Source organism: Microbulbifer maximicatervae (SeqCode) (genome assembly GCF_052468155.1).
This window is the reverse complement of sequence record NZ_CP174335.1, coordinates 2,138,187-2,253,529: the sequence shown is the minus strand read 5'-3', so window position 1 is coordinate 2,253,529 and position 115,343 is coordinate 2,138,187. Positions and strand designations below refer to the sequence as shown.

Here is a 115,343-nt window from a genome sequence, read left to right as displayed (position 1 = left end):
GAGCCCAAGCTTCGACATCCAAATTAGCCGCTAATATATCTTCGCGGTATGCAGTGAAATTTTCATCGACAGAATCATCGTATCCAAAGTCCGCGATGTCACCCATTTCTGGCGGGGCCGTTACCGGGAAATGCGCCTGCGCCATAAGTAGGGCTAACGAACCAGATCCCACAGCATCATTCGTATTATCGGTAACATCTCTTGAATCTGTACGGAGAACGCCATTCGGACTCAGTGAGACCCGGTTATCCCAGAACAGTCCACGAGACCATAGTGACGCATTACAAATAGCTTGTGAATTTCTCGGCACTAAAGGCACTTCATTAGTTCCATCAGATCGACCTGGCCCGAGCAAAGCAGTATCTACAGCATTCACTCCAACCGGCATCGAGAGGTCATCTCCACCACAACCAATCGCAGGGTGGTGACAGGATGAACAAGAAGCATCTTGATTAGCACTGAGAGACTTGTTGTGGAACAGACGCATACCCAGCTCCACCTTGGCAGGGTCCTGCTCACTGCGGACCCGTGCGGCAAAAGCCCGAATATCTTCGACAAGAGAGACCATGCGATTGTACTCGAGCATGGCTGCCAAACAATTGTCCAAGTCCTCTTCGAGTAGATCTAGTGCCGTCGCAGTATTTTTACACTCTGCAAACGTGGAGATACGCTCATTTAAAACATCATCTTCTGTACCGTTATTCAGGCCAGCATTGGTGTCATTAACTAATGTCTTGACCGTAACCTGCGAAGTTTCCGATTCGTTTGCAGCATCAACCGTACTGACAGAGTAAACATATTCGGTATTAACTGAGAGGCCCTGTTCGACATAATAGTTATTGCTGGTTTCCGCGACCTTTTCACCGTTTCGATAGATAAAGTAAGTCTCACCATCTCTTTCCCAGTTAAGACCGATACTGGTTCCCGAGTGGGCATAGCCAATTAGCTCAGTGGGTTCACCGGCTTCTTCAGGCTCAGGGTCAGGCTCAGGGTCAGGATCGGTACCCGTCCCTGAGCCGGAACCGGAACCGGAACCGGAACCGGAACCGGAACCGGAACCGGAACCATCATCACCCTGAACGGTATCTGCAGGCGAATTATCCTCACTACCAGATGACCCGGAGCCGCAACCGACTAACAGCGAAAACAGCGTGAGGAAAAAGAGTCTAAGTAGGACTCTGGGAAAGACTTTTTGATCGAACTTCTGAGCACTCATAAGAATCCTAGTGGTCCCTTCCATATATTTTTAATAGTTCATAGGTGATAACGCGACACCAATAGATTTGGTTGACCAATTAAGGAAGAAATGTGAACAAAAGCCCGGAGTGAATCCCGAAGGGAACGACCAACTCACCAAAATTTCAGGGGATAGAGTTTTTTTCCAGAAACAACTGACTAAAAACTTCGCAATCCAGACGATGACTTATACCTAGCCCTGATCGCAGGAATTCACTCTCGGATCAACTTCGGCCTGGCTCTGGAAGCAAAGTAAGAATGAAACTGTGGTGAATTTTAAGGCAGAAGGTGGTTGCCTGAATGATGAATGCGAATAAAGGTCGCTAATGAAGAGTTGGCATCTCACCAGTAAGTCAATATTAGTGAGATGCTCAAATAAAATGCAGGAATATTATAGTGCGTTGCCGTCCTGATCCCAGGCATCCAGCTGCATTCCATCGGGTCCGCCGTCACGGGGAGGAATCAGGGATTGGGTTGCATTTGAATTTACATTCTCTGCATCCGGGTCAGTGAGCGCCTCAAGAAATGCCGCTAACAGCTTCACTTCATCGTCGTCTATCGGAAGTGCTGCATCACCATCTATCTCCAGAATTGCCTCGGTCAACTCCAGACCATTGGGCGCAACTTTCGCTGCGCAGTCTTCTAGCTCGGCAAACTGATCCAGGTCGCACATTTCACTATCTTCGAAATACCGGGACACCGAATCCGCTTGCCCGGCATAGTGCTCAATATTTCTTTCTAAGGAGCCAAACTGCCCGGCGTGCCCCCAGGGACCAGTAATGCCTGCATTGAGCAGTGTTGGAACACGAAAGCCACCCAGTACTGCCCCTCCCCAATCAGCGCCATCATCCTCTTTTCCGACACCAATTTGAGGATAGTTAACGACCCTCAAACCCTGGTTAGTAAAGAAGGCGCCCGTATGGCAAGCAGTACAACCAGAGCCTGGCGTAAAATAAGTAATTGCTCCCCGCTTCGCATCGTCATCCAGCGCTGTCAGGTCACCGTCGATATAGTCAAAGAAGGGATTATCAATAAAAATATATACCGCTTCATAGGCGGCAATCGCCTGTGCGACCCTACTGTAGTCAATACTGTTGTCTCCATAAGCGGCAGCAAATAAGGGGCCCCAGGACTCTTCATTGAGCTTTGGTATAAGATATTCCTCACGGTAATCAGTAAGGTCATCGTCGCTACTTTCGTCGTAGCCAAATTCAGAAATATCCCCCATCTCAGCAGCATCAGTCACCGGAAAATGGGCTTGGGCCATCATAAGTGCCAAAGTACCGGTACCTACCGCCGCTTCAGTATTATTGGTTACATCCCTGGAGTCTGTTTTAAGGCCACCGTCGCTCGTGAAAAGAACGCGGTTGTCCCAGAATAATCCATTATCCCAGAGCGCCACATTACAAATAGGCTGGGCATTGCGTGCAACCAACGGCACTTCGTTTTCACCATCGGAACGCCCTGGGCCAAGCAAATCGGGATCAACGGCATTAACCCCAACAGACATGGAAAGGTCATCACCAGCGCAGCCTATTGTCGGGTGGTGGCAAGAAGAGCAGGCGGTATCACCGTTAGCACTAAGACTTTTACTGTGGAATAACCGCATACCCAACTCAACCATCTCCGGGTCTTGCTCACTTCTAACTCGAGCAGCGAAAGCGCGCATATCCTCCAATTGATCTGCCATTCCCACTTCATCCAGCACAGCCTGCAAGCAACTGTCGAGACTACTATCGTCAACATCTACGGCTGAGCGCTCATTTTGACATTCATCAAAATCAACAATGCGCTTTTCAATGGCCTCTGCTTCAGTACCATTGCCCAAGCCATCATTCGTGTTATTAACCAGTGTTTTTGCAGTAACACTATTAGTATCACTATCAATACTCCCCACACCGACCCAATAACTATATTCAGTATTAACTGAGAGACCTTCATCCACGTAATGGTTATCTGTAGTTTCTGCAACCAATTCACCATCGCGATAGATGCTGTAGGTCTCTTCAGAATCCTCCCAGGAGAGTCCTATGCTGGTGCCGGAGAAGGGATTTGCAATCAGTTCAGTAACCAAGATCCCCTGCTCTGAATCGGTATCATCATCTGACCCAGTATCACCATCCGAATCGTCACCATCGTCTGAGCCAGAGCTATCCCCAGAGCCGCTATCATTTTCAGTAGTTTCTGTCGATGAATCATCCTCACCGCTAGAGGAACCACCGCCCCCACAGCCCACCATAAATAGAAATAAAGAAATGAACAGCAGCTTATTCAGCGCTACAAGCAATTGGGTTAATTGGTTTTTTTCCGCGTTCATAATGTTCGAACAGTCCCGTCGATAACTTTTCTTTTCCTAAGCCAGGCAACTCAGAGAACTCCATGCACTTCAACTCTCAACACAGTGGTGCAAGCACTTCTACACATTGTTTTTCCTGAACCTAAGCACGCTGAAACAGCTCCAGGCCAAATGAAAATGACTGGATAGCACGCTATAGCGTCATAATGTTTTGATGGATGTTGGAGATACGGGTGTAGCTACTGCAAAGATCCAGTGCCAGACGGTCTAGTGAAGACCTCTCTCCAATGGCCAACTGCTTCATTCAAAGTCAAAATGTTGCAGGCAAAATGCAAATTAAAAAAATATGATCGTTTTGACCTAATCTCATGCATATATCCAACGCTCCCTTCCCGGATAAATTTTCCTCGAGCGTTAAACGTTAGATAAAGCAATTTCGTTGACACGAAAAATAGAATAGAAAGGAACTTTCAGGCTGAACAGAGTTTTTTTGAGAAGGGGAAAATCGAAGCCAATAGGCTGCCAACAATTTGGCAACCTATACAAAAAATTACCAGCGACTAGTTAACAATACGAACGGGGCGCTCTGCATTGCGGTAGCGCTCGGAGCGGCGGGTACGGTCATTAACACTGCCTGCCAACTGACCACAGGCCGCATCAATATCATCGCCGCGTGTAGTGCGCACAGTCACGGTATAACCTTTGTCGAGCAAAACCTGCTGGAAGCGACGCAGTGCGTTATTACTCACTCGCTGGTAGTCGGACAACTCAAACGGGTTAAAGGGAATCAGGTTAATTTTCACCGGAATCTCTTTAAGCAGCTCTGCCAATTGCTCAGCGTGCTCCGGGCGGTCGTTAACCTCGCGCATCAGCGTGTATTCAATCGTCATTTTACGGTGCGTATCCGGCATGCGATCGATGTAGCGCTTAGCGGAATCCAGTAGCACCGCAATAGGGTATTTTTTATTGATCGGCACCAACTCGTTACGCAATTCATCGTTGGGCGCATGCAGGGAAATTGCCAGGCTGACATCGGTCACATCGGCGAGGCGGTCCAGTGCAGGTACTACACCGGAAGTCGACAGGGTGACGCGGCGCTTGGAAATACCGTAGGCGTTATCTTCCATCATCAGGTTCATGGAATCGACCACATTGTCGAAATTGAGCAATGGCTCACCCATGCCCATCATCACCACGTTGGTAACCTTGCGCGGTCCTTTCGGGTCCAATTGACCGAAAGATTTACAGGCAATCCAAACCTGCCCGATAATTTCTGCCGCCGTTAAATCGCGGTTAAAGCCCTGCTTGCCAGTTGCACAAAAGCTGCAATCCAGGGAACAGCCCACCTGGGAGGAGACACAAAGGGTGCCGCGATCACCATCGGGGATATAGACAGTCTCGATAGCATTGCCACCGGAGACTTTAATTAACCATTTCCGTGTGCCATCGGCGGAATCCCACTGATTCAATACTTCCGGGGCACGGACTTCGGCCACTTCCGCCAGCTTTTGACGCAGGGCCTTACTGACATTGGTCATCTCAGCAAAATCATCAACCCCATTCTGGTGAATCCACTTTAAAACCTGAACAGCGCGGAAGCGCTTCTCGCCCAATGATTCAAAAAAGGCGGCCAGCTTTTCTACCGAAAGGCCGAGCAGGTTGGTTTTCTCTGTGGTCATTCATTTCACCTCGGGGAAGAATTGCACCGGTCCGGACAGACCGGTGCGATTTGTGGCGCGGATTAAGCGCGCGCGCAGATTTCGTCGTCGGCGAAGAAGTAGCTTACTTCGCGAGCAGCGGACTCTGCGGAGTCGGAACCGTGTACAGCGTTGGCGTCGATGCTGTCAGCGAAGTCAGCGCGGATGGTGCCAGCAGCAGCTTCTTTAGGGTTGGTAGCACCCATCAGATCGCGGTTTGCCAGGATAGCGTTCTCGCCTTCCAGAACCTGTACAACAACTGGACCGGAAGTCATGAAGTCAACCAGGTCTTTGAAGAAAGGACGTTCTTTGTGCTCAGCGTAGAAGCCTTCAGCTTTTTCGCGGGACAGTTGAACCATCTTCATGGCAACAATGCTCAGGCCAGCTTTCTCAAAACGGCTCTCGATTTCACCGATTACATTCTTGGCTACTGCGTCCGGCTTAATGATGGAAAGGGTACGCTCCAGGGCCATGGTTATCTCCAAATTGATTTTTTGTAACTTAACTTACATATAGAAAGAGCAACCTACTCAGTTGCTCTTCCCTAGTATTCCTTTCATACCCACCGGGGGTACTCAATTTTTGATCACCGCATTTCGCGGCCGGCGGATTATACGGGGTATTGATCGACTTTTGTACTCTCTTGCCAATACTGCCCCGAAGGCCGGTTACTCCCGCTCTTCGATCCAGGCAGCCTGGATCGCCTCGAGGATTTTCTCTCCGCAGCGATCGGGATCATCATCAAATCCGGGCAGCGCCATCACCCAGTTGCGCAGGTCGACAAAGTTGACCGTCAGTGGGTCCACATCCTCGTGAGCTTCGCTCAACTCTATGGCAATATCGTGAATATCAGTCCACTTCATGATTCGGCTTCCTCTGCGTGCAGGTCAGTGCTTTTCCGACACCTGGTTGATGGTGTACTTGGGGATCTCGACCACCAGGTCTTCATCCTCGACAATCGCCTGACAGGACAGGCGAGACTCCGGCTCCAGGCCCCAGGCTTTATCCAGCAGGTCCTCTTCAAGCTCGTCCGGCTCTTCCAGGGAATCGAAGCCCTCGCGCACAATGACGTGACAGGTGGTACAAGCACAGGCTTTTTCACAGGCGTGCTCAATTTCGATATCGTTGGCCAGGGCCGCGTCGATCACGCTGACACCGCTCTCCGCTTCCACCACTTTGCCCTCGGGGCACATTTCCGGATGGGGTAAAAATACTATCTTCGGCATGGGGTACTGAACCTCTGTGGTCTCAATCCGACGGGGAGAAAGTAACGACTCCCCGGCCGCCGGCAGCGCAGAGTCTGCGCCTGATCATGGTTATTTATCAAATTCATCCAAGCTGTGGCCCTGCATAGCCCGCTTAATGGAGGCATCCATACGCTTGGCAGCAAAGGGCTCAGACAGCTTATTCAAGGCTTCAATACGTCGACGAATTTCCTCTGCATCCCCGCCGTTATGGGCCAGACGTAAAGCTTCCATCTCGTGCTCAAGCTCGTTTAACTCACCTTCGTCCAGCAGCTGGGCGCCGTTCTCACGCAGGGCCACCAACATGCTTTCCAGGGTTCTCTCTGCTTCCACTTGGGCCTCGCGCAGGGCCCGCAGGGCGATGTCCTCAGCGGCGTGGGTGTAGGATTCCTGCAGCATTCGCGCAATATCCTTGTCTTCCAGGCCGTAGGACGGTTTAACCGTAATATCGGCACTGACACCACTGCTTTTTTCCATGGCTGTCACCGACAAAAGACCGTCAGCATCCACCTGGAAAGTCACACGGATATGGGCGGCACCGGCCACCATCGGCGGTATGCCGCGCAATTCAAAGCGCGCCAGTGAGCGACAGTCACTCACCAGCTCCCGCTCGCCCTGCACGACATGAATCGCCATGGCTGTCTGGCCATCTTTAAACGTGGTGAACTCCTGGGCTTTGGAGACGGGGATCGTCGTGTTGCGATCAATCAGTTTTTCCGCGAGGCCACCCATGGTTTCAATCCCGAGGGAAAGGGGAATAACATCCAACAGCAGCAGTTCTTCGCTGGACTTATTGCCCACCAGTACATCAGCCTGAATCGCGGCGCCGATTGCTACCACTTGGTCGGGATCAATTTCCGCATGAGGGGGACGACCAAAATAACCCTCAACCCGCTCGCGCACGCGCAAAGTACGGGTGGAGCCACCCACCAGAACCACTTCCTGCACCTCATCAGCACTGATACCGGCATCGCGCAGGGCGCGCTTACAGGCGCGTAGGGTTTTGTCGATCAGGGGGTCCAGCAGTGAAGCCATGGTGTCGCGATCGAGTACACCGGACCAGTCGCCGTATTGCACTTCCACTTGCTCGACACTGGACAGGGATTCTTTCGCAGCACAGGCGCTGTCTAACAGGACTCGCTGGGTCGCGGCGTCGAGATCGGTACCCAATCCCACTTGCTCGGCGATCCAGGAAGCGATAGTGCGATCGAAATCGTCGCCACCAAGGGCCGTATCGCCGCCGGTAGACATCACTTCAAACACACCCCGGGACAGGCGCAGAATAGAGATATCGAAGGTGCCGCCTCCGAGGTCATAGACCGCGATCACACCCTCTTCACCTTTATCCAGGCCGTAGGCAACAGCCGCTGCTGTAGGCTCGTTGAGCAGGCGCAGGACTTTCAGGCCCGCCAGCTGGGCGGCGTCTTTGGTCGCTTGGCGCTGGGCATCATCGAAGTAGGCCGGCACGGTGATCACCGCACCATCCAGCTCACCGCCCGCTTTGCCATAGAGCGCTTCGCGGCCGCGCGCGGCTAGTTTTTTCAGGATTTCTGCCGATACCTGCACCGGGTTTACCGGTCCGGCTGCAGTTTCAATCGAAGGCATACCGCCACTGCTCTCGGCCAGGCGATAGGGCAGCTGCTCACCAAAACTTTTGATATCCGCAACACCTCGCCCCATCAGGCGCTTGATAGAAATCATGGTGTTGTAGGGGTCTTCTACAGCGCACGCGCGGGCTTCAGCACCCACGGTAATCGCCTCGGCTCCGTAGTGCACCGCTGATGGCAGGATCACTTCACCCTGCTCATCGGCAATGGCCTCTGCCGATCCACTGCGCACGGTCGCTACCAGTGAGTTAGTGGTCCCCAAATCGATACCCACTGCGTGCTTGCGCTGGTGGGGAGCTGGGCTCTGGCCCGGTTCAGAAATCTGCAGTAATGCCATTAGTTATCTCTTCTTTAAGCGGGGCGCGGTACCGTCTGGCCCTCTCAGTCAGTGCTCTCGCAACTAGTCGTTGAAAAGGTCTTCTTCCAGCTCGTCAATTTGTTTCTCAAGCTTGGCCAGGAACTGAAGCTTGCGCAGCGAGTCCTCTGCTGCGCCCAGATCGCCCCCGTCATAAGTTTCGGCAAAGCGCTGTTCCTCACTGGAGATCAGCCCCCGCGCCTCAGCACTGAGCTCATCCAGCGCAGCCGCAGGATCGGGCTGCTCGCGCACTTCTTCCAGGCGCTCGCGCAACAGCATCTGCTGCATCAGAAATTCAGTATCTTTAGTGGTCTGCTCAGGTGGCACATCTACCCCGGCCAACTTGAGTAGGTAGGCGGCGCGCTGTACCGGGTCGCGCAAAACGGTGTGCGCCTCATTGATCTGAGCCGCCATTTTGATGGCCAACAATTGTTCGCCCTCGGAATGGGAAGCGTATTTGTCCGGGTGGAATTCCCGCTGTAATTCCCGGTAGCGGGTCGCCAGGGCACTGCGATCGACCGCGAACGCGGGTTGCAGACCAAAAACTTCGAAATGGTTCAGGTTGGTTGCCATCTGAATATACCTACTGGGGCACAGCCTGGGACGCGGCTGAAGTTGCCGCTTACTGCTGCACGGCCCCCAACTGTCCGAGGAGCCAATAAAAAGGCCGGTATGCGCAGCGCACCCGGCCTTGTGGGGCGAGAGCGAATCAGACGTGGAAACTCTCGCCGCAGCCACACTCATTTTTTACATTGGGATTCGAGAAGGTGAAGCCTTCGTTCAGGCCTTCCTTGACGAAATCCAGCTGGGTGCCGTCGAGGTAAACCAGACTCTTGGGGTCCACCACCAACTTAACGCCGTTTTGCTCAAATACCGTATCTTCGGCTTCGAACGAATCGACAAATTCCAGCACATAGGCGAGACCGGAACAGCCGGCTGTTTTGACACCGACACGAATGCCGATTCCCTTGCCTCGCTTGGCCAATTGACTTTGAATGTGGGCCTCAGCGGTCTCGGTCATACTAATAGCCAAAATAACACCTTCGCTATGTTTGGACGCTACATTTGGACGAGAAGTTAACCCGCCGCAGATTCCTTGGCTTCTACAGCGTCATCGGACTCACCGCGCTTTTCGCGGATATCGCGAACCGCAGCTTTAATCGCGTCTTCGGCGAGAACCGAGCAGTGGATTTTTACCGGCGGCAACGCCAGTTCCTCTGCAATGGCAGTGTTCTTGATCTGCTCCGCTTCGTCGATCGTCTTGCCTTTCACCCACTCGGTCAGGAGGGAGCTGGAGGCAATGGCGGAACCACAGCCGTAGGTCTTGAACTTGGCGTCTTCAATAACGCCCTCGTCGCTTACCTGAATCTGTAGGCGCATCACGTCACCACAGGCGGGCGCGCCCACCATACCGGTACCTACATTGTCCGCCTTGTCGTCCATACGTCCAACATTGCGGGGGTGCTCGTAGTGGTCAATTACTTTATCGCTATAGGCCATGACTTTTCTCCTAACTCTTGCGCGCGCTTAGTGAGCGGCCCATTCAATCTTGTTCAGGTCTACGCCGTCTTTGTACATATCCCAAAGCGGTGACAATTCACGTAGTTTCTCCACTGCCTTGCGCACTTCTGCGGCAGCGGTGTCGACATCACTCTCGCTGGTAAAACGACCAAAGCTGAAGCGCAGTGAGCTGTGCGCCAGTTCGTCGTTAACACCCAGGGCTCGCAGTACGTAGCTGGGCTCCAGGCTCGCAGAGGTACAGGCGGAACCGGAGGAAATCGCCAGGTCGCGCAGCGACATGATCAGGCTCTCACCTTCTACAAACGCAAAGCTCACGTTCAAGTTGCCCGGAATTCGCTGCTCGGCGGAACCGTTGATATGGACCTCTTCCATATCCTTGATCTGATCCCAGAAACGGTCGCGCAGAGAGCGCAGACGCTCGGCTTCCTGAGTCATTTCTTCTTTAGCAATACCAAAGGCTTCGCCCATACCGACAATCTGGTGAGTCGGCAGGGTACCGGAGCGCATACCGCGCTCGTGGCCGCCACCGTGCATCTGGGCTTCCAGACGGACGCGGGGCTTGCGGCGTACGTAAAGGGCACCGATACCCTTGGGGCCGTAAATTTTGTGGCCGGAGAAGGACATCAGGTCAACCTTCATTTCCTGAAGATCGATCGGCAGCTTGCCGGCGCTCTGGGCCGCGTCCACATGGAAAATAACTTTGCGCGAGCGACACAGTTCGCCGATCGCAGCGATATCGTTGATCACCCCGATCTCGTTGTTAACGTGCATCAGGCTCACCACAGTGGTGTCCTCGCGCATGGCTTCCTCAACCTGCTCTGGATAGACGATGCCGTCTTCACGGGGATTCAGGTAGGTCACTTCAAAACCTTCCCGCTCCAGCTGGCGGCAGGTATCCAAAACCGCTTTGTGCTCAATTTTGGAGGTAATGATGTGCTTGCCGCGACTCTGGTAGAAGTGGGCCGCACCCTTGATACCCAGGTTGTCGGACTCGGTGGCACCGCTGGTCCAGACAATTTCGCGCGGATCGGCGTTGATCAGCTCCGCCACCTGGCGTCGGGCATTCTCCACTGCTTCTTCCGCTTTCCAACCAAACAGGTGGGAGCGGGAGGCCGGATTGCCGAAATTGCCTTCCATCGTCAGCTGCTCTGCCATTTTCTTGGCGACGCGTGGGTCAACCGGACAGGTAGCCGAATAGTCCAGATAGATGGGAAGCTTCATAGTCATACCGTTTCCGCTTAGTAAATCTCTAATATCTGTCTGCTGGCCCGTTTGGGCCCCAATCACAGGCCGCCGAGTACAGCGACCCTCTCTTCCGGCGCCTCGCGCATATCTTGCCGACGCGCAACTTCCTGCACCTCAGCTCGGGAAACCAGGTTCGCCAAGCTGATACTGCTGAGGAAGCTATGAATCTGATCGCTCAAATCTGACCAGAGGTAGTGGGTCAGGCACTGTTCGCCATTGGCGCAATCAGCATTGCCGCCGCAGCTGGTGGCGTCTACAGATTCATTAACTGCATCAATGATCTGCGCCACAAAAATCTCTTCTCCATCCCGCGCCAGGCGATAGCCACCGCCGGGCCCACGCACACTGGACACCAGCCCAGAATGCCGCAACCGGGAGAACAACTGCTCCAGGTAGGACAGTGATATACCCTGGCGCTTGGATATGTCTGCCAGACTGATCGGTCCGCGATCAGCGTGCAACGCCAGGTCCAGCATGGCAGTCACCGCGTAGCGGCCTTTGGTTGTCAAACGCATATCAGCTCCCAACTGATGTACAGCCCTTTTCCGATCGGGGCGCGAGTATGGAATAACCCACTACTGTAGTCAAGTATATAACCCAGCGGGACACTCGGGTACTCAACTAGTCGGGTCGCCCCTTACCACCAGAGCGATGAATGTGATTCTGGATTGAGGTCAACATACCGCGCAGGATACCCAGTTCCATATCGTCGGGGCGCACCCGACTATACAGTCGGCGCAGGCGGGTCATTGTTTGACGGGGGTTATCCGGGTCAATAAAACCCAGTTCGCCCAGCGCCTGCTGCAGGTGATCGAAGTACAGCTCCATATCGCTGGCCTTGGCCGGTGGGCGATCCCAATCGGTGTAATTCACAGGCTCACCTTTTTCTGCTTCCAAGGCCGCCATTCGCACTTCGTAGGCAAGTACCTGAACTGCAGTCGCCAGGTTCAGGGAGCTGTATTCCGGGTTGGCAGGAATATGCACATGGTAGTTACAGGCCTGTAACTCTTCGTTGGTAAGCCCTCGATCCTCGCGGCCAAACACCAAAGCAACCGGATGAGACGCGGCCTCCGCGATTGTGCGCTCTCCACACTGGCGCGGAGTCAGCAGGGGCCAGGGGATTCGGCGCTCGCGAGCGCTGGTGGCCACAACAAGACCACAATCAGCCACGGCTTCTTCCAGGGTATCCACCACAACGGCGCTATCGAGCAACTCAGCTGCCCCGGCTGCACGCCAAACAGCATTGGCTGCAGGAAATTCCCGAGGCGCTACCAGGTACAGCTGACCCAGGCCCATATTCTTGAGCGCGCGCGCCGCACCACCAATATTTCCGGGGTGTGCGCTGTTAACCAGAACCACGCGCACATTGTCGAGCGCGGCAAGTGGAGTCGTGTCTAAAGGTGACTTGGCCATACTGAAAGTAATAAATCGGTGTCATGGGGGCGCGCGAGTGTAGCAAAAACCAATCGGAATCCCTACAATCGCGTCCGTCGCAGTTAACCTGCGGCCTGCTTTTTAACCCCTTTAACCACTTTGTGCGGAATAGTTATGGAACCCATGCTAAATATTGCCCTGCGCGCGGCGCGTAAGGCAGGAGAACTGATCGAACGGGCCTGGGAGCGCGGCGACCTGATGAAATTCGAAGAAAAGACGCGCAACGATTTCGTTACTGAAGTGGATAAGGCCAGCGAACAGGAGATTATCTATCACCTGCGCAAGGCCTACCCCAAGCACAGCATCCGCGCTGAAGAAAGCGGCCTGCAAGAGGGCGCAGAGCCCGATTACGAGTGGATTATCGATCCCCTCGATGGCACCACCAATTTTATCCACGGCGTCCCACAGTTCGCTGTTTCTATCGCCTGTCGCTATCGTGGCCGCATTGAGCACGCAGTCGTACTGGACCCCATCAAACGCGAAGAATTTACCGCAAGTCGCGGTCGCGGCGCGGCCCTGAATGGTCGCCGTATCCGCGTCTCTTCACGCCAGGGCATGCGCGGCTCTCTGATTGGCACCGGCATTCCCTTCAACGGCCTGCCGTTGGATAACATCGACGCCTACCTAGCCGCCCTAAAAGATATCGCTGGGCAAACTGCGGGAATCCGCCGCCCCGGCGCTGCAGCGCTGGATCTTGCCTATGTTGCTGCCGGGCGCTTCGATGGCTTCTGGGAAATGTACCTGAACACCTGGGATATCGCAGCGGGCTCCCTGCTAGTCAAAGAAGCCGGCGGCCTGATCAGCGACTTCCGCGGTGGTGAGGATTACCTGGACTCCGGGCACCTGGTCTGCGCCACTCCGAAAGTATTTAAGCCCCTGGTGAAAATCGTGGGCAAACATATGGGACACATACGCTAAAAGCCTGAACGGCACTCCGGCAAATAAGATGCCGGGGTGCTGATTCCAAAAGTCCAGCTCACCTCTTCCCCGTCAAACACTCCATCAAAACTCGCGCAAGCTGCGGTCGATCAAAGTTATCCGGCAAAGCGGTTGTCACCCCCGAGGAAGCCTCTCCTCCCATAACCACCAAACAGGTTTTTTGAGTGACTTGATCCTGCTTGAGGATACTTACCAAATCCCCAACCGACATTCCCGGTAAGGTATTGTGAAACAACACCACATCCGGTGCTTGGGTACGCGCCATAAATATGGCCTCAACAACATCTGCGGCCACAGAAAGCTGTACTTGCGGCGCCCCCTGCAAAAGTTTTTCCACCCGAGCCACACTTTCAGGGCGGTTATCCACTAGCAGCAATATACAGTCGGGTAATGTTGACGGGGCATCAACAGAACTTGCAAATGACAGGAAAGACTCCGCAGCATCAACCATTGGAAATTCAACCCAAAATACTGACCCCTGCCCTTCCTGACTGTCAAAATCGATCCGCCCCCCCATCGCTTCCGCCAAACGCTTGGCAATTGCAAGACCGACACCCGTACCCTCGATATGCCCTTTTTCCTCCCCCAGACGGTTAAAGGGCTCAAAAACTTCTTTGCGTCTCTCTACTGCAATCCCCTTACCGGTATCCAAAATATTCAGCCTCAACCAGCCATCGGCCTGCGGCGTAAAATTAATGATGACACGGCCATTTTCACGATTGTATTTCACCGCGTTGCCCGCCAGGTTCAATACAACTTGCTTATAGCGCACTGGGTCCGCACAAATATAAGCGGATTCCCAGCCGAGAGGCTCAAACATCAAACTTACGCGACGGGTCTCAGCCAGGGGCTCAAGTAAACGTTTACATTCTGCAACCAAATCGGCCGGACGAATTAATTCCATCGAGGGGCCCAAACGCCTACTGTCGATTCTGGCCAGCTCCAATACATCGCCAACCAAATGCAATAAATGCTGCCCCGCTCGACGAATTTCTGATAAGCGCTGACGCTGGTCTGCGTTGAGACTCTGATCTAATTCGACAATTTGGCTGTAACCTAAAATTGCATTAAGTGGCGTGCGTAATTCATGGCTCAGGCTAAATAATAAATCTGCCCGATGCGCATTTTCCTCCCTCTGCAACTCCAGCTCCCGCTCCATTTGCGAAAGTCTTTCCCGGCTGCGGCTGACGTCTTGTAAAACTCCCAACACCCGCACGGGCTGACCGCGACTATTTAATTGGGCCTTGCCGCGGCAGCGAACCCAAACCACACTGCTATCCGAACGCCAGATGCGAAATTCCACATCGAGCGGTAACCCCTCGCGCACATGATCCCGCATGGACTGCTCAACCCGAGGGAAGTCCTCCGCTAAAATTCGAGCCTTCCACTGCTCCGCGGCTGAAATACCGATACTGCGTATCGGGCTCACTTCGTAACCCAGAATCCCCCAGCAGGCATCATCAAGTACCATTTCATCTGCGCGTAGATCCCACTCCCATAAACCATCGCCAACTCCAGACAGTGTTTGTAAGGGGCGCTCGCCAGGCAGGTTGGATAGGTAGCGCTGGGCCAAGGTTTCAGTGAAGTCAGCGCAACTTCCAATCACAACAAACCCACTGTCATCCTCGAGGTTTATTGCGCGTCCCCGCAATCGTAACCAGCGCAACTGACCGAGACTGTCGTAGGCCCGAAAAGTAGTATCGAAGTGTCCACCTTTGTTAGTAAGACGACGTCGCACAGTGATAATTCGATCCCGCTCATCAGAATGAACCGAACGCAATTCATCACCCGTCCAAAGGTAAGCCAAAGCAAGTTCTGCAGTTTCTGCAAACAGGAGCCAAATTTCACCCTGAGCACGCTGGGCACCGGAATCCGGATGCCACTCCCACAATCCACAATCTGAATCTAAAAACAAATCTTGCAAACAGGCGTTATGACGAGGCAGGCGCGATGCATCCAAAGAGGAAAGCTCATCGCTGGTTGCCAACTGGAACACTGCGCTGGACGGATTTGGGGTTAGTGACTCTGACACACAGGGCTCGACTATCGAAATTAGCTCATTAGTTACCTGGCTCATGCATCCTTGCCATAAAAGAGAGCCTCTCCCCCGGGGCCCTGAAATTTGGGAACGCCTCGGGAGACCCTAAACTAAAGCATTATTAGCTTTGCGCAAAGTGCGGGCAAAAAAAAGGCCCCGCAATGCGGGGCCGTAATCAGCGATGATGAGAGAAAACGGGAAGTCACCCAGTGTTAATGGTTTGCCATAACCCTAAGAAACTCTCCCGAAATGCGGGTCCGTTGTCCCGCACAATCACTAATGCAACCCTTATGCCAACTTTAAAAACGGTGTTTTTAACCGGCATCACCCTTCATCCATTGTGTCACAGCAAATTTACGAACCATTGCGAACCTCAAAATATGGTCGCCGCACCAAAACAATGCATTCTCAGCAAAGACACTAGGGGAAAAATCGCTATCAGGTCTGAGAAAAATCGGGACCGCAGAATATGGCCGGTAAGATTTATTTCTCCCGGGCATACATAAACCCGAGGACCACACTATGAACACAACCTCGATAAACTCTACTGTCAAAAGAAAACGCTTCTGGCCTCCCACGTTGCTATTTGCCATAACAGGTTTGTTGGCAATTATTGTTGTACCCCTATATGGCTTTATTTTTGGTTATCACTGGTATCAGTGGCTCGCATTCGCCGCAATGGGTGCACTCTGTAGCTTTTCAATCGCTGCCGGATATCACCGTCTCTGGTCTCACAAGAGCTATGAGGCCCACTGGTCCCTGCGAATTTTCTTTGCACTGTTCGGTGCCGCAGCATTGCAAGACACAATATTGAAGTGGTGTGATCACCATCGCCACCACCACCGATTTATCGATGACAATGATCGCGACCCCTACTCCGCCAAGAGAGGGCTATGGTTTTCCCATATCGAGTGGATGTTGCGGGAGTACCCCACTAGCCATCAAAACTTTAATAACGTAAGGGATTTACAACGAGATAAAATCGTGATGTGGCAACACAACAATTACCTTCCCATAACTGTTGCTATGAACCTTGGTATTCCATCACTGCTTGGAATTATCGCCGGTGATCTTGTCGGCATGTTCTTACTCGCAGGGGCACTCCGTATATTCTTCTGTCATCACACTACCTTTATGGTGAATTCGCTCGTCCACAAATTTGGTCGCAAGCCCTACCGGGATGATATTTCTGCCTGTGACAATGGCGCTGTTAACCTTTTGGTTTTTGGTGAGGGCTACCACAATTTCCACCACGCCTTTCAAATTGACTACCGAAGTGGCATTCACTGGTTTCAATACGATCCAGTCAAGTGGGTCATTAAGGCGCTTAGCCTGGCAGGCATTACCCGAAACCTCAAAGTAGTTTCCCCTGTGAAAATTGAGAGAGCCAAACTTGAATTGCAATTCAAAAAAGCACGTCATATTCAGAAAAACCGGCTAGTCGACAAGAGCTTTAAAGAAGTACTGAGGAATGAGGAGAAGCAGTTTGCCAACACTTTAGCAGAGTGGGAAAAACTACAACTTCAAAAAGGTAAAGCTAGAGGCGAAAGAGAGCCAAGCAAGTGGGAGCAAGCCAAAATACAAACCAAAACGAATGAGATTGCGTACCGCTTAAAAATGCAGAGTGAACGAATACAAGCACTAATGGAGCATAGCCGGAAAATGATAACTCTTGTCGCGCCATAACCAAATGCCATTTAAAATTGAGGAACCCGGCGATCCCCTCATAATCATCAGCCGGAGGCAAATTTGCGCATGGAAAATGCCACCCGTTCATCCACATTTTTCCTGAACATTTCTTCATCAAATTTTTCGATAAAGCCCAAACGTTCACGTAAGCCAACACCGTTGGCAATTTGGATTGCCAATCCCGGGCGCGCATTGGCCTCAAGTAAGAGCGGGCCACGTTCACGATCCAGGACAATGTCACAGCCTAAATAACCCAGCCCAGTCATTTCGTAACAGCTTGCCGCCAAGCGGACCAGCTCGTACCAACCTGGCACCTGCAATGCATCGAAAGGCACTTCAGTGTCCGGGTGCTGGTCAATTCGCAACCCGCGCATTACCGCATGACAACTTTTACCCGTGGCCAGGTCAATACCTACACCTACAGCGCCCTGGTGCAAATTGGCTTTACCATCTGAGGCGTGGGTTGAGCAGCGCAGCATGGCCATCACCGGATAACCGCGAAAAACAATAACCCGCACATCAGGCACACCCTCAACAGAGTAGCGATCGAAGACCGGGTCAAAGTCCACCAGGGCCTCCACCATCACCCTGTCGGGTTTGCCACCGAGACTGTAGAGGCCGCTGTGAATATTGCTCACGTGCCTCAAGATATCCAGCGCATCAATTTCAGCACCGGATATCTTTTTATATTTGTCGCCATTACGACCGGCAATAACGAGAATACCTTTACCACCTGAGCCCCGTGCCGGCTTGATTACAAACTGCCATAGAGGGTCAATCACCTCCATAACTCGCTTGCGGCTGGCAGGGCTTTCAAATGCCTCGATCAACTCGGGCACAGGAATTCCCGCTTTTTTAGCCGCGCGCTTAGTGTTTAGCTTGTCGTCGACGATGGGATATTTTTTACGGTCGTTATAGCGCGCAATATAGTCAATATTACGTGCGTTCATTCCCAACACCCCCATGCGGCGCAGGGTCAGCGGAGATACCACTCCGCCGCGAACTTTATTGAAGATATGCTTAACTGAAAACTGCAGCATAACGCCCCCTAGCGAACCAGCGGACGGAAACGCATCAACTCACTGAGTCGATATCCGGTATAGTTGCCCACCACCAGAATAAAGGCCAGCAATACCAACAGTAACTCGGGGAAGTTGAACGTCCAATGCTCAATATAGCGGTTGGTCATTACCCACCAAGCCAGTATCGCCACTAATAAGCTACCTCCGGACTGCACCACCACTTCATAGGGACCATCCTCCTCCCACACAATCGACATACGCTCGATAGTCCAGGCAAGGATAATCATCGGGAAGAATGTCACGGTGAGGGCCTGCTCAATGCCCAGCTTATAGCTGACCACACTGATTGCCCCCATTATTATCACCACCGTCACCACGACGGCGGCGATCCTCGACACCAATAGCAAATTGAGCCTACTGAGATAGAACCTCACCCAAAGGCCGAGGATCAGGATCAAAGTAAAAATCGCTAAACCGGTAATCAACTGAGTTTCGATAAAGGCAATTGCCAGAAGTACCGGCATAAAGGTACCGGAAGTACGCAGGCCCACAAATACACGCAGCAGCACCACCACCAGGGCCCCCACAGGCACCAGCAGGATCAGCTTGAAAATACTCTGCTGCTCAATGGGCAAACTGTAGATCGAGAAATCCACCAGCGCATCTTTCTCATCCTTGGTGCTGCGCATAGAGACATCGCGAGCTGGGACATCATTGGCAATCACAGAGAAAGTCACTTGGGAGTTACGACCGCCCTCAAGATCCAAAAGACTCTTGCCACCGCGCTGCCAAATAAAGAAATTCTCCGGCACACCAGGCTGGCCACTGCTGGGTTCAAACACGATCCAACGCTTGCCATCATAGACCTCAAGCAGATCTTCTGGAGATAGTCGACGTCGATCATCCTCCAGGTAGAGGCCGCGAATACGGTGGGCGGGGATATCGGCTGTGGCCAGTACAAGCAAGGCAACATCCACAAAAGAGCGATCGGCGTAATGGCGGAAGATCAGGTTGCGATCCTGATTTTCATCGTCATTCAATTCGAATAGTAACTGGGTAGTTAGAGATTCCACATCGGAAGAGCGCTCACGGGCCTGTTCAACCAGGGAGTAAATCGCCAAGCGTACCGCTTCTTGCTCACGGGCCCCCAGGAAGGGTTTTTGTATCTCAGTGCTCAGATCCAGAGGCTGCGCCAGCGCAGCACCGGGACGCTGGTAGACATCCAGCTGATAGAAGAGAGATTGGGGGCCTCTTGCGGCCCGGCGAGACCAAATGGCCCGATAGGCATCATCTTCTCTCGCGATATAGAAACCAAAACCGGAGGAACTGAAGGTCTCCCCCAGTATTTCCATATTGCGCTGTTCGCGCGGGAGGGTCAGTGCGGCCTTTACCGGACCGCCATCGGCATCGAAACCCACTTTTGCTTCGATAGTCCACACGGTGCGGTACTCACCCGGCAACAGCGGAAAACCCAACTCAAGGTTTTTATAGGCGGTCAGGCCTGCTCCTACCAATGCGAGTAACGCCGCAATTACATAAACTTGGACACGCGGCGACATTCGCCATTCCCCGTAACTCTGAGGTCCCAATTAGGAACCCAATTGGATAACTGGCCTATTTAACCCCGTCTATTTGGGGTTGGCCCTGGACATTGCGCCGGCTCACATCGACAACAGCGGCATCTTTGAGGAAGTTGCGTCCCAGCAGCATCAATAAATCAGAGCCGCCCTCATCGGTCAGGTTAACTTCGACTTGGTGGGTTATACGCCCAACAGTCAGGTTAAGCTCCACTACCGGCCTGCGCTGATTATCAAAGCCCAGGCGCTCCACTCGAACATGGCGTTTTATCGGCAGCTCTACCGAGACCGGGTCCATTTTGCTCGACTGAACAATCTGGAACCTGATCCAGTCCCTGCCATCCCGCTCGAACGGAGTCAGCCTCCTGACCCGCAGTGTGGAAGTGGGTGAACCTGTATCGACAACGGATTCCAGGATCAGGCCGGGAGGCTCTATGGCCACTTCTTCTACCGATCCCAAAACCAACTTATCTTTGGCAACGGGCACTTCGACTACTTTTTCTACAGTTCGTTCGATTACCCGCTCAACAACCTTCACTTCCGGTTCCGCACAAATCACTTCCGCAGGCTCTGGGCACTGCATTGCAGAATCTGGTGATTCTACCGGTGGTGCAACTTCCGCTGGTTGAGCGGCCCTGTCCCGCCCCGGATACATCAGTGACTCACAACCGGCGAGCACCGAAAGCGTCAACATTAACCACAGAAGGGAAAATCTCTGCATACCGACCAATTACCTCAAGCCCCATTAGCAATGCCATTCGGACCGCTACAAACGCGCGGTGTTCGCTTATCTGAAGGAGAAATTGCTCCCCGCCTCAGGCAAAAGGTCGATATTAGCTCATGAGCGCGGCCACTGCACAGCGATGTCCGCCGAGTCGCGGGACTCAACACTAACAATGTGACATGCCGCCCAGAGTGATTGAGAGTACTGGGCTCAGGGAATCAGAAGCTGGTTAGCCCTGCTGCAGGCGCTGGTCGATAGTTTCCAAAATAGCCAGCAGTGCCGCAGCATCATCCCGCCCCTTGAAGAACTCTTCGGCAACCGGAGCAATACCACACTGGCCCGGTAGGGGCATCTCCCCTTCAATCAGGACCTGCATACGCGGCAAAAAAATAAATTGAAGCCACTGGGGCAAGGTCAATGTATCCACACAAAATGGCTCGGTGCTGGCCAGGGCTTCTGCGGGTGGCGCATTATCCTGCCAAACCTGCAGGCTGCGCAGTTCAGATTCAAGGAACAGGAGCTGATCAGCGATTTCAGAATAAATAGGTTGCATAACTCATAGAACCTTCACATTTACAGCCGTGATAATACGCAATAGCCACCTGCCCAATCTGAGTAACAGCGCAAATACGACTAAAGATTTTCTAAATTTTTCGATTAAAGGGCGGCAGTGAATTGAGTATTGCCTGACCATAGCGACGGGTAACCACCCGGCGATCCAGCAAAGTGACTGTGCCGCTGTCCCCTTCTGCCCGCAGTAAGCGCCCGCAGGCCTGCACCAATTTTAGGGCTGCATCCGGCACTGTGATTTGCATAAACGGATTGCCGCCCTTAGCTTCAATCCACTCCGCCAGCGCCGCCTCAATCGGATCATCGGGCACCGCGAAAGGCAGTTTTGCAATAACCACGTGGCGGCAGTAGTCACCAGGCAAGTCCAATCCCTCGGCAAAACTTGCAAGCCCGAACAGGATACTGCTGCCACCGCCATCGATAATCTCACGGTGGCTATCCAGCAACTGCTGGCGGGATTGCTGCCCCTGCATCAGAATTCGGTTGCGCCAGGTACCAGGGAGCGCCTCGTAAACCGTCTCCATCTGGCGCCGGGAGGAAAACAGCACCAGAGCGCCACCCTCCCCTTTCAGCAGGTCTGGCAATGCATCGATAATGGCGTCTGTGTGTTGCTCTGCATTGCCCGCATCCACAGCTTCCGGGGGCACTTGCAGTGTTGCACGGGAAAAGTCAAAAGGACTCGGCACCACCTGATAGCTGGCATTGTCCGGAGTGCCGGCACGCATTTGCAAACGATCAAATTTCCCCAAAGCTGTGAGTGTGGCCGAAGTCAGTACCGCTCCGTAACAGCGGCGCCACAAGCTGTACTCCAGGGTTTTGCCTGCGAGTATCGGTGAGCTGCAAACCTCAAAATCTGTGGAGCCGCCCCAGTCCACCAGGGTGACCCAGCGCGCCTGGGGCAATGCGCCATCAGCATCGGCACGGGCGTAATTCGCCCACAACAGAAGATTGGCCTCAGCGCGCCCATGCCAACTGCCCAACTGGGGGTACCAGCGCTCCAGATCTGCCAGGGGTACCGGCGAGTGGCCGTCCTCCATCATGCGTTGGGCGGTCTGCAACATCTTGCTGAGCAGGCTTTCCAACTCATCAAAGTCTTCCCGCAGCTTTTCCGCCAGCTGCGACATGGAATCGGGGATTACCCCACCTTCAAAACGATGGCGGATGGTATTGCCCCGCTCATCTTCAAATTCACACAGCTCTTCAATCAGCGGCCACATCTGCTCCAACCCCTGCTTGGCAGAGGTGAGAACCGCCGGCAGCTGCTCGCCGCAGCGGTCGATCTGGGCGCCGTCACCAATCTCACCCAGCATCTGCCCCAGGGCCTTATTGGTTTGATCCAACCAACCGGTGGAAGCCCCTACGCGACTGTGGTGAGAGAAATGATTGAGAGCCTTTTCCGGTAGATGGTGGGCTTCATCAAGTACATAGATAGTCTCTTCCGGGGGCGGAAGAATCGCGCCACCACCCAGGGCCAGGTCCGCCAGCAACAGGTCGTGGTTAGCAACGATCACCTGTGTCTTGCCCAGGCTCTCTCGCGCTCGGAAGAAGCTGCAATTGGTGACATGAGGGCAGCGGCGGCCACTGCACTGGCGGTGGTCAGTGGTAACCCGACTCCAATCATCCGTCTCGATCGTATCCGGCCAGTTATCCCGATCGCCATCCCAGGTACCCGATGTCAGGCTATCCGTCATCTTCTGGTAGAGAGCGACACTCTCCGCTTCCACCTGCGGGAGTTCATCTTCATAGAGACCAAGGGAAAGGCCGGTGCCGGAGGCAGAAAAGCTGGACAAGAGTTGGTCCAACTTGGATAGGCAGAGATAGCGGCCACGGCCCTTCGCCAGGGCAAACTCAAATTTGAGCCCGCTGTGACGAGCAACTTCTGGCAGGTCCTTGTGGATAATCTGTTCCTGCAGGGCCACCGTGGCGGTGGATATCACCAGGGTCTTGTCCTGGGCCTGGGCCAGGGGGATAGAGGCGAGAAGGTAAGCAACAGTTTTACCGGTACCCGTACCCGCTTCAACTACACAGATATGCTCGCCATCAGTCTTGTCGCTATCGCGCTCACCACTGGTATTCTGGGTGATGGAACCCAGGGATCGGGCAATGGCGGCTACCATCAGCTTCTGCCCGTAGCGGGCTTTCAGCCCTCGACCGGACAGGAATTGGCTATAGGCGCCCTGAATGGCGCTTTTGTGTTTTTCGTTGAGCACGGGGGTGAGGTCTATTCGCTAAGTGGCTGGCGCAGGGGGCGCTATTATCCACTAAGCGCCCTCTCCCCACCAGCTTCTGAACTCAGCGGGCCTTACTCATAGGCGAGGCGAGATACCACGGGATTGGCGTAGGCCTGAATAGCCTTGTCGCGCCAGCGCTCATCGACCCGAGCCATGCGCGCTTCAAACTTCTCCCGCTCTTCTTTATGTGCAGCGGGGTCCCAGGCTTTAGCCGGATATCCCACCGGTAATTGCGGAACCTCACCGTAAACCATCTCGTAGGCAATCATATTGGATGGATGCAATGTGTAGTTGCCGATAACTTGGCGATCTATTTCTTCAGCCAGGCTGTTTACATCGTTAAAATCACCTTCAATCGGCGTGCCGAAGGCGGCATGTACACGGCCTTTGTGACCGACAATGCCCTTACCAATCGAGGCCAAGTCCTCGTTTTTACCCTTCTTGTACTCGTCCTTGTGCTCGGTAACGTAAATTTCCTTGGCCTTCTGTGCATCACAGGGGTCCCATTCGTAGGAAATAGACACCGGAACAATGTGCAACTTGCGCCAAAAATCGGCAAAGGGCGTTTCCCGGTCCTTAGTCATGGCGAACATGGCGCAAAGTGCTGGATTGGTGCGATCCAGGCCATCTTTGGCGCGCCCGGAACGCTGTGCGATCCACACATGCTCGTTATCGTTGACGATGGAGTGATAGATGTAATTGGACAACTGGGTTGCTGCCTGCAGCTTTTCCCGACGACTGCCAGAACTGCGCACCACGGTGAAGCACTTGTTCAACTTCATCAGGTCGCTGGCAAACTGCTTGCTGAGCAGGTTGTCTCCAATCGCAATGCGGGAGGTCTCATGCCCTTCGCGGAACATCGCCTGAATCATCAGCGCCGGGTCCATAGCGATGTCGCGGTGATTGCTGACAAACAGGCAGGCGCGATCCCTGGGCAGGGTGTCCAGACCAGAAATGCTCAGGCCGGAGGTGGTGCGCTTGATCACCTTCTCCATATATTTGCCGACAATCTCTTGAAGATCCCGCACATTGCGAACATTGCGGAGTTCAAAGCGCAGAAACTGACGTACCAACCAGGCGACGGCGCCCTCCAGCTGAGCCAGTTTGGGGACAAGGAAATGCGCCGCTGCGTGGGACATTTCCGGGTCGGCAATTAGCCTTTTGATAACCTCGCGCACTTCATCATCGCGATAGGGGCGCATATCCTCGAATTGAGAGGGGTCTAACTCACTTGCTCTCATGAAATACTACCTGTCGGGCCTGCCTCAGACGGCCCGCACTTATTTATTTTGCGGCTGGATCAGCCGGGACTACTGGGCGCAGAACATACCGGAAGCGTCGACGAACTGCCAGCACTGGACCCGACCAGATAGTTGACCGCAGTGATAAATCCGGTTTCGATGACCAGGTCAACGCCAAAATACAGCGATGGTGCGATGATACAAAGTGGACTTCACCGCCCCAAGCTATGAGAATAAGGCTATTAACCGCCGCCGACGGCAAAACAACGATAACGAATACGGCGCTAGCCACGCAGTCAAGCAGGAGTTCACCTTGTCTCAATCCAACCCCAGCTCAGAGCCGCGCGCTCCCAGCTTAACGGACGCCCTGATCCCTCTCGGGATTCTCGTCGCCCTGTTGTCACTATCCGTATATTTCTACGGTGCAGACTCCTCCTACGGTCCCAATCAAATAGCGCTACTGCTCTGTGCCTGCGTTGTGGCCCTAATGGGGATGAAGAACGGACACAGCTGGAACGACATGGAAGGTGGGATGCTCCATGGCATTGGCCTGGTATTTGGCGCTATTCTGATCCTACTGTCTGTAGGTGCACTTATCGGTAGCTGGATCCTGGCCGGCACAGTGCCTTCAATGATTTATTACGGCGTGCAGATTCTATCGCCACAGTGGTTCTACGCCGCCAGCTGTATTATTTGTGCCGTAGTAGGACTGAGTATTGGCTCCAGCTGGACCACAGCGGGCACCTTAGGTGTGGCACTGATGGGAATTGCCGGCGCTCTGGGCCTATCCCTTGAGGTCACTGCCGGAGCCGTAATCTCTGGCGCCTACTTCGGCGATAAGATGTCTCCGCTATCTGACACTACCAACGTGGCCGCAGCGGTAACATCCAATGATCTGTTCCAGCATATTCGCCATATGATGTCCACAGCGATCCCGGCCTTCGCGATCGCCCTGGCGGTTTTCGCTTTCCTGGGTTTTACCTCTGAAGCCAGTTCTGCCTCCGCAACTGATATCGAATCATTGCTCACCGCCCTTGGGAGCGAGTTCAAAATCTCCCTGGTTAGCCTGCTGCCTTTAGTTTTATTGCTAGCAATGGCTTGGCGCAAAGTCCCCGCTTTCCCAACATTGATCATTGGCTCCCTGGTTGGCTGTGCCATCGCACTGATTTTCGAACCGGAAGCCGCCCGTCGCCTCGGTGGCGGTGAAGGCGCACTGGCTCCCCTGAAGGGGGCCTGGTACAGTCTGTTCGACGGCTATAAGTCCACTTCCACCAACGAGAACGTGGCTGCATTGCTATCCAAAGGCGGTATGAGCAGCATGCTCAACACCGTATGGCTGATCACTTCCGCCATGGCCTTCGGCGGCGCTATGGAGCGGGCCGGATTCCTACAGGTCATCGTCCAGGGGGTTTTGTCGCTGGTTAAAACAGTGGGCGGCCTGGTAACTGCCACCGTATTCACCTGCTTTGGAATGAACCTGGCCGCAGGCGATCAGTACATGGCGATTATTATTCCGGGCCGTATGTTCCGCGAAGCCTTCAAGGAAAAGGGCCTACACGGGCTTAACTTGTCTCGCACCCTCGAGGATTCCGGCACCATCACCTCTGTGCTGATTCCCTGGAATACTTGTGGTGCCTTTATGGCGGCAACGCTGGGTATTGCTACCTGGGAGTATTTACCCTTTGCCCTATTCAATATTATCTGCCCTCTGCTGGCGATCGCCTATGGCTGGTTGCACTTTAAACAGAAGCCCATTTCTGTAGCGGCTACGGCATCTTAAGGAAATAGACAAAACCCCTATGAGTGAAAGCGGTACCCTAAGCGCCCTGATCGAGCAGGCTGGCTTCAAATTGCGCTGGTTCGATCTGGGCCGGCGCTTGCAGTCGGTTTCGAAATCCACTGCGGCATCCTTCGAAGCAGGTCTGGCTCCCTGGCCACACCCATACTTGCGCCAGGCTTGGACGGGCCTGCTGCTGCAACCAGCCGAAGGCGGTGAACCCATCGTCTGGTTCCTGCGCTTTCCGCTGGACGAGCAGGGCAAGCTGCAACTTCAAGCCCGAGATGGATTACTTCGCGCTCTGGCACAGGAACTCAAGCAGGGACCCGCTTCTGAATCTGCTGCGCAGCTGGACCAGCTGCTGCAGCAAAGTGGCTTGCTGTTTACCCCATCAACTGAGCGGCAGGCAGCATTTCACTCCCAAACAGCGCTTCTGCTGGGCCGCCAGCCCAGCGAACATTACGAGCCTGTCCTGCGCTATTTTGGCGACCCGGAAAATCACCGCTGGGACAACCTTGCGCTGCAAGGGATTGCCGACTTGGCCGTGCGCTGGGAAAAAGAAAGCACTTTGCTAATGCGCCAGATTGGAAAAGTCGCGGCTCCGGTTTTTATTAACATTTGCCATTGCCTGGAAAACCAGCCGGTCGACCACCGTCTTGCAGCAGCCATTATTGAGCGAGCAGAGCAAGAACTGACCGCAAACACGCCGGATATCTCGGTGGCCGCTGCTGCTATCAGGGGTATCTCTCACTCACCAGCCACAGGATTGCGACAGGCATTTATACAGTCACTTTTGGCTGAAGATGCCAGCAACCGGAATAAAGAAGTCCTGGCCGCAATAGGCAGTCGCTGCGTCCAAGATTTGGAAGGACAAGAATTGGCCGCACAGTGGGTTGGCAAGCTGGCCGATGCCGCTGACCAGCAGACTTTTAACTTACTGCTTTCCGATTTAATGTTCATTCCGAAAGTGCGGATCGCCCTATTGAGTGCTCTCCGTGACCCGGCAAGAAAAGAAAGTCTCGCAGTAGCCTTTGGCAATTTTTTGCACGGACCCAAACCGACACACTGAAGGCCTAAAGATAACGCCTCAGCTGGTGCTCCCTCACCCATTAAAGCTACTTTCACGAGTGAGAATTTTTAACAGAAAAAACTCTTACTCGTGAAACCATTTTCTTTGCATCGCAAAAAAACTCCCCAATCCATCAAGCGGCATTGTCAGCCACAATAATAATTCTTAGAGTCTGCCTCAAAACTGGCGCGATCAGTTTCAGCGCGTAGATTAAACAACCGAAATTCACCATAAAAAATGGTCAGCACAAACCACATTTTTTAAAAAACCCCTTATTTAAGTAGTTTTTTAAAATAAATTGGCGCACCTCTTTTCATAACTTGATCATTGACAGACATTTAAACCCAACGCCTATTACACTCAAATAGGCGGTACCTTTGTAGAACAGATTTTACAAAGCTGACCAACAGGTGACGTTTTATTGGCTATGCTAATGGCTAACATCAACGGAAAGGAGTTAGGGGATGAATTTCACTCCAGCCAAGTACTTAATTGGAATTATCAGTGCACTGGTTCTTGCAGGTTGCTGTAGCCCTCCGGCACCTCCAGCTTACTGCCCACCCGGCGCTGAACAGATTCCTCTATCCATGGCTTGTCCTGCAGATGCCGACTGCTGGATGGCTTCCGACAGAGTGCGCTGCATGAAGGTGGTCAAGTAAAATCTTTTTCTTGCCCGACAGCGTGGTGATTCATACTAAATGAAGTTTTGACCAAATCACCGCTGACAGACACCCGATTTACAAAGCCTTATTTAGTATGGATCACCACAAAATGCCGCTCTAACGAGCGGCATTTGTCTTTCCCCACACAGTTCCTTATCTCGAAACATTCCCTGTAATAGACTGTGATGCCCGCGGCGCTGGCCCGGCAAAGAAAATGCCGTTAGCATTGCCGCCCAGAAATAATAAATAAAATTTGATTTGTGTACGTTTTAGCCAAGTGGCAATAAAAAGGCTCAGAAGAGAACAAACCGAATACCATGACTAGTGAAACCCTGGCTTTAAGCCGTGTAGCGGCAATCTCACGGTTGAAGTCCCATTTTGACCAACATAAGTGGTCCTTGAGAGAGCTGTTTGCAACGGATCCCCAAAGGACAGATAAGTTCAGCTCAGACGCAGCCGGAATCTATCTGGATTACAGTAAGAACCACTTGCGTGAAGACACCCTTAAGTTGCTGTTGGAATATGCAGAAGAGCAGGGTCTGAACAACCAAATTACTGCGCTAGTGAACGGGGCCATTGTCAACAATACCGAACACCGCCCTGCCCTGCACACCGCACTGCGATTTCAGGGGCAACCGAAAACTGAACAAGAGCGGGCGGTAAAAGATTGCCGCGAGCAAATGAAACAGTTTGCCGAATCGGTGCACAACCATAGCTGGCGCAGCTTCTCAGATAAACCGATCCGCCATATCGTGAATATCGGTATCGGCGGTTCCGACCTGGGTCCGCGCATGGCGGTAGAGGCCCTCAGTCCTTGGCACAAAGACTCTATCGATGTGCACTTTGTAGCAAATATCGATGGCGCAGACCTTAGCGACACCTTGGCTGGTATCGATGCGGAAGAAACCCTTTTTGTAATTGCTTCCAAGTCCTTTTCCACCTTGGAAACCCGTGAAAATGCGCTGTCCGCACGCCGTTGGATGTTATCTGCCGGTTGCGATGAGTCGCAGTTGGCCAAACACTTTGTTGCGGTGAGCAGTAATATTACTGCTGCTCAGGATTTCGGAATTGCTCCTGAGAATATTTTCCCAATGTGGGATTGGGTGGGTGGTCGCTACTCACTCTGGTCTGCTATCGGCCTGCCCATTGTTCTTGCTTGCGGCTATGAAGTTTTTGAACAGCTTCTGCAAGGCGCCAATGCAATGGACCAGCACTTCGCCACTACTCCACTGGAGTCCAATCTACCCGTACTGATGGCGTTGACCCAGTTCTGGTATCGCCAGTGCTGGCATACGACCAGCCATGTCGTGCTGCCCTACGCGCAGCGCCTGGCCCGATTCCCCGCCTGGTTACAGCAGCTGGATATGGAGAGCCTGGGTAAAAGTGTCGACAAGGACGGGCAGGCGCTGGGCTACCCCAGTGGCAGCGTTATCTGGGGCAGTGAGGGTACGAATGGCCAACACTCTTTCCACCAATTATTGCACCAGGGAACCGACCTTATTCCAGCAGACTTTATCGCAGTCAAGGAACCGACGTCTGAACTCCTCGAACAGCACCGCTGGCTGCAGGCCTGTTGTATTAGCCAGAGCCAGGCGCTACTGCGAGGCAAAAGCCTGCATGAGGCCCGCCAGGAGCTGGAAGAAGCTGGTCACACTCATCGTGAGGCCCACGCCCTAGCCCCACATAAAGTAATCCCCGGTAATCGCTCCAGCAACACCCTGATCCTGGAAAAGTTAGATCCTTTCCACCTGGGCTCGCTCCTGGCACTGTACGAGCACAAGGTCTACGTTAGCGGCTGCCTGCTGGGGATCAACCCCTTTGATCAGTGGGGCGTCGAACTTGGTAAGCAGTTGAGTTCAAAAATCCATAAGGCTGCCAAGGGTGAAATTCCTCAGGATGACTGGGATAGTTCAACCCGCAGCCTGATGAAAAAGCTGCTCTAAACTCTACAAAAAAGGCCGCACTAATTAGTGCGGCCTTTTTTGATCTTTGCTAAGGACATCGTTAACTGGATGCAGAGCCCCGCTTCAGCATTGGCTCAATTAGATCCAGTGGCAACGGAAATACAATTGTAGAGCTGTTATTTGCGCCGGCAATATCAATCATGGTTTGCATATATCGCAAAGTAATCGCGTTGGCATTTTTCGATAATTGATTCGCTGCCTCAGTCAGCTTTAAAGCCGCCTGCGCCTCCCCCTCTGCGTGTATAACTTTAGCCCGCCGCGCGCGCTCCGCCTCTGCCTGCTGTGCGATAGCCCGCACCATACTTTCATCAAGATCGATATGCTTAATCTCTACATTAGTAACTTTTACACCCCAGGCATCTGTTTGCTCATCGAGTATTTTTTGGATATCTACATTTAGCTTGTCTCGCTCACATAACATCTCATCCAGCTCGTGCTTACCCAGTACCGAGCGCAATGTAGTTTGCGCTAACTGGCTTACAGCCTCGTGATAAAATTCCACATTAATAATTGCAGACTGTGGATTAATTACCCGGTAATAAACCACTGCGTTGACTTTTACTGAGACATTATCCCTGCTGATAACATCCTGGGTGGGTACGTCCATCACCACAGTGCGCAGATCCACGCGCTCCATAGTTTGAACAATGGGAATGATTATAATCAGTCCTGGCCCTTTCACTGTTTGGAAACGCCCCAGGAAAAATACCACTGCGCGCTCATACTCCCGCAAAATACGAATGGCATACATCAGTAGCAGTATGAGTGCGACTACCAGTATCCCAAAAAAATAACTGAGCATCATTGGACTCTCCTTAATCCCACCTTAACTGTTGAGCGCTGTCATTAGCTCAATTGATTGCCCTACCTATTCCACCTCTACCCGTAAAACCATGCCGTGTTGGGCCACTACTCTAACTTTCTGACCCACCTTCAGAGGCTGGTTACAGGTCGCCTGCCAAATCTCTCCATCGAGATGCACCAAGATCTCTGCGTCCTTAACTTCGCTTACCACCGCAGAGCGACCCACAAAAGCCTGGTCTGCCGGGACTTTCGGCTGGCGTAAACTGCGTCCAACAGCGGTCAACAACATCAATAAAAAAACACCACTTACACCGGCAATAGCCCCAATCAGCTGTTTGGAAACCTGCATTCCCGGCACATCACTATCAATAAGCATTACAGAGCCAATCACCAATGCAACAATTCCGCCGATCCCCAGGGCACCAAAACTCGGCATGAAAACCTCTGCCACAATCAGCAATGCGCCAACAATAATTAATGCAAGACCAGCGTAATTAATCGGTAAAACTTGCAAGGCATAAAATGCCAGAAGCAGGCAGATAACACCAACAATCCCGGGAACAAAAGCACCGGGGCTATAACCCTCAAAAATAAGCCCATAAATACCCACCAATAACAAAATATAGGCCACTTGAGGATTGGTAATCAGGGCCAGTAATTCATTGCGCCAATCCGGCTCGTAACTTTCACTTTGCAACTCGGCAATATTTTCCGGAATCGTATAATCACCGGTATCGAGTAATACTTTTCGACCGGCAACCTGGCGCAATAAATCGTCATCATTATCCGCAACAATATCGATAACATTCATTTTTAACGCTTCCGGAGCTGTCAGGGTCGCTGCTTCGCGTACAGCTTTTTCCGCCCAGTCTGCATTGCGCCCATGGCGCTGTGCCAACCCTCGGATAAACGCGACAGAGTCATTAACGACTTTGCGCTCCATGGCCGTTCCCGCAAGCGGTTTTTCTTTTTCTTCATCCTCTCCGTCTTCCGCCTTTTCTTTTTTCTCTTCCTCCTGCTTTCCTCCCGGCATAGGTGTGCCCTGAGGTCCGCCAATCTGCACTGGCGTAGCCGCTCCCAAGGTGGTAGCAGGAGCCATAGCGGCGATCTGGCTGGCATAGAGAATATAAGTTCCCGCACTGGCAGCGCGCGCGCCGGAGGGGTAAACGTAGGTGGCAATAGGGATAGGAGACGCAAGGATATGTTGGATGATATCCCGCGAAGCCGCATCCAACCCCCCAGGGGTATCCAGATGCAGAATCACCAACTCTGCGCCCTGGTCCACAGCCTCCTGCGTAGCCCGCTTGAAATAATCAGTCGTCGCGGGACCTATGGCCCCATCAATTTTGAGTATGGCTACATGGGGAAAGGGCTCTTCCTGGGCGGCACTTTTGTACACAAAAAGGCTGAGCAGCAGCGCCAGGAAAACCAGGCTGCGAAAGAACAAAATGGGCGAAATCTGCTTCGACATGCATCCATCCCTGATGCGACATCTGGCTCAACGCCAATATTTGGATATTGAGTGCCACAGCGAAAAAGCAAAATCACTTTAGCATTCACGACACCCTAAACCGGAAACAAAAAACCCCGGCTAATTCCATCAGATTAACAGAATTAGCCGGGGCCTTGTTTATTTCCACCGGGATTTACGCCCAGTTGAGTAGTTTTATACCCGATTGCGTCGGCTATACCAGTTCACATCGCGGGAATATTTATCTACCTGATTCTCAACACCCAGCAACATGGCAAACAGAGCCATACGCACCAGCAAGCCATTGTCGGTCTGGCGGAAAATCGCCAAGCTCGGATGTTCATTCAGGTCGGTATCCAGTTCGTTCGCCTCTGCCCGTGAATCCCGTGGCAGGGGGTGCATAATTACCGTGTTAGGCTCTGCGTGGCGGGTAAAAATAGCCTTATTCAGGCGGAAGCGCCCACGGTAGCGGTTGGCCTCTTCCTGAGAGGCGAAACGCTCTTCCTGGATACGGGTGGAGTAAACAATATCCACATGGGAGATAGAGGATTCAAGCTGATCGGTAACCGTCACCTCGTGCCCCGCCCCGCGCAGCATCTCCACAATCATTTCCGGCATCGCCAGTTCCGGTGGAGAAACCAGGGTAATCTGCACCTTGCCAAACAAACACAGCAGTTTGCACAGGGAGTGCACCGTGCGGCCGTGCTTGAGGTCGCCGATCATGGCGATACGAAAATCATCAAGGGTGCGGCCGTGCGCAGCCAGTTCCTTGCGAATGGTGTAGAGGTCCAACAGTGCCTGGGTGGGGTGTTCATTGGCGCCGTCGCCGCCGTTGACCACCGGCACACGACTCGCTTCAGCAAACTCAGCCACCGACCCTTCTTTTGGGTGGCGCATACAAATCACGTCGCTATAGCCCGATAGCACTCGGGCGGTGTCGTAAAGGGATTCGCCCTTTGCCATAGCGCTGGCAGTAATTCCTACCGTTTCACGTACAGTACCGCCCAACAGATTAAAGGCGGCTCCAAAACTCAGGCGAGTACGAGTGCTCGGCTCCATAAACATATTGCCGAGAATCGCCCCTTCCAATACACGCGTTACCTTTTCACGCTGTGCATAGGGGGTCATGGCGTCAGCTACATCAAATACACGCTCTATGTCGGCGCGCTCAAATTGGCTGACCGACAGTATATTGGCTCCGATAAAGTCCATGGTTACTCCAGTGGTTGCGCCTTGTGGGCGCCGGGTATTCGCGAGCGGCATTCTACTCGGGCACCAGGAAAGAGCCCAGAGGAAGAACGGCCGCTGACGTGATTCGACACATTAGGCAAGTAAGCTATCGCCCCAGTTCTCCAGCTCTGTAATCAGGGAGATGCGCTCCGGGTACTGAACCCGCAGCTCAGACAGCTGGCGGAAGTAATCTTCCAGGGTGATTGAGGCCCCGGCAGTAGCGTCAGTTAAGCGCTGGAAACACCAGATCTGCCAGCGCTGGTGCTCTTCCTCAGACAGCGTCTCGGGGAAATTGCGCGCCCGCATACGGAATAGCAGCTCGGGTAGGCGCTTATCGGTGAAAGGCACTTCACCCGCCAAAGCTTCCGGACCTCGGGCCGCCAGTCCACGGTGCAGTTCACGGCAGATATCGCGGTCAGAGTCGCTGAGGAATCCACCGTAAAGGTCCGCTTCCACATCTCTCTCAGGGAATTCCCGATCCAGGAATACGTTGTGCAGCTTTTCTGTCAAATCGATATCTTTGAGCTTCTGCCAGTTCGCCTCACAGGTTGTGCGATCGATACCCAGCTCAGTGGCGCGCTTGTCATCCAGCATATTTGCAGGCGCCAATACCGGGCACTTGTTCAAATGCACCAGTTTCAGCCCTACCGGCAACTCACCCTCACCCAGCTTGTCGCGAGAGGTGTACAGGCGCTCTCGCAGAGTGTCTGCATCCAGGCTGAGTAATGGCTCGGGGTCCATTGCCAGGTTGGCAACAATAACCGCATTGCGGTTAACCGGGTGACTGGCCAAGGGCATCACATAGGTCAAGTGACCATGATTAGCAGAGACCTTGCCGGAAATATGCAATAGCGGACGGCGCTCGCGCATATCGATCATCTTGGCGGCCTCCTGCTTGCGACGCAGGCGGAACACATAATCGTAAAGCTTTGGTTGCTGTTTGCGGATCAGCCTCGCCATATCAATGGTGGCGTGCACATCCGACAGCGCATCGTGGGCGCCCTCGTGGGAGATCCCATTGGCAGCGGTCAATTCTTCCAGGCGGAAGGACGGCGCACCGTCCTCACGGGTGGGCCACTGGATTCCCTCTGGGCGCAGGGCGTAGGTGAGGCGCACCATGTCAATAATGTCCCAACGGCTGTTGCCGGAGCGCCATTCCCGCTCATAGGGATCGAGCAGATTACGATAAAGGGTGTAGCGAGTTACCTCGTCATCAAAACGCAAGCTGTTGTAGCCCACCCCACAGGTGCCCGGCGCACCCAGTTCGGCGAGGATGCGCTGGATAAACTCTATTTCCGGCACTCCATTGGCCAGGGCTTTCTGCGGGCTAATGCCAGTCACCAGGCTCGCCATAGGCTGTGGCAGGCAATCCACTGAAGGGCGACAGTAAATCATCAATGGCTCGCCGACGATATTCAGTTCTTCGTCGGTCCTGATACCGGCAAACTGCGCCGGCTTGTCGGCACCCGGGTCTGTACCCCAGGTTTCATAATCGTGCCAATAAAGTGTGGTAGAACTCACGGTACCTCCATAATTTGGCGGCATCATACCACCGAGAACCTCCTCGTCTGGACACCCAAGTCGAGATTTCGAGCACTCCAGACCAACTCCTTTGCCAACGCTGGTTGCAAAGCCGCCACCGCCCATTAAAATTCGGCGTTTCCACGAATTTAAGACAGCACTTCACTCTATGAATATTCGTCAGCTCCTCACCGACAAATTCCAGGCCGCCATGCTCGCCGCCGGTATCCCCGAAGAATGCGGCCCGATTGTGGCACCTGCGAAGAAAGCCGGATTTGGCGACTACCAGGCCAATGGCGCTATGGGCGCTGCCAAGCGTATGGGCACCAACCCGCGTGAGCTGGCTGGCAAGATCCTTGAGCAGCTGGATAAGGGCGATATGATCGAAAAGGTCGAGATCGCAGGCCCCGGTTTCTTGAATATTCACTTGAGCGAACAGTGGCTGAGCCAGCAGCTATTGGCCGCCCAAGGCGACAAGCGCCTGAATATCGCCTCGGTTGAAGAGCCCAAGACCGTAGTCATCGACTATTCCCATCCCAACCTGGCCAAAGAAATGCACGTAGGCCACCTGCGCACCACCATTATCGGTGATGCCCTGGCACGCCTGTTGGAGTTCCAAGGCCACAAGGTAGTTCGCCAAAATCATATGGGCGACTGGGGCACCCAATTCGGTATGTTGCTGGCACACCTTTCCGACAAGCTGGCAGACAGTGATGCAGAAGTGGCACTGGCCGATCTGGAAGTCTTCTACCGCGAAGCCAAGGTTCGCTTTGATGATGAAGAAGGCTTTGCCGATCGCGCCCGTGAATACGTTGTAAAACTGCAAGGCGGAGATGAGCAGTGCCTGAAACTGTGGAAGCAATTTATTGATATCTCTATCAGCCACTGTGAAGAAATCTACTCCAAGCTGAATGTCACCCTCAAGCAGGAAGACGTTTACGCTGAAAGCCAGTACAACGATGATCTGCCGGTGCTGGTAAAAGAGCTGCTGGATAATGGAATCGCCGTTGAAGACCAGGGCGCGATCGTTGTTTTCCTGGAAGAGATGGCCGATAAGGAAGGCAACCCCAGCCCGATGATTATCCAGAAGAAAGGCGGCGGCTATCTGTATGCCACCACCGACTTGGCCGCTATCCGCTACCGCGCCAACCAACTCAGTGCCGACCGTATCCTATATGTTGTTGATGCTCGCCAATCCCTGCACCTACAACAGGCCTTTGTCGCCTCGCGCAAAGCGAGCTTCCTGCCGGAGTCGGTTTCTCTAGAGCATTGCGCTTTTGGCACCATGATGGGCGACGATGGCAAACCATTCAAAACCCGCACCGGCGGCACCGTAAAACTGGCAGCCCTCCTGGATGAAGCAGTAGAGCGTGCAGAGAAACTGGTGGCTGAGAAAAACCCCGAGCTGGATGCAAAAACCTGTGCAGAAATCGCGCGCAAGGTGGGCATCGGCGCGGTGAAATATGCGGACCTAAGCAAGACCCGCACTAACGATTACATCTTCAGCTGGGAATCCATGCTGAGCTTTGAGGGCAATACCGCCCCCTACCTACAGTATGCTTACACCCGCGTACGCAGTATTTTCCGCAAAGCCGGTATTGAGCCGAGCGAGCTCAAGGGCGATATCCAACTGGAAAGCCCACAGGAACGCGCCCTGGCAATTAAACTAAGCCAATTTGGCGAAGTACTGGACCAGGTAGCCAAAGATACCTTCCCGCACGTACTCTGCACCTACTTGTACGAACTGGCCAGCGCCTATATGAGCTTCTACGAAGCCTGCCCAGTATTGAAAGAAGGCGTAAGTGAACAGCAGAAGCACAGCCGCCTGCAATTATGTAATCTAGTGGCCAGCACTATCGCTACTGGCCTCGATCTGCTTGGCATTGAAGTGATGGAGCAGATGTAAATTGCTCCAGCCCGGTATCACCTTCTGTAACTTTTCAGATAGGCAAATCGGGCAGCACCCGGGTAGGCGGCCTTCAGTTGTGGCCTACCCAACCATCCTGCACCATCTTTTATCCCACTCAGGCCACACGTTTCCCCCCAGCCTGACAAAAGGAAATCACCCGTGAAAATACTGATTACCGGCGCCTCCGGCCTATTGGGGCGCAGTGTATTTAAACAGCTTTCCAGCAATCCGGTTTTTTCTGTTACCGGTACCGCCTTTTCCCGCGCGGGAGATAATTTAATTCGCCTGGACTTGTCCGATAGCGAAGCAGTGAAGACCTGCCTGCAACAGGTTAATCCCGATATTGTCATTCACTGCGCCGCCGAGCGCTGGCCTGATCGCTGCGCCGACAGCCCCGACACCGCCTGGCAGCTCAATGTCAGCAGCACAGAATTCCTGGCGAAATACTGTAACGAAAATGATACACAATTAGTGTATATCAGCACCGACTATGTTTTTGATGGCAGCACTCCGCCCTACAAAGCTGATGACAATCCCAACCCGGTTAACTTCTATGGCCGCAGTAAATTGGCAGGGGAAGAGGCGGTACTGAATAACGGAAGTCACTGGGTATTGAGGTTGCCCTGGTTATTCGGGCCCGTTGCCTATCTGGAGGAATCCGGCATCACCGCCCTACTGGATACTTTGCGCAAGCAAAAGCCAGTCACGTTGGATCACTGGGCTATTCGTTTTCCCACCAGTGTTGAGGAAGTGGCTGAAGTATTGGAGCAATGCCTGCTAAAAATTCGTAGTGGTATGAGTTTTGAAGGCATTTACCAGTGGAGTGGCGATACGGCCTGCACACGCTACGAACTCGCACACATTATTGCCAAGGCTTGTAACCTGAATGCCGAACACCTGAGCGCTGAAAGCGAACCCAATTTTACAGTGCCACGCCCTTACAATTGCCAGCTGGATAAATCAAAACTGACAGGTATGGGAATTAACGGTAGTGAACCCCTGGAGCAACAGCTATTACGAAATTTAAAGCCATTTATTGAAGGCTGATTTAAATAGCTTTCAGATAAAGCGCTACAGGGAAGTATCGCTGCCGGCCATGTTCCGGCTCACACCTGTGTAATACCGTTAACTCATACAACAAACGGTGCTACAAGGTGGCAATCGAGTAGATCAGGGAGGAGCTATTGGATTGCCGAGTAAAACCACTCGAATATTTAGGGAAGGATAAATGAAATTAAAACACTGGTTCTCTGCAGGAGCTCTGGTACTGGGCAGCCTAACCACATTGGCTTCTTGCAATGCGGATAGCGGACCTCACAGCAAGAAACCACACCAGGCCATCAAGACCGAAAACGCCCAACCCATTATCTGGATTGGCGACTTCAATAACTTTGATGATGCCGTAGCACTGATGCTAATCGCCAAAGACCCACGCTATACCCTGGAGCTGGCTGTCGTTGAGGACTCTTTCAATACCGTAGCGCACGGGGCCAACACTGTTTACAACATCCTCGAATGGCTGGGAAATAACGATACCCAGGTTATTCGCGGAGCCTACTTTGCCACAGAGGAAGTCGCCTACGGCGCAAACGGCAAAGCTTCAGTATCTCCGGTAAATGACGATAAGGCCGTTCTCGGCAGAGAAGACTATCAACTACCCAACTCCTCCGATTTCTCCACCGGTACCTGGAACCTGGAGCGCCGCAACGCCATGGGTATCAATCTCTACGGCCAGTATGTACCCGGCCCCTGGCGTGACAACGGCTCCACCTTATATGGAACTGACCACCTAATCCCGCGCGCCAAACAGGAGCACTACCGCTACCAAGGTAACAATGGTGTCTCCTTCAATTTTGAGCTGGCCGAAGACATTATCCTGGAAACGATGGATAACCTGGAGCAACGCCCAATAGTTTTCAACACCGGTAAACTCACCACCCTGGCCCGGGTACTTGGCAAAGCCAGCGAAGAACAGCTGGCTAAAATTGACCGCGTTATTATGATGGGTGGTGGCTTTGAGAATTATGAGCCGTTTACAGAGAATCACGAAGCAGCCTGCTTTGGCGATAAATCTAGAAATCTGGGCGGCAATATTTTCTCCCACCCCAGCTTCGGCTGTGACAGCGACTTCAGTACCCATCAGGAGTTCAATATTCTGCTCGACCCACTGAGCGCACAATGGACCTTCGACGCCCTGAGTGAAAATAGTATTGAAACCTACCTGGTTCCGACCAACTCAACCGATATGGCCAAAGTACAAGGCAGCACCATCGAAGCCCTCGCAGAGCGCCGCGCAACTCCGGAAGCCTGCTACACCTCCCAACTCCTCAGTTCCATTCGTGAATTTGAGGGTGGGGATTTCCAGGGTAATGGTGACTTCGCCATGGATGCCGTTATTCGCCTGTGGGACATTATTGCTGCCTTGGTACTACTGGAGCCTGAAACCTTGGAAATGGAATTAGTGCCCGGCTATATCACCGTCGATCAACTAGATGCGGGCCTAACCGACAGCACAACACCTTATGATCCGATTACCTTTGACCCAACAGTAGGAAAGACTACTTTTGCTGAGACCGGTGAGGGCTTGGCAGTAAATGTAGTTATGGGTATTAACCACGATGCTGCGCGCTCAGCGATGATTGAGCGCTTGCGCGATCGCTTTAATGCTGCACGGAAAGGGCCTAGATGTAAATCCAACTAAGTAAATTTAGATAGCAGTTAACACAATAGAACCTTTAACCTTTACAAAAACCGAACAAATGGTAAAGGTTCTTACTTCACTTATTGAAGATCAGTAAGCTACCATTCTCGCTTCCCAAATTAACATTCTGTATATCGACATCACCCTCTCTATACAACTTGAGAAAATATTATGATGCACAACTAGTTACACCTGCGCCACAAATCACTGATAAAGCTTGAATGAAAAAACTAAGCCTATACTCTATAGTCACCTTGCGGACCACCTGCCTTTAGCAGAATAAAAGTACCAATTTAATTCATTTTACAGGATGCAAGCTTGAAAAGCTTTACTGTATACGGAAACTGCCAAACCCAACCCCTAGCAAACATATTACAAGAAAATAAATCATTTTCTGAGATTTATAGGTATATCCCTATAAAGCCAGCACAGACTCTCGGCAAGGATGACTATAAATCTATACTGTCAAAAATAGAAAGTATTGACCTGTTTATACATCAACCTGTCGCAACTACCAATAATAGACCCAAAGAGCTGTCTAGCGATCACTTGCTTAAAAAATTAAAGCCAAACGCATTGAGAGTTTCCTTTCCCTCGATTTACTTTGATGGATATTTCCCACACCTTCAGACCTTTAAAGGCATGATAGCTGAATTGAATTTAGTTCATGATTATTTTATAGCCTATCTATTTGCGAAGGGCTATAGTGAAAAACATACTTTTGAAGTAATCAATGATAGCAATTTGTACACGCCAAATACCTCCAAACAACCAGTTTCAAATTCCCTTAACAACCTCACTGCTCGAGAAACATCCGAGGACCTCGACATAAGAATCTCAAGATATATAGAGAAAAACTATAGAAAGCAAAAGCTATTCAATCAATTCAATCACCCTCGAAGACCTGTGTTCAGATATATCGCCGAGAATATTTTAAAGAAAATTAAGATACAAGATACCTTTATTCCTGAAACTGGGGCAACGACTCTCGACGGAATTATTACCCCAATATATCAAAGCACCTACAACAATTTAAAACTTGAATTTTCTGAGGACTTCCATCATTACAGATCCCAAAATCACGACCGCATCCACCAGAATGATATAATTTCATGTCTATTTAGGTTTTATAGAACATTAGATTCCAAAATGATCGAGGAACACGTTAAGAAATCAAAACCCTTCATTCCCGAAGCAATTGATGGGCTCCAAAGCCACATATAAAAACTTAAATTTTGAAGCCAATCCACATAACAATTTCAAGCGAGGCCAACTAGCTATAGGCTGGTTGGCCTCCACAAAGCAAGTCTGAAACTCTAGAAGCCCCCATACTATCTAGCCACCTCCTAAAGAATATTACCAGATCGAATTCATCAATTAGTAAAACAATGCAATTCAACTTATCACCCAACCACCCTATCGCTTAAAAAAAATGTCAGGAATATGCCTAATCACCCCCCTACTCTGCTACGAGCATTCATCGCTCTTCCTTACAGAAACCGCGCGGGACTCTTAAGAGCACTAAGCTTGACTTCACCACAAAGGAACTAATCGACCACCAGTATACAAACACTAGTATTAAACAAATTTCTGAATGAGCGAAACCTAAAAGAGCATGAAAAAGCGGTCGACCGCTCAATAATTTATCACTGAGACAGCAGCAAAGCTCATTCCAGAGCGTGTTTATATTGCAAAACCACTAATGATTATCAACCTACAAACCCTAGCAAAAACTGGATCGCCTAGAGCATTCAACGGACCACATTCAATTAGGCTACTTAGTGGGCCCCTACAATAACTCATCAAAAAACTAGCAAATCAAGTTCATTGTTTCTCTATAAAAACACATGATCAACTACAATATTCTCCACATAAATCACTCTGAAAAAACCCTTTACCGAACCACCACTTAAAAAGCAATTAACTAGACCAACATATACATCAATCAAGCTGCAGAGCAATGAAAAAATCAAGCTTATTTTTTCTTGTTTGACTACATTTTAGAATTTTAAAATCATGCATACCCAGCTTTCGCGCCCCCTCAATACAATCCACAATAGAGTCTGGGGTGAAAAGATTCACATGGCAATCATGATAACCTTTAAGGGCTCTATCAAAGGTATCGTAGGATTGTTTAACCGTAAAAGTTCTCGGAACTTTAACTCTATAGTTCGAATAGTCCGCCCACAATCGAGCCGCCTTTACATTTTTATGATAATAACGCTGATCAAAAGCATGCCTTGGAGCTGGCCTATCTCGATCCAACACATAGTTTTCTACTAGCTCTCCCAGCCCAGTCCAAGGACGCTCAACATCAAAACAGTATCGACAATCAGGCACTATAGAAAATATAATCCCACCTGAATTCAAAACTTTGGAAGCATCATTCAGCCAGCCAAAAAAATTTGGCAAGTGCTCCAACACATGAGATGTAAATATATAATCAAATGATCTATCTACCACTTCACTTAACTTTCTACCTTTTAAAACATAATCCAACTCGACAACCTTATCTGGACTTCTATTTTTATTATTTTTAATTTTATTTTTCAGCTGAATCTCATCAAAATAATCCACATAGAAAACCCTGTTGTCAGCCTTCTTTATAAAGGGTTTATCCAGAGGCCCAACCTCCAGACCGACCTTTTCCTGAGGAATAACAATTTTCAAAAATTCATCAGCATAGGAAACCTGCATTATGCGCTTTCTTCCAAGCAAGCCATTCCCAATTAACATTTTTTACTCCTTTAAAATTCACCCACCCAAAATACACACACAGATAAAAACATAAATATCCCAACCAAAAATGGGCTCTAAACAGCACATTTTTTGAGTATACCCCTCCCCCTTATCAATTGCTAGGGACCCTCTGATCAACGAAGCATTTTTCCAGAATTAAGCTGAGCTGCTTGAAAAATTCACTTTATTACGCACAAACGCGTAATTTGCGCGTAATAGTCCACTAATTTTTCATCTGAAACCCTCAATAGGTGGATTTCAGGCGAACCACCCCTAGGCAGCCAAGTATTTTCTCCCTATTATTAAGTTGGTAAAGCCTGCCAGTAAGCACAGCCTCTCAGTATTTTTTACCAGTCCCCGATAGCGGACCTTGTCATAACCAAATACCCGTTTGATGTAGCGGAAGGGGTGCTCGACCTTCGCTCTTATCTGCGCCTTGATCTTTTCCGCTTTACGAAGTGCATCACGCCCTGGAAGAGTTTTTAGCTTGCTCGGCTTCATTGCTATATACCAATCCGCCTCCCGCTCTTTCAACTCTTCACGTTTCTCCGCACCAATGTACCCAGAGTCTCCCCAGATTCTTTTCTCCTCCCCGTGGAGAACTCGCTCTGTAGTTGTGACATCATGCGAATTCGCTGCTGTTGTATCTATGCTATGTATTACTCCGAGCACATCATCAACCCCGATATGCATTTTCATTCCAAAATGCCACTGATTGCCTTTCTTTGTTTGATGCATTTCTGGATCACGTTTTTTCTTTTTATTCTTGGTTGAAGTTGGCGCAGAGATAATAGTGGCATCTACAATCGTACCTTCACGCAGTACCATGCCATTCTCAGCAAGATGCTTGTTGATTTCATCAAAAAGAGCTGCACCTAGCTGATTGAGCTCCAGTAAGTGGCGAAAGTTAAGAATCGTTGTTTCATCGGGAATTGGGCCGCTCAAAGTCAATCCAGCAAAACTACGCATGGATTCAATTTCATACAGTGCATCCTCCATAGCGGGATCACTGAGATTATAAAATAGCTGCATGCAATGAATACGGAGCATGACACTCAATGGATATGGCTGTCGGCCACGTTTGCCTTGTGGATAGCAAGGAGTGATCTGAGCTTCTAGTCGCTGCCATGGGATGAGGGCTTCCATTTGAGAAAGAAACTTCTCTCGGCGAGTTATACGGCGCTTTAGCTTATATTCTGCTTCGGCAAAGGTGACTTGGTGCATAATTCATCGTAGTCTTGATGGGTAGGTGAATATTACCAATATTGGCTTGGAATTATTCAGAGGTTCCCTAGAACCAAACATAACGCCCCACCCCATGATGTCGAAATTACAATTAATAAATAACTTACTACCAACTATTCACTAGTTTAAATATAAGTCCTCAATAATACGAGAGCCTTGCTGCCAAACGATACCAAGATACTGAAAAGTAAATCGCTAAAAAATAGCGACTAGCAAGAAAACACCAAAGATAGAGTGGAACAGATAACTCCGAAATCTTTATTAGTTAATTTGTATCAGATGGATAGATAAAAATCTATACTCTGTTGGAATAAGTACAACAAAGCGCCACCTATAATTATTGCGTACGAAGCGCACTTAAAGTTAATATTGAAACGAAAAATAAATGGTAAAAATTATCGCTCAAAGTGTCTATTGATCATACGATACGCACCAAAGATAAAGTCAATACAGCTTCACTAGACAGTAACCTTGCGTTAACAGCCATTAAGTAACTGAGAAAGCTTATAGACAGGTATTTAATCCCCTAATATTCACCCCGAAAGAGTAAACACTATTGAAACATTAAAAATCGCAACAAATGAATTATTCTTTTAGCGGTAAAGACTTTGACTTAAAATCGGTATAGGTTCTGAGAGCTAGGCCATATAGGCATGCACAGCAATCTCACAGTAAGTGGCAGTCCATTTAACTTAAGATAACTTAGGTGAAACCAGATAAGATAAAAATAAGCTGGCCTCCACCTTTAAATAAAGCCTTCAAATGATATAAGCACAGCATATTGCTTGTACTATTATCACTCTGAATTATTGATACTTTTTATATTATCCGCAAAAGTAATATACGTAATATTTCAGTCAGAATTGAAGACCCGTCTTACTGCATCAAAAGCACAAATTTGACAGCGTCATCGGGTCTATTTCTCTCAATGCTTAACATTTTTGGAAATGTTAAAAAGTTAATAAATTTGAATACAATACCTTAATTCACCACAAAGAATAAAGATCCCAAGGCTGGTTAAGAAATGACATTCACATCCACCTTTAGAGTTCAAGAGTAGAAATGGATGCGGTTCCTCCAAAGCCAACCCCCTCAACTCCCACTCCCTTACACAGTAGAGGTTGAAGATCCAGAGCTATTAGAGAGCAGATCCTTTTAGCCCCAGGGTAAGATGAGAATATGCACTTAGAACAAAATGCCTCTATTTGCCATTTCACAGGATTTAACCCAATTTTTAACCCCAAATTTAGCAGTTTCCTCGCTCAAATCCCGCAGATTGCCCCTACTCGCCCCGATTGCTAAGATGCGCGCCTGCCGCTATGGCCCGGCTCCCCCTTTGGTTCCGTATTGCGACACTGGGGCTGCCAGCAAACCGATTTTTCCCAAGCGTTACCCTCGCCTATCCGCAACGCGGAGGCCCGAGGCTTTCCACAGGAAAAGCGGTATTGAGGCCAGGTGCTATTTTTAACCGCGAGCGCACCGCGACGACTCCCTGCGACTACAGGAACGAAGTTTATGACCCAACCATCGCTGCAGCAGTTGGAACAACACGACGCCTTTATCCATCGCCATATTGGCCCCGATGCCAAACAGGTAGAGGCCATGCTGGAAACCCTCGGAGTTGCCAGCCTCGAAGAGCTGATCGAGAAAACCGTGCCCGAAGCCATTCGCAAGACCGATGAGCTGGATCTGGCCGACGCGATCAATGAAGTTGAGGCCCTCGCAGAGCTGAAAGATATCGCGGCGCGCAATAAGATCTACCGCACCTTTATTGGTATGGGCTACCACGACACCATTACCCCCAATGTGATCCTGCGCAACGTGTTGGAGAATCCGGGTTGGTACACCGCCTATACCCCTTACCAGCCGGAAATTGCCCAGGGGCGCCTGGAAGGCCTGCTGAACTTCCAGCAGATGATTATGGACCTCACCGGCATGGAACTGGCCAACGCCTCCATGCTGGATGAAGGCACCGCTGCCGCAGAAGCCATGGCCATGTGTAAGCGCCAGGTCAAGCGCAACAAGTCCAACGTCTACTTTGTGGACCAGGACTGCCATCCGCAAACTATCGCCGTAGTTAAGACCCGCGCCGAACACTTCGGCTTCGAAGTCGTTGTCGGCGACGTGGAAAAAGATATCCCCACCGAGCTGTTCGGCGCACTGCTGCAATACCCCGGCAGCACCGGCCGTGTACGCGACCTGAGCGATATTATTGCCAAGGTCCACGAAGCCAACGCCCTGGTAACCGTGGCCGCAGATCTGATGAGCCTGGTAGCCCTGCGGGCACCGGGTGATATGGGTGCGGACGTAGTCGTCGGCTGTAACCAGCGCTTCGGTATCCCCATGGGTTACGGTGGCCCCCACGCAGGCTTCTTCGCCTTCCGCGAAGCTTACAAGCGCTCCGCACCGGGCCGTATTATCGGTGTGTCCGTGGACAGCAAAGGTAAGCGCGCGCTGCGTATGGCCATGCAGACCCGCGAGCAGCACATTCGCCGCGAGAAAGCCAACTCCAATATCTGTACCTCCCAGGTACTGCTGGCGGTGATGAGCGCGTTCTATGCGATTTACCACGGCCCCGAAGGCCTGAAAACCATCGCTGCCCGCATCCAGCGCTTAGCAGATATTCTCGCTTCCGCCCTGCAGCAGGAAGGCTTTAACCTGACCCACGACAGCTGGTTCGATACCCTGAATATCACCGTTGGCGCCAAGCAGGAAGAGATTTACCAGCGCGCCCTGGCCGCAGAGATCAACCTGCGTAAAATTGGTGAAGACGCTCTGGGTGTGAGCCTGAGTGAGACCGCCACCCTGCAGGATGTGTCTGACCTGATCAATGCCTTTATCGGCACCGAACACAGCATCGACCTACACACTCTGGACAGCGAAATTGCCAGCAAGGGCTCCCTGGGTGTACCCGCCGCCCTGGCGCGCGATACTGAATTCCTGACCCATCCGGTGTTCAACACCTACCACTCCGAAACTGAGATGCTGCGCTACCTCAAGTCTCTGGAAGCCAAGGATATCGCCCTGAATCACTCCATGATTCCCCTGGGCTCCTGCACCATGAAGTTGAATGCCACTGCGGAGATGATCCCGGTCACCTGGCCCGAGTTCGGCAAGCTGCACCCCTTCGCACCAGTAGATCAAGCACAAGGCTACGCGGAAATGTTCCGTCAGCTACAGCAAATGCTGTCCGCTTGCACCGGTTACGATGCGGTGAGCCTGCAGCCCAATGCCGGTTCCCAGGGTGAATACGCAGGCCTGGTTGCTATCAAGAAGTACTTCGAAGCGAAGGGTGAAACCCAGCGCGATATCTGCCTGATTCCCGCCTCTGCCCACGGCACCAACCCAGCTTCCGCCATGATGGTGAGCATGAAAGTGGTTGTGGTTGCCTGTGATGATAAAGGCAATGTGAATATTGAAGACCTGAAAGCCAAAATCGAAGAGCACGGCGACCGCGTTGCCGCACTGATGGTCACCTACCCGTCCACCCACGGGGTGTTCGAGGAAGGTATCCGCGAAGTTTGCGATCTGGTTCACCAGGCTGGCGGCCAGGTTTATATCGACGGTGCCAACATGAACGCCTTGATCGGCGTCGCAGCTCCGGGCCAGTTCGGTGGTGACGTATCCCACCTGAACCTGCACAAAACTTTCTGTATTCCTCACGGTGGCGGCGGCCCCGGTATGGGTCCGATCGCTGTTGGCGAACATCTGAAGCCCTACTTGGCGGCCCACCCGGTGACTGAAGTACCGGAAACCAAGCTGGATAACGGCACCATCTCCGCCGCTCCCTGGGGCTCCGCCAGCATTCTGCCGATCAGCTGGATGTATATCCGTATGATGGGTAAGCAGGGCATGAAGCAAGCTACCGAAATGGCAATCCTGAACGCCAACTACGTGGCCAAGAAACTGGGTGAACACTACTCCCTGCTTTACACCGGCACCAATGGCTTTGTTGCCCACGAATGCTTGGTTGACCTGCGCCCACTCAAGGAGGCCAGCGGCATCACTGAAGAGGATATCGCCAAGCGCCTGATGGACTTTGGTTTCCACTCCCCCACCATGTCCTTCCCGGTAGCCGGCACCCTGATGATCGAGCCCACCGAGAGTGAGTCCAAGGGTGAGCTGGATCGCTTTATCGAAGCGATGGCAACAATTCGCCAGGAAGTGGAAGATGTAACCAGCGGTAAATACACCCCAGAGGACAATCCGCTGCACAATGCCCCTCACACCCTTGAGGACGTGATGAGCGAAGAGTGGACCCACAGCTACTCCCGCGATATCGCTGCGCGCCCGGCGGCGTGGTTAAAAGAGCACAAGGTGTGGCCCGCTGCCAACCGTATCGACAACGTATACGGCGACCGCAACCTGATTTGTTCCTGCCCTCCGATTGAGAGCTACGCTGATTAAGATCTAACACTCTCACAGGTGGATTTAAAAGCGGGCTTAATGCCCGCTTTTTCTTTGTTAACGAAAATCATTGGACTCGACTTCTTGCTCAAAAAGATCCTACCCACCAACGACGGACACTCTCAGAAAGCAATAGCAAAACCCCAATGATCAGTCGAAGGCTACAACGTAATATAGGCCTGCGAGGATATCGTCCAGGGTAAGCATATTAGCTTACAAAATTAATACGCTAGTAAGTGCAACTCGAAAAGAATTAAGCCCTCAACAGACTGTAAGCTATTTAAAGAAACTTGCAGGCATATCGTTACATCATGAGTAGATCTACCGACTAATTTATTTAGATCAGGCAAATGGTGGAGACTTGTACAAGCACCTTAGGCGGATTAGTTCAGAAGAAACCTGCGTGCGCAGCTTCCTACTCCAGCATGAATCAATTCAATGTGCACATTAAGAAGCCATTAGTTCGCCGGTTGAATAATAGTCACATCCACAATAACACTTTCATGCAGTGCCATACCATTCTCAGGAAATTGTTTATTGATATCCTCAAATAGAATCGCACTCAGCTAGTTAATCCCCAATAAGTGACGAAAGTTAAGGATCGTTGTTTTGTGAAGATCGGACCATTCAAAGGCAATCCAGCGAAATTACATATAGATTCAATTTTATATAGCGCGTCCAACACATCCGGACCCTGAGGTTGGATCGCAGCCATACAATGAATACGCCTCTCCTCAAGAGCACTAAAACTCAATTCGAGCTTCTAATCCAGGCTATGTTATGAGTATACCCATCTGAGAAAGAAACGTTTCTCAGCGAGTTATGAAGCACTTTAGATTGTATTCTGCTTCGCCAAAAGGTAAAGCGTATGATCTATCGTACTGAACACCACCAAGTTGGCCCTTTAGTCAAAATTACATCGGATTACAATAAAGAGCGCTTTTCCAAAGAAGTCCGTACAAGATTCCACCTAAATACGTGCACTCACCTTACCCGAGTTGACATGCCAGCCTTATTGCGTTATACGTCCACATTGGAACTTCTATAGTTGCCTTGTATTCTAGAGTGAGGGTATCTCTGCATTAGCTTAAATAAGAAATATCAATAACTAATCTGCTACTTAATTAAAGTTAAGCGATCAGCCATAAGCCCCTGCCGAATGAGGAATACGAATATTGATGTAATCAGTAGCTCTTTTGGGAATGATTCCCTTATAGGTCAAGAATTTATAAGTAAGGACATTGTACAATCGCGCCCCCTGAAGAGGTTAGATTACATAAAACTTAATTGAGCTCTGAGGATAGTTGATTGGTTATATTGGTCACTTACACTAGAGTCGTTTTATAGTTAATATATTAAATTGCGAGATGTTTTATGAAGTTATATCTGCACATTGGAACAGAGAAAACTGGAACAACCACTATACAAGAGGTTTTATTCAAAAATCAGAACTTCTTGAGCGAGCGGGGATTCCACTTTCTACAATGTGCCGGCGTAAAAAACAACAGAGCCTTACCTGCATACTGTGTTAATGATGAGAAAAGTGATGACTTCTTTAGAGCTAGGAACATTACCACAATTGAAGAAAAAATAATATTTCGAAAATCGCTAAAGGAAAAGTTAGACAAGGAACTTAGCAACCTGCCTGCAAACGTTCACTCTGTAATCATTTCAAGTGAGCACTTCCATTCAAGGGTAAATACAAAAGAGGAGGTTAATAGAGCTCTTGAGTTAATGTCCGAATATTTTTCAGATATTTCTGTCATTTGCTACCTCAGAGAGCAATCTGCGGTTTGTGAATCTTTATACTCAACATCTATCAAGTTTGGTTACTCCCAAAGTTTAGATTTCATGTTAGCCCAGTGTCAGCCATCTAATATATACTACAATTATTATGACATGCTATCTAACTGGGCAAGCGCTTTCGGATTGGAAAATATAAATCCTAGAATATTCTCTAGAGACTTCTTTGTTAACAGCGACCTTATTGATGACTTTTTTTGTCAACTAGATCCAAAACTATTAAAGGGATTATCAAAGGATGTTGATAAGGAGAATGAATCTCTAACTCAGCTTGGCCAGACCTTGGGGAGAGCTGTTAATAGGGTTACACCTAGATATCTTGCCGATGGGACCCCAAACTCACTTCGAGCAAAAGTATTTGATATTATTTATCAGGAATTTAAAGGTAAAGGAGAGCGTGTTTCCCAGGAAAAATATGATGAAATTTATTACTCCTTTGAAGAAAGTAATAGACAGTTAAATAAGGAATTTTTTAAGTCTGAGGATGATATTTTTGTGTATCGGATGCGGAACACAGAGAAATCTGAGCCTGCGGGAAAGGAGCAAGTTGATAGCTTTGTTAAAATCATACAGTCCTTGATGATCGGCTATGCGGGATTACCCGGTCGCTATGCAGGCTTCCCCGATTATTACGCAGATGTTTTTAGGGATGCATCAATTAAATTGGAAACTGTAGATTTAAAAGCTTCTTTGGGGCTTATGGAGATTGCACACTCGATACGGCCTGAAGGAGAGGTTATCAAGAGCAAGCTCGAAAAGTATAGAAATTCCATGTAAAGACTAAACGTTTATTTGAAATATACTTTAATGGTTTGACTCTAATTTCAAACTACTCTGTATTTGAGATTAATTAGGGGGCATACCGCCCCTTTTTTTGACTAATGTCTCGTAAAGCTATAAAGCGGATACGCGAAATAGACCTCTGGCGAACTAATTCAGACCAAATCTGATACATCCTCTTAACTAGTTTTGATGTATATACCTATACCTAAAAGCGAAAAACTCCATAATCTATACTAATGATCGTATCATCTAACAAAAAACTGGACTGCTAAATTTGGCAGAAGAGCTTCAAAGTTTTCAAACTACTGAGTGTATCCAGAGACACTTTCTATCGGTACATGGAAGCCCTTTCAATTGTCCGCTATCGAGTTCACAGTATCATGAAAAAGCTAGGTTTGGCAGTAGAATTCAAGAAGCGATTTACACTGACGACAGATAACAAAACACCAACTTCTGATTGTGCAAAACCTTCTGAATAGGGAATTATCACTGAGTGTTAAAAATCAAGTTTGAACTACTGATATTGCGTATATCTGGACTGTGCAAGGCTGGTTATACTTGGCGCTAGTGATTGGTCTCTATTCACACCGGATTGTTGGTTTGCATCTAGATCGCCAGATGGAAACGGCCTTGGAAAACCGTGCATTGCTAATAGCTGTCAATTTGCCTACGCCACCAAAAGGTCTTTTCACCGCTCTGATCGAGGCAACCAGTATGCCAGCCATACCTACCAAGCACTGTTGAAGCGACATGAGATGTTATTCTCAATGAACCGCTAAGAAAATTGTTGGGACAACGCTCCGACTGAACGTTTTTAGCAGCCTGAAACGGGAGTGGCTAACAGAAAATCTCTATAACAACAAGGGAGAATGCGATAATCGATGTAAGAGCCTATATCGCTTATTACCACACACGCAGAATACATACAACGCTGGAGGATGTAACCCCTATCGAATTTGAGAAATGTGCTTAATGAGGTGTTCGGTTGGAATTGACCACAACATATCGAGACGCTGCTAAAAAATTCCTACGAAACCGAGGGCAAAACCTTCGGTAGTACAATTATCTGTCCACCACCCTTCAGACTCATAAGCACGGAATGAGCGTACTTGGACTCACAGCTGCTGCATGCCCGGCGGCGTGGTGGCAAGAGTGCTAAGTTTGGCCGACTGCTAACCTTATCGATAAGGAACCAGCTACAAGCCTAAGATACCAGCCACTTATACCCATTACCCCCCTGCGTACCTTTACTAAATCATAGCAAAAACTAACCAGACAATTAATCTGACAACTCAGTTGTAACAAATTAACTTACCCTCTCATAAAATAAGCTAATTAACACCTATGCTAAGCTAATTCTTAACAACCGTTCTGGCATCGGTGGCGTCCGAAGTGAGACAAAGACAAGTCGGGGAATAAGTGCTGACATATCGAATCTCCAATTAAACCGGTAATTGAATTCAGCCAAATAACTCTGTACTTACTTCGGTTTAATTGCATTATAGGTGCTACGTATTGCACTCTATAAATCACCGAGAACCGTATTCACCCAATAAAATTCAGGCCCTCAACAGAATTCCGACCGCCACCACAAGCAATCTTGTCATGTGCACATCCAGCAGTTATAACGGCATTGAAGCACGCAAGACCGCCAGAAATCACTGTGCTGCCGTTACAGAGGTGTTTTTTGCTCCATGCAGAAATCTCACTGCTCCTGAAACCCTTGACAATAGGGAGCTTGATACGTTTTGATCGCCCTTCCTTGGTGGTTTCAACCGCAGCCACAACAGGGGGTTAACTTTAGCTCCACGGCCAGATTTGCATTCTGTACGCTCCCCCCCCCTGAAATAAACATCATCCAGCTCAACGAAGCCAAACAGCTTATATTGGCGGTCTTGCTCCATCATCACCTGCATGAGTTTGCGCTTCATGCGCCAAGTTGCGTTGTATGAGATACCCAAGTGACGTAACAACTCTATACAAGAGATGCCTTTCTTATCCTGGGTGACGAAAAAAAATCTCAAGTAACAAGGGGCAACTTGGTAGAATCGAAGATCATACGGGAAGTGATCGATGTCTGACGCCGACATCGATCCTAGATTGCCAACATAAGTGACACACGCCTGCCTGCTAGAAATTCTAGTGGGCTCAAGTAATTTAGAATCTTTCTTGGACGAGTGTTTATTCGGAACACTGCTTCGTCAATACGGCTTTGGGGAATCTTACCAATCTTCATACCCTTCGGGAAGAAACGTCTCAGTAGACCATTCGTATTTTCGTTTAATCCACGCCCCCAAGAATGATAAGGCTTTGCAAAATATATTTTGCACCCCAGTTTCTGTGTAATCGCTTGATGACCAGCAAACTCCCCTCCGCTATCGAAGGTTATCGTTTTACATATTGCCTGATACGGCTTCAGCATCTTCTTAATTGCCCGACTTAATGTCTTCTTACTCTTGTTGGACACGCAACGAGTGAGCAACAACTTAAAGACTCGCTCAACTAAAGTCACAAGATAGCCATCCTGGCCATAAACCGTATCGCCCTCCCTGTGGCCGAGCTCGGTGTTTCCATCAACAATCGTAGGCCATTCTTCAATATCAATACGCTCCGGAATGAGCTTTGCCCCTGCTTCAGAGCCTGTACGCCTTCGGTAGACTTTGTCTTTTCGTGGAAGCCGCAGCCTCCAACCAAGCTAAGCTATCCAGCGATAAATAGTAGAACAACAGACCGTTCTCTCACATTTCTCAAGTTTCATCCGACCAGCAACTTGTTCGGGGCTAGCATTTTTTAGCTGATGGTCGATTTGCACCTTCATGACGAAATCAAACTAGGTGTACTTACGGGCTCCATATCGCCTCTGCAGCACCTGACGATGAACGCTTTCAGTACAGTAAGGATGAAAGCGATTGAGCTGTAGTGCAATGGCTCGAGCCGAATAGCCCTGTCCATTGAGGACTTCGATCTGGTATCGTTCTTTCAGGGTAAGCTGGTTGATATAGGTTCCCATGAAATTCATGGCTTGTTTGTGTGGGAGCTGACTAGCCTACAGCCAGCTGGCCTCCTTCGCTATCGCAATGCATGTCGGTTATTGCGGGAATCTAGGGATTACATTATGTGAGCTTTCGGTTAGATATATCACAATACTTGTCATACCCACAGTGAGGACAAGAAAACCCTTTTGGCCAACACCACTGGCAGAGAGCCTCGAAACACTGCTCATCGGTATCACATTCTTGGAGGAATTGAGTCAAACTAATGCCTTTCTGGAACTGCACCTTATTACGAGCCATGATCTATTCCCTTATGAATCGACCAAACAACTGTATTTACATACACATTTATATGAATTAACAAGGATGGAAATTAGCTAAAACAATGAAAGCTAAAGCATGATAAATTTTACTATCGCTAATCTAATAAATTCATTTTAAAATAACTCAACTGTGAATTAAGCCTATATGGAGCAAAAATGAAACCACTTGATAAATTAGATCGAAGATTCAATCTTAAGAATGGAACTTTCAACCTGGACGATGGTACACTTTTCTTACGACAGAAAGGTAAATCCCAAAATCAATTTGCATATCTTCTAGGCGAGCGAACACTTAGCGATAAAACTATAAACAACTTCAACCTAAATATAGATAGAAACAGAGACTACTGTTACAAGAGAAACATACCTTATCGACATGTTATCTTTCCCGCCAAAGCCATTGCCTACCAGGATATATTTCTTCAGGAAGGTCTAAAAATAACCCCAATCTATGGAAAAAAGCACACTCGAAAATCTGTTTACTACCCCGGAAATATCGTTGAGCCAATCGATTACTTCAAAAATGATTCCCACTGCTCTTTCTTGGGCCAATATAAGATTATGCAAGAAGTACTCCACGGTCTCGGTATCGACCTGCATAAGTTCACCTACAAAACAAAAATCGAGCAAAACAGGGGGGACCTAGGGAAAATGCGAGGAGACGCACCTATAGACCTTCTTTCATTTGATTGCTTCACCGAAATAAAACCAGAATTAGACCGATTTAACCTATCAAAGGCTCTGCAGGGAAACACAGGGGGGATATTTCTAACAATAAACCAAACAGCCCCCATTAAAAAACGTATATTACTATTTGGCGACAGTTATTTTCAAAGTTGCTTGAAATGGCTATCTCATATATTTGAAGAAATAATCTATTTAAGATCACCATATATACTTCCAGATGTAGCAAGCTCTCTTTCCCCTGATTTAATTTTAACTGGAAATGCAGAGCGATATCTAGTAAACACTCCAAATGCAGAAAATGATGTGCCCTTCTTTATTAATTACATCCACTCTCGTTTTGAATCCAGGAAATTAGATGAACATACTCTCTCTGCGTTCCAGAATATTTTCTCTGGTAGAAACTCCATAAGCTACTTAGAGTGGAAAGAGACTTTAAGAATCTCCCACAAGAAAACCCTACTCAACCTAGAAAATAATCATTTACTCCAGTTATGCGAAAACAACAATATATTAATAGACAGGATTAGAGATACTGCCACATCCCTGGAAAAAACGGACATGGAAGAAGCCTATCGGCTTATGTCTATTGCTCACAAAGCTCGGCCAAGTGGTATATTTATACGCAGAAAATTACAGGAATATATATTGTGACTTAACCCATAAAAAACTTAAAAATAAGGAGCCGTGAGAATTTTCCTGACAATCAATAACAGCTCATAAGTGAGCTCATTAATTACTTTTAACGGATTGGCAGCGGGCTTAAGGCCCGCTTTTTTCGTTTTTATTGGGCCTAATTAAATTTCGACCACTTTCAAAGCCCCCCATTTTCCCTCTCAATCAATGGTAAGGAACACCCAATGAAAAGCGGCAAACAAAGAAGAACCGAAATTAAGCAAGCTCGAAGAAAAAGAATAGAGAAGTTAAATAGAGGCAAGATCCTTGATCAGTTCAGTGGCCCCATTCCCGACTGGGCTATTGCGGTAGATAGACCAACAATTGTGCACCACTCTTACTACCTTGACATTCCTCTCTACTACTTGGATCGAGAATTTCAATGTAAAGATTGTGGCTCAGATGAAGTATGGACGGCAAAGCAACAAAAATGGTGGTATGAAATCGCCAAAGGAGACTTTGAGACTTCTGCGATTCGCTGTCGTCCCTGTAGGAAAAAGAGAAACCAAGCGAAAGCAGAACAGAAAGCTCATATGGAAGCAATGGCAAAGAAAAAGCCACACCCCAATGAGGCCTTCTTTAAAAAAGGGCTTTATTAAAGAATAATACAGGTGCATCCAGTAAGAACCAGAAATCGCGCCTTAGGAAACGAGTATAAGGATTGTATTTCGGAGTGTTTACAATCCACTCCGAAATAGATTTACTAAAAAAAATTAATTAATCACAACTATCAACATTTTTGAACTACTTTAGGCAATTAGGAAGTGCTGAAGTACCTGGCCATATTGTAGAAAGGTAACTGCTAGAATCTTTAGTCACATTAAATATCATAGTACCGCCACCAAGGTTATTATTCTCATTACATGATGCTAAAGCGCTCGCTGCAGAAGCACTATTCAACACAGTAGAAGCGCCAACACCCAGCTTAGACTTATCAACACCCAGATTGATATACTTCTGGATTCTTGAAGTACAACTTGAGCCCAACCAATAGCTCATCTCCCAGCCATAAGTTAGTTGATCGCCCAGTTTCTTGCCATTCCATTCAGCCTGAAAAGCATCGGCATCACTCCAGAGCGCTTTAGAAATGATTTTATTCGGAATTTTCTCTCGCAATGCACTAGTCACTTTTACCAGGGAGTCAGAATAGGTTTGGCCGCACTGTGAGTACTCATCATCAATATCAATACCATCCAGACCATATTGATCCACTGCATCTTTCAACTGCTGAGCAAAGTCATCAGCGGATTGCTCATCGGCAAAACAAGACCAACCTGCATTTTGGTGATTTCCGAGAACGCTGAGCACCACTTTCGTACCCTTGTCTTGCAAGTCTTGTACTGTACTCAAATTGTTATTGAGCAAGTCTGACACTTGGTCATTAAAATGCAGTACAGCTTTCTGACCATCGTAATTAATATTTGCCGCGAAGATCACAGCTATATCAAACAACTGGCTGCCATCGCTCTCTGTAAAGCAGCCCGCATTGCCCAGGTTATTACTATTAACTTCTACGTAAGCAACTTTAGGAGCTAACACACTTTCCTGAGGAGTATCAGATTTACACAGAGTTGAGCCCAGCTCACGGATTTCATTCTTACGTGAACCACACCCATACCCGCTGCCATCCATGGAGGCATTATCGGCAAGATTTGCAATTTCCCAGTCCCCCAGGACGGAACACAGCTCATCCTTATAGATTTGAGCCTCAAGATAGGTGACCGGGCTTGCATCAGATGCACAGCTGCTTCCACTAACAACTTGAGGCGCTGAAGGTTCGGATTTACACAATGTCATGGATAATTGGCGACTTTCATTACTCGTCAATTGGCAATTATTTCCCAGATGTTCTATTGAGGACCCGTCTGATAAACCAACCAAATCACCATTACTGAGAAGATCACAAAATTCATTAGGATAATTAAGCGCTTCAGAATAGCTTACTGCTGTAGTGTCCGAGGGACAGTCAACCGAATTAACCACTTCAATATCTGCGTATGCACCAGTCTGAAATAAAATGGTGGCACAAGCAGCCTGCACTGCTCTACGTGTCGATTGTTTCATATTTATGCTCATTTTTATTATGTAGTTATGTAAATTCTGTAATCTAATATCGATAATCAAAAAAAATGGTGTAGAGCTTACACTCTACACCCAATACTACGATCAACGAGGTATTAGAATTTATAGTTTGCACCAATATATAGTCTGCGCCCAGAGTAATTATAATAAGTCATTCTGTTTTCCTGCTTCCAGAACCCCTCTGCCTTTTCCTCCGTTAAATTAATGATAGATGCCGTGAAATTGAGGTTTTCATTGAAGGTAAAGCTGACATTAAGATCAAGCTGCCCATAAGCTTTATCGTATAAATTATACCCTTGGTGAAGCCCCCCAGCTCGATCATCTTTCCAGTTATAAGATGCTCGCACACTGTACAAATCATTTTCATAATAACCGGAAAGATTGTACTGGTGCTTAGCCGTTCCAGGAATTTCTGCCTCAGTTTCTTCACCATTAACAAACACCCCTGAAGTACTGGTGTCGGTGTAGGTATAATTTGCCATTACACCAAAACCACTTTCGAACGCGTGTTGTGCAAACAGCTCAACGCCTCTTGAAGTTGCCTCAGCACCACCCGTTTTTGTGGTCATGTCGACTTCAATGGGTCCATTGCAGCAATTGTGCTCACGTAATACAACTTCAGTTGTGGTTATAGGAAGGTTGCTGATATCCTTACTAAATAATGTTGCCCCAAGTGCGGAAGCATCAAAGTAATACCATTCAATTCCCAGGTCGAATTGATTGGAGAGCATCGCTTCTAGCCCAGTATTTGCTGAAGTGCCAGTCCCACGGCCGGTCCAAGAATCCGGCGAGTTAATATTTACAGGGGGGCCATAAGACTCAGCCTGCCCCAAATCAGCATAACTAACTCGAGACATGGTTTTTGCTGCAGCAAATCGTATTACAAGGTCATCAGTTAGATCCCAGGCAATATTCAAACTTGGTAGGAAGTTTTCACTGTCAGCACTTCGATTATTTGCATTGGTGATATCTGTCTCTTGACCAATGATGTCATCGTACGTCGAGGTAGTTAAGTCGGTATTAACATAGCGGACACCAAAGTTACCCCGGAAGGCTTCCCATTCAAAATCTGCCTGTGCGTAAAGTGAAAATATTTTCTCCTCGATGGTATAGGTACCGGATAAGACAGGAACTACAGTCCGGGTAAAATTATCACTAACGTAGGCTTTAAGCGCATCTATATCAAAAGGCAGATAGTTAATAGCCCCGGTATCGCCTGCGCTATTATCGATTACGCTGCCGCCAAGTAAGATTGAAGTGTCTGGATGAAAATCCGGGTTGTGGAACCATTCGGTACCCGACAACCACCCACGATAACCACCGTTATCCGAAATACCGTCATCCCACAGGAAAGTATCTCTTAGGGACTTGGCTTCATGATCTCGGTATTTAGTACCGACATAGATTTTGTTAACTATTCCCCAATTGGTATCAAATCCCAGGTCAAGCTGATAATAATCTTCCCTATCCCGATTTTGGGTAGCGTCAGAACTAAACCAGTCATAGTATGGATAGGCCTCCTGATCCGAGGTGAGATCTGTAGAGATTTCGTAGCTAGGTTCCCCGTCGGCAATAGACCACAGCCAACTATTTACGGAACCATAACGTGCATCCATATTTGCCATGATTCTTTCGGAGACACCTCCTTTTGCAGAGCTGCGCCCAATATTCACTGCTGCTGTGTAAGAATCACCTTCATACAGAATTTCGAGGTCGAATGTATGAGATTCTGATTCACCGTAGCTATCCTGCCCGGTCAATTGCGGAGACATTAAACCTCGCTCTACCTCAACACCACCATTGACATCAGCATCACCCCAGTTATCAGCATTTAGCAAACCGTTATCACCGTTGCCATAGGTAACTACGGTATCCCCTTCCAGCTCAACGCCAAAGTAGGGGTTATGGTTATCATTCCATTCTGCTAAGGTGAGATTCTGACTACGGGTATCGTATCCCAACTGGGAACCGAAATAGTTCAGAGCAAATTCCAAGCGCTCAGTTGGCCGCCATTGAGTGGTAATTTGATAACCATCCCTGGCCCTATCCTGCTCATGATTACCAATACCCATAGCTCTGGGCGCCCAAACATTGTTGTAAACTTCACCAGTTTCCTGGTCAACAATTGCCGGACGCTCAGCACCTTCAACCGTATCTGAATGGAATCGCCAATGACTCGCGTAGTTTTCAATTGAGGTTACGGTTCTGTCCTGCTTGGTATAGCCAGCCAGGATACCGAAGGTTTCACTCTCATTTTTCCAGGAGTAAAAAGCACTATATTGAGGTTCCCACTGCTCATTAGTATCTGAGTAAGTGGTTTCAGTAGTTATAACACCCTCACCAGAATCCATTTCCAGAGGCTTACGACTGTGTAGAATAACCGTTCCGCCAATTCCTCCTTCATCAATTCTAGCTTCCGGGCTTTTGTAAACTTCTACTTTGCTAATCATGTTGGATGGCAGCAAAGTGTAATTAAAGCTTCGAGATGGCGCTTCTCCATCAGAGGTTGCAATGTAGTTTCCATTTAACTGAGTCAAGGTCCACTCGGCACTGGTGCCACGAATACTGACTCGACTACCCTCTCCACCACTGCGTGTAATTGTGATCCCTGGCACGCGCTGAAGAGAGTCTGCAACATTCTTATCCGGGAACTTGCCCACATCCTCGGCGGTTATCGCGTCTACAATAGCATTAGAATCCCGCTTAATTTCCAGGTTTCTGGTATTACTCTCAAGAATTCCGATTACCTCAATATGATCCATCGGTTTGTCTTTCTCAGAGATATCATCAGCAATCGCCACGCTACTAATGGCTAATGAAATAGCGGAGACTAGCGATTTCTGCTTAATCTCTCGGCTCCAGATTTTGACCATGGTTCGTCTATTATTCTTGACTGTTTTCATAGTATCCCAACTTTCTTTTCTTATAAGTTTTTTAAAAGAGCCCCTCTCCAAATTGGAGAGGGGCGAGAAACCGTCAGGGGACCCTAAACCCCGTAATGACAGTCCACTTGTTGAGCACTAAAACCCTAAGAAAAAAACGGGATAAGGGGGTAATAGAAACTGAGACAGGAATAGAACAAAATCGGCGTTTGGATTTTTGGAGAACACTAAGGGAAAGGTATAAGAAGGTATGAAAGGCCAAAATTCGATTATGGATTTACATGATATTCAACAAATAGATAAACTATTTTTAAAGAGAAGAAAGCCAGCACCAAACCATTTCAACAAAAAACTTCTATTGATTATCCATCTCTAAGTAGTTCAGGAATGGCCTATCGCATTCAAAGTTGAGACTGAACTTCTTCTCTATAAATAGCGGGAAGCTGCCCAAACATGGTCTTGAAATGTCTACTGAAGTAACTGTGAGATGGAAATCCGACACGGTATGCGATTTCAGAAATTGGCCGCTGAGTGTCCACCAGCATACGACGGGAGTTCTCTAACCTAACCTCTCTGACAAACTGCATTGGAGTTTTCTCCAAATACTTTTTAAATCGCCTCTCAAGGGCGCTAACAGACAAACTGGCTACCTCTGCTAGCTGTTCGACAGTAATCGGCTGACTGTAATTATTTTTAATATATTCAACAGGCTTTTTCAGCTTATCCATTCTGGAGAGCGTTTTGACCGTTTCATTAAGGTCGCGAGCTACGCCATAGGTACCAATAATTTTTCCAGTGGAATTCTTTAGTGGGCGCTTGGATGTCGTAAACCAAACCAACTCTCCACTTTTCCCTATATTCAACTCCAGTCGATCTGTAATCGTTTCGCCCTCCATCACTCTTTGGTCATCACGCATATAGTTTTTTGCGAGATAAGAGGGAGAAAAATCCATATCAGAGCGGCCCACAACCTGATTAAGGGACCTGCATCCAACATGCTCAATAAACTCTCGGTTACAATGTACTACGTAACCAGAATCATCTTTTACCCAAAAAATAATATCTGATATTAAATCAAAAACCGCAATAATCTGCTGGGTAGACACCATTTCCAATATTGATTCAGACTTCATTATTATTATCTACAATAGCTGGTAAAGAGTCCCTTTTATTACTGTACAGATCCAGCAAGCAGAAAAGGCACTAAAAAGCGCCTTCTCGGCACTCTCCCCGCACCTCACCACCATATGCGGAAATAACCCGTTCAATTTCAAAATAGCCACGCTCACAGAAACCGCTTTCCAACATCTTTTGTTCGAGAGCCCAATCTAAATAACGCTCTACACGGTCACTTGAACGGCCTCCCAAACCGATAGTATCCCGCTGCATTCGACGTTGAGAACTAGGCTGGTTTGAGACTGGGGGAGGAAGATCCTGTCGATCCTTCTCAAGAGTAAATGTAAAACGCTTAGCTCCATTTTGAGCAATCTCAGTTACAAACGACTCTTTCATTCCGGGAATCGGCTTGTTGCTGGAACAGGCACTGAGAAAAATAGGTAACGCTAGGCTAGCGGCAATAAATAAACGGGCCTGAAAACTGCTAATATTTTTATTATTCACTCAAAATCCTCTCTAAACACTAACCTGCTTTACTACATCGAGCGCAAAGTTAGTATTGTTTACTGCGTTTCTATTTAAATACCACTGTTTTATTTCCGTGTATAAACACTCGTTCCTGTAAAACTAGTTGCAGCGCTCGAGTCAAAACCAATTTTTCAACATCCCTACCTGCATCCGCCATGGTTTCTGCAGAATAGGCATGATCCACATGTATTACATCCTGTTCAATGATCGGCCCTTCATCCAGATCATCGGTAACAAAGTGCGCTGTGGCTCCAATAATTTTTACTCCACGCTCGTAGGCCTGCTGATAGGGCTTGGCGCCAATAAATGCAGGAAGGAAAGAATGGTGGATGTTGATAATGCGTCCACTATAGCGAGCAACAAAATCAGGGGTCAGCACGCGCATATACTTGGCCAGCACCAAATAATCCGGGTTGTACTCATCTACTAAGGTGGCCACTTGCTGCTCGTGAGCTTCGCGCTCCATCCCCTCTGCAGAAATACAGTGGAAAGGAATATCAAACTTCTGTACCAGCCCCTCCAGATCCGGGTGATTGCCGATAACAGCCGCGATCTCCACATCCATAGCGCCGGAATAGCACTTCATCAGGATATCCCCCAGGCAGTGGGGCTCGCGGGTAACCATCAGCACCAGGCGTTTCTTCCGCTCTATGGATACCAAGCGACGCTCTGCCCCCTGGGGCAGTGTCATATCCAGATCTTCCAGGAAGGTGGCATCGTTAAAGATACCCTCCAGGGCAGTGCGCATAAAGAAGCGCCCCTCAACCCGGTCCACGAACTCATCATTTTTGATGATGTTCAGCTGGTGCTTGTAGCAAATATTGGTAATCTTTGCGATCAGGCCCTTATCATCGGGGCAGTCGGTCAGCAGTATCTTCTTTTCCATGGTCAAATTTCAGGCCAAATATCCAGAGTCCAGACTATACACTATGCCGACTTTACGATTCAGCGATCCATTCCGGGGAGAACATGGATAAAAACCTTTACGCCGATCATATGGCCACCCTGTGCCGCCGCTACGACGAAATCCTCGAGCAGAGCGGGTTTGATACCCTCAACGTATTCAGTGGCGCTCCCAGGGTGCAGTTTCTAGACGATAACTATTACCCGTTTAAGGTGAATCCCCACTTTAAGGCACTGGTTCCCATTACCGACAACCCCCACTGCTGGGTTATCTATCAGCGCGGACAAAAGCCAAAGCTTTTGTTCTACCGTCCAGTAGACTTTTGGCACTATGTACCGCCGGCACCCCAGACCTTCTGGAGCGATTTCTACGATATCGAGCTACTGAGCAAGCCGGCCGATGCCCAGGCGTTCCTGAGCCCAGAGAATGCCGCTTTTATCGGTGAGAGCGACAAGCTGCAAGGCTGGCCACTGGGGGAGGAAAATCCGGAGCTTCTGATCAACCGCTTGCACTGGGCCCGCGCTTATAAAACGCCTTATGAGGTCGCCTGCCTGCGTGAAGCGAACCGCATTGCGGTCAATGGGCACCGCGCCGCCGAACAGGCTTTCCGCAGTGGCGCCAGTGAATTTGAGATCAACCAAGCCTACCTGGGCGCTGCTGGCCAGGGCGAGAACCGTATGCCCTACGGCAACATTGTTGCCCTGAATGAGCATGCCGCAATCCTGCACTACACTCACCTGTCTACTGAGCGCCTGCCTGAGCCGCAGCTGAAAAGCTTCCTGATCGATGCGGGTGCTGACTGCAATGGCTACTGCTCTGATATCACTCGCACCTACGCCTATGCCGATAATGAGTTCGCAGAGCTGGTAGCGGCAATGGATGAAAAGCAGTTGCAGCTGGTAGACGGCCTCAAACCTGGCCTGCCTTACCCAGAACTACATCGCCAGTGCCACTTAAACGTAGGCGAGCTGTTGCTCCAATTTGGCATTATCAAAACCTCTGCCGAGAATGCCGTGGAATCCGGCTTAACTCGCCCCTTCCTGCCACACGGCCTGGGTCACTTCCTCGGCCTCCAGGTACACGATGTCGGCGGTCACCAGACCGGCCCCGATGGAGGCATGACACCCCCACCAGCCGAGTACCCGTTCCTGCGTACCAGCCGAACTATCGAGGAGAACCAGGTATTTACCATCGAACCTGGACTCTACTTTATCGATACCCTATTGGGAGAGCTAAAAGACTCAGACCTCGCTGCCGAGGTTAACTGGGATAAGGTCGACAGCTTCCGCCCCTACGGCGGCGTCCGTATTGAAGACAATATTGTCGTACACGCAACCGGCAACGAAAACCTTTCTCGCACCCCTTAGTTCATAAACTAAAGCAATATTGTGAGAGTGCTTACAAGTAAGCGCTCTCGCAATACCTTTACCTTACTCCGAAAGTTAAAACATTAAAGAACGCCCTACCGCTCCCGCTTTTCCTCTCGCCGCTTGCGCCCCTAAGCTGCTTGCCCCCTCACCGAAAAAAAGCCAAAGTCCATCACCGGTATTACAACAAGAAAAGGGACAGTTCATGAGAAAAAAAACACTGGCAACGCTTATCGCAGCCACAGTTCTAGCCGCAGCCAATAGCGCTTATGCAAAATCAATCGAGTATATTTTTTACGATAAAGAGGGCATTGCTGGCTCTGAAGTCATTCACCAGGATGGAACAAAGGTATCTGGTGAATTAAAGCTCGGCTGGAATAACCGTCGCCTAAACCTCAAGGAGAGCTTCACTATCGGTGAGGCGGCAATGCCCGAGCAATTATCCATTGAAGGGATCAGCCCATTTGGTGCTCCAGTCAGCGAAGAATTTTCCCTGGAAAATGGTGTCGCTCGCTGGAAAGGTTCCGATGAACATGGCAGCGCAAAAACTTCCGAAGCCCAATTTTATATTCCCAAGAACAGCACCCTTGCTGTACAGGCGCAATTGGTAAAAGCACTAATTGCCGATGCAGATCAAAATATTGATTTACTGCCGCAAGGAAAAGCACGCCTCCATAAGCTTGATAAAGTGACCCTGCAACAAGGCGAGAAAAAGAAAACGGTCCACCTTTACGGCGTGAGCGGCCTGGGCTTTACCCCAGATCTGGCCTGGTATGATGACAATGGGGATTTATTTGCCTCCGATGAGGGGGGATGGTTCGCCATCCTGCGCAAAGGCTGGGATAAATCTCACCTCGAAGAACTGAAAACCCGGCAAGTCGCAGCCGCAGACCAGTACCTGCAAGGTATTGCCAAGAAACATACCCACACATCAACACAACCCATCCTGATCAGCAACGTCAACCTGGTTGATGTTGAATCTGGCAAACTACAGAGAAAGCACCATGTTCTGATCAAAGATGGAAAGATCGCAAAAATCAGTAAAAAACCGATCAAAGCCAAGGGGGCAACCACCATTGATGCCCGTAACCATACGCTGATCCCCGGCCTCTGGGATATGCACGCGCACTTATCCCCTACCGATGGTGTTCTGAATATGGCCGCTGGCATAGTCAATGTTCGCGACATCGGTAATACCCATGAAAGTATCATGCGTATTGAAGGGATGTTTGAGTCAGAGCAAATCATTGGCGGCGACCTTTTCCGTGCGGGCTTTATGGACCGGGAAAGCGAAAATGCCATGCGAATGGGCAAGACTGCGGACAGCCTGGAAGAAGCCAAGGATATTGTCGAGTGGTATGCCGATCGCGGCTATCAGCAAATTAAAACTTACAGCTCGATGGAGCCCGAGTGGATCGCTCCCTTAGCCAAGCATATCCACGAAAATGGTATGCGTTTGTCCGGTCATATTCCTGCATTTATGACCGCCGAAGAGGCAGTGGACGCGGGCTTTGATGAAATTCAGCATATCAATATGCTGTTTCTGAATTTTATGGGCAAGATAGATACCCGTAAAAGACTGCGCTTTACAGAAATCGGAGAGCACGCCCACGAGCTGGATCTGGATAGCAAAGAAGTGGCTACTTTCCTGAATAAGCTAGCCAAAAAAGGCACTGTCGTAGACGCAACCACCACCGTATTCAGTTCGATGTTACTGCGCCAGCCGGGCAAAGTAGATCCTGAGTTTGCCGATATTACCGACCACCTTCCAGTCAATATCCAGCGCGCCTTTGTTGGGGCCGAACTGGATGTGAAGCCGGAACACCGGGATGACTACGACCTTTCAGCGGAAGCCCTGCTGGCCATGATGCTCAAACTACACGAGCACAAGGTCACTATGGTCGCGGGCTCCGATGGCATCCCCGGATTTACCCTGTTACGCGAACTGGAACTCTATGTCAAAGCCGGTATTCCGAATATTGATGTGCTGCGCACGGCCACACTGGTACCGGCACAAGTTATGGGGGCCGACGAGTACACTGGCAGTATTGCGGTGGGTAAAAATGCAGACCTGGTTTTACTGGAGGGAAATCCCCTCGAGGATATTACCGCGCTGCGTCGCACTGCACTGGTGCTCGAGGGGCAGAATATGTATCGCCCAGATGAGCTTTACACGGCCTTGGGTATTAAACCTTTCCACCCTTCGGTGCCATTTGAATTAAATAATACTACTACAGTAGCCACCAAGTCCGAGTAAGTTAAAAAAACAGAAGCGGAAAAAACTGAAAAGAAAAACCGGCAATTCAAATGATTGCCGGTTTTTTTATTTATAAATTGGCTAGGCCAGTTCTGTGCGCACAGTGCGCGCCGCTTCTACCATATTCAGCAAGGATGACCCGACCTCAGCCCAGTTACGGGTTTTAAGGCCACAGTCCGGATTTACCCAAAGTCTCTCAACCGGCACCACTTGTGTAATTTTCTTAAGTCGCTCTACCAACTCCCCCCTTTCCGGCACATTGGGTGAGTGAATATCGTAAACGCCAGGTCCAATTTCATTGGGGTAACCACCGGCCTTGTCGGCAAACGCGCTGAGTAGGTGCAAGTCGGAGCGAGCAGATTCAATAGTAATTACATCCGCATCAAGGGAAACAATGGCATCCATAATTGCATTGAAATTGCTGTAACACATATGAGTGTGGATCTGGGTTTCCGGTTTTACTTCGCTACAGGTATAGCGGAAACACCCTACCGCCCAGGCAAAATAATCCTGGTGCTCAGACTCTCGAAGGGGAACTCCCTCACGCAAAGCCGGTTCATCAATCTGGATAATCCCGATACCGGCCGCCTCAAGATCCAGCACCTCCTCCCGCAATGCCTTGGCAATTTGCAGACAGCTCTCACTGCGGTGGATGTCTTCCCTCGGGAAGGACCAGTTGAGAATTGTGACCGGGCCGGTGAGCATACCTTTTACCGGCTTATTAGTTAGGCTCTGGGCATAGCTGCTCCACTCTACTGTCATAGCGTTAGGCCGGGAGATATCACCAAAAATAATCGGGGGTTTCACACAGCGAGAGCCATAACTTTGCACCCAGCCATTACCGGTGTGTACAAAACCATCCAGTTGCTCCCCGAAATATTCCACCATATCGTTGCGCTCAGCCTCACCATGCACCAATACATCCAGACCGAGTATTTCCTGACGACGGATAGCTTCGGCAATTTCAGCGCGTAGATGTTCTAAATAATCCGCCTCAGAAATCTCGCTATTGCGGTACTTGCGCCGCACACCGCGCAAAAGATCCGTCTGTGGGAATGAGCCTATTGTGGTGGTGGGCAGCAGTGGTAATTTCCAACGCTTGGCCTGTACTAAAGAGCGATCCTGAAAGCACTGTTGACGCCAGGTATCCTGTAATTGATCAGCAATGGAGCCCTCGGCTACACCACTCTCTCCGCCTGAGACAGGGACCTCTGTGTCCTCATTGAGCAGCTGCTGTAATTGAGCCAACTCCTGAAGTTTCTGGCGGCTGTAAGCAAGCTTCTGTTTTTGCTCACTGGGCAGCTTGATCTCTGTATCCAGATCCACAGGGCTATGGAGCAGGGAGCAACTGGCTGATAGCCACAGGCGATCTCCCAACTGTTTCGCCAAAGGCCGCAAAGTGCCCTGCCAGCGGTTGAGGTCTGCTCGCCACACATTCCGTCCATTAATCACACCCGCAGACAGAACCTTGTTCTTACCTGCCAGCTGGGCCGCAGCTTCAAGTTCTTCAGGTGCGCGTACACAGTCAATATGTACCCCGGACACAGGGAGGGAAAATACCAGCTCCAAATTCTCGCGCAAAGGTGAGAAATAGGTAGCCAGCAGTGTATTCACCCCCGGGGCTACTGCCGCAATCTGCTGGTAGGTGCTATCAAAAGCCCCACGCCATTCATCCGGCAGATCCAGGCCTAGTATGGGTTCATCCAACTGCACCCATTCAACTCCGAGGTCAGCGAGCTGAGACAGCAACTCGGCATAGCAAGGCAGGAGTTTTGGCACTAAATCCAGAGGGCTATCCACACCTCGCCCCAGCCACAGGTAAGTGAGTGGTCCGATAACCACCGGCTTGGCTTTGTAGCCCAGAGATTGGGCTTCCCGCACCTCGTCAAGTAACCACTCACTATCCAGGGAGAACGCCTGATCATTGGAGAGCTCAGGCACCAGATAGTGATAATTGGTATCAAACCACTTGGTCATGGCACTGGCCGCTACCGGCTGTCCTGATTGAGCGCGACCACGGGCCAAGCGGAAATACTGATCCAGCTTGTTGTCTGCCGCTCCCTCTGCAAAACGCTGGCCGACCACACCAAACATCAGGGAGTGATTCAGAACCTGGTCATACCAGGCGAAATCCCCCACAGCTACACGGCTCAAACCGGCCTCACTTTGGGCCTGCCAGTTACTACGGCGTATCTCTGTGCCCACTTGCAGCAACTGCTGCTGGGGCATATCACCGCGCCAATAGGCTTCTTGCGCTTTCTTTAGTTCGCGATTGGCTCCGATACGCGGATAGCCGAGGATATGTGTTTGCACCATGGCCGCCTTCCCAAGCTCTTTCCTGTGAGGGGAACAAAGTTGCCCCATTGAAAAATACCCCGCATCTGCGATCTCGGTAACGGTCGCATTAGCGAGAGTCCTGACTTGATTGTGTGCGCACAGTGCTGTTCAATCAATTTCATATTTTTTGCAAATAACATGAATAATTTTAATGATGATTGAATTGCGCCATTTGCGTGCGCTGAGTGTTTTGCGTGAGACAGGCAGCTTGGTACGCGCAGCAGAGCGCCTTCACCTGACCCAGTCGGCTCTTTCGCACTTATTTCGCGAAATGGAGGACCGGCTCGGCCAAGAACTGTTCATACGCAAATCCCGGCCTCTGCGATTTACCAGTGCCGGTCTGAGGCTGCTGCAATTGGGCGACGACATACTACCCCAGGTAGCTATAGCACAGCGGGACCTGTCCCGGCTGGCATCGGGGCAAGCGGGCAGGCTCAATATCGCTATCGAGTGCCACAGCTGCTACCAGTGGCTGATGCCCGCACTGAATACCTATCGGGACGACTGGCCCGAAGTGGAACTGGACCTGTGCAGCGGCTTCCACTTCGATCCCCTGCCCGCACTGGTGCGCGGCGATCTGGACCTGGTTGTCACTTCTAATCCAGACCCGGACCTCAAAGGCTTACACTACGAGCCGCTGTTCAGCTTTGAAATGTGCCTTGCCATAAGCCGCAAACATCCTCTAGCGCAGGAGAGCAAGCGGCGCTGGGTAGAACCGCAGGAATTGGCTGGTGAAGTCCAGATTACCTATCCGGTTGAGCGCGAGCGGCTAGATATATTCCAGCACTTTCTCGATCCAGCCGGAATAGAGCCAGCGGGTGTTCGGACCGCAGAACTCACCGTGATGATGGTTCAGTTAGTAGCCAGCGGCCGAGGGGTTTGCGCCCTGCCCAATTGGGCGCTGCACGAGTACCTGCAAAAGGGGTTTGTTTCCCAACTCCAGCTGGGTAAAGAGGGCCTTTGGAGCACTCTCTACGCGGCAGTGCGGGAAGATATGCTCGAGCAACCTTATCTCACAGACTTCCTCAAAACCGCACGGGATACCAGCTTTGCCAATCTGCAAGGTGTGAGAGCGGCCAAAACCAGCCCCAGTGTGGCAGAACCTGCCTAACCACTTACAAAAGTTAACTGGGCGGCTTAAGCCTTTGCGGAAATAATGACTTATTCAACCTCAGCACAATTATCAAACAAACTGAATATTTTCAGATCGAACAAATCAATGGTTTGGTCTGGCCGGAGAGGCCGGTAAAATCACACAAATAACTATCGGCAGTGGCCTGTACCCGGCCAAATGCCTGGACTTTGTAGGAGACCCGCTATGTCAAACCCGGTTGAACGTTGGAACTCAGTGAGTAAAGGACTGCACTGGCTTTTTGTAATCCTGCTGCTCTCTGTGTGGGGAGCGGTTGAACTGCATGAGTTTTACGAGCGCGGCGACCCCATGCGCGGCTGGTTTATGCAGCTGCACTTCTCGCTGGGAGTCGGTGTCCTGATGCTTCTGGCCCTTCGCCTCTACTGGCGTGCACGTCACAAGCGCCCACAGATTGAAGGCAAGAAGTGGCAGAAGGCACTGTCCAGCCTGACCCATGGTGGACTCTACCTGTTGATTCTGGCTATGCCGGTATCAGGCATCGTGATGCGCCAACTGTTTGGGCGCGATACCGAGTTTTTTGGCCTGTTTGCCGTTCCCAACCTGTTCGCCAAAAACCCGGATCTGGGCAAGCAAATCGCTTTCCTGCACAAAGATGTAATGTGGCCCGCCCTGCTCGTACTGGTTGGACTGCATATCGCCGCCGCCCTGTGGCACCACTTTATTGCCCGCGATAACACACTCACCCGTATGCTGCCACAGCGCTAATTCAAGTCAGGGAAGAAATAGAAGAAGGGAAACTGAATGGGAGAGCTCAGACCTGCGCTCTCCCAGAATAAACCTGCTAAAACAAGTACGACTTAATCGTCGTTATTGCTGCGTTTGGCTTTGGGCTTACCTTTCGGCTTGAACTTAGGCTTACCCCTGGGTTTCCCTTTCGACTTGACCGCCGATTCATCGAAGCGAGTGATCTTCATCGGCTTACCTGCAACACGCACCTTCTTCAGGTGTTGGAACACTTCTTTCGGCATTCCCTGGGGCAGATCTACTGTGGTGAAATCATTGTAGATTTCGATACGGCCGATATAGGAGCTGTCCAGATCAACTTCATTGGCAATAGCGCCAACAATGCTGCCGGGACGCACGCCCTGTTCACGGCCGATCTCGATACGGAAACGATCAAGACCCTCATCGGGCGGCGGCAGCTTGCGATCTTTCTCGAAGCTTTCCTTTTTGCGACGGCGACCACCATCAAAGTCATCGTCACGCTCACGGCGCTCTTTACGCGGCTTCTGCTCTTTCTCTTGAATCAGCAGAGGCTGGTCACCCTGGGCCATTGCAGCCAGTGCGGCGGCGACATCCAGAGGGTCAACTTCATTCTGCGCCAGGAATTCCTCAACCAGCTGGCGATAGGGCGCCAGATCAGTTTGGCCTTCCAGGGTCGCGGTAATGCGCTCGCGGAAGCGCTGCATACGGGCGCTGTTAACTGCATCTGCGCTGGGCAAATCCAGTTTTTCGATCGGTTTCTTGGTCGCTTTCTCGATGACACGCAACATACGGCGCTCGCGGGGCGCCACAAACAAGATCGCATCGCCTTCGCGACCAGCGCGACCGGTACGACCGATACGGTGAATATAAGCTTCGGTATCGTAGGGGATATCGTAGTTAATCACGTGGCTGATACGCTTCACGTCCAGTCCGCGAGCCGCAACATCGGTGGCTACAACAATATCGAGCTTGCCATTTTTCAGCTTGTCGATCACGGCTTCACGCAGGTTCTGTGCCATATCGCCGTTCAGGGCGGCACTGGCAAAGCCTCTGGCGGCCAGCTTATCTGCCAGTTCCACAGTGCTGTTTTTGGTGCGCACGAAGATAATCGTGGCGTCCACCGGCTCCGCTTCAAGAATACGGGTCAGTGCATCCAGTTTGTGCAGACCACCAACCGGCCAATAGCGCTGGCGAATGGTTTCCGCAGTCTCGGTCTTAACACGGATTTTTACTTCAACCGGCTCATCCAGATGCTCGCGGGCGATGCGGGCAATCTCTTTTGGCATAGTGGCGGAGAACAGCGCAATTTGGCGCTCTTCAGGAATCTGCTCCAATACCCACTGCACATCATCGATAAAGCCCATGCGCAGCATTTCATCCGCCTCATCCAGCACCAGGGTGCGCAGATTGGACAGATCCAGGGAACCGCGACGCATATGGTCCATCACCCGTCCGGGGGTGCCTACCACCAACTGAACGCCACGCTTCAACTGCTGTATCTGGCCGCGGTAGTCAGCGCCACCGTAGATAGGCGCAACGTGGAAACCTTTCAACTTGGATGCGTAAGACTGGCAGGCTTCAGCCACCTGAATAGCCAGTTCGCGGGTCGGTGCCAGCACCAGTGCCTGAGGGCGACGATCCTTCAGGTCCAGTTGGGAGAGTAGCGGCAGCGCAAAGGCTGCGGTCTTGCCAGTGCCGGTCTGGGCCTGGCCTAGCACATCCCGCCCCTCCAGCAGGGACGGAATAGTTTGTGCCTGGATCGGGGAGGGAGTCTCATAGCCGAGCTTTTCGATGGCGCTGAGAATTTCAGACGGCAGACCCAACTGGTCGAAGCCGGCCGCTTTAGGGGTATCGGTCATTTCGGAATTCACTTGAAGCCAAAGTCCCTATCGCGGGACCGGAGCGGTGGGTAAAAGGCCGCGCAGTCTAACAGGTTAGACGATCCAGATCAGCCTGTTTTTTAAACAAGCTGTGATGAAGCGTGCAAGCGGAATGAAATACCTTAGATGGAAAGGAAAAGAACGCAAAATCCCTAATCCCTAATCCCTAATCCCTAATCCCTAATCTCTAGTCCAAGTCCGTGCGAGAGAATTAACCCGCACTATTTCCGCTTTTGATAGAGAGCTTGGCCTGGGGGCTACCCTCAGCAGCAGATTCTATGCGCTTTACCACCCCTTCGATGGTGGCGCCAACCGCCTTGGAGAAGCTACCGTCTAGCTGAGTTTGCTCATATAAATAGGTATGAAAGCGTCTGAAAAAAGCAATATCCACGCTCTCAGGCTCAGCCCAGAAGCTGGATAGTTTACCTTGATGAGTCAGGCCTGGGATGTCATATAGCGCGCGCCCAAGCACTTTTGTGGGCACTTTGTGAAGAAGGGCAGAGATACCGACAGTACTATTAATTGTAACTACGCCACGAGCATGATCGAGAAGGGTGGGCAAGTGCAGATCATGACAATATATAACTCGTCCCTGGATACTATAGCGAGCTTCTAAGCTATCAATCAGCTTCTGGTAATGACAAAACCCACGATCCATCGGGTGATGCTTTAAAACGATCACCGCGTCATTTGGCGCGTTCTTGGCAAATGACTTCAATACTCGATCAATGGCGTTTTCAATTGAGAGAAGGTCCGAGTGCTGTCTTAATTGAAAATCATCTCGAGTCTGTAAGGGAAATAAGAAAAAACGCTGGCTTAGCTTTCCCGTAAGCTTAGGCGTCAAACTGCGCTCTGTTACTTTATAAAGCCCTTTTCGTGCAAAGCTCTTCAACCAACAAACGCCTTCGGCTTTCCAATCTCGATTTCTATGATGGTGATATGCCTGAAATTCGGAACGCGCGAGGCGCATCGCTGCGTAGTAACCCATAGCGAAGCAAGCACGATGCCAGAATGTTTGCCCTACTGGTAACCCACAAGATCTGCTCTGGACCGGTTCATACTTTTCGATCTCCTCCCGCGTCCAGTCCATTTGAGAGAAAGCATTAACCCCCCCCCATTCCAACGTAACAAAATCTGGACGTAAATACCCCTCTTCAAACACCCCAAAAGCAACACCCAAAGATTCACAAACACTTCGAGCTTGAGAGTGATAGCGACGACAGTCTCCATAAACAAATACAGCTTCTGCATTATGTTTTAGCAAATAGGACTTAAAGAAGGGTGACCAATCACTTTCGGTTCCCGTGAAATCACTCTGAAAATCAGCCCAAGCAAAATAGCGATCGCCGCCATTGAAATTAATTTTATGCGTAGTTATGCCTTGATGTGAGAGTCTCTTTGCCAACTTCGCAAAGAACGGGCCATGAGGTCCCTGTAAAAAGACTGCCACAGACATTATTCAACCTACCCCTAAAACTTGCTATTTAGCGCTTAGAAATTGAGCACATATATATAACGGGTCAAACAAAAACCATTTCCATGCCGCACATTAGCTACTTCAGTCATTGACATATCGCCATATGTCACTCCGTGGCTCAATAGGCCTAACAGGAAATTGATCAACTAAACGAACAAGAACAGGTATTAGAGTACTAACTGGCGCAAAATTCTACCAAATAGAACAATAATCTTCTACAGTTGTTAACTTCTTCCAAACCTCAGAAATTGGTAGTGACAAAATTCTCCCGCACCGGAGAAGCATAGAGTATAAACAGGGAGTACTTTTTTCTGTTTAGAATACTAAGTTCATTTTTTTGAAGCTTCAGAAGCCATTTTATCAAAACAAAATTTTTTACTTTACATCCTTACCCATCATAAACGAAGCTGGCGAACTTGCCATCAAAAAAGTTTTCGGCCAAGTCGGGATTTTAGTTGGATGGCCAGCCATTTCAACTGACCAGATCACAATTCACCCACCAAACAAGCGGTCATACTAAGGCCTAACTAATATCATACCAGTCAACCCCAAAACATTATTTATCAAGTAAAGGCGCTTCCTACTGGCAATAACTACCAAAGACCTACACGATATACTTAGAAGCAAGCACAAACAAAATAGCAAGCTTAATCCACAGTTTCCGTGCACCGAGAACGAGCTAAGCGTCCATAATAATTTCGCTGCTCTCCACTATTAATCTTGCCTTTATCCAGCCGTTTTAAGGCCACTTTCCATACTGTTTCGAATGCTTTAGCAGCACTATTAGGGAAAGGGGTAAATAATGGATTAAAGGGGTTGTCTCTAGCCTGCATCCACACCGTCATACGCTTCGACTTTTGGAGCGCCTCACCGCGACAGTGAAAACCATACACATTACCAATCACTAAAGTATTTGCAGGGACAGATAGCTTTTTCACTTCATATCCCATTTTTTTCAGATCTTTGTCATTGACCCGAAAAGATCCATCCCAATAACGTCCAGATGGCCTTTCGTTGCCCTTCTTACAAGCCTCTAGACTCTCTCTATACTCCCACTTCAACCTTTTCCAGGAAAGCTTGTGAGAACCTGGTGCATAGACGTAAGCTCCATTATTATCACTCGTCTCATCTATATATAACCACCCTTTAACACACGGGTGAAAGGTATCCGCATGTAAGTCTCGTTGAGGGTCTGGCCGGGGATTCACATTCTCATGGTTGCAGAGGTTTTCTATATAGAATAAAGGCGGCCGATTCTTCGATGAGCAGTACCGCATCAAGCGATTTAATAGCTGATTTTCAACTAGCCGCTTAAATTCTGGAGCTCTTTTTCGCTCCTCGTAATCCATAAATATCCTCTGGGTTACAGTCGTACCTTCAATTATTTCCCTAACAGGCCCCTCGAACTGATCAAGCTCCTTTACCAACTGTAAAAACTGCTTATTATCGAGAAAATTTTTCTTTAAAATATAACCATTCTCAATAAATTCTCTTCGGTATTCCGAAGGAACTATAGGAGAAAGGAGAAATAATCGGAACCGAAATAGAGCATGAGCAACTACAACCCTAAGGACATGTAACCCGAAAAAATTAAGCACGTAATTTCCAATAATAGGATTATTCTTAAAGCTCTTCCCCCAGCTAACCAATTCGAAAGACCACTTAGGTGCTTTCCAGGTCAAAGCAAGTATTCGACTTAGCATTATCACCTCCCAAAGATACATATCTGAAACTATATTATTTATATGGAAATACAGTTTCGCTTTGCTGCCTACTAAACAGGGCACCCATTATCATATTAATCAATAACGAAGAAAAATTTTTCTATACCAGCAAAAAACTTTAAAGAAAAAGCTCTCGCCATTATATAAAGATCGTTTTTTTTCTACCAACTTAACTGTGGTCTCTGCATCAATGTAATCCCCTGTCGCAGCATCAACATATACTGGGTAAAGTAGCAAGGTTCCCGCGATTAACTCATCTAAAGTCAATTTACGTCGCCGCCTTTGCTTAAAAATGTCAAAATCCTTCCTATCACTCCCTACCTTGGAGAGCAGAGTGTCCTCAGTTAAACCCCAACCGGAATAAAAAGGTAAACCATAAGTGACAACCTTAACTTTTCTAAGCAAGGCTTCAAACCCCGCCAAAGAACACAAGGTATGCACCTCATCAACCTGATCCAATATTTGAGAGATATCCCCTTCAGTAACAATCGAGTCATATAATCTTTTAGATCCTTGAGGTAATTCTCCCAAGCGAGCACCAGCAACCACATCGGGATGAGGTTTATAGATAATATATGCTTCTGGATTTTCCTTCCTTACTCTCTCCAAAAGAGAGTGGTTACTTTTTATAACAGGAGAACCATAAGCAATTGAGGCATCGCTTTCCACCTGCCCAGGAACTAAAATAATTTTCTTATTATCAGGAAGAGAGAGATTTACTGAGCCCTGAATGTTATATTTTGTAACTCTTTTTCTTAAAAGTAGCAGATGAAGGCTTTTCGCCCTATTAAGTATTTCATCACTAAAATTAGTATTACTTAAAATAATTTCAAGATCACTGGGTGACCGGGCATCAAAGTAAATACCCCGGGAATCAAACACTAAAGAAGTGGGTGCAACCAAGTCCGCACCTAGCCCTGCTGAACGTATGAACCCATCTTCAACTCTCCAAAGACGAGCTTGAATCTCCACAATCTTTTTCTGCAATGAGTTCGTTGGCCGACTAGCCCAAACAAAAATATTAGCGCCCGCTGCACACTGACTGACAGAGCTTGTGCCTCTAACAAAGTCCACCTTTCTCTTTTTACTAAGAAAATTAGGAATAAACTTTCTCTTCCATGATGAAAAGCCCACACCTAACCAAGCACCTTGAAACCTAAGCCACTGCCTCTTTTGCTCCGCAATCAAAGCAACCGTCTCTTCAAACTCACATTTATCACCGGTATATGGGTTTATATATCGACAATACCTCAAATAGGCAGCACAAAAGAGCTGTGAAAGAGATCTGTTGATATTGCGACGTGATAAAAATTGTCTATCTTTAGTTAATCCCCACCCAGAATAAAAAGGAACACCAAAGCAGTGTACTTCTTTCCCTGCAATTAAAGCATCAAACCCCAGCTGACTAGTGACAACATAAACTTTTTCCATATAGTCAAAAATAGCCCAAGGTGAGATATCTTCAGATATAATTCTACAGCCTTTTTCAAAAGCTAAACTTAATAAATAACCCTTCTTCTTCCCTGTTATAACATCCGGGTGTATTTTTACACATATCTCGGCTTCAGGGTTATCTTCAATAGCACTATCCAGCATGGCCAGAAAATGAGATTCAGAAGCCTGGCCAGCCGAAACAGAGACATCACCAAAAGTCTGATCCACAACTAAAACCCTTTTCAAATTAGTTGACCAATCTAAGGGCTTATCTATGGATTGATTATATTTACAAAGCCTATTAGCTCGTAATAGCTCTATCCCTTTCTCCGCTCGATCCAGTTCTTCAGAAGTGAAGTCAGCTAAAGCTATCAATGTTTCTAAATCACTAGGTCGAGATGCATCATAATAGATCCCGGTTTTATCGACCACCAGACTATGCGGAACCGCTCCATTAACTCCCAACCCGAGCGAACGTAAAAACCCATCTTCTATACATGCAAATGGGAGCCCTGCTCGTAGAGCAATCCTTTTTGCTTTCATCGCTGTTGGTTTAAGCCCCCAACCAATCATATAACTCACATAACTAGCGGGCTTGAAGGTAATATACTGGCAGCGTATATCGAGTAGGCTTTCTAGAATCCGGTGTTTCCGCAAACCTAAAGAACAGTGTCCGGCTACAGGCATTTTCGTGCCTCGGCCAGCATATTCCTTCGTAATTCTTCATCCTCAGCCAAAGCAAGAATTCCATCGATCCATTGCGAAGAGTTCATAGGTAAAAGCAAACCGTTTTCACGATGACGAACCACTTTGCCATAAATATCACCAGCAGCGTAAATACCCACAGCACCAGCCTGTGTGATATCAAAGAACTTGGTGTGAGACCTAGCTCTATTAAAAGGTACATTCAATAAGGGCGCTAAACCTATATTTCGCCCCGGCACCTGTAACATCGAGAAATAAGTAGGCCATTTCATCGGGTGCAACACTTTAACCCTTGGTATATTGGAAAAAAGCCGATTCACGTAGGTATTTCCAATTATTTCAAAGCTCAAATTTTGATTATACTTAAGAACCTCACTTACCACAGGGTACAACCATTGGATATCTTCTTGATGTGATGCAGAGCCATGATAAAAAAGATTTACAAAATTTCTATCAGTTATCTTGATGGGCTCCGCTTGCAACAATCTTGGCCTCCAGTCACTATATTTACTCTGTAAATAAGGCGTCGAAACCAACAATTGAGCTCCCACAGACTTCAACCATTTTTGCTTTGACCACCCATATCGAAGTAATTTGAATTTGTACTTAATAGACAAGCCAAGAAGTGCCTTCTGATCAAATAAATCATCATCTATAAAGAAAAATATACCAGAAATATCCTCAACATTTTTCTTCAGGAATGATTGCCATTTGCTAGGGACATAACGCACAAATAAAATATTTGCATCACGTATATTTTCCTCTGCAGGGACTTCATTAAAACCGAAACGTTTATAGCTAACTCCCATATTTTTAAGGAATGGCAAAATAAAATAATCTGTCGAGGGGTTACGACCTTCTTCTACAATTAGCCAGCGGCTAGCAAATTCCAAATCAATCTCCAGACCTGTCAAATCTCAAGGGGGAATACAATTGGCAGCAACAGTAAAACAACCAGAGAATAAGCAATAGTCAGGGGCAACCCGGCACGGAGAAAATCACGCAAATGATATCCACCAAGGTTCTGTACTATTAGGTTTGTTTGATAACCAAAAGGTGTCAAAAAGCTTGCACTTGCTCCATAAGCTACAGCCATTACAAAAGGCATCCAACTGACATCAAAACTATCAGCTAGACTCCAAGCAAGGGGGAATGCCAAGGCCGCAGCTGCATTGTTAGTCATCAACTCAGTTAGCAACAGCGTGAGTATAAAGATACCCACCAAACCCGCTATTGGCCCCCAGTCAGCTAGAAGCCCCTTTAGCCCGATAGCCAATAAATCCGCCAAGCCACTACTAGCGAATGCTTCTGCAAGTACCAAGGCACTCGCAATGATCAACCATATCTGAAAAGGAAAGCGCCTCTGCAATTCAGTAGTTGATAGGATACCGAGTGCGATCATACCGCTAAGAAGTACCACTAACCCTTTTAACAGAGAAAAATAGCCTAGCGCGGTTCCCACCACAACTGCCGAAAAGCCTAAGCCTAACAACCAATTATCCCGTCGTGACAAGTCACGTCGCACTTCAGTGCCACTAATCACATAGAAATTTTTGTCAATATTCAGGTGATGACGAAAATCCTGGCCTACTGCTAGTAAAAGGGCGTCTCCCGCACGAAGTTCAATTTCACCTAACTTACCCGATAGCCGATCACCACCACGACGCATTGCCACCACTGCAGCATCAAAACGAGTACGAAAGTTACAGCTTTTTAACGATTGCCCGAGGATACTAGAATTAGGGGTAATTACCACTTCAGTAAGATTCAGGCCCAACTCTTCATCCTCTAACGCAAACAGGCGTAGCCCCTGAATGCCCTGTAAACGTCCAAGGTCACGAACGTCACCGCAAAAAATTAATTTATCACCATCTCGGATAATCTCTGAGGGGCCTACAGGGCTGATTACCTGATCACCCCGAACTATCTCAATTAGGTAAAAAGTTTCCAAGTGACGCAGATGATTCTGCTCGACACTCTTTCCGTCGAGAGGGGAATTCTCAATGACTTCCGCTTCTAAAAGATATTCGGTCACAGGCTCATCGACTACGCTCCCTTCTGGCAACAAACGGTTACATAGCAACAAAACAACCAACCCTACTAAAGTGGCAGCTATTCCAATGGGCATAAAAGTAAAGAAGTCTAAGCCAGGCAAGCCTCGATCCAGTACAAAACTATTTACTATCAGATTGGTAGAAGTGCCAATTAGGGTAAGTGTTCCCCCAAGAATCGCTGCATAAGACAGAGGCATCAAAAGTTTGGCTGATGGGAAGCGCCGCTGCCCCTTGACACTAGACGCAAGAGCAGCTACCACTGCCGTATTGTTAAGAAATGCAGAACTCAACGCTGTAGCAGCAGAAAGTCTCAGTAAACTAGCCTTAAGAGATCCCTTAATCAATCCTTCTGAGATCACCCGAAGCCAACGAGCCCTCTCTAACCCGACCGATACCAACAATAGAGCGACCAAAGTAACAAGACCGACGTTCACCCCCTTTTGTAGAGCAGACTCTAACGGTACAAGCCCCGTTAGAAAGCACGATCCAGCAGCCGTGGCAAAGATCAGGGATGGCTTTAAGCGGGTAAAAATAAGTGAACCGATAACCAGAATGAAGATCCCGGCTACAAGCAATTGAGAAAAGGTCATAAGATTAGGGCGTCATTAAGGCTATATGAGATAGAGTTCTATTACTAATACACTTGTAACTCACGAAGATTATGCCAAATTTAATGTGACTGCGCTTTCTAGCCTCCAACCTTTAAAGCGGCAAGTTAAGCAGGCCCCTTCTTTGGCAAGATTTTGAGGAAAATAAAAGCTCATCTACTAGAGCATCCCGCATACTATTATGCGTGGCAATTAAAATGCCACGCTTTGCTAAAATCAAGCCAAGGTAAAGTCCTCGTGAGCTAAGGTCAGGTTAGGGTTGTATGCGGGATCAGCATCCAGCACCCCCCCCCACCGATCACGCATATAGTCAGCCTCCCTTTGTGCCCGGCGGCGTTTAGCTTTTGTATCATCCGCTCCACGGGAAACAGACTCGTGGTGATATAGCTCAGCATATGGCGTCCACAAATTACGATATCCTGCTTCACGAACTTTCAAACATAAGTCCACATCATTAAAGGAGATTGCCAAGTCTTTCTCATTTAAGCCTCCAACCTCCTCAAACACGGACTTACGTAATACTAAACAAGCGGCCGTCACAGCAGAGAGATTCTGTATTAGATGGAGGCGTGAAAAATAACCATACTCATTGCGACTGAAATATTTATGGGAGTGGCCCGCAACACCACCTATGCCTAATATTACACCACCATGCTGGATAGTATCGTTGGGATAATAAAGTTTGGCTCCAACACAGCCAATATCAGACCTTAAAGCCTGTCCTACCATCTCACTTAACCAACCATCATTGATGGGTTCAATATCATTATTGATCAAACCAATAATCTCACCCCTCGCAAGAGCAACGCCGAAATTATTAATTGAAGAATAATTAAATGGATGATTCCAGCGGTGAACTGAAACACGAGGATCAGAGGCAATTATCTCCTCTAAAAAGCCTAGTGTAGCCTTGCAAGTGCTTTGATTATCTAGAATTAACAACTCAAAATTTGGATAATCAGTTCTAGATAGAATTGCATCGATACAGGGCTTTAAAATATCATAGCCGTCCCTCGTAGGAACCAATAGAGTCACAAGTGGAGCGCATTCGGGCACATTCCATCGTACTCTGTAACTATTTGGAGCCGAACCTAGTGTCACACTGGCATTTAGAGATTGAGCATCCAAATAGTCACTCACGGCTTTTAAACCAGCAGTTGAGGCATAATTTTTAGCAGTACCTTCCTTAGCTGTGGAGCCGATAATTGCTCTCCAATGGTACAATATCTCTGGAATATGTACCACATTGCTACTATTCAGGTACGGCATACATCGCAAAAGCAAATCATGATCCTGGCTACCCTCTACCCCCAGGCGGAAGCCCCCAACCAAGTCTACGAGAGTTGCCTTTAAAACGGTCAAATGACAAATATAATTTTGTGACAGTAGCAGATCAGGATTCCACCCAGGTTTAAAGTGGGGATCAAAGCGTTCACCTAGCTCATCAATTTTATCCTCATCACTATAGAGCAACTGCGCCTCTGGGTTATCAATAATTGCCTGCATCACTGTCATCAATGCATGTGGCACCAATGTATCATCATGATCGAGTAGTGCAATATACTCGCCCCTTACCAATTCTAAAGCGGTATTACTAGCAGCAGATATATGCCCATTATCCTTTCGAAAAACTACTTGGATACGAGAATCCTTCTCCTGATAACTCTGAAGGCATTCTCGAACTTTCTGATTTGAAGAAGCATCATCTGCAATACAGAGCTGCCAGTTGCCGTAACTCTGCACAATTACAGACTCTATACAGCTACTTAGCAGCTCCAAATCACTGTTAAAAGTTGGGAGAATAATTGAAATCAATGGTTGCGTATCAAGTTTTCTACTGTATGCAACATCTAAATTGGAAGCTATCTTTAAAGTCTCAATCTCAGAGATCCATTCCGCATAATCACATGCCTGTCGCCGTTTGGAGAAAGTTCTTGCGTAATATTGTAATGCCAACTCTCTCCAAGACCGATTAGTCTCATGAGCTTCATTACGGATACTCTGCAGTACTTCCACTTTCCGTAAATCACGGAACTTAAAATGCGCGTTAATTAAACGCTGGCACAAACGATCATAGGCAAACTGCGCTGGTAATTTAACTAAACGAAAATGCTTAACAGAAAAGTACCCAGTAGACTCCAAAGGGTCTAATCGAAGTACCTTAACCCGCCTTGGTAGATACACGAGACGCTTTGTAACCCTGCCTGCCTTTAAGGGGATCAAAACACTATCCGACTCATCGAAACCTTGCCCATAATTAAAATATAGCTTTGAATCGGCGAGCAGTTGGTCATGCGATAAATTGATCTCCACCATATACCAACCAGCACCCATAAGGTGGTTTTTAATGTAAAATTGTGGATCGCTGCTTGTTGCGCGCCACTCGAAACCTTTTTCAAGCTTCGTAACAGGCTCAATTGATACCTGCGGCCTAAGCCGAGGAATCAAATTAACATGGAAAAGGGATCTTAAAAATTTAAACACTAGTTAACAGCCTAGAAAATAAACAGTTCATTTCACAGTTTTTCGCATGAAGACTCGAAAGCCGCCAATCTATAACTTTACATAAATACAAGCTCTTCAATCACAAATACTGTTAACAACCACCCCATATTCCCAAATTAATTTTCATACACTTTTAGACGGTTATATATCCTATTAATAACAACGCCACTAGGCCTAAGTGCCAGAGCCTTTTTTATGAAGAGCAGAGCCTGCTCAAACTCACCGATGGTCTCTAACGCCAATGCTGTTTCCCTGCAGATATCCGCCCCATCGGAAGAGCGTGATTTCACAACTTGAAGTTGCTTATCGGTGTATTGAAATTTAGATATGGTTGGCTCGTTATATAAAACTCCAAAAATATCGGCAAGCCGATAAACCACATAGCTATTTACGCTAGAATTTGAAAGGTGACTAGAAATCAGTTCTTTTAACTCTTCTTTAACATATGGACGATGATCAATTGCCTTTGCTGCATCCAGCAATTCGACTAAAGGAATACGCTTCTCTATTGTATCGACTTCACCTAAATTTGACGAAGCTGTCTCACTAAAGAAATCATCAGGGCAATATGCCAAAACGCTTTCTTTCATGTATTTATTGGATATGGAAAATTTTTCTTCTAACAGTTTTAGTTTTTCTAAAGTTACTACATCTGTTAGTGGCGAAGGCAACAGCTGCAATTCGTCTGAATATTTCTGTAAGCACCAATCCAATTCATGCTGCAATGACAATGTCGCATCACTCAGAATATAATTCAGCTGACGTTTTAGTTCCAAAGCTCCCAAAGAATAAGAAGAGTTTACAGCCTTAATATTCAAAGAGAATTTATTTATACGCTTCCTAGAAACACCAAGAAAATTAAGAAAATTTAACTCAATACTATTAGGCTCTTCCTTTGAATAACGATACGGATATACGATTACATTATCGGAACCAAATCTTTCAATCCAACTTTTGAAAACATCACCTGATATCCCCCCCAAGTTTTCATTTAATTTAGTCTCAATAAAGCAATCTAAAAGCTTAGTGCTAAAATGTCGTTTAATTGCTTGATTATAGTTTGAAACCAAAGCGCTTATTGGGGCTCTAAAATAAGCGAAAATTTTCACCCTATACTCGGATACAAGGCTAGCTAACTCTTTAGCTCGTCCATAAAAGGACTCACCTGACAGTAACAGGCACAGCTGATTCCGCTTCGCGACCTCAACCCACTCCACTAATAGCTTTGCGGCACTAGCCATATCACCACGTATAAGCATAACTCCTAACCTGGAGTGTCCACCTGAAACGTCGTTAACATCCAGTGGATGTTCTGGATAATAATAACCCGATTTTAAAAGCTCCTCTCTGTTATCCATACAAAACTTCTGAATAGCTGAAGAGCCAGATTTAGGGGCGCCAATATGTATCACAATGTCTTGTGATTTAGGATCAGGAATGGTAGAGCTAGTTACTACAGGAGTGATAAATTTTGATCTACCCCTACCCAAAAAATATTTACCAATAGAAGCCAAAGTAGATAAAGTCCCCAATATACTTAATTTTTAAGTAATCATTATTACTCAACCCTTTCACATTTTACTTATTAGCGTAACCTCGCGAAAGGGACCGGATGGGCAGAAAAAAAATTGCCATTTGCTGTCAACTTAGTCGTTTAGCACCCTACCCATATCCCAATAATTAAAACACTCTGTACTAAGCAAAACCTAGAACCAGCTCTTTAGTTTCGATGAATTTTCACAAACTAGAAAGTATCTCGAAGCTCTTAGATCAGAATAATCGTTGAATCGCTCTTCGAGCAGCCCTCACACCGTAAGTAAGTTGTACGAAAGTATAACTTAAATGATAACATTCAACTATAGTTAAAAACTATGACGTAATTGGCACAACAAATGTGCTAGAAGCATTTTTATGCAGAAAAGGCATGCCAATCCTGCATATAGACTCAATCTAGCCACCTTTTGACAGGTTAGTCACTCCCAAAAATATCTCTTGTATAAACTTTTTCAGAAATATCAGAGATCTCATCGACTAACCGATTTGCCACTACCACATCAGAGATTGCCTTAAACTCACTCAAATCACTAATTACACGTGAGTGAAAAAATTCGGATTCGGCAAGCGTGGGTTCATACACTACTACTTCTACACCCTTTGCTTTGATACGTTTCATTACTCCCTGAATAGATGAAGAACGAAAATTATCGGACCCCGATTTCATTATAAGTCGATAAATTCCAACCACCTGAGGATTGCGTTTCAAAACGGACGACGCAATGAAGTCCTTTCGGGTTGTATTTGCATCAACAATTGCAGAAATAATATTATTGGGTACGTCCTGATAGTTAGCCAGTAGCTGTTTTGTGTCTTTTGGTAGGCAGTAGCCACCATAACCGAAAGAAGGGTTATTATAATGATTTCCGATTCGCGGATCTAATCCGACGCCTTTAATTATTTGACGTGAGCTTAAGCCGTGTGTTTCCGCATATGTATCTAATTCATTAAAGTATGCAACCCGCATAGCTAGATAGGTATTAGAAAACAGTTTAATTGCTTCCGCTTCAGCTGAATCACATAAGCAAACGGAAATATCCTCTTTTTCAGCCCCCTGACAAAGCAGGTCAGCAAATTGTTGAGCCCTATCAGATTGCTCTCCAATGATAATACGCGACGGGTACAAGTTATCATAGAGAGCTTTCCCTTCTCTCAAGAATTCAGGTGAAAAAATAATGTTATTGCAGTCGAGCTGTATCCTTAATTTGTTTGTAAAACCTACAGGAACTGTAGATTTAATTACTATTGAAGCTGTAGGGTTAATTGTTAGTACATCTCTTACAACTGACTCAACCGACGTGGTGTCGAAATAATTTGACTCAGGGTCATAGTCAGTAGGTGTCGCGACAACTACGAACTCCGCATGTTTGTAGGCTAACTCCTTATCCAAAGTCGCCCTTAGATTTAGAGGAATTTCAGCTAGATATTTTTCTATCTCTCGATCAACTATAGGTGAAACTTTATCATTGATAAGATCCACTCTGCTCGCATTTACATCAACACAAAGAACTTCATTATGTTGCGCAAGCAAGACCGCATTAGAGAGCCCTACGTAACCTGTGCCAACTACCGCAATTTTCATATCTACTTACCGGACTTCTTTAAACAATTTATATCAACTCGAAAATAGACAAATTAAAGGCAAAACTATTTACAATAGTTTTGCCTTCCACGTCATACGAATATATAAAATGTCATGCTATTTTACCACACGATTTATAACAATTACCACTGCAACTACGTGACCAGAAATGCAAATTGAAAAGGTAAATTAATTCGCATCTGAAGTTTCTAAAGTAGACACTATAAAATACCTCATTCCCTAGACTTTTCATTAACCAGTCACGTCCTTACAATTAAACTTGAATAACTTTGCATTTATCATGGACGTTAATAGTTAGTAACTCCATATGAGATAATGTATTAATGTCGGATACAAGTCCCTCAAAATTATCCTGAACGTCAATGCGTTCGAGCAAACTACTACTTACTAATATACCTTCAAAGTTTAGTTCATCAATCTGACTCAATGCTACGAACTGGGAATTTAGGCTTGACAAATTACTGTACTTAAGATTCGGCCAATTGTCACTTGAAACTGTATTATCGACGAATCCAGAATCCATAGCATATGGCTGGGCCACCCTGACATTCTTATCATATTTTGAGAGCTTAGAAATCACATAACAATGAGAGCCCAGAGTAAGTAAAGAATCTGAGATTCCTTTAAAAAAACTTGGATGTAACTGATTTCCACTCTTTAAAAGGCAAACATAGTATTTGCCTATTTCATACGGAAATTCTAGGTGAGAAGGAAAGAAATCAATAAAATTGGAGTATTTGGCCTTGGCTTCAGAGCTTGGAGATGCCATGACAACTCCAATACTTCCTGAAAAATTACAGAAATTTGCCGATGCAATAATTGCTGCTAATGTGATATCAAGCTTTTCAGGATCCTCGCATTCGGTAATCAAGAACAGAATGCTTTCGGAAGCAGTGCTCGCATCCGGAGAGCCCTTATCAGGACCTGAAATTGAACTCTTATATTCGATTAACGAATCCGAATAATTTTCCAGCTTCGTTATCTGGTTTTCAGCCAAATCCATATAGTAGTTTGAAAGCAAGGCAGGTACGTAAAGTGGCCTATTTTCGTTTGTATACCTCACAATCAACTCCCAATCAACCAAGCGCCTCATTCTTTCGTTGAAGCCACCTAAAGACTGATACTTTGATCGTCGATGCATAAAGGCATTTAAATCTATAAAGTTTCTATTCTTAACTAGCGCCTGATTAAAGGGCCCTGCACGTAGAAACGACTCTTCCACCAAGCTTTCGCCACTGGTGAGATTGCAAGTTTGATGAATTAGCTGGCCCGCATAAGCACATTCTCTGCTTTGATTTTTTTCCAGCTCAAATGCCATAATAGAAAGATAATTTTTATCCCAGGTATTGTCAGAATCTAAGTAAGCTATAAAGTCTCCCCTAGCTTTCTCGAGGCCTACGTTTCTTGCTGAAGAAACGCCCATATTTTCTGGTAGCGTATAAATAGAAATACGGTGATCATTCGTTGATGATTTAATCACTTCTACAGAGCGGTCGTTACTCCCGTCATCAACAATGATCAGTTCCCATTCTTGATAAACTTGATCTAGTATGGAGCTAACTGCATCCAGAACTACATTTTCTCGATTAAAAACTGGCATTATGATGCTAACAAGCGGTTTCTCACTTAACCGGTCAAAGTATCTATTAGCATCATAAGATAGCCCTTGCTTTAAACTTTCAAAGTACTTCTTTACTGCCTGGTAGTTTTTGTCTTGAACATAAACCGAACGATGGACATAGAGCCATTTGTTAACATCCTGAAAAACATTAATTTTTTCAGGTGTTTTAGGTTCTCGAAGTGAAAATGAAACATCACGCTCACATAAATAAATCGTTTTACCATCAGGATCGATAGCTTCAACTTTTATATTATGGGCATTACCATCAAGTACAAACATCGGTAATTTGACTTGTAATGAGTGACACCCGTCGAACTTAAAGGCTTTTTCTAAATCTTCACGATAGTTATCCGCGGAATACACCCCTAAAAATCTTCCATCAGAAAACAGCTTAAATTTTATTTTATCAAATAGGTTTGTTTCATCTATAAGCCATCCACAAAGAGATCCACCTGAAATACCATCAATGCGCCCTTTATAAGAAGCGCTAAAACTATCAAACTGAATAGTAGACGGGGAATTTATTGCGTCAACTTCTCTCCATCGAATACTTACAACTGCCTTTTTTCCATTAATGTAAGTTTTTGGAATCTTAAAGGTATATCCGTGATGGCCGTCACCGCTAACTCCCGCTTTTACAAGATCCTCTCTAAACTCATCACAAGTTACATTACCAACATAAAATTCATCAACAAACACATCAAGATTTAATTTTAATTCGGGATTTAACGAATTTATAGCCCAACCATGCACAATTCCATCATTTGTTACTGAATCAAGACGTATTTTTAAATGATCAGTTTGTACGTCATCTTCAGACTCGAGGGTTTTTCCTGAAATGCCTGCTTTCCCATCTAAAACAGCTCGATCCATCAAACTATTCAGCTTGTCACTAGTTTCAGGGAAGCTTTTCTTTATTCTCTCTTTCCATGGATTAATGAATCTTTCTAATAGATTTTTCTCCAGCATTTCAAAGTCTCCCACCCCAAACTTACCATAGAAATTAAAAGTATTCCGAATATAATAGTAAAGATAGTATTCCTTTGGAGGCTTACCTTTAGGCTCAGAATTCTTATGATGCCTTATCAATACTGAAGGACAAATAACTATCTTTTTATCTTTACGCCTTGCCTCCAGGCACCAATCTGTTTCCTCGTAATATAGGAAGTAATCCTCAGGTATGTACCCGATATCATCGATCAACGAGCCATTAAAAAGTAGGCATGCTCCTGCTGCATACTCGACCTCATACGGCTCACTTGGCAATGAACTAAAATGATCGCCGGAATAATGATGATCGACATTAACACCTTCATCAAATGAAACTACTCCACCAGCACTCCAAATTTGACTAGTATCATCCCTTAAAATAGCTGGAGACACGATGTCTGACTCGATATTTTTCTTATAATTTATCAGGGAACTGATAGAGTTTGGGAGATACTCAATATCCGGGTTTGAAATCAGTACATACTCTGATTTTAAGGTGTCAATTGCGTACCGAACCCCGACATTATTACCTCTAGCGTAACCAGCATTAGTATTCAATCTAATCACATGGCAATCGCTAAAATAGTGTGTCAATAAGTTATCGTTGATATTTGTTGATTTATTATCAACAATGATAATTTGATATTCAAAGTCAATGGATTGGCTCCGTATACTTTGAACTACCTTCAGGACGTCTTTTTCACAGTTGTAATTTAATATTATAACTGTAAGTGTTGGACTGCTGACGGTATCTGTTGGCTGATGAATTAGTCTTGCCCCGTCGCCCAGATGTTTAAAGGGAGCGCTAGAAGACTGGTATGCAAATTTTATAGAATTTGCTCCATTGCTCCAAGAAATATTCTCCGCGTATTCTTTTGCTCGCTGCTTCATCAACGCTCTATCTAAAAGCGAGACCTCCAGTGATTTTTGCATTGCAGAAATCAACCCAGAAATACTACCTTTTTCATAAACAAAACCATTTTCACCATCTTTAATAATTTCTGGTAATACACCATCGGCGGGCGCAATTACAGGAATAGAAAAAGAAAAGGCATTTAATACCGATCCTGATGTCAAAATATTTCGATAGGGGAAAACAGCAAAATCTGCCGCATTAAAATACAGTTCCAATGACTCATCTTCAACCATCCCTTCATATATCTCAATCCCATCAACCTTTCCGTAGAGCTCGCTAATTTCTCCAGGCTTAATTGGGTGGACAGGCTTCCCTGCTATGATAAGTTTTGAATTTTTATCTACTTTCCTAATCTCTGAAAATGAAACGACTAAATCTGTAATTCCTTTATACGGACGCACCTGCCCAAGAAATAGAAATACAGTTTCAGAATCTTTAATTCCAAGCTTTTTTCGAGCAGCTGCCCTAGAAATTGTATTCGGATAAACACCTATATAATTTCCATGTTCAGAAATAGATATTTTTTTTCTGTTCATAAAATAATCCGCAGATAGAACATCTTTGGCCAATTCATTATGAACGAAAACCTGGTGTGCTAAGTCCGTTAACTCTTCATTAAGCTCTTTTTCAATTTCAATAAAATTACTATCGTGAGATAATTTATTATGAACAGTCCAAAAAAACTTACCGCCTTTAAGTATGTATCGCCTAATCTTTCCTATAAATGCGTTCTTTAAAAACTTTGCCTCATAAATAGTTTTTGCACCGGCCAACACTCCAGAGGTCCAGTGAAGATGAAAAACATCACTATTCACTAGTGAAGCATCTAATTCATTGTACGCAATATACTGAATATTATATTCCCCTTCGAGCTCTGCATACATTTCTTCCAAATATGGATTCGTAGCCCTGTAATCCGGACATATAATAAGGTTTTTCATTGATTCAACTATACTTTTCAAGTGCTTACAATTATAAATTATGCTCGTCCGTATCTATCTTGAAAACGAACAATATCATCTTCTCCTAGGTAGGAACCTGTTTGAACTTCAATCATCTCTAACTGAATTTTCCCCGGGTTCTCCAATGCATGTATTTCACCAATAGGAATGTAAGTCGACTCATTCTCAGAAACCAAACGAGTCTTTTCACCTATAGTAACTTTAGCGGTACCCGATACGACTATCCAGTGTTCGGCACGATGGTGATGCATCTGAACAGATAGCTTTGCGCCTGGCTTAACTGTAATTCTCTTTACCTGATCTCGTGCACCAAAATCTATCGAATCATAATGTCCCCAAGGGCGATACACCTCTCTTCCATGTTTGAATTCACTCCGCCCTTCATCTTTAAGTTTATTGACGACCTGCTTCACTTCTTGAATTTTATTTTTATCGGCAACAAGAAGCGCATCCTTAGTTTCAATAACTACGATATTTTGCAAGCCTATTGCCGCGACCAACTTTCCATCAGCATTAATATAGCAATTTTCCACATCCTGAAGTAGGACATCACCTCGAGTGACATTGCCATTCAAGTCCTTTTCAGATATTTCCCACAAGCTACTCCAACATCCGACATCACTCCATTGTGCATCGAGGGGAATCACCATAGCTTCAGTAGTTTTTTCCATAACAGCATAATCGACTGAAACATCAGGCGAAGATTTAAACTTCTCAGCATGAGGGCGTAGGAAATTCAAATCTGATTCAGCTTCATCCATTGCTGCCTTGCAGCTCTCAAATATGTCAGGGCAATGAACCTTAAGTTCTTCTAGATACGCACTCGCTTTAAACATAAACATGCCGCTATTCCAGAAATACTCACCACTTTCTAGGTATCGTTTTGCTGTATCTACATCTGGCTTTTCTACAAATTCAGCCACCGGAGATGCTTTGTGAATAGTTTCAGCTCGAATATAGCCGTATCCGGTATGCGGGTTTCGTGGTACAACTCCGAAAGTCACTAGCTTGCCTAGTTCAGCATGTGATTTAGCTTCCTCCACGGCTGCATGAAAAGCGGCTTTATCCTGAATTACATGGTCAGCAGCTAAAACCAAGAGAATCTCCTCTGGGTCTGCCGCCATAGCTGCCAGAGCTATCGCTGGAGCGGTATTTCGGCCCAAAGGTTCTAAAATTATTGTTGCTCCTTCGGATCCAACTTGCCGCAATTCCTCTGCGGCAATAAACCTATGCTCTTCATTACACACAACCATTGGTGCCAGAGACGATATCACCTCTATCCTATTGATTGTTTCAATCAACATGGAATCGCTACCCATCAATTTTAGGAATTGTTTCGGCATTAGTTCGCGGGAAGCAGGCCACAAACGACTTCCTGAACCACCCGCCATAATTACTGGTTTAATTTTCATGATTCGCTACCCCCTCTCCATATTGAGCTGTAACACTATTCATATAACTTCCATCCATAATAGAGGTCCACCAATCGTTATTTTCCAGATACCACCGCAAGGTTTTTCTAATACCTTTTTGAAAGCTTTCATGCGGACAATAACCGATTTCATCATTTGATTTCTTAGGATCTATCGCATAACGGCGATCATGACCAGGCCGGTCTTTCACAAAGGTAATTAACTCGTGAGATACTCCTGCGATCGCAGCTTTTGCATGAGGATATCTATTTTCAAGTAATGGGTTTTCACTAAACTCATCATTCATTAATGCACATATCAATCTAACGATATCAATGTTGGTCCACTCATTAATTCCACCTAAGTTATAACATTCACCCAGCCGCCCCTTATTAATAACCAAGTCGATACCTCTTGCGTGATCTTCAACGTAGAGCCAATCCCGAATCTGCTGCCCATTTCCATAAATAGGCAAAGGCTTATTATGTAGAATATTTGTTATTACAAGCGGTATTAATTTTTCAGGGAAATGATATGGCCCATAGTTATTTGAGCAATTACTTGTTGTCACCTGTAATCCATAAGTGTGGTGATAAGCACGCACTAGGTGATCAGAAGCTGCTTTACTTGCAGAATAGGGACTATTTGGTGCGTATGGCGTATTCTCACTAAAAGCAGGGTCTTCTGCTTCAAGAGTTCCATATACTTCATCCGTTGATACGTGATGAAAACGATGGGTTTCTCTATTGATCCCCTCATCAAGCCACACTGTTTTAGCTGCCTTTAATAAGCTATAAGTTCCAATAATATTCGTCTGAATAAATGCATCTGGCCCGCTAATTGATCGATCCACATGACTTTCAGCCGCAAAGTGCACTAAGGTATCAATTCGGTGTTCACGGAGTAGAGTTTCTACCAGCGCTCTATCGCATATGTCACCTTGGTAAAACTTATAATTAGGGTGATCCTTAACTAGATCTAAATTTGCAAGGTTTCCTGCGTATGTGAGTGCATCTAAGACTATCACTGTATCCTGTGGGTAATTTTTTATCCAGTAATGGACAAAATTAGCACCAATAAATCCAGCGCCACCGGTAACCAGTAATTTTTTCATATCAAGATCGCTATCAGTCACAATTTTTAAAAAAGCCCCAATACCTAATAGGCAATTAGACAATTAATGTTGTTGTTTCTTTTCAGATAGAGCCAGTCTAAGTGACTCACGCCAATGCCTAGGCTTAATATCTAATTCGGTAATCAATCGAGTTTTATCTAATACACTATAAGATGGTCTCTTCGCAGGAGTAGGATATTCATGTGTAGCTATTGCTTTAAGGTCTAATTGTTTATCCTGCGAAAGTACACCTAAGATCTTACCTTCTTCATAAATAGCTACCGCAAAGTCATACCAACTGGCTACCCCGAGGTCGGTACAATGGTATATACCACTCACACTAGGTTTTTGAGCAAGTATGATTAAGATCTCCGCTAAGGTTCCTGTCCAGGTTGGTGTGCCAACCTGATCTGCAACGACACTAAGTTGATCTCTATCCGCCATCAACCTAAGCATAGTATTCATAAAATTATTCCCGTGGGATGCGTAAACCCACGCGGTACGTACAATTATCGCTTCCGGAAGGATTCTTAAAACGGCAGTTTCTGCTTCAGCTTTACTAGAGCCATATACCCCGACAGGATTAACTTTATCGGATGTTAGATATGGAGCTGACTTCTCACCATCAAACACGAAATCTGTTGAGACGTGAATGAGGCGAATATTTAGACTGTTACATACCTCTGCTAGATTTTCGCTACCCTGCTTATTGATTGCAAAAACGACATTTTCTTCCTGCTCTGCCTTATCAACAGCGGTATAGGCAGCAGTATTTATGATTACATCGGGCTTAACTTCTCCGATCACGGCCTGGACAACTTGTTTATTGGAGATATCCAGCTCTTCGCGTCCCATCGCGACCATCTCAATATCGACAGGACATAGCTTTTGAAGCTCACGTCCAAGTTGACCGTTTTTACCCGTTATTAAGATTTTAAAAGTTGCCATTTTATACAGACCAAGAATAGTTTGACGACGCATCTATCGCGCCGCCAAGTTTTAGCAAAATAGGAAGGTTAATCTTTAAAGAGAAGCTAATCTCGGAGTTAGTGAAACCAGCGTATACTCTCTATTCGAAATGAACCGCATCCACAAAAGAACTACCGCAGCGATCTTTTTCCGAAAGCTGAGGCTGTATACCTTCAATAAGTGGCCAGTCAATATTCAGATCTTGATCATTCCACAGGAGCGACTGCTCGTATTCTGGAGCATAATAATCTGTGCACTTGTATATAAATTCAGCATTTTCACTTGTTACATAGAAGCCATGAGCAAATCCTTCAGGAACCCACAGCTGGCGCTTGTTCTCAGCTGACAGGTAGACACCAACCCATTGTCCAAAAGTTGGAGAGCTTCTTCGTAAATCTACTGCAACGTCATAAACTTCGCCATGCACTACCCTAACTAACTTACCTTGAGTTCTCTCTGTCTGGTAATGTAAGCCTCGCAAAATTCCTTGAGAAGACTTACTGTGATTATCTTGAACAAACGTACGATGTTCACACTTACTATTAAAGATATCATCACGAAATGACTCGTAGAAAAAGCCACGTTCATCACCAAACACTTTTGGTTCTACAATTTTAACGTCGGAGATTTTTGTATCAATGATATTCATACTAATTGAGAATTTAGCTGTCATCGCGCAGAGAAGCAATCTAGCTACTGCAGCTCTAATGAGGAGGATAGAGGCAGAGTCGTTCGTCCCTGAACGACATCTAAGTAATAACTCTAGAAAAAGCTCAATTTTAGCCCGTTTGGACTTTTATAAACCAGAGGCGTAGCGTCGTGTATTGAGAGAAGAGGTTTCACCATTCTCAACTAAAATTTGCATCAAATATTTCCCATAGCCACTTTTCATTAAAGGTTGAACTTGCGCTTCTAGCTCTTCTGCAGTGATAAACCCTTTACGATATGCAACTTCTTCTGGGCAGGCTATTTTTTGCCCCTGGCGACGTTCGATTGTTTGAACAAAGTGAGCCGCATCTAACAAATTATCGTGCGTACCAGTATCCAACCAAGCACTGCCGCGTCCAAGACGTTCCACGTCTAATTGATTTTGGGTAAGATATACTTTATTAATATCTGTGATTTCCAATTCACCACGCGCACTCGGCTTCACTTCTCGAGCGATGTCACAAACTTGATTATCATAAAAATAAAGGCCAGTGACAGCGTGATTAGACTTAGGCTTTTCGGGTTTTTCCTCTAAACTAATAGCCCTACCATCATCATCGAACTCAACAACACCATATGCTCGCGGGTCTGCCACACGATAACCAAATACTGTAGCTCCCGTCTCTCTCGCATCAGCTTGTTGCAAAATTTGACTGAAGCTGTGCGAATAAAAAATATTATCACCTAGTACAAGGGCGCTGTTGTAATTACCTACATGTTCGCGCCCAATCAAAAATGCTTGAGCTAGGCCATCGGGAGATGGTTGCACTGCATAAGAAATATTAATCCCCCATTGTGCGCCATCCTCGAGCAGACGCTGGTATAAAGATTGCTCCTCTGGTGTCGTAATGATTAGGATGTCTCTAATACCAGCCAACATCAATGTCGTCAAAGGATAATATATCATCGGCTTATCATAAACAGCCATTAACTGTTTGCTCACCCCTTTTGTCAAAGGATACAAACGAGTTCCTGACCCTCCGGCCAGTATTATCCCCTTGCGTTCAGAAGCCCCTTTAGCAACCATCGCCCCTTACCCCCAATTTTCCATTCCGCTATTGACTTTATTTAATATGTCTCAGAAGTTCCTGGACATTAAGACTTCCATGAAGGTGAATCCAACCACTGAACCCCAAAAGCTCTATTGAGCCCTTTGAGGCGTGGATGATTACATAGATGCCCCAAAAACGATATCACAAGCGCCTTACAGCTCATCACAGCCATAAAACTACATTTAAGAACATACGGTAAAACTACTATTCTTTATTAACTCTGCAAAATAAAAGCCAATATGAACACGAAAAATACATTAGATGTACCAGTTAAAATGATAGTACCGCAGCTGTGCCTACCGCAATGCGATATAGTATCTCTGTGATGTCTTTTGTTACTTGTAGCTCGCTAGATTGGATCTTTGGCATTACCATAATTTCATCACCTGGTCTCAGGCGATCTCCTAAGCGATTATCAAAATCACGGTCCTCAATGCGATTAATAGTTCCATCTAAGTGTAAAATTACTAATTCTTGCTCATTTGCGTTATTGGCAAAGCCACCTGCAAGCTCTATATAATCATCCAAAGTGTGCTTTTTATTGTAAACCAATGATGTAGGGAAAATAACTTCTCCCACTATTGATACAGTCGAGGATTTCAATGGAACGACTAGCTCATCACCATCCTCCAGTAACATTTGAGCTGCATTTGGATTATTAGCAATCACCACTTGGCCTTTAGGTTCTGCCTTCCGCGCTTGCTCAATAAAGTTTTGAATCATCAGTGCACTGTCTTTCTGTGCAGTTTTTTCCAAGTCGGTATTAGGCTGACGCGTAAGAACTTCCATTTGCAACGCATCAAGTGAACGGTCTAATGCTGCACGCTGCCTTTCAGCCACACTCATTCGGTATAACTGGATAGATTCCCTATCTGCGTTATCTCGGAAGCTAAGCTGCTCTAACAGAACTTCCAGCGTTGCACCGTAAGGTAAAATATAAGTTGCAGGGCCATTTAATTCACCCGAAACACGAATGGAAATGGACTTTACATCGTTATCTCTAACCAGTTCAACCTCTGCACCTGGGTACAAACGCTGTGTAAGGGCTTTATCAAGAGGGAGATAATTAGCCTGCTGAATACCATCGATAGCCTGTGTGATTCGAGCAAAGTTCGCCTGAGGGTCTGGCTTACTAATGAGAAGCATTTCGCCAAGCTGCGTATAAGGCCCAATAAACTCCATCTGTGCAGCCCGCTGAACCGCTCCCTCCACAGTTACAGCTCCCCTTTTAGCTCCAACCACGATAACATCTCCGTTGCGCAACTGAAGTGCCGGCATAGTCCCTTCGACCAAAAAGTTATAGAGATTGATTGACTCTATCGGTTCTCCTTGACGCAACACTTTGATGTCAACAAAGCTACCACTTTTTGCATCAATCCCTCCTGCACTATCAAGATAATACAAGATCGAGTCAGAGCTGAAACCATTGTACAGTCCGGGGCTAGCTACATACCCAGTAACAAATACTTTTACCGGCTGACTGGCCTCAAGATTAGCGTAAGCCTGAACATTATTTTTAAATACCCGCTTGACATGACGCAGAACGAAAGTGTTTAACTCTCCGTTTTTTACTCCAGCCACATGAACAGGGCCAACCTCAGGAATAAATATATTTCCTTTAGGGTCTACAGTAAGCGAGGCACTGAAACTATATGCTCCCCATAGCTGTAAATTTATTTGATCACCAATTGTAATTCGATAATCAGGGTTGAAACCGCTAAAAGGCTGATCTTTAAATCCCCCCTTGAACAGCGTCTGTCCAAAAACTGGCACATTATTTTGATGCGACTCTAAAGAAGCGGGCTCGTCGATTAATTGAGTTTCCAATGCTATAGCTTGCCCGCATCCCAACGAAGCAAGTAGAGCAAACCCAGATCCGATTTTCTTAACTTTTCCTGTAATCATTTGTGCTAATCTTTTTCGAATAAATTTATCGATGAATTTAGGGAACCCCCAACGTTCTCTCTGCTTTACATCCTATGTTCACGGATAGTAACAACCAGCATTTTTCCTATCCCGCATAGCATCAGCAAAATAATTGCGATGCTTGTCAAATTGTAGAGTTTATGTGGATACTCAGCTTCCTCAGCTAACGATGGCTTCGTCACAACCAATAAATGCTTTAACTTACCTGAAGCCTCCATTCGTGCGGCCTCTAACGCCTTAAGAGAAGTGGCATATGCATCAGTAGCAAACTGCAAATCGAGTTCTAAATTTTGGAAATGAGCACTAAGAGAATTAAGTTTTTGTTCTCCCTCCTCCTCCCCAATCCCCACCAAACGGACCTTCTCTAGCTCTATCTGATTCTCAAGGGCATCTATATCCGCTTGCATAGACACAATTTGTGAAGAATCTGCATTTAGGTATGTCTTTGCTGCCGTAAGCTGGGCACGTTGCTCAGCTAGTCGTGATTCTAAACCTTGGATAATAGTACTAATTCCCTTGGTCAGTTCCTCTGGACTTACCACCTTATGGCTGTTCTGAAAGTCAAGAATTAGCTGCTTAGTAGTCCGTAATTTTCCCTGAGCCAAATCAACTTCACTTTTCACAAAAGCGACTTGTTTATCGGCCAATTGATTACTAATTGCATTGACAAAATCTTCGGACTTTTGAATAACAGTCTCACTTAACAGTTTTGCAAAAGTCGGGTCAAATGCCTGTATTTCGATTGTAATAATCCCTGTGGTCTCATCATGACCAATGCCTATATGCTCACGATAATATTCCAAGTACTCTTCCTGAGTTGCATCAGAGGACAGCCGTGAAAAGAAATCGTAACGAGTACTTTTGTAATACTCTGAAAGTCCTAAATTATTATCCAAGTACAGCGCCATATCTAACGAGTGGATATAGTTGACCACTAAGAAAGCATCCTGAGTATCAGCGCCCATGCCAGGAATTAGCAAACCTAGTGCGGGGGATGTTGCCTGAGACGATGTACTATCCTTCACTATCAACTGCGCTCTACTAACATAGCGCTCAGAAACCCAGAACAAATAGTACACAACAAGTAAAAGTAGAGGCAAAAATACAAACAAAGCCCATCCATTGAACCTAGAAAAATAATTAGAAGCCTTGCTCACCACGTCAATCAGAGCTTTTTTCCTTGATGGATTCTGCACTTGTGCTTCAACTAGCTGGTCTTTAACTTCCATAATTAACTCTTATGCATCTCAATGGCTGTTGTTTTTTCTGGAGCTCTTAGTTTTTTCCCCTGATACAACTCAATAGCTTGATCAACCGTATCAAGAATCCTTAATCCATTCGGGTCCAGATATATCCCTACATCACAATTCTTCCGAAGAAGTGCCATAGCATGTGCCACAATAATAAAAGATGAATTCTTCCTTTTTTCGGCTATAACCTCTTCGCACTTTCTTTTGAAGTGTGCATCGCCAACCGACATCACCTCATCAACCAAGTAAATATCGAAGTCGATAGCGATGCTTAAGCCAAACCCGAGTCGTGAACGCATTCCGGATGAGTAATTACCTACAGGGACATCGAAATAATTTCCGATTTCAGCAAAGTCTTGCACCTTATCCATTACTTTGCGCTGTGCACTTCCCCAGATACCGTGTATGCCGCAAACAAAAGCAACATTTTCACGGCCAGTCATACTTCCTTGAAAACCACCGGCCAACCCCATCGGCCATGAGATCCTTTGATTGGTAAGCACCCTTCCCGAGTCGGGATAATCAATACCACCCATTATGCGTAGTAAAGTTGACTTGCCGGCTCCATTTCGACCAAGAATACCTATGTTCTTTCCTTCAGGGAAAGATGCATTCACGTTCTCAAAAAGTACTTTTCGTCCATGAGGCGTGCGGTACGACTTAGTTAAGCGCTCTAATCTAATCATTGACTTCTCATTAAATCACGCCAATTTGCCCGATAGCAAAGCAAACCAAAAAATAGCACCGAAACAGAAGTAACTCCTAGGTACATCAGACTTCCAGAGTATCCACTGAAGTTACTAAATAACGCCTCACGATTTAACTCAATTACATGCAACAAAGGGTTCCACACCAAGTAAACATGATATTCCTTTGGAACCTGTTCAAGGGAGAAGAAAACCCCAGACATAAAATAGAGAGGCCGTATTAACATAGGGATTACCTTCGCCGCTTCTGGAAACCGCTCACCCAAAACACATAGCGCCAAGCTAAGACCTAAACAAAAAAAGAAAAACAGCAGGTTAATTGCCGTGAAAAGTACAAAATTATTAAACGGGGTGGACACTCCACCCCATGCAAATACAGCCATGAGTGTGACAAGAGTTGCCAGATAAATAACAAACTCCAACAACACACGACTTAGAACTGCATCAAACGGCCTCAGCTGCCGATAGTTGAATAACCCTCGATTTGATTTCACTGCCGCTAACCCCTTCTGCACGCAGTGATTAAAGAAAAGAAAAGGGGCAATTCCCGCAAGCATGAATAGCGGGGTAGGCACCCCAGGATAAAATTCATCTCTTAGAAAGCTGAAAACGGCCACCAACACTATGATATGGAGTGATGGCTCCAGCAGCATCCAAGCATACCCGAGTCGCCACTTGCCAAAACGAGTTTTCATCTCGCGCACCAGTAGCGCATAAATCACATCTCGTTGAATTTTCCAGGTTGAGCGTTGGGTAAAAAACTCCATAAAGATCTACTATTTTGCAAAGTGTGAACCAGTTCGCAACGGAACCAAAGGTAGGTTTGGGATAATCGAATAGAAAAAGTAACCCTGTAGGTGGCTCTTAAGTACAACCCCTAACACTTCATATTAAAAAGTTAAGCTTACCCTTCATTAACAATAAATTAGATTACTGTCAACATCACCCCTTCACAAGAATAAGTGCAATATCTTATAGCAGCGCTCAACTAAGGCAATCACGCGCCATTACGCTAACATTGCCGGCCATCTCGCATAACTAATCTTCAACACTTCTTTACTAAAACGGGCAGGCGTCAAATGATAAAGCTCTGCGCACCAACCCTTAAGCTCCTGCGGCCATCCATAAGTTGTAATTCCCTAGGCTAAGGCCTGCCCCTTATACTAGCACCCAAAATCTGCAATGCGACTCGCTTAACCCAAACCCTCCATGCTAATGACGAAAAAATCCGCTCGTTGAGCGGATTTTGGCCACCTGATCTAATGGTGTATGTAAGTGGGCCACAGAGTTTTTGTAGCAATTCAGCTACAATGGAACCATTGGAAAATGGGCAACCTACTGAATTCTAAACAAAAATTTACTCCCTGAGCAAGTTTTATTCTCTACAACCTTGCTTTGCTGTGGGAGCTACTACCCTCAGACTTGGGATTCTGCTCTGTCCTGCAAAAACACGATCTAACGCTTTTAACGGCTGATCAAAATACAACCAGAGCACCTCTCCCAGCCACCTATAAAGACATTAACCATGTTAGCATCAACCAGCCTGAGGTATTTCTGCCATAAAAAGTTGGCTGTGCGACAATCTATTCATCTTAACTTTAAAGAAGTAGCATCGCTGGAGATTTGCAATTCCTTCATATATAAGTCATCTTTCATAATCAAGCTTCAGGAGAAGCCGGAAATAACGAGCTTTTACCTGCCATGATTTTTAAATATCCACCAAACCAGTCATGCCGTTAACTCTCCCATATTGCCCTGCTTAAAAATCTAAGGTAAGCCTTATAGGGACACATTTACCTTCTAATAGATAAGTGATATTTATCATGTCTGTAAAATAATAGTCAGGTTCTTGCCTGCTTCCAAAAATATCAAAAATATTTTAAACTTAGGGCAGCGCTAGAGGGAGTCTCTTATATATCTCCTGACTTAAAATTTAAGTTCTATAACTACTACGCTCATAGAATCTGAAAAACTCAAACGCTCAAATCATGCAACGTACGAAATAATTTTTACTATCAACAAACGACCAAATATAAATAGCTTGGTTTCAGGTATTAAGGAGCCTCTGAATAATTCCGTAATGCCTCTGCGGGTCTTGAAGGTTGCAGATGTTAGGCGCAGCTCGCCGCGAATGGCCGTAGCCCTTTGCAAGAGCTGCAACGCAGCAGCTGTGGCCTTCAAGGCCCGCCCTTCGGGGCTTGCATAGCGATTCACACTCCGCGTTGCGACTTCTTGAAAGGTCTAGACATTCCTGCGAAGCCGCGCCTTGATTGTGAACCGCTATGCATGCCAGAGGTATCGCGGAGTTATTCAGAGGCTCCTTAAGTGCAATCCTTTTATACCGCAAGCAGATCAGCTTGCAGCCCTATAAATAACTCATTCGGTGACCTTCCACCTCGACTCGCTCTTGGTCTACTATTCAGGCGATCCATTACAAATTGAACCTGCTCGTCTGTTACCTTATTAAAATCGGTACCCTTTGGGAATGAGGCCGTTAGTATTTTCATTGATCCCTCTCTCCCAAGATGAATATGGGTGAGTAAAATAAATATGAGCTTCTAAGCCTTCTGCAATTGTTTCATGACCAGCAAACTCAAGACCATTACCGAAGGTAATTGTTTTGATTTTTTCTTTGAAGTTCACCATGTGACTAACCGCTGCTTCAGCCAATAAGCCTGATCGTTTACCTGTTAATCTGACAATAACAGTAAATAGCGCTTGCGTTCAACCATGGTCAGCAAAGCTCCACCACGCCCCTTGCCTATAACGGTATCACCTTCCCAGTCACCTATCCGATTTATCCGATCAACAACCGCTGGTCGTTCATCTATGCTCACTCTGTTTTTGATCTTTCCGCGTCGATCATACTTACCGTAGCGCTTACGATAGGGCTTTGATGCAATCCTAAGATGCTTGTATAAGTCTCCACCATTTGCCTGATCTAAATAAATGAGTTGGTAAATCGTCTCATGATGTAACGATACACCTGTATGTCTCTTTAAATAGCTTGCAGTCTGCTGAGGACTTAATTCTTTCCGAGTAGGATGACTATTTGTTGCCACACTCCATCAGTCACTTCTGTGCCTTATACGCTTGCCTGCGTCTAAGCTCCGAAAGCTTATGCGCTTACCCTGGGCGATATCCTCGCAAACCTGTATTGCGTCGTAGCTCTCGGCTGATCGTTGCGGGGTGCCTCTCTAACAATTTTGCTATTGCTCTTTGAGAGTGTCCGGATTTTTTAAACTGTAAATCTGGTATCGTTCGTTCTCGCTCAATTGGTAGTAGCTCATCAGTGCCTTTCTCTTGGTCGGGAGAGGTGCCGACTCTACCAGCTGAGCCCTCCCTTACCAATTGCACTTATTATCCGAAACCAAGTTACATTACATTTGTTCCAAAAATAATAAAGCTCCTCTTTTACGCCTCCTGGCTGGGCGATGGTATCGCATTCCTCCGCTATGGGGTCGCTGAATTCAGCGATAGCGCTTAAAACTACAATAGGAGCCCCAAAAACCTCTGAATCATTATCTTTCAGACGATGTACAAATACTTCGGTATCACCTAGAGCAAATAATTTAGGATATCCCTTGTTAAGAGCTTCTATGTCAGACATACCTATACTTTTTGAAGTGCTATCGTTTTCGCAAACACCAAAAAATAAGATGAAGAAAGAAATAACAATAAATTTAAAAACGTTGTTTAGCATCATGATTCAGGTATTACATTTAACAGTTTATTAAAGAGCCAGTGGCTCACTATCCGTGAGGCCACTATTTCTGAAGTAGACCTTTAAGCTATGTAAAAAAGCCTTTATTTACAGTAGGTAAAAAATTTTGACCAAATAATAACCAGAAATAGTCAGCCATCGGCTCAAATCGCCTGGTTTCATCTCTCGCTCTTGAACACATTTTACCCGCAATTACATCAATAAGTTAGGGGGGAACTTTCTGCAGATGTAAGCCATGGCTCTATAATTCGGGGCTTCGCACCGGCGGTACGCCCATTCCAGTACTGAAAGCAACGACTAGTATCACCCACTCAGAATTGCCATAGCCGCAATCGAGCTATGCACAATAAGTCGTCCGACAGTATCATAATACCATCAGACACCGGATCGGAAGCCTCCCCCCTTAAAGTAGACGCCACCTTATATTCATCTGGGCTTTTGAACCCAAGTGAACCATGTCTTCTTTTAAAATTATAGTGCTTATCAAGATACCAAGATAAGTTAGTTCTTAGCTCCTCAACGGATTCAAAATTAAACCCTTTGAAACTCTCAGTTTTCAGTGTTTGAAAAAATGATTCTACATACACATTATCATTCATAAATCCTGGACGGTTCATGCTCGGCTCAATACCCAGTTCCTTGAGTCGGTTTTGGTATGCATGAGCACCGTACTCAGAACCTCTGTCGCTGTGAAATATTGGATCTGATTCTATATTTCTGCGACGGACAGCTTTATTTAGCGCTGACAGTGTTAGCTCAACAGTTCGAGTGTCCGACAGCTCCCAACCCAACACTTTCCGGGAGTAAAGATCAATAATCACAGCTAAATATTGCCATTGCCCATTGATTTTCATATAGGTTACATCACCAGCCCATTGAGAGTCTGGTTTACTCGGCATATCATGCTCTCTTTGTAAATTTTCAACCTAAATGCAAGGATTTCCAGGCAAAGGGCGTCGGCGATAGATCCTTCCGGCTTTCCCCACGATTCCAGCCTCTCTCATAAGGTGTTCAACGCGCTTGTGATTTATTCGTTCACCATTAGCTTTCAGCTCTGCGCTAATTCTTGGGCTTCCATAATTACCATCATGCTGCGCATAGATAGCTTCGATACATCCAAGAATTCGCCTATTTTCTATGTCTCGAGTGCTCTCATCACGGTTGAGCCACTTATAAAACCCTTGGGGTGAAACATTCAAGTATCTACATAAGTACCTGACACCAAAGTCTGATCGATTACGAGCTATGAACGAGAATCTTTCAGCTTTGGATCTTTCAGGTACATTTCCCACTTTTTTAGGAAATCATTCTCCTTTTGCAATTTCTCAACCTGCTTTTTTAGACGTCTTATCTCTTTATCATCAGTTTGAGACTGAGTTTTCGTTGTCTTTGTCATACTTATTCTACGACTGGGCTTCTCGACCAGCTTGCCTTCTCTACTTTCCTGTCGCCATCTAAACACCATTACTGGATGCAAACCAATAACGTTGGCGATAGTCGTCGTATCTACTTTCAGTTGATTAGTGAGAGCTACCACTCTAACTTAAAACTCTGTTGAATATTCAACAACCCGCTCTTCACTCAGTATTTTCGGCATTTTTTCCTACCTTATTCAAAAGGTAGGCGTCTACTCAATGGGGGAAGGTTTCCGCGCGCCGCGCTGAGTTTAATAAATTCTTTAATTACCTAATGGCTGAAGGCTTGAGCAAACTGGAAAGCAACCCCTTCACCACAGCCGACGATCGCCCGCGCCTGCTGGAAAAGGGAAAGCCCATTAAAAAGCGCCAACGCTTAACCCTGGAAGCTTACTGGACCATCTATGACAAGGCCGGGGAATTAGGCTATGAAGCGCTTCAGGTCGCTATGGGTATCAGTATGCTAACTACCATGCGTCGCGCCGATATCTGCGAACTGAACTTTGAGAAACACCTGCAAGGTGACAATCTACGCAAAACGATTAATAAATCTGAAGCGCAACGGGACAGCCTTGCCGCCAGCCACTTAAATTTTAATTTAAAAACCCACCAACAACTTGGCAAACTTATAAACCGCGCGAGAGAACTCAGCCTAAGGAATTATCGCTGCCCCTATTTACTAAGCCATACACCTAAGCAACGGAGAACGGGAAAAATCAAAGAGCATGTTTGCCAGGTAATCCCCGACCGATTGAGCGATATGTTCACCGAAGTTCTCAACGCTACCGGTCTCTATATCGGATTAACCAAAGATCAAACCCCACCCAGCTTCCACGAAGTACGCAGTCTGGCTTCAGACCGGTTTAAGCGTATGGGGTATGATGTGGAATCAGTGCAGCAGTTAATGGCGCATACTGATGAGCGGGTCACGCAGGCGTATCAAGCTAGGCATGGCATCGATTACGAAGAAATTGCTATTTACCTAGATGAGCAGGCAATCGGTCGAGAGTTTTAAAAAAGGGCTAGGAAAGCCCTTTTAATAATTTCGTTACTAACTCAGCCCTAGGTATCAACCCAAGTTAGTAGGAGCAGAGCGAACTTACTCACCTTCTACGGTTAGAAGCTCAGCACTGCCATCAACAACAGTAATCATCTGGTTATTACTACAAGGATAGAGATTTATCCCATTGGAAAAACTAGAGAGGATATGCTCAGCGGCATCCTTAAAGGGTTGATTCCCGTAGTGAGGTAACGGGTAGAAATCCACAAGGTTCAGCCCCTCATAAGACTCTAAACCCTTTACAACATCGGCATTGTCCATCTCCTGGATATACGCAATATTCGGTGAAAGTATGACAGAACCTGCCGACTCACCAATATACGTTTTACCGGATTTTACCTGTTCTAGTAGGATTTTATCCGCCCCACTTCGCCTGAGTTCTTGAAGCAGAAAAAACGTATTGCCGCCAGTCACATAAATGTATTCATTATTCTTAAGTTTACTTTCAATTTCACTGATTGAGGCTGTGGATACATCCAAGTTATCCACAGTAAGGCCCAGCCTTTCGAAGGCCCGCCTTGCATCATCAACGTAAAAATCAATTTCTTCGGGAATACTTGCAGTTGGGATAAATGTAACCGCTTTCCCTTCAAGACCTCTCTCATAGCCTCCAATTACATCAGCAACCTCAGCGAGATATGAGGTCAAGAACAGTTTGGTCATGTGTTTTAATCCCTTAACGTATAAATCGAATCAACTGCCTAATATTGAAAGCACGCACTCTCTAAGGAAAAAGCTAAGAAGCTCGTTACAAAGCCACAGGATTATCATACAGTCATTGGAGATGACAAAATTGACCTATATCTACATCATTAAAAACACAAAGGCAGAATGAAAAAAAAGGCCATCTTAGCTTTTAACTAAAAGCTCAAATTGAATAACGGCACATACAGGCATGGCTGATGAACCAGGGGGGGTAGTTAAGTTGATATGAAAAGCAACCTGGATGGGCAAGAGCTTTCAAGGTAGAAATTTCAGACGAAAAAAAAAGGGCCTTAAGGCCCTTTTTTCATTCTTGCGAGTTTTTGTTCACCGGATAAGAGGCCGTGAACCTCTTCTCGCAACGCCTTGAAGTACAAGGGAAATTTGGTGGAGCTAAGCGGGATCGAACCGCTGACCTCAACACTGCCAGTGTTGCGCTCTCCCAGCTGAGCTATAGCCCCAAATTTTGTTGCTTGACGTTTCCGTCGAAAGCGGGGCGCATTTTAGCAAGGTTTAGGCGCCTGTCAACAGAAAAAATAACTTTTTAATCAATTAGTTAGCTGCTGACACCATAGGCCCCCGGAGGCTGCCGCTTCCAGGGGCTCACCAACGCGAATCAGCCTTACTTGAGTCCAGCGTACTCTTTTTCCCAGCGCTTCAGCACCTTCTTCCCGGCACCGCCCAATACGTCGATCGCCTGACGCAGGCGGGCGCGGCTGAGATCGGGGCCCAGGAGCACCATGGCTTCCATCACGGAGAAGGACGCAGTGGTGCCGCTGATGGCGACAAACAGTGGAGCGTTAAAGTCTTTTAGCTTGATTTCCATGGCCGTGGACAGCGCCTTCACCGCCTGGAAGATACTGTCCTTGTCCCAAGCGCGAAGGGCTTCCAAACGCCACAGGGCAAACTGGAGTAGCTTCTTCTGGTCATCCAGGGGCAGCTTGTTACCGCTGAAGCTGTCTTCGGTCAGGGGCAGTTTGCCAGAGGCGAGGAAGCTAACCAGCGGAGCAAAGTCACCGAAGGTTTCCATGCGCTCTTTCGCCTGGGGCAGAACCTTAAGCAGGTTGTCGCGGTTAAACATCCACTCGGTCAGGCGATCGGCGAGTTGCTCGTTTTCCAGTTCACGAATCCACAGACTGTTCAACCAGGACAGTTTCTCTACATCGAATACCGGGCCACCCAGGGAAACACGCTTAATATCGAAGTGCTCCAGCATCTCTTCGAGAGAAAACTTCTCGCGCTCATCCGGCATGGACCAACCCATACGGCCCAGGTAGTTAAGCAGTGCTTCGGGCATAAAGCCGGCGCGCTGGTAATACAGGATAGAGGTGGGGTTCTTGCGCTTGGAAAGCTTGGTCTTGTCCGGGTTGCGCAACAGCGGCAGGTGGCAGAGCACCGGCATTTCCCAACCGAAGTATTCGTACAGCAGTTTGTGCTTGGGTGCGGAGTTGATCCACTCCTCACCGCGAAGAACATGAGTGATCTCCATCAGGTGATCATCCACCACGTTCGCCAGGTGGTAAGTGGGCATACCATCGGACTTGAGCAGAATTTGTGCGTCTACTTGGGCCCAGTCGATTTCAATAGTACCGCGCAGCAGGTCTTCAATTACACATGAGCCCTCTTCGGGCACGTTCATACGCACCACATAAGGTGCTCCGGCAGCGCGTCGCTTTTCCACTTCCTCTTCAGGGAGCGCCAAGTCGCTGGGCTTCAGTGCGATGCGACCTGCTTCACGCAGTTCTTCGCGGAGCTGCTCCAGCTCTTCCGCAGTGCGATAGCAGTGGAAGGCGTGCCCTTTTTGTACCAGCTCATCGCAGTAAGTTTTGTAGATATCCCCGCGCTCACTTTGGCGATAGGGGCCGTGGGGGCCACCAACGTCCGGTCCTTCCTGCCAGTCCAGCCCGAGCCAACGCAGGCTGTCGAGAATGGCTTTCTCCGATTCCGGGGTACTGCGCTGCTGGTCGGTGTCTTCAATGCGCAATACAAACTGGCCGCCTTGAGCGCGGGCAAAACACTGGTTGAAGAGGGCAATATAGGCTGTACCAACGTGGGGATCACCGGTTGGAGACGGTGCGATTCGGGTTCTTACGGTCATGATAAACCTGATTGATAAATGGAGGACTCGTTAAACCGCAGGATTATAGCGCTGGCCAGCCTCTTGGCACAGGCGGGGTTTTCTCCTCAATAAGAATATTTACGCGCCATAACTTCATTATTGTGAGCTAATGACGTGACATACATCACGAAAAAAGTATTATTGCCGCCATAAAGAAGGAATGGCTTGACTAACGTATTACCCCAAATTTTGCAGGGGTTTCCGCGAGCAGCTTCTCCCTAAGAACGATAAATTAATCGCTCAGGATGGCATACCATGCAAAAAAATGTAGTTCGCACACTGTTTTCTGCTATTGCAGCAGGTACCCTTTTCAGCATTTCTGCCGCTTCAATGGCCGCTACTGATAGTGCAAGCAGTGATATCACCCTCTCTTTCACACCCACTATTGAGATCACTCGTGTAGACAACCTCACGATTACCGATCCCACTTTGGGTACCGATGCCGTAGGCACCGAAGATTTCTGTGTGGGCGGCCTCGGGTTCTCCACCTACAGCATTACTTTCGACAGTAATGATTCAGTAAATGATACTGAGTTCACCCTTACTGACGGCACCAACAATGTCCCTTACAGTGTTGGTTTTGATAACAGCACCTCCGGTACTTTTACTACTGTTACCGAGGGCGATGCGCTGACAGGCCAAACCCGGAATATTGCTTCCTGTGGCTCCAGCGATAACGCGCGCTTCCAAATCACTGTGGCCAACAGCGATTGGGAAACTGCAACTGTGCTAAATGGCACCACCTATACCGATACCCTGCTGATCACTGTCGCCTCCGAGTAACAGTAAAGAGTGGCTGGCCCTGCCAGCCATAGCTCAATATGGCAGGACGTCATCTGGGGCGCCTTGCGCTGGCTTTGTGTCTGGTGCAAGCCTCTTGCCCCGATGCCCTTGCAGCGACCGCAGCGACTTTCCTACTGGAAACCTCTGCTCCTGAAGGGTTTGATGATCTCACCGAACCCCAGCAACTCGTGGTGGATCTCTACTACGGTGGCCGGGAAATTGGTGCTGCGCAAGTCACAATAGATCCGCGCTTTGTTCGCTTTGACTCCCCGTCTGAGGTACTCGAACTGTTGCCCGAAGTTCGCGATACCGAGCGAATTCTCTCCATCCTCGAACGACCGCAAACAAGAAACAGTCACCATGTATGCCGCTCAAACCGGCAGATTGGCTGTGGCTACTTAATGCCCTCGGAGTTTGCCGTTATTTACGATGAGCAGCTCTACCGGCTGGATCTTTTTTTCTCACAAGAACTGTTGCCACAACAAGCGGCAATCAATGACCCCTATTTGCCGGAAGCGAGTTCTGACTTCTCTGTCGTACAAAACCTGAGCGGTTCCTGGAGTGGGGTTGAAAGTGATTGGGGCCCGGACAGCTATAGCGCTGCATTAAATGGCAACACCATAGTGAGCTTTGGTGAAAGCGCTCTGCATTCACAATGGTCTGCGGCCTCAGAGCAGGACAGCCGGATCCATAATCTATATTGGAGTCGGGATTTTCAGGGGCAAGCCTATTCGGCCGGCCTTTTACAACCCCAAGGGGGCTTTGGCTATTTCCGGCCTCAGGAAGCGATCTATGGCGTAGAGCTACGCACTTCGCAGCGCACCCGAACTGATATCAGTTATCAACAGGGGGCGCCGGTTGAAATTAATATGCCGGTGCGCGGTAGAGTCGAGGTATATCGGGATGAACGACTTATCCACACCGAACTACTGGAGGCCGGCAACCGCCTGTTAAACACCTCTACCCTACCCCACGGCGCCTACGATATTGAGGTGCGCACCTACGATGAAGCGGGGCGGGTATTGAGCCGGCATCTCGAATTCTTTGCCAAGGATTCGCTACTGCCGGCCCCCGGTGAGTGGTTTTGGAGCTTGCAGGCAGGCTTGCCCACCCGCAGTTTTTGGGGCGACACTCTGCCGGACCACTACGAAGAAGGAATTATTACGGCCTCTATCGCACGCCGTTTAACGACCGGATTGGGTCTTTTTGTTTCTGGCGCCGCAGCCGAGGAGCAGCAATTGTTGGAAGTCGGCGGTCGCTGGATTGGCGAAGGCGTTGAAGTCTCCCCAAGCTTGGTCACATCCGGTGATGGACGCAGCGGATACCGATTGCAGGCATTACTTAAAATGCCCTACGGGACTTTTAGTGCAGTAAAAACCGAGCTGGATGTCAATACAAAACCGTTCAATAACGATAAATATACATTGCTGCCGGGCAGCTATTCCCAAACAAGTCTGAGTCTGCGTACAGCGGTACTGGGAGGACAGCTATCCCTAAGATTCAGCGAGCGGGACCAAAACCAACTCCCCGGCAGCATCGACAATGGCGATTCACTGAGCAGTGCCCAGAAGTTAAAAACCCTGGAGTTCCGCCACCCCTTTTTTAAAAGCACCCATTGGCTCGGCAACGCCACTCTGTCCCACAGTGATGCAGACGGCGAGCAATACACCAGTCTGGAATTCCAGTTCCGAATGCGCTCCAAACACTGGCAACACACCGCTAATCTCTATAGCGACAACAGCGAACAAAGCACTAGCAGCGAGCGATTTGCACTGCAAAGCCGCTGGTACGACCGGGATTTATGGGCGGCTGAATTTGAACAGCAGCTTTCTGTGGAAGCATCCCCTGAAGCCAATTACCTGGAGGCCCGTACGCATTTAGCGGGACATCACGGATATTTGAATACTGCAGTTGGGCTTTACGATGATGATGAAGGCCGTGCGATCAACTACCTCGGAGGGTTCAGCACCAACCTGATTGCCACAAAAAATTCCCTCAATTGGGGCGGTGAGCAAAATCTCCAGAGCGCAGTTATCGTAAATATCGAAGGCAGTGAAGATAAAGATTTTGAAGTTTTGGTTAATGGCAGCCGCCGTGGATACGCCAAAGGCGGCACAACGTCAGTGATTAATTTACCGGCTTATCGCAGTTACGACCTTTCCCTCCGGCCCCTGGAAGAGGGCTTTTTCGATTACCGGGAAACCTCCGAAACCATTACCCTGTATCCGGGCAATGTGGGCGCCAGCAGCTACCAAATACTGCCACAAATCCTGGTACTGGGCCGATTAACCAGCCTTGGCCAGGGGCTGGCAAATACAGAAGTAATCATTGGCGAACACTCAGCGAAAACTGACCAATACGGCGTTTTCCAAATGGAATTCCACGGTGAACATAACACCATCCTAAATACAGAAGTTCGCTGGGGAAATTGTAAAGCCTCAATCGAGGCCACTTCATCAGGTGATAGCTGGCTCAACCTGGGAACCATAGAAGAGTCAGAGGCCAAATGCCAGACTGGGCAAATAGCAGAGGTAAGCCGTGTCCATAACTAAGAAGCTGCACAAACTTGGCCTGGTCTCTGCGCTGTTGATTCCGCTATTTAATATACCAGTACAAGCCCAGGTAAATTGCTCCAGCAATAACGATTTGCGAGTTTGTGGCCTGGAAGATTCACACACTATTGATTACGAATCAGAACCTAAAGAAATTCAGTTCACTACCCGAAGCCTGCTGGGAAGCTGGACCCTGCGCTACGATGTAGAAGTGAGTCCGCTCAGTGGATCTACTTTCGCACTATTTGCGGACAGTGGTGAACAGCTGGATATTGATATTTCATTTCGAGCCAATAACGGCACCACGGAAACACTCAGTCCAGGAACTCAGTCCGCTACTTTTGCTGGCACCAGCGACGATGCAGATACTTATTTAGTGATCGAGCTGGACAGCAGCCAAATACCCTCTTCCAGCCGCTACTCCGCCAGCTTTGAGATGACACTGAATAATTATTTTATTATTTGGACTGCCGGCACCGAAACAGTTCAGTTTGACATTGTGCTGGACGTAGAGCCAAACATCGCCATTCGCAATCTGGGTGATATTGACCTCAGCAACAGTGGCACCCTGTTTGGACAGGCCATTGAGGGCAGTGAGGACTTTTGTGTTGGCGGTATAGGATTTAGCGGTTACACAGTAAACCTGTCCAGCGCCAATGGCAGCACCGGGGGATCAGGCAGTAGTGCCTATGAATTGGGGGGAAATAGTGAACAAATCCCCTACAGCGTTGCCTTCTCAGACAACCTGGCTGCAACTTCAGGCATTTCCCCGGATAGCCTTGGCGATATCTCCGGCAGTTTTAGCCGAACTTCGGATGAAAACTGCCTTTCTGATAATGCGCGAATTTATATTTCCATTGCGCCCTCAGACTGGGAAAACGCGGGCGAACCTCTCTACACCGATGTACTCACAGTAACGGTGAGCAGCCAGTGAGCTAAATACAAAATAATCCTTTAATCCGCCCAGCCTGCTATAGGCAAGCAACCAATTCTAATTAGCCACTAAGAGGAAAACGAACCCGCTCACTCTGCTGCCCTCGCAGTAAAACTTCCAGCTCGCCGCCAACGGGTTTACCCGTTACTTCGATACTGGTGCCAGCGTATAACCGACCGGTGGCCTCAAGTTTTTCACACTTCTCTTCAGTCACACAATGACGAACTTCCACGACTTCTACATTAATATTGCCACTATTCGTGAGTCGGTAATTATCCCCTTCAGCCACTAAATCAATTTTATAAGCTCCGCCTTTTGGCTGCACAAATACCAATGCCTGATAAGCTACAAGGATTTTTAGTGCCGTTCTGTCACTCTTGATATCACCTACAACGGGTTTAAAAGTCACCCGGTAGACTTTTTCCTCTTCAAGATCTTTATCTAAGGCCATTAAGCGAAAGCGCTTTCTCTCTCCGGGAGCCAGGACAGCTCTTGCGGGGCTGACAAGGAGTTTAAATTCATCAGGATTTATCACCCTGACTCGACTCTCATTATCATGGCCGGGATTATCCACACGGAATATTTCAGTTTGGATATATAGCGTCTCATTATCTGGATTGCTGACGAGAACATCATCCCGGGCGCTGGGAGTATCTTCCAGGTAAAGGACAATTTTATCCACAGACATAGCTGCCATTACTGGCTGGACGACAAAGAATAGCAGTGAAAGCAGTACTTTTTTCATAAAGAGCGGGTAGTCTTAGAACTTCTTATAGTAAGCGCAATATCGGGCTGTTTTATCCACAAGTCAAATCGGAACCTAATGAGCCTCCCTTAAATCAATATCACCAGCCCCGCTAGTAAATAAGAGACAATACTGATTTGCCCTACACCGCCTGAAAAGTAAAACACTGCCAACGTAATAGATCATCCTGACGCGACATACCGCTAGCTCACTCAGTGGCGCGCTATCCATATGGGCAGTATGCAATCGATTCAGCATCATCACTATGTAAAAACCCCAGCCCTCCATTGATAGCCCTCTGGTCCCGTATTTCCTCCCCGTGAACCTTGCAACAGCGGTGGCACCGTCTATTTTTCCTGTATGACCCGGCTCCAGCCAGGGTCCGGTTCATCTCTGGGCAAAGGCCAAATCACGCCCAATTCCAGACGACAATAACACCCGCTTTTCGGACCAGATTCACATGTTAATTGCTCATCGCGGCGACAAGACCCGCCAACCAGAGAATACGATTGCCGCTTTCGAGGCGGCCCATAATCTGGGGGCCTGCGCTATTCAGTGCGATATCCGCTTCAGCGCCGACGGCACCCCCTGGTGCTTCCACGAGGATAGCCTGCACATCCCCGGCAATGACCAGTCCCAGGTCTTCCACTCCCTTAGGGATTCACAGTTACACCACCAGTCGATCAATCGCTTTATCGAGCTGGTAGACTGGGCCAGCTGCCATCGCCACCTGGATTGGTTTATCGGTATCTCACCTGCCAATATCGCCGCCACTGGATTTGTCACCGCCGTTAAAAAGTTAATGGAGCTGATGCACACTGAGAATGAGTCATTCGCTCTACTCACCGCAGACTGCCGCAGCCTCAGAGCCGCCCGCAATATGGGCTGGCATCGGGTTGCCCTTGAGATCAATAGTGTCTCCCGGTGCCTATCTGCCGACATTGTTACTTTGGCGCCAGAATATCTACTAATTCGCGACAGCCAGGTTGAATGTGACGAATTGCCCCCAGGCCCCTGGCAATGGGTTGTCTATGAAATCAACTCAACAGAAGAGGCAGTACTCTGGCGCAAGCGCGGTGCTCACCATATTCTCACCGGCAACTTGCCGCTGCTGATGCGCTCCCGGGAAGCGAGTGATGTCTACGGATTTTGATGTCCTGGTAGTCGGCGCAGGTATACAGGGAGCGGGAGCCGCTGAGGTTCTGGCCACAAATCACTATTCCGTGGTGATACTCGAACAGCTGGGTATCGCCGCCGCCACTTCCTCTCGCTCCTCCAAACTCATTCACGGCGGCTTGCGTTACCTGGAGAGCGGCCAGTTCCGTTTGGTCTACGAGTGCCTGCGGGAGAGAAAGTGGCTACTGGATAACAAGCCTGAACT

The 115,343-nt window shown here is 47.6% G+C and carries 83 protein-coding genes, 1 tRNA gene and 4 pseudogenes (2 of these 88 cut by a window edge); 24 read left to right on the top strand and 64 right to left on the bottom strand.

The genetic code is table 11. From position 1 onward, the window contains the following. The 13 genes from ACJJIY_RS09635 to trmJ all read right to left on the bottom strand — a co-directional run. On the bottom strand, positions 1-1,216 hold the 5' portion of the coding sequence (locus ACJJIY_RS09635) for a cytochrome-c peroxidase (protein WP_445359489.1). Its footprint begins 749 nt before the window's first position; 1,216 of the gene's 1,965 nt are visible here — the first part of the coding sequence; it begins with the start codon at positions 1,214-1,216; its stop codon lies beyond the left edge, outside the window. A 411-nt stretch (positions 1,217-1,627) separates the two neighbouring features. Further along, positions 1,628-3,553 carry a cytochrome-c peroxidase gene (locus ACJJIY_RS09630; protein ID WP_444895044.1) on the bottom strand — a complete coding sequence of 642 codons (1,926 nt, stop codon included), beginning with the start codon at positions 3,551-3,553 and terminating at the stop codon, positions 1,628-1,630. A gap of 539 nt (positions 3,554-4,092) precedes the next feature. Further along, on the bottom strand, positions 4,093-5,211 hold the full coding sequence (gene rlmN / locus ACJJIY_RS09625; protein ID WP_445359488.1) for a dual-specificity RNA methyltransferase RlmN: 1,119 nt from the start codon (positions 5,209-5,211) through the stop codon (positions 4,093-4,095). Positions 5,212-5,273: 62 nt separating this feature from the next. Beyond that, positions 5,274-5,702 (bottom strand): nucleoside-diphosphate kinase, encoded by a 429-nt coding sequence (ndk, locus tag ACJJIY_RS09620; protein WP_108731991.1) that lies wholly within the window; start codon positions 5,700-5,702, stop codon positions 5,274-5,276. 195 nt (positions 5,703-5,897) lie between these two features. Continuing rightward, complete coding sequence (gene iscX / locus ACJJIY_RS09615; protein ID WP_444892904.1) at positions 5,898-6,092, bottom strand: Fe-S cluster assembly protein IscX; 195 nt, start codon at positions 6,090-6,092, stop codon at positions 5,898-5,900. Positions 6,093-6,116: 24 nt separating this feature from the next. Then, on the bottom strand, positions 6,117-6,455 hold the full coding sequence (gene fdx, locus ACJJIY_RS09610; RefSeq protein ID WP_108731989.1) for an ISC system 2Fe-2S type ferredoxin: 339 nt from the start codon (positions 6,453-6,455) through the stop codon (positions 6,117-6,119). A gap of 90 nt (positions 6,456-6,545) precedes the next feature. Then, positions 6,546-8,417, bottom strand: coding sequence for a Fe-S protein assembly chaperone HscA (gene hscA / locus ACJJIY_RS09605; RefSeq protein ID WP_445359487.1), 1,872 nt, complete (start codon positions 8,415-8,417; stop codon positions 6,546-6,548). 63 nt (positions 8,418-8,480) lie between these two features. Next, positions 8,481-9,008 (bottom strand): co-chaperone HscB, encoded by a 528-nt coding sequence (hscB, locus tag ACJJIY_RS09600; RefSeq protein WP_445359486.1) that lies wholly within the window; start codon positions 9,006-9,008, stop codon positions 8,481-8,483. A 136-nt stretch (positions 9,009-9,144) separates the two neighbouring features. Next, complete coding sequence (gene iscA / locus ACJJIY_RS09595; protein ID WP_445359485.1) at positions 9,145-9,456, bottom strand: iron-sulfur cluster assembly protein IscA; 312 nt, start codon at positions 9,454-9,456, stop codon at positions 9,145-9,147. A 56-nt stretch (positions 9,457-9,512) separates the two neighbouring features. Further along, on the bottom strand, positions 9,513-9,935 hold the full coding sequence (gene iscU, locus ACJJIY_RS09590; RefSeq protein WP_108731985.1) for a Fe-S cluster assembly scaffold IscU: 423 nt from the start codon (positions 9,933-9,935) through the stop codon (positions 9,513-9,515). 27 nt (positions 9,936-9,962) lie between these two features. Continuing rightward, positions 9,963-11,177, bottom strand: coding sequence for an IscS subfamily cysteine desulfurase (locus ACJJIY_RS09585; protein WP_445359660.1), 1,215 nt, complete (start codon positions 11,175-11,177; stop codon positions 9,963-9,965). 62 nt (positions 11,178-11,239) lie between these two features. After that, positions 11,240-11,716 carry a Fe-S cluster assembly transcriptional regulator IscR gene (gene iscR, locus ACJJIY_RS09580; RefSeq protein WP_282934079.1) on the bottom strand — a complete coding sequence of 159 codons (477 nt, stop codon included), beginning with the start codon at positions 11,714-11,716 and terminating at the stop codon, positions 11,240-11,242. A gap of 106 nt (positions 11,717-11,822) precedes the next feature. Next, positions 11,823-12,614: a tRNA (cytosine(32)/uridine(32)-2'-O)-methyltransferase TrmJ gene (gene trmJ / locus ACJJIY_RS09575; RefSeq protein ID WP_445359484.1), complete on the bottom strand. Its 792-nt coding sequence runs from the start codon at positions 12,612-12,614 to the stop codon at positions 11,823-11,825. 135 nt (positions 12,615-12,749) lie between these two features. Here trmJ and ACJJIY_RS09570 point away from each other — a divergent pair, with 135 nt between their 5' ends. After that, positions 12,750-13,553 carry an inositol monophosphatase family protein gene (locus ACJJIY_RS09570; protein ID WP_282934081.1) on the top strand — a complete coding sequence of 268 codons (804 nt, stop codon included), beginning with the start codon at positions 12,750-12,752 and terminating at the stop codon, positions 13,551-13,553. A gap of 58 nt (positions 13,554-13,611) precedes the next feature. On the opposite strand, the gene ACJJIY_RS09565 is transcribed toward ACJJIY_RS09570, so the two are convergent. Then, positions 13,612-15,651, bottom strand: coding sequence for an ATP-binding protein (locus tag ACJJIY_RS09565; protein ID WP_445359483.1), 2,040 nt, complete (start codon positions 15,649-15,651; stop codon positions 13,612-13,614). A gap of 483 nt (positions 15,652-16,134) precedes the next feature. Between ACJJIY_RS09565 and ACJJIY_RS09560 the strand changes: the two genes are divergently transcribed. Continuing rightward, on the top strand, positions 16,135-17,298 hold the full coding sequence (locus ACJJIY_RS09560; protein ID WP_445359482.1) for an acyl-CoA desaturase: 1,164 nt from the start codon (positions 16,135-16,137) through the stop codon (positions 17,296-17,298). Positions 17,299-17,345: 47 nt separating this feature from the next. On the opposite strand, the gene ACJJIY_RS09555 is transcribed toward ACJJIY_RS09560, so the two are convergent. The 6 genes from ACJJIY_RS09555 to ACJJIY_RS09530 form a co-directional block, all read right to left on the bottom strand. Beyond that, the gene (locus tag ACJJIY_RS09555) at positions 17,346-18,341 is read right to left on the bottom strand and encodes an alpha-L-glutamate ligase-like protein (RefSeq protein WP_445359481.1); all 996 of its coding nucleotides are present in this window, start codon (positions 18,339-18,341) and stop codon (positions 17,346-17,348) included. Positions 18,342-18,349: 8 nt separating this feature from the next. Then, a complete protein-coding gene (locus ACJJIY_RS09550; protein WP_108731979.1) occupies positions 18,350-19,882 on the bottom strand; it encodes an inactive transglutaminase family protein in 1,533 nt (510 codons plus the stop codon). A 55-nt stretch (positions 19,883-19,937) separates the two neighbouring features. Further along, positions 19,938-20,621, bottom strand: a complete 684-nt coding sequence (locus ACJJIY_RS09545; protein WP_445359480.1) for an ATP-dependent zinc protease family protein — start codon at positions 20,619-20,621, stop codon at positions 19,938-19,940. A 232-nt stretch (positions 20,622-20,853) separates the two neighbouring features. Beyond that, the gene (locus tag ACJJIY_RS09540; protein WP_282934088.1) at positions 20,854-21,177 is read right to left on the bottom strand and encodes a YqcC family protein; all 324 of its coding nucleotides are present in this window, start codon (positions 21,175-21,177) and stop codon (positions 20,854-20,856) included. A gap of 91 nt (positions 21,178-21,268) precedes the next feature. Further along, a complete protein-coding gene (dinG, locus tag ACJJIY_RS09535; RefSeq protein ID WP_445359479.1) occupies positions 21,269-23,404 on the bottom strand; it encodes an ATP-dependent DNA helicase DinG in 2,136 nt (711 codons plus the stop codon). Between the two features lie 92 nt (positions 23,405-23,496). Then, positions 23,497-24,666 carry a 1-acyl-sn-glycerol-3-phosphate acyltransferase gene (locus ACJJIY_RS09530; protein ID WP_413664551.1) on the bottom strand — a complete coding sequence of 390 codons (1,170 nt, stop codon included), beginning with the start codon at positions 24,664-24,666 and terminating at the stop codon, positions 23,497-23,499. 313 nt (positions 24,667-24,979) lie between these two features. Here ACJJIY_RS09530 and nhaC point away from each other — a divergent pair, with 313 nt between their 5' ends. The 4 genes from nhaC (at position 24,980) to pgi (ending at position 30,117) form a co-directional block, all read left to right on the top strand. Further along, positions 24,980-26,446, top strand: a complete 1,467-nt coding sequence (gene nhaC / locus ACJJIY_RS09525) for a Na+/H+ antiporter NhaC (protein WP_445359659.1) — start codon at positions 24,980-24,982, stop codon at positions 26,444-26,446. A 19-nt stretch (positions 26,447-26,465) separates the two neighbouring features. Continuing rightward, complete coding sequence (locus ACJJIY_RS09520) at positions 26,466-27,512, top strand: DUF3549 family protein (protein WP_445359478.1); 1,047 nt, start codon at positions 26,466-26,468, stop codon at positions 27,510-27,512. A 464-nt stretch (positions 27,513-27,976) separates the two neighbouring features. Next, positions 27,977-28,171 (top strand): hypothetical protein, encoded by a 195-nt coding sequence (locus ACJJIY_RS09515; RefSeq protein ID WP_157533369.1) that lies wholly within the window; start codon positions 27,977-27,979, stop codon positions 28,169-28,171. Positions 28,172-28,491: 320 nt separating this feature from the next. Next, positions 28,492-30,117, top strand: a complete 1,626-nt coding sequence (gene pgi / locus ACJJIY_RS09510; RefSeq protein WP_445359477.1) for a glucose-6-phosphate isomerase — start codon at positions 28,492-28,494, stop codon at positions 30,115-30,117. Between the two features lie 61 nt (positions 30,118-30,178). Here pgi and ACJJIY_RS09505 read toward each other — a convergent pair whose 3' ends face one another. The 4 genes from ACJJIY_RS09505 to sbcB all read right to left on the bottom strand — a co-directional run bounded on the left by ACJJIY_RS09505 (position 30,179) and on the right by sbcB (position 35,191). Beyond that, positions 30,179-30,943: a slipin family protein gene (locus tag ACJJIY_RS09505; protein ID WP_413664548.1), complete on the bottom strand. Its 765-nt coding sequence runs from the start codon at positions 30,941-30,943 to the stop codon at positions 30,179-30,181. Positions 30,944-31,006: 63 nt separating this feature from the next. After that, positions 31,007-32,413 (bottom strand): NfeD family protein, encoded by a 1,407-nt coding sequence (locus ACJJIY_RS09500; protein WP_444906262.1) that lies wholly within the window; start codon positions 32,411-32,413, stop codon positions 31,007-31,009. A 195-nt stretch (positions 32,414-32,608) separates the two neighbouring features. After that, positions 32,609-33,625, bottom strand: a complete 1,017-nt coding sequence (locus ACJJIY_RS09495) for an aspartate carbamoyltransferase (RefSeq protein ID WP_413664546.1) — start codon at positions 33,623-33,625, stop codon at positions 32,609-32,611. Positions 33,626-33,736: 111 nt separating this feature from the next. After that, the gene (gene sbcB / locus ACJJIY_RS09490) at positions 33,737-35,191 is read right to left on the bottom strand and encodes an exodeoxyribonuclease I (protein WP_444914584.1); all 1,455 of its coding nucleotides are present in this window, start codon (positions 35,189-35,191) and stop codon (positions 33,737-33,739) included. 142 nt (positions 35,192-35,333) lie between these two features. Between sbcB and argS the strand changes: the two genes are divergently transcribed. From argS to ACJJIY_RS09470, 4 genes are all read left to right on the top strand, one after another. Further along, positions 35,334-37,070 (top strand): arginine--tRNA ligase, encoded by a 1,737-nt coding sequence (argS, locus tag ACJJIY_RS09485; protein WP_444914585.1) that lies wholly within the window; start codon positions 35,334-35,336, stop codon positions 37,068-37,070. A gap of 162 nt (positions 37,071-37,232) precedes the next feature. Further along, positions 37,233-38,120 carry a dTDP-4-dehydrorhamnose reductase family protein gene (locus ACJJIY_RS09480; protein WP_444914586.1) on the top strand — a complete coding sequence of 296 codons (888 nt, stop codon included), beginning with the start codon at positions 37,233-37,235 and terminating at the stop codon, positions 38,118-38,120. Between the two features lie 181 nt (positions 38,121-38,301). Continuing rightward, positions 38,302-39,774: a nucleoside hydrolase gene (locus tag ACJJIY_RS09475; protein ID WP_445359476.1), complete on the top strand. Its 1,473-nt coding sequence runs from the start codon at positions 38,302-38,304 to the stop codon at positions 39,772-39,774. Between the two features lie 318 nt (positions 39,775-40,092). Beyond that, positions 40,093-40,998, top strand: coding sequence for a WcbI family polysaccharide biosynthesis putative acetyltransferase (locus tag ACJJIY_RS09470; RefSeq protein WP_445359475.1), 906 nt, complete (start codon positions 40,093-40,095; stop codon positions 40,996-40,998). A gap of 717 nt (positions 40,999-41,715) precedes the next feature. Here ACJJIY_RS09470 and ACJJIY_RS09465 read toward each other — a convergent pair. Together ACJJIY_RS09465 and ACJJIY_RS09460 are read right to left on the bottom strand one after the other, a co-directional pair. Then, the gene (locus ACJJIY_RS09465; protein ID WP_445359474.1) at positions 41,716-42,510 is read right to left on the bottom strand and encodes a methyltransferase domain-containing protein; all 795 of its coding nucleotides are present in this window, start codon (positions 42,508-42,510) and stop codon (positions 41,716-41,718) included. Between the two features lie 276 nt (positions 42,511-42,786). After that, positions 42,787-43,737, bottom strand: a complete 951-nt coding sequence (locus ACJJIY_RS09460; protein ID WP_444895065.1) for an IS5 family transposase — start codon at positions 43,735-43,737, stop codon at positions 42,787-42,789. Between the two features lie 1,536 nt (positions 43,738-45,273). Here ACJJIY_RS09460 and gcvP point away from each other — a divergent pair. Both gcvP and ACJJIY_RS09450 read left to right on the top strand, forming a co-directional pair. Beyond that, entirely contained in the window at positions 45,274-48,165 is a 2,892-nt protein-coding gene (gcvP, locus tag ACJJIY_RS09455) for an aminomethyl-transferring glycine dehydrogenase (RefSeq protein ID WP_445359473.1), read from the top strand. Positions 48,166-49,539: 1,374 nt separating this feature from the next. Continuing rightward, entirely contained in the window at positions 49,540-50,745 is a 1,206-nt protein-coding gene (locus ACJJIY_RS09450) for a hypothetical protein (RefSeq protein WP_444895064.1), read from the top strand. A 1,348-nt stretch (positions 50,746-52,093) separates the two neighbouring features. Here the strand turns inward: ACJJIY_RS09450 and ACJJIY_RS09440 are convergent. The 3 pseudogenes from ACJJIY_RS09440 to ACJJIY_RS09430 form a co-directional block, all read right to left on the bottom strand. After that, positions 52,094-52,846 (bottom strand): annotated as a pseudogene (locus ACJJIY_RS09440) (IS1595 family transposase); the annotation flags it as partial. Then, positions 52,847-53,761 (bottom strand): annotated as a pseudogene (locus tag ACJJIY_RS09435) (IS30 family transposase). 109 nt (positions 53,762-53,870) lie between these two features. Beyond that, positions 53,871-54,044, bottom strand: a pseudogene (locus ACJJIY_RS09430) (transposase family protein); the annotation flags it as partial. Positions 54,045-54,223: 179 nt separating this feature from the next. On the opposite strand from ACJJIY_RS09430, the gene ACJJIY_RS09425 reads away from it, so the two are divergent. Beyond that, positions 54,224-55,405: an alginate O-acetyltransferase AlgX-related protein gene (locus ACJJIY_RS09425; RefSeq protein WP_445359472.1), complete on the top strand. Its 1,182-nt coding sequence runs from the start codon at positions 54,224-54,226 to the stop codon at positions 55,403-55,405. Between the two features lie 206 nt (positions 55,406-55,611). Further along, positions 55,612-56,025, top strand: a complete 414-nt coding sequence (locus tag ACJJIY_RS09420; protein WP_445359471.1) for a zinc-ribbon domain-containing protein — start codon at positions 55,612-55,614, stop codon at positions 56,023-56,025. A 145-nt stretch (positions 56,026-56,170) separates the two neighbouring features. Here ACJJIY_RS09420 and ACJJIY_RS09415 read toward each other — a convergent pair whose 3' ends face one another. The 5 genes from ACJJIY_RS09415 to purU all read right to left on the bottom strand — a co-directional run bounded on the left by ACJJIY_RS09415 (position 56,171) and on the right by purU (position 62,920). Then, the gene (locus ACJJIY_RS09415; protein WP_445359470.1) at positions 56,171-57,550 is read right to left on the bottom strand and encodes a glycosyl hydrolase family 18 protein; all 1,380 of its coding nucleotides are present in this window, start codon (positions 57,548-57,550) and stop codon (positions 56,171-56,173) included. Between the two features lie 53 nt (positions 57,551-57,603). Continuing rightward, on the bottom strand, positions 57,604-60,411 hold the full coding sequence (locus tag ACJJIY_RS09410; RefSeq protein WP_444926828.1) for a TonB-dependent receptor: 2,808 nt from the start codon (positions 60,409-60,411) through the stop codon (positions 57,604-57,606). Positions 60,412-60,791: 380 nt separating this feature from the next. Then, the gene (locus tag ACJJIY_RS09405) at positions 60,792-61,523 is read right to left on the bottom strand and encodes an AraC family transcriptional regulator (RefSeq protein WP_413664535.1); all 732 of its coding nucleotides are present in this window, start codon (positions 61,521-61,523) and stop codon (positions 60,792-60,794) included. A gap of 70 nt (positions 61,524-61,593) precedes the next feature. Next, positions 61,594-62,010: a hypothetical protein gene (locus tag ACJJIY_RS09400; RefSeq protein WP_444895071.1), complete on the bottom strand. Its 417-nt coding sequence runs from the start codon at positions 62,008-62,010 to the stop codon at positions 61,594-61,596. A 70-nt stretch (positions 62,011-62,080) separates the two neighbouring features. After that, on the bottom strand, positions 62,081-62,920 hold the full coding sequence (gene purU, locus ACJJIY_RS09395; RefSeq protein ID WP_444895072.1) for a formyltetrahydrofolate deformylase: 840 nt from the start codon (positions 62,918-62,920) through the stop codon (positions 62,081-62,083). 83 nt (positions 62,921-63,003) lie between these two features. Between purU and pepQ the strand changes: the two genes are divergently transcribed. Next, on the top strand, positions 63,004-64,305 hold the full coding sequence (pepQ, locus tag ACJJIY_RS09390) for a Xaa-Pro dipeptidase (protein WP_445359469.1): 1,302 nt from the start codon (positions 63,004-63,006) through the stop codon (positions 64,303-64,305). A gap of 205 nt (positions 64,306-64,510) precedes the next feature. Continuing rightward, on the top strand, positions 64,511-66,562 hold the full coding sequence (locus ACJJIY_RS09385; RefSeq protein ID WP_445359468.1) for an amidohydrolase family protein: 2,052 nt from the start codon (positions 64,511-64,513) through the stop codon (positions 66,560-66,562). 81 nt (positions 66,563-66,643) lie between these two features. Here the strand turns inward: ACJJIY_RS09385 and metE are convergent, their stop codons facing one another. Continuing rightward, complete coding sequence (gene metE, locus ACJJIY_RS09380; RefSeq protein ID WP_445359467.1) at positions 66,644-68,878, bottom strand: 5-methyltetrahydropteroyltriglutamate--homocysteine S-methyltransferase; 2,235 nt, start codon at positions 68,876-68,878, stop codon at positions 66,644-66,646. A gap of 172 nt (positions 68,879-69,050) precedes the next feature. Between metE and ACJJIY_RS09375 the strand changes: the two genes are divergently transcribed. Next, a complete protein-coding gene (locus ACJJIY_RS09375) occupies positions 69,051-70,010 on the top strand; it encodes a LysR family transcriptional regulator (RefSeq protein WP_445359466.1) in 960 nt (319 codons plus the stop codon). Between the two features lie 207 nt (positions 70,011-70,217). Continuing rightward, positions 70,218-70,757, top strand: coding sequence for a cytochrome b (locus ACJJIY_RS09370; protein WP_413664530.1), 540 nt, complete (start codon positions 70,218-70,220; stop codon positions 70,755-70,757). A gap of 92 nt (positions 70,758-70,849) precedes the next feature. Here ACJJIY_RS09370 and ACJJIY_RS09365 read toward each other — a convergent pair whose 3' ends face one another. From ACJJIY_RS09365 to ACJJIY_RS09245, 25 genes and pseudogenes are all read right to left on the bottom strand, one after another. Further along, complete coding sequence (locus tag ACJJIY_RS09365) at positions 70,850-72,616, bottom strand: DEAD/DEAH box helicase (RefSeq protein WP_445359465.1); 1,767 nt, start codon at positions 72,614-72,616, stop codon at positions 70,850-70,852. A 232-nt stretch (positions 72,617-72,848) separates the two neighbouring features. Then, positions 72,849-74,093: a capsule polysaccharide biogenesis protein gene (locus ACJJIY_RS09360; RefSeq protein WP_444895076.1), complete on the bottom strand. Its 1,245-nt coding sequence runs from the start codon at positions 74,091-74,093 to the stop codon at positions 72,849-72,851. 668 nt (positions 74,094-74,761) lie between these two features. Beyond that, a complete protein-coding gene (locus ACJJIY_RS09355) occupies positions 74,762-75,817 on the bottom strand; it encodes a phytanoyl-CoA dioxygenase family protein (RefSeq protein ID WP_444895077.1) in 1,056 nt (351 codons plus the stop codon). A gap of 99 nt (positions 75,818-75,916) precedes the next feature. Beyond that, positions 75,917-77,959: a capsule polysaccharide biogenesis protein gene (locus ACJJIY_RS09350; RefSeq protein ID WP_445359464.1), complete on the bottom strand. Its 2,043-nt coding sequence runs from the start codon at positions 77,957-77,959 to the stop codon at positions 75,917-75,919. Beyond that, positions 77,950-78,870, bottom strand: a complete 921-nt coding sequence (locus tag ACJJIY_RS09345; RefSeq protein WP_444926821.1) for a glycosyltransferase family protein — start codon at positions 78,868-78,870, stop codon at positions 77,950-77,952. The genes ACJJIY_RS09350 and ACJJIY_RS09345 overlap by 10 nt, the downstream gene beginning before the upstream one ends. Positions 78,871-78,887: 17 nt before the next feature. After that, the gene (locus ACJJIY_RS09340) at positions 78,888-80,621 is read right to left on the bottom strand and encodes an SLC13 family permease (RefSeq protein ID WP_444895080.1); all 1,734 of its coding nucleotides are present in this window, start codon (positions 80,619-80,621) and stop codon (positions 78,888-78,890) included. A 234-nt stretch (positions 80,622-80,855) separates the two neighbouring features. After that, positions 80,856-83,123, bottom strand: coding sequence for a glycosyltransferase family 2 protein (locus tag ACJJIY_RS09335; protein ID WP_444895081.1), 2,268 nt, complete (start codon positions 83,121-83,123; stop codon positions 80,856-80,858). Between the two features lie 137 nt (positions 83,124-83,260). Further along, positions 83,261-84,658 (bottom strand): hypothetical protein, encoded by a 1,398-nt coding sequence (locus ACJJIY_RS09330; RefSeq protein ID WP_444895082.1) that lies wholly within the window; start codon positions 84,656-84,658, stop codon positions 83,261-83,263. A 455-nt stretch (positions 84,659-85,113) separates the two neighbouring features. Continuing rightward, positions 85,114-86,280 (bottom strand): nucleotide sugar dehydrogenase, encoded by a 1,167-nt coding sequence (locus tag ACJJIY_RS09325; protein ID WP_444895083.1) that lies wholly within the window; start codon positions 86,278-86,280, stop codon positions 85,114-85,116. A gap of 274 nt (positions 86,281-86,554) precedes the next feature. After that, entirely contained in the window at positions 86,555-90,769 is a 4,215-nt protein-coding gene (locus tag ACJJIY_RS09320) for a glycosyltransferase (RefSeq protein WP_444895084.1), read from the bottom strand. A 38-nt stretch (positions 90,770-90,807) separates the two neighbouring features. Further along, positions 90,808-92,202, bottom strand: a complete 1,395-nt coding sequence (locus tag ACJJIY_RS09315) for a mannose-1-phosphate guanylyltransferase/mannose-6-phosphate isomerase (protein WP_444895085.1) — start codon at positions 92,200-92,202, stop codon at positions 90,808-90,810. Next, positions 92,192-93,316 carry a dTDP-glucose 4,6-dehydratase gene (rfbB, locus tag ACJJIY_RS09310; protein WP_444895086.1) on the bottom strand — a complete coding sequence of 375 codons (1,125 nt, stop codon included), beginning with the start codon at positions 93,314-93,316 and terminating at the stop codon, positions 92,192-92,194. The genes ACJJIY_RS09315 and rfbB overlap by 11 nt, the downstream gene beginning before the upstream one ends. Positions 93,317-93,379: 63 nt before the next feature. Continuing rightward, positions 93,380-94,297, bottom strand: a complete 918-nt coding sequence (gene rfbD, locus ACJJIY_RS09305) for a dTDP-4-dehydrorhamnose reductase (RefSeq protein ID WP_444895087.1) — start codon at positions 94,295-94,297, stop codon at positions 93,380-93,382. Between the two features lie 88 nt (positions 94,298-94,385). Continuing rightward, positions 94,386-94,934: a dTDP-4-dehydrorhamnose 3,5-epimerase gene (gene rfbC / locus ACJJIY_RS09300; RefSeq protein WP_444898257.1), complete on the bottom strand. Its 549-nt coding sequence runs from the start codon at positions 94,932-94,934 to the stop codon at positions 94,386-94,388. Between the two features lie 147 nt (positions 94,935-95,081). Next, positions 95,082-96,020 (bottom strand): glucose-1-phosphate thymidylyltransferase RfbA, encoded by a 939-nt coding sequence (gene rfbA, locus ACJJIY_RS09295; RefSeq protein ID WP_444895088.1) that lies wholly within the window; start codon positions 96,018-96,020, stop codon positions 95,082-95,084. Between the two features lie 295 nt (positions 96,021-96,315). Beyond that, positions 96,316-97,950, bottom strand: coding sequence for a polysaccharide biosynthesis/export family protein (locus tag ACJJIY_RS09290; protein ID WP_444895089.1), 1,635 nt, complete (start codon positions 97,948-97,950; stop codon positions 96,316-96,318). A gap of 65 nt (positions 97,951-98,015) precedes the next feature. Then, positions 98,016-99,200, bottom strand: a complete 1,185-nt coding sequence (locus tag ACJJIY_RS09285) for a KpsE/RkpR family capsule polysaccharide export protein (RefSeq protein ID WP_445355015.1) — start codon at positions 99,198-99,200, stop codon at positions 98,016-98,018. A 2-nt stretch (positions 99,201-99,202) separates the two neighbouring features. Then, positions 99,203-99,907 carry an ABC transporter ATP-binding protein gene (locus tag ACJJIY_RS09280; RefSeq protein WP_444895091.1) on the bottom strand — a complete coding sequence of 235 codons (705 nt, stop codon included), beginning with the start codon at positions 99,905-99,907 and terminating at the stop codon, positions 99,203-99,205. Next, complete coding sequence (locus ACJJIY_RS09275; protein WP_444895092.1) at positions 99,904-100,695, bottom strand: ABC transporter permease; 792 nt, start codon at positions 100,693-100,695, stop codon at positions 99,904-99,906. Before ACJJIY_RS09275 ends, ACJJIY_RS09280 begins: the two co-directional genes overlap by 4 nt. Before the next feature lie 1,219 nt (positions 100,696-101,914). Then, positions 101,915-102,142, bottom strand: coding sequence for a hypothetical protein (locus ACJJIY_RS09270; RefSeq protein ID WP_445359463.1), 228 nt, complete (start codon positions 102,140-102,142; stop codon positions 101,915-101,917). 122 nt (positions 102,143-102,264) lie between these two features. Beyond that, a pseudogene (locus tag ACJJIY_RS09265) lies at positions 102,265-103,218 on the bottom strand (IS30 family transposase). 35 nt (positions 103,219-103,253) lie between these two features. Then, a complete protein-coding gene (locus tag ACJJIY_RS09260; RefSeq protein ID WP_444895093.1) occupies positions 103,254-103,634 on the bottom strand; it encodes a hypothetical protein in 381 nt (126 codons plus the stop codon). A 329-nt stretch (positions 103,635-103,963) separates the two neighbouring features. Further along, the gene (locus tag ACJJIY_RS09255; protein WP_445359462.1) at positions 103,964-104,551 is read right to left on the bottom strand and encodes an IS3 family transposase; all 588 of its coding nucleotides are present in this window, start codon (positions 104,549-104,551) and stop codon (positions 103,964-103,966) included. Positions 104,552-104,578: 27 nt separating this feature from the next. Then, positions 104,579-104,944 (bottom strand): IS3 family transposase, encoded by a 366-nt coding sequence (locus ACJJIY_RS09250; protein ID WP_445355017.1) that lies wholly within the window; start codon positions 104,942-104,944, stop codon positions 104,579-104,581. Next, complete coding sequence (locus ACJJIY_RS09245) at positions 104,896-105,189, bottom strand: hypothetical protein (protein WP_444898285.1); 294 nt, start codon at positions 105,187-105,189, stop codon at positions 104,896-104,898. Before ACJJIY_RS09245 ends, ACJJIY_RS09250 begins: the two co-directional genes overlap by 49 nt. Before the next feature lie 164 nt (positions 105,190-105,353). Between ACJJIY_RS09245 and ACJJIY_RS09240 the strand changes: the two genes are divergently transcribed. Then, the gene (locus ACJJIY_RS09240) at positions 105,354-106,082 is read left to right on the top strand and encodes a tyrosine-type recombinase/integrase (RefSeq protein WP_444895095.1); all 729 of its coding nucleotides are present in this window, start codon (positions 105,354-105,356) and stop codon (positions 106,080-106,082) included. Positions 106,083-106,166: 84 nt separating this feature from the next. Here the strand turns inward: ACJJIY_RS09240 and ACJJIY_RS09235 are convergent, their stop codons facing one another. From ACJJIY_RS09235 to gltX, 3 genes are all read right to left on the bottom strand, one after another. After that, positions 106,167-106,790: a Type 1 glutamine amidotransferase-like domain-containing protein gene (locus ACJJIY_RS09235; protein ID WP_444895096.1), complete on the bottom strand. Its 624-nt coding sequence runs from the start codon at positions 106,788-106,790 to the stop codon at positions 106,167-106,169. A gap of 424 nt (positions 106,791-107,214) precedes the next feature. Continuing rightward, positions 107,215-107,290, bottom strand: a tRNA-Ala gene (locus ACJJIY_RS09230). A gap of 161 nt (positions 107,291-107,451) precedes the next feature. Continuing rightward, positions 107,452-108,927 carry a glutamate--tRNA ligase gene (gene gltX / locus ACJJIY_RS09225; protein WP_445359461.1) on the bottom strand — a complete coding sequence of 492 codons (1,476 nt, stop codon included), beginning with the start codon at positions 108,925-108,927 and terminating at the stop codon, positions 107,452-107,454. 276 nt (positions 108,928-109,203) lie between these two features. Here gltX and ACJJIY_RS09220 point away from each other — a divergent pair, with 276 nt between their 5' ends. Genes ACJJIY_RS09220 through ACJJIY_RS09210 form a run of 3 tightly spaced genes read left to right on the top strand, consistent with a single transcriptional unit; the run spans position 109,204 to position 113,217 of the window. Then, the gene (locus tag ACJJIY_RS09220; RefSeq protein ID WP_445359460.1) at positions 109,204-109,731 is read left to right on the top strand and encodes a hypothetical protein; all 528 of its coding nucleotides are present in this window, start codon (positions 109,204-109,206) and stop codon (positions 109,729-109,731) included. 38 nt (positions 109,732-109,769) lie between these two features. Beyond that, a complete protein-coding gene (locus ACJJIY_RS09215; RefSeq protein ID WP_445359459.1) occupies positions 109,770-112,283 on the top strand; it encodes a TcfC E-set like domain-containing protein in 2,514 nt (837 codons plus the stop codon). Beyond that, positions 112,270-113,217 carry a hypothetical protein gene (locus tag ACJJIY_RS09210; protein WP_444912169.1) on the top strand — a complete coding sequence of 316 codons (948 nt, stop codon included), beginning with the start codon at positions 112,270-112,272 and terminating at the stop codon, positions 113,215-113,217. The genes ACJJIY_RS09215 and ACJJIY_RS09210 overlap by 14 nt, the downstream gene beginning before the upstream one ends. Positions 113,218-113,278: 61 nt before the next feature. Here the strand turns inward: ACJJIY_RS09210 and ACJJIY_RS09205 are convergent, their stop codons facing one another. Continuing rightward, complete coding sequence (locus ACJJIY_RS09205; protein ID WP_445359458.1) at positions 113,279-113,962, bottom strand: fimbrial biogenesis chaperone; 684 nt, start codon at positions 113,960-113,962, stop codon at positions 113,279-113,281. A 460-nt stretch (positions 113,963-114,422) separates the two neighbouring features. Here ACJJIY_RS09205 and ACJJIY_RS09200 point away from each other — a divergent pair, with 460 nt between their 5' ends. Beyond that, positions 114,423-115,115, top strand: coding sequence for a glycerophosphodiester phosphodiesterase family protein (locus tag ACJJIY_RS09200; protein WP_444934988.1), 693 nt, complete (start codon positions 114,423-114,425; stop codon positions 115,113-115,115). Further along, a protein-coding gene (locus tag ACJJIY_RS09195) for a glycerol-3-phosphate dehydrogenase/oxidase (RefSeq protein ID WP_445359457.1) crosses the window boundary here: on the top strand, positions 115,099-115,343 show its 5' portion. Its footprint extends 964 nt past the window's final position; the window shows 245 of its 1,209 coding nt (coding positions 1-245); the start codon lies at positions 115,099-115,101; the stop codon falls past the right edge of the window. Before ACJJIY_RS09200 ends, ACJJIY_RS09195 begins: the two co-directional genes overlap by 17 nt.

Excerpts from the sequence above, each read along its gene's own strand:
- ACJJIY_RS09630 (WP_444895044.1), bottom strand. The coding sequence starts at position 3,553 with ATGAACGCGGAAAAAAACCAATTAACCCAATTGCTTGTAGCGCTGAAT.
- rlmN (WP_445359488.1), bottom strand. The coding sequence starts at position 5,211 with ATGACCACAGAGAAAACCAACCTGCTCGGCCTTTCGGTAGAAAAGCTG.
- ndk (WP_108731991.1), bottom strand. The coding sequence starts at position 5,702 with ATGGCCCTGGAGCGTACCCTTTCCATCATTAAGCCGGACGCAGTAGCC.
- iscX (WP_444892904.1), bottom strand. The coding sequence starts at position 6,092 with ATGAAGTGGACTGATATTCACGATATTGCCATAGAGTTGAGCGAAGCT.
- fdx (WP_108731989.1), bottom strand. The coding sequence starts at position 6,455 with ATGCCGAAGATAGTATTTTTACCCCATCCGGAAATGTGCCCCGAGGGC.
- hscA (WP_445359487.1), bottom strand. The coding sequence starts at position 8,417 with ATGGCATTACTGCAGATTTCTGAACCGGGCCAGAGCCCAGCTCCCCAC.
- hscB (WP_445359486.1), bottom strand. The coding sequence starts at position 9,008 with ATGGCAACCAACCTGAACCATTTCGAAGTTTTTGGTCTGCAACCCGCG.
- iscA (WP_445359485.1), bottom strand. The coding sequence starts at position 9,456 with ATGACCGAGACCGCTGAGGCCCACATTCAAAGTCAATTGGCCAAGCGA.
- iscU (WP_108731985.1), bottom strand. The coding sequence starts at position 9,935 with ATGGCCTATAGCGATAAAGTAATTGACCACTACGAGCACCCCCGCAAT.
- ACJJIY_RS09585 (WP_445359660.1), bottom strand. The coding sequence starts at position 11,177 with ATGAAGCTTCCCATCTATCTGGACTATTCGGCTACCTGTCCGGTTGAC.
- iscR (WP_282934079.1), bottom strand. The coding sequence starts at position 11,716 with ATGCGTTTGACAACCAAAGGCCGCTACGCGGTGACTGCCATGCTGGAC.
- trmJ (WP_445359484.1), bottom strand. The coding sequence starts at position 12,614 with ATGGCCAAGTCACCTTTAGACACGACTCCACTTGCCGCGCTCGACAAT.
- ACJJIY_RS09570 (WP_282934081.1), top strand. The coding sequence starts at position 12,750 with ATGGAACCCATGCTAAATATTGCCCTGCGCGCGGCGCGTAAGGCAGGA.
- ACJJIY_RS09565 (WP_445359483.1), bottom strand. The coding sequence starts at position 15,651 with ATGAGCCAGGTAACTAATGAGCTAATTTCGATAGTCGAGCCCTGTGTG.
- ACJJIY_RS09560 (WP_445359482.1), top strand. The coding sequence starts at position 16,135 with ATGAACACAACCTCGATAAACTCTACTGTCAAAAGAAAACGCTTCTGG.
- ACJJIY_RS09555 (WP_445359481.1), bottom strand. The coding sequence starts at position 18,341 with ATGCTGCAGTTTTCAGTTAAGCATATCTTCAATAAAGTTCGCGGCGGA.
- ACJJIY_RS09550 (WP_108731979.1), bottom strand. The coding sequence starts at position 19,882 with ATGTCGCCGCGTGTCCAAGTTTATGTAATTGCGGCGTTACTCGCATTG.
- ACJJIY_RS09545 (WP_445359480.1), bottom strand. The coding sequence starts at position 20,621 with ATGCAGAGATTTTCCCTTCTGTGGTTAATGTTGACGCTTTCGGTGCTC.
- ACJJIY_RS09540 (WP_282934088.1), bottom strand. The coding sequence starts at position 21,177 with ATGCAACCTATTTATTCTGAAATCGCTGATCAGCTCCTGTTCCTTGAA.
- ACJJIY_RS09530 (WP_413664551.1), bottom strand. The coding sequence starts at position 24,666 with ATGAGAGCAAGTGAGTTAGACCCCTCTCAATTCGAGGATATGCGCCCC.
- ACJJIY_RS09520 (WP_445359478.1), top strand. The coding sequence starts at position 26,466 with ATGAGTGAAAGCGGTACCCTAAGCGCCCTGATCGAGCAGGCTGGCTTC.
- ACJJIY_RS09515 (WP_157533369.1), top strand. The coding sequence starts at position 27,977 with ATGAATTTCACTCCAGCCAAGTACTTAATTGGAATTATCAGTGCACTG.
- pgi (WP_445359477.1), top strand. The coding sequence starts at position 28,492 with ATGACTAGTGAAACCCTGGCTTTAAGCCGTGTAGCGGCAATCTCACGG.
- ACJJIY_RS09505 (WP_413664548.1), bottom strand. The coding sequence starts at position 30,943 with ATGATGCTCAGTTATTTTTTTGGGATACTGGTAGTCGCACTCATACTG.
- ACJJIY_RS09500 (WP_444906262.1), bottom strand. The coding sequence starts at position 32,413 with ATGTCGAAGCAGATTTCGCCCATTTTGTTCTTTCGCAGCCTGGTTTTC.
- ACJJIY_RS09495 (WP_413664546.1), bottom strand. The coding sequence starts at position 33,625 with ATGGACTTTATCGGAGCCAATATACTGTCGGTCAGCCAATTTGAGCGC.
- sbcB (WP_444914584.1), bottom strand. The coding sequence starts at position 35,191 with ATGATGCCGCCAAATTATGGAGGTACCGTGAGTTCTACCACACTTTAT.
- argS (WP_444914585.1), top strand. The coding sequence starts at position 35,334 with ATGAATATTCGTCAGCTCCTCACCGACAAATTCCAGGCCGCCATGCTC.
- ACJJIY_RS09475 (WP_445359476.1), top strand. The coding sequence starts at position 38,302 with ATGAAATTAAAACACTGGTTCTCTGCAGGAGCTCTGGTACTGGGCAGC.
- ACJJIY_RS09465 (WP_445359474.1), bottom strand. The coding sequence starts at position 42,510 with ATGTTAATTGGGAATGGCTTGCTTGGAAGAAAGCGCATAATGCAGGTT.
- ACJJIY_RS09460 (WP_444895065.1), bottom strand. The coding sequence starts at position 43,737 with ATGCACCAAGTCACCTTTGCCGAAGCAGAATATAAGCTAAAGCGCCGT.
- gcvP (WP_445359473.1), top strand. The coding sequence starts at position 45,274 with ATGACCCAACCATCGCTGCAGCAGTTGGAACAACACGACGCCTTTATC.
- ACJJIY_RS09450 (WP_444895064.1), top strand. The coding sequence starts at position 49,540 with ATGAAGTTATATCTGCACATTGGAACAGAGAAAACTGGAACAACCACT.
- ACJJIY_RS09425 (WP_445359472.1), top strand. The coding sequence starts at position 54,224 with ATGAAACCACTTGATAAATTAGATCGAAGATTCAATCTTAAGAATGGA.
- ACJJIY_RS09420 (WP_445359471.1), top strand. The coding sequence starts at position 55,612 with ATGAAAAGCGGCAAACAAAGAAGAACCGAAATTAAGCAAGCTCGAAGA.
- ACJJIY_RS09410 (WP_444926828.1), bottom strand. The coding sequence starts at position 60,411 with ATGAAAACAGTCAAGAATAATAGACGAACCATGGTCAAAATCTGGAGC.
- ACJJIY_RS09405 (WP_413664535.1), bottom strand. The coding sequence starts at position 61,523 with ATGAAGTCTGAATCAATATTGGAAATGGTGTCTACCCAGCAGATTATT.
- purU (WP_444895072.1), bottom strand. The coding sequence starts at position 62,920 with ATGGAAAAGAAGATACTGCTGACCGACTGCCCCGATGATAAGGGCCTG.
- pepQ (WP_445359469.1), top strand. The coding sequence starts at position 63,004 with ATGGATAAAAACCTTTACGCCGATCATATGGCCACCCTGTGCCGCCGC.
- ACJJIY_RS09385 (WP_445359468.1), top strand. The coding sequence starts at position 64,511 with ATGAGAAAAAAAACACTGGCAACGCTTATCGCAGCCACAGTTCTAGCC.
- metE (WP_445359467.1), bottom strand. The coding sequence starts at position 68,878 with ATGGTGCAAACACATATCCTCGGCTATCCGCGTATCGGAGCCAATCGC.
- ACJJIY_RS09375 (WP_445359466.1), top strand. The coding sequence starts at position 69,051 with ATGATGATTGAATTGCGCCATTTGCGTGCGCTGAGTGTTTTGCGTGAG.
- ACJJIY_RS09370 (WP_413664530.1), top strand. The coding sequence starts at position 70,218 with ATGTCAAACCCGGTTGAACGTTGGAACTCAGTGAGTAAAGGACTGCAC.
- ACJJIY_RS09365 (WP_445359465.1), bottom strand. The coding sequence starts at position 72,616 with ATGACCGATACCCCTAAAGCGGCCGGCTTCGACCAGTTGGGTCTGCCG.
- ACJJIY_RS09360 (WP_444895076.1), bottom strand. The coding sequence starts at position 74,093 with ATGTCTGTGGCAGTCTTTTTACAGGGACCTCATGGCCCGTTCTTTGCG.
- ACJJIY_RS09355 (WP_444895077.1), bottom strand. The coding sequence starts at position 75,817 with ATGCTAAGTCGAATACTTGCTTTGACCTGGAAAGCACCTAAGTGGTCT.
- ACJJIY_RS09350 (WP_445359464.1), bottom strand. The coding sequence starts at position 77,959 with ATGCCTGTAGCCGGACACTGTTCTTTAGGTTTGCGGAAACACCGGATT.
- ACJJIY_RS09340 (WP_444895080.1), bottom strand. The coding sequence starts at position 80,621 with ATGACCTTTTCTCAATTGCTTGTAGCCGGGATCTTCATTCTGGTTATC.
- ACJJIY_RS09325 (WP_444895083.1), bottom strand. The coding sequence starts at position 86,280 with ATGAAAATTGCGGTAGTTGGCACAGGTTACGTAGGGCTCTCTAATGCG.
- ACJJIY_RS09320 (WP_444895084.1), bottom strand. The coding sequence starts at position 90,769 with ATGAAAAACCTTATTATATGTCCGGATTACAGGGCTACGAATCCATAT.
- ACJJIY_RS09315 (WP_444895085.1), bottom strand. The coding sequence starts at position 92,202 with ATGAAAATTAAACCAGTAATTATGGCGGGTGGTTCAGGAAGTCGTTTG.
- rfbB (WP_444895086.1), bottom strand. The coding sequence starts at position 93,316 with ATGAAAAAATTACTGGTTACCGGTGGCGCTGGATTTATTGGTGCTAAT.
- rfbD (WP_444895087.1), bottom strand. The coding sequence starts at position 94,297 with ATGCGTCGTCAAACTATTCTTGGTCTGTATAAAATGGCAACTTTTAAA.
- rfbC (WP_444898257.1), bottom strand. The coding sequence starts at position 94,934 with ATGAATATCATTGATACAAAAATCTCCGACGTTAAAATTGTAGAACCA.
- rfbA (WP_444895088.1), bottom strand. The coding sequence starts at position 96,020 with ATGGTTGCTAAAGGGGCTTCTGAACGCAAGGGGATAATACTGGCCGGA.
- ACJJIY_RS09290 (WP_444895089.1), bottom strand. The coding sequence starts at position 97,950 with ATGATTACAGGAAAAGTTAAGAAAATCGGATCTGGGTTTGCTCTACTT.
- ACJJIY_RS09285 (WP_445355015.1), bottom strand. The coding sequence starts at position 99,200 with ATGGAAGTTAAAGACCAGCTAGTTGAAGCACAAGTGCAGAATCCATCA.
- ACJJIY_RS09280 (WP_444895091.1), bottom strand. The coding sequence starts at position 99,907 with ATGATTAGATTAGAGCGCTTAACTAAGTCGTACCGCACGCCTCATGGA.
- ACJJIY_RS09275 (WP_444895092.1), bottom strand. The coding sequence starts at position 100,695 with ATGGAGTTTTTTACCCAACGCTCAACCTGGAAAATTCAACGAGATGTG.
- ACJJIY_RS09260 (WP_444895093.1), bottom strand. The coding sequence starts at position 103,634 with ATGATGCTAAACAACGTTTTTAAATTTATTGTTATTTCTTTCTTCATC.
- ACJJIY_RS09255 (WP_445359462.1), bottom strand. The coding sequence starts at position 104,551 with ATGCCGAGTAAACCAGACTCTCAATGGGCTGGTGATGTAACCTATATG.
- ACJJIY_RS09235 (WP_444895096.1), bottom strand. The coding sequence starts at position 106,790 with ATGACCAAACTGTTCTTGACCTCATATCTCGCTGAGGTTGCTGATGTA.
- gltX (WP_445359461.1), bottom strand. The coding sequence starts at position 108,927 with ATGACCGTAAGAACCCGAATCGCACCGTCTCCAACCGGTGATCCCCAC.
- ACJJIY_RS09220 (WP_445359460.1), top strand. The coding sequence starts at position 109,204 with ATGCAAAAAAATGTAGTTCGCACACTGTTTTCTGCTATTGCAGCAGGT.
- ACJJIY_RS09215 (WP_445359459.1), top strand. The coding sequence starts at position 109,770 with ATGGCAGGACGTCATCTGGGGCGCCTTGCGCTGGCTTTGTGTCTGGTG.
- ACJJIY_RS09205 (WP_445359458.1), bottom strand. The coding sequence starts at position 113,962 with ATGAAAAAAGTACTGCTTTCACTGCTATTCTTTGTCGTCCAGCCAGTA.
- ACJJIY_RS09200 (WP_444934988.1), top strand. The coding sequence starts at position 114,423 with ATGTTAATTGCTCATCGCGGCGACAAGACCCGCCAACCAGAGAATACG.